86 protein-coding genes, 1 tRNA gene and 2 pseudogenes (2 of these 89 cut by a window edge) are annotated in these 115,343 nt (G+C 65.4%); 44 read left to right on the top strand and 45 right to left on the bottom strand.

Features of this window, described 5'->3' with window-relative positions:
• Window positions 1-2,435 carry the 3' portion of an alpha-1,6-glucosidase domain-containing protein gene (locus LK539_RS03650; RefSeq protein WP_227799540.1) on the top strand. 274 nt of this gene lie to the left of the window's left edge, so 2,435 of the gene's 2,709 nt are visible here — the last part of the coding sequence; the start codon falls outside the window, past its left edge; its stop codon occupies window positions 2,433-2,435.
• A gap of 15 nt (window positions 2,436-2,450) precedes the next feature.
• Here LK539_RS03650 and LK539_RS03655 read toward each other — a convergent pair whose 3' ends face one another.
• Both LK539_RS03655 and LK539_RS03660 read right to left on the bottom strand, forming a co-directional pair.
• Window positions 2,451-2,765: a hypothetical protein gene (locus tag LK539_RS03655; RefSeq protein ID WP_227799541.1), complete on the bottom strand. Its 315-nt coding sequence runs from the start codon at window positions 2,763-2,765 to the stop codon at window positions 2,451-2,453.
• Between the two features lie 65 nt (window positions 2,766-2,830).
• Window positions 2,831-4,201 (bottom strand): TonB C-terminal domain-containing protein, encoded by a 1,371-nt coding sequence (locus tag LK539_RS03660; protein WP_227799542.1) that lies wholly within the window; start codon window positions 4,199-4,201, stop codon window positions 2,831-2,833.
• Window positions 4,202-4,346: 145 nt separating this feature from the next.
• Between LK539_RS03660 and LK539_RS03665 the strand changes: the two genes are divergently transcribed.
• Window positions 4,347-5,093 (top strand): hypothetical protein, encoded by a 747-nt coding sequence (locus LK539_RS03665; protein WP_227799543.1) that lies wholly within the window; start codon window positions 4,347-4,349, stop codon window positions 5,091-5,093.
• A gap of 11 nt (window positions 5,094-5,104) precedes the next feature.
• On the opposite strand, the gene LK539_RS03670 is transcribed toward LK539_RS03665, so the two are convergent.
• A complete protein-coding gene (locus LK539_RS03670; protein ID WP_227799544.1) occupies window positions 5,105-5,536 on the bottom strand; it encodes a hypothetical protein in 432 nt (143 codons plus the stop codon).
• A 550-nt stretch (window positions 5,537-6,086) separates the two neighbouring features.
• Here LK539_RS03670 and LK539_RS03675 point away from each other — a divergent pair.
• Window positions 6,087-7,079: pseudogene (locus LK539_RS03675) on the top strand (sulfatase-like hydrolase/transferase); the annotation flags it as partial.
• 167 nt (window positions 7,080-7,246) lie between these two features.
• On the opposite strand, the gene LK539_RS03680 reads toward LK539_RS03675, so the two are convergent.
• The 11 genes from LK539_RS03680 to LK539_RS03730 all read right to left on the bottom strand — a co-directional run bounded on the left by LK539_RS03680 (window position 7,247) and on the right by LK539_RS03730 (window position 19,926).
• Window positions 7,247-7,975: an ABC transporter ATP-binding protein gene (locus LK539_RS03680; RefSeq protein ID WP_227799545.1), complete on the bottom strand. Its 729-nt coding sequence runs from the start codon at window positions 7,973-7,975 to the stop codon at window positions 7,247-7,249.
• Window positions 7,965-8,723, bottom strand: a complete 759-nt coding sequence (locus tag LK539_RS03685; RefSeq protein WP_227799546.1) for an ABC transporter permease — start codon at window positions 8,721-8,723, stop codon at window positions 7,965-7,967. The genes LK539_RS03680 and LK539_RS03685 overlap by 11 nt, the downstream gene beginning before the upstream one ends.
• A gap of 3 nt (window positions 8,724-8,726) precedes the next feature.
• Window positions 8,727-9,143: a hypothetical protein gene (locus tag LK539_RS03690; RefSeq protein ID WP_227799547.1), complete on the bottom strand. Its 417-nt coding sequence runs from the start codon at window positions 9,141-9,143 to the stop codon at window positions 8,727-8,729.
• Window positions 9,144-9,719, bottom strand: a complete 576-nt coding sequence (locus tag LK539_RS03695; RefSeq protein WP_227799548.1) for an SCO family protein — start codon at window positions 9,717-9,719, stop codon at window positions 9,144-9,146.
• Window positions 9,716-10,741: an ABC transporter substrate-binding protein gene (locus LK539_RS03700; RefSeq protein ID WP_227799549.1), complete on the bottom strand. Its 1,026-nt coding sequence runs from the start codon at window positions 10,739-10,741 to the stop codon at window positions 9,716-9,718. The genes LK539_RS03695 and LK539_RS03700 overlap by 4 nt, the downstream gene beginning before the upstream one ends.
• Window positions 10,742-10,760: 19 nt before the next feature.
• Window positions 10,761-12,623, bottom strand: coding sequence for a glucokinase (locus LK539_RS03705; protein ID WP_227799550.1), 1,863 nt, complete (start codon window positions 12,621-12,623; stop codon window positions 10,761-10,763).
• Between the two features lie 190 nt (window positions 12,624-12,813).
• Window positions 12,814-13,830 carry an alpha/beta fold hydrolase gene (locus tag LK539_RS03710; protein WP_373889508.1) on the bottom strand — a complete coding sequence of 339 codons (1,017 nt, stop codon included), beginning with the start codon at window positions 13,828-13,830 and terminating at the stop codon, window positions 12,814-12,816.
• 72 nt (window positions 13,831-13,902) lie between these two features.
• Entirely contained in the window at window positions 13,903-15,096 is a 1,194-nt protein-coding gene (locus LK539_RS03715) for a PAS domain-containing sensor histidine kinase (RefSeq protein ID WP_227799552.1), read from the bottom strand.
• A 77-nt stretch (window positions 15,097-15,173) separates the two neighbouring features.
• The gene (locus tag LK539_RS03720) at window positions 15,174-16,835 is read right to left on the bottom strand and encodes an alpha-amylase family glycosyl hydrolase (protein ID WP_227799553.1); all 1,662 of its coding nucleotides are present in this window, start codon (window positions 16,833-16,835) and stop codon (window positions 15,174-15,176) included.
• Between the two features lie 27 nt (window positions 16,836-16,862).
• Entirely contained in the window at window positions 16,863-18,494 is a 1,632-nt protein-coding gene (locus LK539_RS03725) for an alpha-D-glucose phosphate-specific phosphoglucomutase (RefSeq protein WP_227799554.1), read from the bottom strand.
• 94 nt (window positions 18,495-18,588) lie between these two features.
• Window positions 18,589-19,926: an MFS transporter gene (locus tag LK539_RS03730; protein ID WP_227799555.1), complete on the bottom strand. Its 1,338-nt coding sequence runs from the start codon at window positions 19,924-19,926 to the stop codon at window positions 18,589-18,591.
• A gap of 209 nt (window positions 19,927-20,135) precedes the next feature.
• Here LK539_RS03730 and LK539_RS03735 point away from each other — a divergent pair, with 209 nt between their 5' ends.
• Complete coding sequence (locus tag LK539_RS03735) at window positions 20,136-21,011, top strand: alpha/beta hydrolase (protein ID WP_227799556.1); 876 nt, start codon at window positions 20,136-20,138, stop codon at window positions 21,009-21,011.
• Window positions 21,012-21,182: 171 nt separating this feature from the next.
• On the opposite strand, the gene LK539_RS03740 is transcribed toward LK539_RS03735, so the two are convergent.
• From LK539_RS03740 to LK539_RS03750, 3 genes are all read right to left on the bottom strand, one after another.
• On the bottom strand, window positions 21,183-22,973 hold the full coding sequence (locus LK539_RS03740) for a DEAD/DEAH box helicase (protein WP_227799557.1): 1,791 nt from the start codon (window positions 22,971-22,973) through the stop codon (window positions 21,183-21,185).
• 163 nt (window positions 22,974-23,136) lie between these two features.
• Entirely contained in the window at window positions 23,137-24,648 is a 1,512-nt protein-coding gene (locus LK539_RS03745) for a tryptophan halogenase family protein (protein ID WP_227799558.1), read from the bottom strand.
• Window positions 24,649-24,725: 77 nt separating this feature from the next.
• Window positions 24,726-27,623, bottom strand: a complete 2,898-nt coding sequence (locus tag LK539_RS03750; protein WP_227799559.1) for a TonB-dependent receptor — start codon at window positions 27,621-27,623, stop codon at window positions 24,726-24,728.
• Window positions 27,624-28,144: 521 nt separating this feature from the next.
• Between LK539_RS03750 and LK539_RS03755 the strand changes: the two genes are divergently transcribed.
• Entirely contained in the window at window positions 28,145-30,007 is a 1,863-nt protein-coding gene (locus LK539_RS03755) for a glycoside hydrolase family 13 protein (protein WP_227799560.1), read from the top strand.
• The gene (locus LK539_RS03760; RefSeq protein WP_227799561.1) at window positions 30,004-32,901 is read left to right on the top strand and encodes an esterase; all 2,898 of its coding nucleotides are present in this window, start codon (window positions 30,004-30,006) and stop codon (window positions 32,899-32,901) included. Before LK539_RS03755 ends, LK539_RS03760 begins: the two co-directional genes overlap by 4 nt.
• A 113-nt stretch (window positions 32,902-33,014) precedes the next feature.
• Here the strand turns inward: LK539_RS03760 and LK539_RS03765 are convergent, their stop codons facing one another.
• The 4 genes from LK539_RS03765 to LK539_RS03780 form a co-directional block, all read right to left on the bottom strand.
• Window positions 33,015-34,004, bottom strand: coding sequence for a diacylglycerol kinase family protein (locus LK539_RS03765; RefSeq protein WP_227799562.1), 990 nt, complete (start codon window positions 34,002-34,004; stop codon window positions 33,015-33,017).
• A 70-nt stretch (window positions 34,005-34,074) separates the two neighbouring features.
• The gene (locus LK539_RS03770; protein WP_227799563.1) at window positions 34,075-34,608 is read right to left on the bottom strand and encodes a GNAT family N-acetyltransferase; all 534 of its coding nucleotides are present in this window, start codon (window positions 34,606-34,608) and stop codon (window positions 34,075-34,077) included.
• Window positions 34,605-35,132: a GNAT family N-acetyltransferase gene (locus tag LK539_RS03775; protein ID WP_227799564.1), complete on the bottom strand. Its 528-nt coding sequence runs from the start codon at window positions 35,130-35,132 to the stop codon at window positions 34,605-34,607. The genes LK539_RS03770 and LK539_RS03775 overlap by 4 nt, the downstream gene beginning before the upstream one ends.
• A gap of 111 nt (window positions 35,133-35,243) precedes the next feature.
• A complete protein-coding gene (locus LK539_RS03780; protein ID WP_227799565.1) occupies window positions 35,244-36,530 on the bottom strand; it encodes an amidohydrolase family protein in 1,287 nt (428 codons plus the stop codon).
• Window positions 36,531-36,726: 196 nt separating this feature from the next.
• Between LK539_RS03780 and LK539_RS03785 the strand changes: the two genes are divergently transcribed.
• The 3 genes from LK539_RS03785 to LK539_RS03795 all read left to right on the top strand — a co-directional run bounded on the left by LK539_RS03785 (window position 36,727) and on the right by LK539_RS03795 (window position 41,071).
• Window positions 36,727-37,431 (top strand): phasin family protein, encoded by a 705-nt coding sequence (locus LK539_RS03785; protein WP_227799566.1) that lies wholly within the window; start codon window positions 36,727-36,729, stop codon window positions 37,429-37,431.
• A gap of 99 nt (window positions 37,432-37,530) precedes the next feature.
• Window positions 37,531-39,282: an ABC transporter ATP-binding protein gene (locus LK539_RS03790; protein ID WP_227799567.1), complete on the top strand. Its 1,752-nt coding sequence runs from the start codon at window positions 37,531-37,533 to the stop codon at window positions 39,280-39,282.
• Window positions 39,283-39,313: 31 nt separating this feature from the next.
• Window positions 39,314-41,071 (top strand): ABC transporter ATP-binding protein, encoded by a 1,758-nt coding sequence (locus tag LK539_RS03795; protein WP_227799777.1) that lies wholly within the window; start codon window positions 39,314-39,316, stop codon window positions 41,069-41,071.
• Here LK539_RS03795 and LK539_RS03800 read toward each other — a convergent pair whose 3' ends face one another.
• Together LK539_RS03800 and LK539_RS03805 are read right to left on the bottom strand one after the other, a co-directional pair.
• Window positions 41,072-41,911, bottom strand: a complete 840-nt coding sequence (locus LK539_RS03800; RefSeq protein WP_227799568.1) for a hypothetical protein — start codon at window positions 41,909-41,911, stop codon at window positions 41,072-41,074.
• A 34-nt stretch (window positions 41,912-41,945) separates the two neighbouring features.
• The gene (locus LK539_RS03805; protein ID WP_227799569.1) at window positions 41,946-42,698 is read right to left on the bottom strand and encodes a DUF2243 domain-containing protein; all 753 of its coding nucleotides are present in this window, start codon (window positions 42,696-42,698) and stop codon (window positions 41,946-41,948) included.
• A gap of 256 nt (window positions 42,699-42,954) precedes the next feature.
• Here LK539_RS03805 and LK539_RS03810 point away from each other — a divergent pair, with 256 nt between their 5' ends.
• A complete protein-coding gene (locus tag LK539_RS03810; protein WP_227799570.1) occupies window positions 42,955-44,988 on the top strand; it encodes a diguanylate cyclase domain-containing protein in 2,034 nt (677 codons plus the stop codon).
• Between the two features lie 133 nt (window positions 44,989-45,121).
• Here LK539_RS03810 and LK539_RS03815 read toward each other — a convergent pair whose 3' ends face one another.
• The 6 genes from LK539_RS03815 to LK539_RS03840 form a co-directional block, all read right to left on the bottom strand.
• Window positions 45,122-45,418, bottom strand: coding sequence for a hypothetical protein (locus LK539_RS03815; protein ID WP_227799571.1), 297 nt, complete (start codon window positions 45,416-45,418; stop codon window positions 45,122-45,124).
• An 85-nt stretch (window positions 45,419-45,503) separates the two neighbouring features.
• Window positions 45,504-46,316 carry a hypothetical protein gene (locus LK539_RS03820; protein WP_227799572.1) on the bottom strand — a complete coding sequence of 271 codons (813 nt, stop codon included), beginning with the start codon at window positions 46,314-46,316 and terminating at the stop codon, window positions 45,504-45,506.
• 8 nt (window positions 46,317-46,324) lie between these two features.
• Entirely contained in the window at window positions 46,325-50,002 is a 3,678-nt protein-coding gene (locus tag LK539_RS03825) for a tubulin-like doman-containing protein (protein ID WP_227799573.1), read from the bottom strand.
• A gap of 19 nt (window positions 50,003-50,021) precedes the next feature.
• Window positions 50,022-50,480 (bottom strand): hypothetical protein, encoded by a 459-nt coding sequence (locus tag LK539_RS03830; protein WP_227799574.1) that lies wholly within the window; start codon window positions 50,478-50,480, stop codon window positions 50,022-50,024.
• Between the two features lie 23 nt (window positions 50,481-50,503).
• On the bottom strand, window positions 50,504-51,994 hold the full coding sequence (locus LK539_RS03835; protein ID WP_227799575.1) for a hypothetical protein: 1,491 nt from the start codon (window positions 51,992-51,994) through the stop codon (window positions 50,504-50,506).
• Entirely contained in the window at window positions 51,991-53,484 is a 1,494-nt protein-coding gene (locus tag LK539_RS03840) for a hypothetical protein (RefSeq protein WP_227799576.1), read from the bottom strand. Before LK539_RS03840 ends, LK539_RS03835 begins: the two co-directional genes overlap by 4 nt.
• Before the next feature lie 220 nt (window positions 53,485-53,704).
• Between LK539_RS03840 and LK539_RS03845 the strand changes: the two genes are divergently transcribed.
• From LK539_RS03845 to LK539_RS03855, 3 genes are all read left to right on the top strand, one after another.
• Window positions 53,705-54,766 carry a hypothetical protein gene (locus tag LK539_RS03845; RefSeq protein WP_227799577.1) on the top strand — a complete coding sequence of 354 codons (1,062 nt, stop codon included), beginning with the start codon at window positions 53,705-53,707 and terminating at the stop codon, window positions 54,764-54,766.
• 60 nt (window positions 54,767-54,826) lie between these two features.
• On the top strand, window positions 54,827-56,011 hold the full coding sequence (locus tag LK539_RS03850; RefSeq protein ID WP_227799578.1) for an ATP-binding protein: 1,185 nt from the start codon (window positions 54,827-54,829) through the stop codon (window positions 56,009-56,011).
• A gap of 133 nt (window positions 56,012-56,144) precedes the next feature.
• A complete protein-coding gene (locus tag LK539_RS03855) occupies window positions 56,145-57,527 on the top strand; it encodes a serine hydrolase (RefSeq protein ID WP_227799579.1) in 1,383 nt (460 codons plus the stop codon).
• Here the strand turns inward: LK539_RS03855 and LK539_RS03860 are convergent.
• The gene (locus LK539_RS03860) at window positions 57,511-57,897 is read right to left on the bottom strand and encodes a MerR family transcriptional regulator (protein ID WP_227799580.1); all 387 of its coding nucleotides are present in this window, start codon (window positions 57,895-57,897) and stop codon (window positions 57,511-57,513) included. The genes LK539_RS03855 and LK539_RS03860 overlap by 17 nt on opposite strands.
• Window positions 57,898-57,978: 81 nt before the next feature.
• Here LK539_RS03860 and LK539_RS03865 point away from each other — a divergent pair, with 81 nt between their 5' ends.
• The 5 genes from LK539_RS03865 (at window position 57,979) to LK539_RS03885 (ending at window position 62,737) form a co-directional block, all read left to right on the top strand.
• The gene (locus LK539_RS03865) at window positions 57,979-58,380 is read left to right on the top strand and encodes a hypothetical protein (protein WP_227799581.1); all 402 of its coding nucleotides are present in this window, start codon (window positions 57,979-57,981) and stop codon (window positions 58,378-58,380) included.
• A 178-nt stretch (window positions 58,381-58,558) separates the two neighbouring features.
• Window positions 58,559-58,972: a hypothetical protein gene (locus LK539_RS03870; protein WP_227799582.1), complete on the top strand. Its 414-nt coding sequence runs from the start codon at window positions 58,559-58,561 to the stop codon at window positions 58,970-58,972.
• An 8-nt stretch (window positions 58,973-58,980) separates the two neighbouring features.
• Window positions 58,981-59,385 (top strand): phytanoyl-CoA dioxygenase family protein, encoded by a 405-nt coding sequence (locus LK539_RS03875; protein WP_227799583.1) that lies wholly within the window; start codon window positions 58,981-58,983, stop codon window positions 59,383-59,385.
• Between the two features lie 41 nt (window positions 59,386-59,426).
• Entirely contained in the window at window positions 59,427-61,265 is a 1,839-nt protein-coding gene (locus LK539_RS03880) for a recombinase family protein (protein ID WP_227799584.1), read from the top strand.
• Between the two features lie 677 nt (window positions 61,266-61,942).
• A complete protein-coding gene (locus LK539_RS03885; protein WP_227799585.1) occupies window positions 61,943-62,737 on the top strand; it encodes a hypothetical protein in 795 nt (264 codons plus the stop codon).
• On the opposite strand, the gene LK539_RS03890 is transcribed toward LK539_RS03885, so the two are convergent.
• From LK539_RS03890 to LK539_RS03900, 3 genes are all read right to left on the bottom strand, one after another.
• Window positions 62,734-63,411, bottom strand: coding sequence for a recombinase family protein (locus tag LK539_RS03890; protein ID WP_227799586.1), 678 nt, complete (start codon window positions 63,409-63,411; stop codon window positions 62,734-62,736). The genes LK539_RS03885 and LK539_RS03890 overlap by 4 nt on opposite strands.
• Window positions 63,408-64,412 (bottom strand): hypothetical protein, encoded by a 1,005-nt coding sequence (locus LK539_RS03895; RefSeq protein WP_227799587.1) that lies wholly within the window; start codon window positions 64,410-64,412, stop codon window positions 63,408-63,410. Before LK539_RS03895 ends, LK539_RS03890 begins: the two co-directional genes overlap by 4 nt.
• A gap of 550 nt (window positions 64,413-64,962) precedes the next feature.
• On the bottom strand, window positions 64,963-65,412 hold the full coding sequence (locus LK539_RS03900) for a hypothetical protein (RefSeq protein WP_227799588.1): 450 nt from the start codon (window positions 65,410-65,412) through the stop codon (window positions 64,963-64,965).
• 557 nt (window positions 65,413-65,969) lie between these two features.
• Here LK539_RS03900 and LK539_RS03905 point away from each other — a divergent pair.
• The 9 genes from LK539_RS03905 (at window position 65,970) to LK539_RS03945 (ending at window position 80,196) form a co-directional block, all read left to right on the top strand.
• Window positions 65,970-66,473 carry a phytanoyl-CoA dioxygenase family protein gene (locus LK539_RS03905; RefSeq protein ID WP_227799589.1) on the top strand — a complete coding sequence of 168 codons (504 nt, stop codon included), beginning with the start codon at window positions 65,970-65,972 and terminating at the stop codon, window positions 66,471-66,473.
• 130 nt (window positions 66,474-66,603) lie between these two features.
• A complete protein-coding gene (locus LK539_RS03910) occupies window positions 66,604-68,979 on the top strand; it encodes a M1 family metallopeptidase (RefSeq protein WP_227799590.1) in 2,376 nt (791 codons plus the stop codon).
• Between the two features lie 91 nt (window positions 68,980-69,070).
• On the top strand, window positions 69,071-71,446 hold the full coding sequence (locus LK539_RS03915) for a M1 family metallopeptidase (protein ID WP_227799591.1): 2,376 nt from the start codon (window positions 69,071-69,073) through the stop codon (window positions 71,444-71,446).
• Window positions 71,443-71,949, top strand: coding sequence for a DUF6702 family protein (locus LK539_RS03920; protein WP_227799592.1), 507 nt, complete (start codon window positions 71,443-71,445; stop codon window positions 71,947-71,949). Before LK539_RS03915 ends, LK539_RS03920 begins: the two co-directional genes overlap by 4 nt.
• The gene (locus tag LK539_RS03925) at window positions 71,949-74,006 is read left to right on the top strand and encodes a TonB-dependent receptor (RefSeq protein ID WP_227799593.1); all 2,058 of its coding nucleotides are present in this window, start codon (window positions 71,949-71,951) and stop codon (window positions 74,004-74,006) included. Before LK539_RS03920 ends, LK539_RS03925 begins: the two co-directional genes overlap by 1 nt.
• A gap of 61 nt (window positions 74,007-74,067) precedes the next feature.
• Entirely contained in the window at window positions 74,068-74,820 is a 753-nt protein-coding gene (locus tag LK539_RS03930) for a 2OG-Fe dioxygenase family protein (protein ID WP_227799594.1), read from the top strand.
• Window positions 74,821-75,365: 545 nt separating this feature from the next.
• Window positions 75,366-76,562: an efflux RND transporter periplasmic adaptor subunit gene (locus LK539_RS03935; RefSeq protein ID WP_227799595.1), complete on the top strand. Its 1,197-nt coding sequence runs from the start codon at window positions 75,366-75,368 to the stop codon at window positions 76,560-76,562.
• Window positions 76,563-76,575: 13 nt separating this feature from the next.
• Window positions 76,576-79,698, top strand: a complete 3,123-nt coding sequence (locus tag LK539_RS03940) for an efflux RND transporter permease subunit (protein WP_227799596.1) — start codon at window positions 76,576-76,578, stop codon at window positions 79,696-79,698.
• 60 nt (window positions 79,699-79,758) lie between these two features.
• The gene (locus LK539_RS03945; RefSeq protein ID WP_227799597.1) at window positions 79,759-80,196 is read left to right on the top strand and encodes a T6SS immunity protein Tdi1 domain-containing protein; all 438 of its coding nucleotides are present in this window, start codon (window positions 79,759-79,761) and stop codon (window positions 80,194-80,196) included.
• Between the two features lie 92 nt (window positions 80,197-80,288).
• Here the strand turns inward: LK539_RS03945 and LK539_RS03950 are convergent, their stop codons facing one another.
• Window positions 80,289-81,128, bottom strand: a complete 840-nt coding sequence (locus tag LK539_RS03950; RefSeq protein ID WP_227799598.1) for a YqjD family protein — start codon at window positions 81,126-81,128, stop codon at window positions 80,289-80,291.
• A 439-nt stretch (window positions 81,129-81,567) separates the two neighbouring features.
• Between LK539_RS03950 and LK539_RS03955 the strand changes: the two genes are divergently transcribed.
• The gene (locus tag LK539_RS03955) at window positions 81,568-82,761 is read left to right on the top strand and encodes a DUF2325 domain-containing protein (RefSeq protein WP_227799599.1); all 1,194 of its coding nucleotides are present in this window, start codon (window positions 81,568-81,570) and stop codon (window positions 82,759-82,761) included.
• Window positions 82,762-82,998: 237 nt separating this feature from the next.
• Complete coding sequence (locus tag LK539_RS03960) at window positions 82,999-91,059, top strand: Ig-like domain-containing protein (protein WP_227799600.1); 8,061 nt, start codon at window positions 82,999-83,001, stop codon at window positions 91,057-91,059.
• A 141-nt stretch (window positions 91,060-91,200) separates the two neighbouring features.
• Here LK539_RS03960 and LK539_RS03965 read toward each other — a convergent pair.
• The 3 genes from LK539_RS03965 to pepN all read right to left on the bottom strand — a co-directional run bounded on the left by LK539_RS03965 (window position 91,201) and on the right by pepN (window position 95,173).
• Window positions 91,201-91,276, bottom strand: a tRNA-Thr gene (locus LK539_RS03965).
• A 101-nt stretch (window positions 91,277-91,377) separates the two neighbouring features.
• On the bottom strand, window positions 91,378-92,379 hold the full coding sequence (locus tag LK539_RS03970) for a class 1 fructose-bisphosphatase (RefSeq protein WP_227799601.1): 1,002 nt from the start codon (window positions 92,377-92,379) through the stop codon (window positions 91,378-91,380).
• Between the two features lie 145 nt (window positions 92,380-92,524).
• Window positions 92,525-95,173: an aminopeptidase N gene (pepN, locus tag LK539_RS03975; RefSeq protein WP_227799602.1), complete on the bottom strand. Its 2,649-nt coding sequence runs from the start codon at window positions 95,171-95,173 to the stop codon at window positions 92,525-92,527.
• A gap of 183 nt (window positions 95,174-95,356) precedes the next feature.
• On the opposite strand from pepN, the gene LK539_RS03980 reads away from it, so the two are divergent.
• A complete protein-coding gene (locus LK539_RS03980; RefSeq protein ID WP_227799603.1) occupies window positions 95,357-95,998 on the top strand; it encodes a DUF4136 domain-containing protein in 642 nt (213 codons plus the stop codon).
• Window positions 95,999-96,121: 123 nt separating this feature from the next.
• On the top strand, window positions 96,122-97,018 hold the full coding sequence (locus LK539_RS03985; protein ID WP_227799604.1) for a LysR family transcriptional regulator: 897 nt from the start codon (window positions 96,122-96,124) through the stop codon (window positions 97,016-97,018).
• A 33-nt stretch (window positions 97,019-97,051) separates the two neighbouring features.
• Here the strand turns inward: LK539_RS03985 and LK539_RS03990 are convergent.
• The 4 genes and pseudogenes from LK539_RS03990 to LK539_RS04005 form a co-directional block, all read right to left on the bottom strand.
• Window positions 97,052-97,597: pseudogene (locus LK539_RS03990) on the bottom strand (LysE family translocator); the annotation flags it as partial.
• 259 nt (window positions 97,598-97,856) lie between these two features.
• On the bottom strand, window positions 97,857-98,831 hold the full coding sequence (locus LK539_RS03995; RefSeq protein WP_227799605.1) for a quinone oxidoreductase: 975 nt from the start codon (window positions 98,829-98,831) through the stop codon (window positions 97,857-97,859).
• 13 nt (window positions 98,832-98,844) lie between these two features.
• The gene (locus tag LK539_RS04000; protein WP_373889509.1) at window positions 98,845-99,237 is read right to left on the bottom strand and encodes a methylglyoxal synthase; all 393 of its coding nucleotides are present in this window, start codon (window positions 99,235-99,237) and stop codon (window positions 98,845-98,847) included.
• Window positions 99,234-100,154, bottom strand: coding sequence for a DMT family transporter (locus tag LK539_RS04005; protein ID WP_227799607.1), 921 nt, complete (start codon window positions 100,152-100,154; stop codon window positions 99,234-99,236). The genes LK539_RS04000 and LK539_RS04005 overlap by 4 nt, the downstream gene beginning before the upstream one ends.
• A gap of 216 nt (window positions 100,155-100,370) precedes the next feature.
• On the opposite strand from LK539_RS04005, the gene LK539_RS04010 reads away from it, so the two are divergent.
• From LK539_RS04010 to LK539_RS04055, 10 genes are all read left to right on the top strand, one after another.
• The gene (locus tag LK539_RS04010) at window positions 100,371-101,144 is read left to right on the top strand and encodes a DUF2182 domain-containing protein (protein WP_227799608.1); all 774 of its coding nucleotides are present in this window, start codon (window positions 100,371-100,373) and stop codon (window positions 101,142-101,144) included.
• A gap of 89 nt (window positions 101,145-101,233) precedes the next feature.
• Window positions 101,234-101,959: a YebC/PmpR family DNA-binding transcriptional regulator gene (locus tag LK539_RS04015; RefSeq protein ID WP_227799609.1), complete on the top strand. Its 726-nt coding sequence runs from the start codon at window positions 101,234-101,236 to the stop codon at window positions 101,957-101,959.
• Window positions 101,960-101,965: 6 nt separating this feature from the next.
• The gene (gene purD / locus LK539_RS04020) at window positions 101,966-103,231 is read left to right on the top strand and encodes a phosphoribosylamine--glycine ligase (RefSeq protein ID WP_227799610.1); all 1,266 of its coding nucleotides are present in this window, start codon (window positions 101,966-101,968) and stop codon (window positions 103,229-103,231) included.
• A 212-nt stretch (window positions 103,232-103,443) separates the two neighbouring features.
• Window positions 103,444-104,355, top strand: coding sequence for an oxygen-dependent coproporphyrinogen oxidase (hemF, locus tag LK539_RS04025; RefSeq protein ID WP_227799611.1), 912 nt, complete (start codon window positions 103,444-103,446; stop codon window positions 104,353-104,355).
• Window positions 104,352-104,999: a nicotinate-nucleotide adenylyltransferase gene (locus tag LK539_RS04030; RefSeq protein WP_227799612.1), complete on the top strand. Its 648-nt coding sequence runs from the start codon at window positions 104,352-104,354 to the stop codon at window positions 104,997-104,999. Before hemF ends, LK539_RS04030 begins: the two co-directional genes overlap by 4 nt.
• Window positions 104,999-105,682: a ribosome silencing factor gene (gene rsfS / locus LK539_RS04035; protein WP_227799613.1), complete on the top strand. Its 684-nt coding sequence runs from the start codon at window positions 104,999-105,001 to the stop codon at window positions 105,680-105,682. Before LK539_RS04030 ends, rsfS begins: the two co-directional genes overlap by 1 nt.
• 19 nt (window positions 105,683-105,701) lie before the next feature.
• Entirely contained in the window at window positions 105,702-106,172 is a 471-nt protein-coding gene (gene rlmH / locus LK539_RS04040) for a 23S rRNA (pseudouridine(1915)-N(3))-methyltransferase RlmH (RefSeq protein WP_227799614.1), read from the top strand.
• Between the two features lie 15 nt (window positions 106,173-106,187).
• Window positions 106,188-106,805, top strand: a complete 618-nt coding sequence (locus tag LK539_RS04045) for a nucleoside triphosphate pyrophosphatase (RefSeq protein ID WP_227799615.1) — start codon at window positions 106,188-106,190, stop codon at window positions 106,803-106,805.
• Window positions 106,806-106,987: 182 nt separating this feature from the next.
• Entirely contained in the window at window positions 106,988-108,460 is a 1,473-nt protein-coding gene (rng, locus tag LK539_RS04050; protein WP_227799616.1) for a ribonuclease G, read from the top strand.
• A gap of 88 nt (window positions 108,461-108,548) precedes the next feature.
• Entirely contained in the window at window positions 108,549-109,448 is a 900-nt protein-coding gene (locus LK539_RS04055) for a LysR family transcriptional regulator (RefSeq protein ID WP_227799617.1), read from the top strand.
• A gap of 81 nt (window positions 109,449-109,529) precedes the next feature.
• Here the strand turns inward: LK539_RS04055 and LK539_RS04060 are convergent, their stop codons facing one another.
• Together LK539_RS04060 and LK539_RS04065 are read right to left on the bottom strand one after the other, a co-directional pair.
• On the bottom strand, window positions 109,530-110,147 hold the full coding sequence (locus LK539_RS04060) for a nitroreductase family protein (protein WP_227799618.1): 618 nt from the start codon (window positions 110,145-110,147) through the stop codon (window positions 109,530-109,532).
• Between the two features lie 84 nt (window positions 110,148-110,231).
• Window positions 110,232-111,020: an SDR family NAD(P)-dependent oxidoreductase gene (locus LK539_RS04065; protein ID WP_227799619.1), complete on the bottom strand. Its 789-nt coding sequence runs from the start codon at window positions 111,018-111,020 to the stop codon at window positions 110,232-110,234.
• 311 nt (window positions 111,021-111,331) lie between these two features.
• On the opposite strand from LK539_RS04065, the gene LK539_RS04070 reads away from it, so the two are divergent.
• Both LK539_RS04070 and LK539_RS04075 read left to right on the top strand, forming a co-directional pair.
• Window positions 111,332-112,840 (top strand): CYTH and CHAD domain-containing protein, encoded by a 1,509-nt coding sequence (locus LK539_RS04070; protein ID WP_227799620.1) that lies wholly within the window; start codon window positions 111,332-111,334, stop codon window positions 112,838-112,840.
• A 56-nt stretch (window positions 112,841-112,896) separates the two neighbouring features.
• Window positions 112,897-113,544 carry a DsbA family protein gene (locus LK539_RS04075; protein WP_227799621.1) on the top strand — a complete coding sequence of 216 codons (648 nt, stop codon included), beginning with the start codon at window positions 112,897-112,899 and terminating at the stop codon, window positions 113,542-113,544.
• Between the two features lie 6 nt (window positions 113,545-113,550).
• Here the strand turns inward: LK539_RS04075 and LK539_RS04080 are convergent, their stop codons facing one another.
• Window positions 113,551-113,832: a hypothetical protein gene (locus LK539_RS04080; protein WP_227799622.1), complete on the bottom strand. Its 282-nt coding sequence runs from the start codon at window positions 113,830-113,832 to the stop codon at window positions 113,551-113,553.
• 9 nt (window positions 113,833-113,841) lie between these two features.
• Window positions 113,842-114,744 (bottom strand): LysR family transcriptional regulator, encoded by a 903-nt coding sequence (locus LK539_RS04085; RefSeq protein ID WP_227799623.1) that lies wholly within the window; start codon window positions 114,742-114,744, stop codon window positions 113,842-113,844.
• A 112-nt stretch (window positions 114,745-114,856) separates the two neighbouring features.
• On the opposite strand from LK539_RS04085, the gene LK539_RS04090 reads away from it, so the two are divergent.
• A protein-coding gene (locus tag LK539_RS04090) for an MFS transporter (RefSeq protein WP_227799624.1) crosses the window boundary here: on the top strand, window positions 114,857-115,343 show its beginning. Its footprint extends 749 nt past the window's final position; only the first 487 of its 1,236 coding nucleotides appear in the window; the start codon lies at window positions 114,857-114,859; its stop codon lies beyond the right edge, outside the window.

Genomic DNA, 115,343 nt, shown 5'->3' on the forward strand with positions numbered 1-115,343 from the left:
CGCTCGAGAAATCCGCTGCCAAACTGCCGGTCCGCTTCAAGTACCTGGCGGCCGGCCCGGTGCTGTCGCTGCGTCCGGCCGACCTGGCGCGCATGAAGGACCTGCACCGCGGTCAGCTGGTGCTGGTGCAGGAAGCTGCCGACGGGAGGGTAGTCGCCGCCACCCGCATCCAGGTAGCCGGCGCGCTGGACGACCTGTACGCGGCGGCCGACGGCATCACCGATCTGGGCGCCACGCCGAAACAGGGACGCACGGCCTTCCGCCTGTGGGCGCCGACCGCGCGCAGCGTTGCGATCTGCACCTACGACAGCGCCAGCGGCCGCGCCACCGCCGTGCATGACATGGCCTTCGATGCCCGCACCGGCGCCTGGGCCGCCCAGGTCGCGCGCGACCTGTCGGGCAGCTATTACCGGTATGCGGTCGACGTCGCGGTCGATGGGATGGGCCTGGTGCGCAACCTCGTCACCGATCCCTATTCGGTCAGCCTCACGACGGATTCGAAGCGCAGCTATGTCGCCGACCTGAACGCCGCGCGCCTCAAGCCCAAGGGCTGGGATGCGACCCGCGCGCCGAACACGGTCAAGGCGCAGACCGACATGGTGATCTACGAGCTGCACGTGCGCGACTTCTCGATCAACGACCCGAGTGTTCCGGTGGACAAGCGCGGCAAGTACGCCGCCTTCGGCGAAGCCGGCTCGAACGGCATGCGCCACCTGAAGGCGCTGGCCAGGGCCGGCCTGACCGACATCCACCTGCTGCCGGTCTACGACCTCGGCAGTGTGCCGGAAAAGGATTGCGCCGTGCCGCAGCCTGCGGGCAGCCCGGACGGCGAGAGCCAGCAGGCCTTGACGCGCAAGACCGCGGACACCGATTGCTTCAACTGGGGCTACGACCCTTACCACTACAACGCGCCGGAGGGCAGCTACGCCACAGACCCGTCGGACGGCGCGCGCCGCATCCTCGAGTTCCGGCAGATGGTGATGGACCTGCACCGCGCCGGACTGCGTGTGGGCACGGACGTGGTCTACAACCACACCTTCATCGCCGGCCAGAACGAAAAGTCGGTGCTGGACCGCGTGGTGCCCGGCTACTACCACCGCCTCAACGCGGCGGGAGCGATCGAGCGCTCGACCTGCTGCGACAACACGGCCACCGAGAACCTCATGATGGCCAAGCTGATGATCGATTCAGCCGAGCTGTGGACGCGCCACTACAAGATCGATTCCTTCCGCTTCGACCTGATGGGCCACCAGCCGCGCGCGGCCATGGAGCGCCTGCAGAGGCGCGTGGACAAGGCGGCGGGCCGCCACGTCCAGCTGATCGGCGAAGGCTGGAATTTCGGCGAAGTGGCGGACGGCGCCCGCTTCGTGCAGGCTTCGCAGCTGTCCCTGAACGGTTCCGGCATCGGCACCTTCAGCGACCGTGCGCGCGACGCGGTGCGTGGCGGTTCGGCGGGCGATTCGGGCGAAGCGATGATCCGGCGCCAGGGCTACATCAACGGCCTGGTGTACGACCCGAATGCGCTCGGCGCCGAGCACCCGCGCGTCGACCTGCTGCGCGCGGCCGACATGATCCGCGTCGGCCTCGCCGGCTCTGTCCGCCCCTATTCCCTGCAGACCTTCGATGGCAGCACCCGCAAGCTCGCGGATATCGCCTACGGCAACCAGCCGGCCGGCTACGCGAGCCAGCCGGGCGAAGTCGTGAACTACGTCGAGAACCACGACAACCAGACGCTGTTCGACATCAACGTGCTCAAGCTGCCGCTGCGGACCAGCGCCGCCGAGCGCGCCCGGGTGCAGGTGCTGGGCATGGCGATCAATGCCTTCAGCCAGGGCGTGGCCTATTACCACGCCGGCATCGACACCCTGCGCTCGAAGTCGCTGGACAAGAACAGCTTCAATTCGGGCGACTGGTTCAACCGCATCGACTGGAGCTACCAGGACAACTACTTCGGCACCGGCCTGCCGCCGCAGGACGACAACGGCAAGGACTGGGCGCTGCTCAAGCCTTTCCTGGCCAATGCCGCGATCAAGCCGAAGCCAGCCGACATCGCGTTCGCACGCGACGCCTTCCGCGACCTGCTGGCGATCCGCGCCAGCTCGACCCTGTTCCGCATGCGTTCGACGGACGATATCGTGCAGCGCCTGCGCTTCTTCAACACGGGCGCGCAGCAGCAGCCGACCGTGCTGGCGGCCTGGATCGACGGCAAGGGCTATCCGGGCGCGAACTTCGCCGGCATCAGCTACCTGGTGAACGTGGACACGGTGGCGCACACGGTGGGCGACGCCGCGCTGCGCGGCAAGCGCCTCAAGCTGCATCCGGTGCATGCCGCCGCAAAAGCGGCGGACAAGCGCGCCGTACAGGCGCGTTTCGACAGCGCGAGCGGCAGCTTCACGGTGCCGCCGCGCACGGCAGTGGTGTTCGTCGCCGACTAGGCGAAAGGCCGCGGATCAGGCCAGCGGCCCGACGATGCGGGCGATCTCCACGGAGCCCTTTTCGTCGAAGATCGGGCAAGCCTCGGCCAGCCGCACCGCCTCGTTGAAGTCGGCGGCGCTGATGACGGAATAGCCCGACAGGGAGGCGCTGTTGAGTTTCGGGCCGCGCAGGCGGCTCGGCACCTCGACGCTGCTGTGCGCCAGTCCGCCGCGCTCCACCAGCGCCGCGCCCAGCGAATCGAACCAGGCGGCCCAGCGCTGCGGGTCGTGTTGGGGCCCTTCCGTCTCGTCGACGGTCGATCCGCGGTAAACGATCAGGTATCGCTCCATGCCGGCTCCTCTGCTGAATTGTTCAGCAAAACCATAGCAGAAGCCTTCTCCAGGCGACGCACAGCTCACTCCAGCCGGATGGCGCTGTCGAAGATCCAGGTGCGGCGGATTTCGATGACGTCGTACTGGCGCGCCAGCGCCGGCGGGAAGGGGCCGTAGGGCGCCTGGCTCGCAATGACCTTGCGCACCGCTTCATCGAGGGCGGGAACGCCGCTGGAAGTCACGAACGTCACCTTTTCCACGCTGCCGTCGGCGCGCACCGCCACCGTCACGACGGGACGCACGTGCGGCTGTTTCACCAGCTCGCGCACCGTGTCGAAAGTCTGGTTGAATTCGATCTTGCGGCCCATGGCCAGCGCATACTGGACCAGGTCGGCGTTCGGATCGGCGCGTCCGAACAACCAGCCGCGGCGCAGGCCACTCACGCCCGGGCTGCGGTTGGCGGCGTCGCGCTGGGCTGCTTCCTGGTCGAGCTGCCTGCCGATCGCGCGCAAGCGCTCTTCCCGTTTCGCTTCCTGTTCGGCCCGCTCGCGCTGGGCCTGGTCCCGCTTTGCGACTTCCAGCTGCGCCTGCTCCTGCAGGGCCTGTTCCTGCCGCGCTTTCTCACGCCGCGCAGCCTCCAGCTGCGCCTGCCGGGCCAGCTCCTGCTTTGCCGCTTCCTGCCTGGCAAGCTCCTGCCGCGCCGCCTCACGCCGCGCAGCCTCCAGCTGCGCCTGCCTGAGTTGTTCGTGGCGCTGCATTTCCTTCCGCTCCGCTTCCAGGCGGGCGGCTTCGGCGCGCTCGTGCTCGCGCCGTGCACTCTCCTGCCGCTGAGTCTCCTGCCGGGCAAGCTCCTGGCGTTCCGCTTCCACCCGCGCCGCTTCTTTCTTTACCGCTTCCTGCCGGGCAAGCTCCTGCCGTGCCGCTTCTTGCTGTGCCAGCCTGAGTTGTTCCTGCCGCTGCATTTCCTTCTGCTCCGCTTCCACCCGCGCCGCCTCGTTGTTTGCCGCTTCCTGCCGGGCGAGCGCAAGCAGCCGCTCGCGCTCGCGCGCCTCCTGCTCGACTCGGCGCTGCTCGGCGTCATCGGGCTGACTGGAGGGCATGTCGACAACGCGAGGAGTGTCGGCCTGCCTGAATGTGCTTACGCTGGTCTCGGTCGCCGGTCTCGCGAGCCGGGGCGCTGGTGCTGGTAGTGGAACTGGTGCTGGAGCTGCCACCGGTGCGGCATCCTCGATGACAGGAGAAGGCAGCACGGGCGGCGGCTCGGCCAGCACCACGCGCAGCTCATGCGCGCCGAGGCGCCGCTCTTCCCACGGAAAGCGAAAGCCGGGAAGGCCGAAGCCACTACCCACGCTCAGGCTCAGGAACATGGCATGCACCAGCACGGACACCAGCAGCGCGATGCGCATGCGCCAGGGAAAACCGTGCAGTGGGAGAGCCGTGATCGAGCGGTGCATGTGGCGGGGATGAGGGATGCCAAAAGGCAAAGAATCCGACGATGCTAACACAACAACAGAGCGGTAAAACGTCCAGCGTCGGCTGCCCGCCACGGAAATAATTCGTGGATTTGCGGCGCCCGCCGTTCGCTATACTTGTTCCGATATGGCCAGTCTTTCGCTCTCCCCTGCTGCTTCGTTCCCGGCCGAGCGCCGCCTGCCCGGCATCCTGGTCACGGTCCTCGTCCATGCGGCCCTGATCCTGGCATGGCAGTTGGCGCGCACGCTGCCGCCCTTGCCAGCCCGCCAGGAAGGCCCGGCCATGCAGTGGCTCCGGCTGCCGCCCCTGCTACTCAAGCCCGAGCCGGCGCTACGCCCCGTCGAGGCAGGCCGGCCTTCCGCGCCGCCGCAGGTCCGTCCCAACGCGCCCCGTCGCATGACACCCCAGGCTGCACCCGACGCAAACGCGCCGACAGCTGCGCCTCAGGAAGCGGCGCCTGCTCCAGCCCCGCTACCCGAGGCGGCGCCCCCGCCAAGCACTGCGACCATCCTGGAAAACGCGCGCCGCAGCGTCGGCAGCATCGACCGCGCCCTGCGCAAGGAAGCCAAGCCGCTCATCGTGGCCCCGCCGGACAGCCCGGAACTGCGCATGCGCCAGGGAATGGAACAGGCGCGTGCGCTGGCGCCGACCCGGATCTGGGAAGCGCCGAAAGTGGAAGAACTGGTGAACAACACGGGCGACGGCGCGCGCCGCACGCGCGTGATCACGGGACGGGGCACCTACTGCATCACGGAGCGCTCGCCCGCGACCAATGTCGAGATGATCGAAATGCACGGCAAGATCAGGCTGACCAACTGCCCGTCGCCGGAAGAACCTGCCAAGCGCCAGGAGTGGCGCACGGCGCGTGACTGAAGAAGGCGGCCCTAGCGGGCGAAGATGATGGCGCCGTGGGTGCCGGCATCGCCTGCGCTCCTGGTCCGTAGCTGGCGCGGCCCCTGTGCCAGCACGCGCATTGCTACCGCTTCGGGCACGCGCTCGTCGCGCAGCAGGGCCAGCGCCCAGTCGCGGCCGCACTTGCGTTCGAGCTTCAGGGCGGCCTCCACGATCGCATCGTGGATGCGGTTCCTTCTGCGGCAACCGGATACCGACACTGGTTTAGGATGCGGCTCAGCCGGCCCCGCGCCGTTGGCGCCGCGCTTCTGCTCCGTCAACAGGACCCTGTCTGCGATTTCTCTCGGAATATTTTCCCGGTCCAGATAGGCGCGCGCCTCCTCCAGACCCAACATTTCCTTGTAAACCAGGGCGACGTCGATATGCTGCGAAATCAGCTTTTCCTGGCGTACGTCGTTTCTCATCAAAGTCCCCCTCAGGCACGAGATCAGGCGTATCGCTTGTTGTGGCTTATCTGAATAATTCTACAGGGACAATACCGGTACACAATAGGGGGAACAACTAAAAGATACCCCTAATGGCGTGCCTGGGCGCTTTATGCTAGCTGCTTACCGATGCAGGATCGAACTTAAGCTTACAAGCTCTTGACATCGTTTTACATTCGGCAACGTTTCTTAACTAAAGCGCTATCTAGAATGCTTGGCCATGAGGACCAAGCCAGCCACGGTAACGCCAGCACATCGCCGCATCTTCCGCCCTTCGCCCCTGGTCCGCGCCGGCGTCTGGCTCGCCGCCATCCTGCTGTTCTGCCTGAACTACTGGATCAACCGCTACTTCGGCAGGCCCGATATCGACCAGATCGTGTACCACCTGCAGTTCGGGACCCAGGGCTTGGAAGCAACGGATACGCTCATCGTCCGGCGCTTCGTGCGCTGGAGCGTCCTGATCCCGGTGGTCTTGCTCGCCCTGGTGCTGCTGGCCGAACGCTGGGCGACGGCTCGCCGTTACCGCGTCATGCTGCGAGCCCGCCCCTATCTGCCGTCGCTCGCATTGTGCGCTGCCATTCTGCTCTGGCTGCACCAGCTTTCGGTGGTCGACTACGTCGCCTCCAGCCTTGGCCCCGACTACTTCTCCAGGCATTACGTGGAAGCTTCCACCGTCAGCGTCCAGGGCAGCCGGCCCAGGAACCTCATCCTCATCTACGTCGAGAGTCTGGAGGCTGGCTACGCCGATGCGCAGGTCTTCGGGGACAACCTGATCGCGCCCCTGACCAGCCTCGGAGCCAGCAGCTTCGGCGCCTATGAACAGGTGCCGGGCACCAGCTGGACCATCGCCGCCATCGTCGCCACCCAGTGTGCGGTCCCGCTCAAGCGGATCACGGTCTTCGACGAGAATACGCAGGGAGAACTGGTTCCCTCCTTCCTGCCGAACGCCACCTGCCTCAGCGACATCCTGGCCGCGCATGGTTACCGCAACGTGTTCATGGGCGGGGCGTCGCCGAGGTTCGCCGGCAAAGGCCGCTTCCTGCAGGCCCACAACTACCACGAGATCCATGGCAAGGAAGAGTGGCAGGAACAGGGCGTGCCTCAGGAGCGGATGAATGGATGGGGACTGTTCGACGACGAGCTGTTCAGCCGCGCCCTCGCACGGCTCGACCAGCTGCATGCCGCAGGCCGCCCCTTCAACCTGACGCTGCTGACCGTGGATACCCATGAACCGGCCGGCCACCTGTCGCGCAGCTGCGCACTGCGCGGCCATGCCGGCTTCGACGGCGTGGTCCGCTGCACCGCGGCCGAAGTAGCGGCCTTCGTACGCGACGTGCGCGCACGCGGCTATCTGAAAGACACCAACATCGTCATCCAGGGAGACCACCTGGCACGCCGCAATCCGCTTTCCGACGCACTCGAACGCGTCCCAAAGCGCACCCTGTTCAACGCCTTCATCGGCGAGGATGTGCCAGCCAGGAACCGCGAGCAGCTGGTGCACTTCGACCTGCTCCCGACTATCCTCGAGTTCAGCGGCCTGCGGGTCGGCGGCGGGCGCCTCGGGCTCGGCTACAGCGCTTTTAACCGGCACCCCGCACAGCCGGAACCGGACCGGCTGGCCGCGATGCGCGCCTCCGTGCTGAACCCCTCCGCCACCTATCGCTCGCTGTGGGTCGCGGCGCCGGCCGCCTACAGGCCGAGCTGCGTCAGGATCGCATCCTTCATTTCCTGCAATGCCGGCTCGGACACCTTGCGCGGATGCGGCTGCGCGACGGCGAACACGGAGCGGATCGTGGTTGGGCGTGGCGACAGCACCACCACGCGGTCGGCCAGATAAAGCGCCTCTTCCACATCGTGGGTGATCAGGATGACCGTGTGGCGCTCTTCGCGCAGGATGCGCAGCAGCTCGTTGCGCATCTTCAGCCCCGTGAGCGCGTCCAGCGCCGAGAAGGGTTCGTCCATCAGCAGGATGTCGGGCTTGACCGCCAGCGCGCGCGCGATCTCGACGCGCTTGAGCATGCCGCCGGACAGCTCGTGTGGATGCGCCTTCTCGAAACCCTTCAGGCCCACCACCTCGGCGTAGTGGTCGGCGGTTGCTCTCTTCACCGCATCGTCCTTGCCGGACAGGCCGAACATCAGGTTCTCGCGCACCGTCAGCCAGGGGAACACGGAACCGTGCTGCGAAATGACGATGGCGTTCGGCGAAGGCCTGGTCACGGGCACGCCGTCGATTGCCACCGCGCCGCTGTCGGGATGCTCGAAGCCGGCCAGCAGCTTCATGAGGGTCGACTTGCCGCAGCCCGACGGTCCGACGATGGCCACGAATTCGCCCGGCGCAACCGCGAGGTCGATACCGTCCACCACGGGCAGCGACTTGAAGGTTTTGCGCAGTGCGCGGATGTCGATCTTAGCGTCCATAACGCCACCTCACTCCCTTGAGTCCTTCCAGCCGGCGCATCAGGACATCGATGGCCAGGCCGATCAGGCCGATGATGATCATCGCCGCGACCACCAGGTCGTAGCGGTTGCCGGCATTGCGTGAATCCATGATCAGGTAGCCCAGGCCCGAGCTGCGTACTATCATCTCGGCCGCCACCACCACCAGCCAGGCCACGCCCAGGCCGATGCGCATGCCGGTCAGGATCTCGGGCAGCACGGCCGGCACGATCACCTGGCGAAACAGCTTGGCGCGCGGGACGCCGAAGTTCTCGGCCGCGCGCAGGTAGCGGGCGTCGATGGCGTGCACGCCGGCCGAGGTCTGCAGGATCATCGGGAACACCGAGGCCAGGAAGATCAGGAATACCGGCGACATGTCGCCCACGCCGAACCACAGGATAGCGATCGGGATCCAGGCGATCGGCGAGATCGGGCGCAGGATCTGGAAGATCGGGTTCAGCGTGTGATAGGCAGCGTCCACGCGCCCCATCCACAGGCCGAGCGGCAGCGCCACCAGCACCGCGATCAAAAAGCCGGTGGCTACGCGCAGCAGCGAAGCCCCGATGTGCTGCCACAGCGTGCCGTTCCGCGCCAGCTCCAGCGTGCCGGCGGCCACCTGCCCCGGTGTCGGAAAGATTACGCTGCCGCTTTGCTCGACCACGATCCACCAGATCGCAACCACGGCGGCGAGTACCAGCAGCGGGGGCCAAATCCTGTTCAGTCTATCCATCGCTTATGTAGTCATGAGGGAGTGAAGGCGCCACTTCAGTCGCGGCAGGCCGGCGGCGGGTGCATCGATCACCAGCACCGTCATCCTGCCGCTCGCGTGGGCGGTACAGTCGAAGGGGTGTTCGCCGGCCTGCCCGAAGGGCAAGCGGAAATCCTGGCCGGGCATGATGAGCACGGGACCGAACATCTGCGGCACCGTGTCGCTGTTGCGCAGCAGGAGCACGTCGCGCACGCCCAGCGTCAAGGTCACGTGTTCGGGCAGGATGCTGGTCTTGTCACCCTTCATGCGGCGCTCCCAGGTGCCCTTGGGAATCTCGAACAGCAGGTCGCGCGAGCCCGCATGCAGGGGCGCGAACGCGGCCCAGGCCATTGCTGCAAGCAGCAGCGCAAGGACGACGATGATACCGGTCCGCTTCTTCATCTATTCAGCGGCGAGCACGTTCACGTCGTGCACCATTTCGTCAGCCGGGCGGCCGAAGGGCATCAGGGCGCGCAGCATGCCCTTCTTGTCGATGAAGTACAGGTAGGACGAATGTCCCATCTGGTAGCCGCTCTGCCCTGCCGGCGCCGGGAACCTGGTCGCCGTGATGCCGTAGTCCTTGCGGATCGCCGCCATCTGGTCAAGCGTGCCGGTCAGGCCAATGAAGCTCTTGTCGAACTGGGCCAGGTAGGACTTCAGGCGCGCGGGCGTGTCGCGCTCGGGGTCGACCGAGATGAATACCACCTGCAGCCGGTCGGCATCCGCGCCCAGTTTCTGGCGCGCCTGCGCCAGCATGGCCAGCGAGGCCGGGCACACGGCCGGGCAATGGGTGAAGCCGAATTCCAGCACCACCACCTTGCCGCGCAAGGCGGACAGGCGGAAGTCGCTGCCGTCGGCTGCTTTTTGCGCGATCTCGGGGGCGGCGCGCGTCGGAGAGAAGGTGCCGGACTTGAGCGCAGGGGCTGCGTTCACCGCAACGGCGCTCAGCAGCAAGGCTGCGAGGACGACGCGCTTCACAGCGCCACCTTCACGGGTCGGATGTTCTTCACGAAGCTCTCGTCCACGTACTGCTCGTAGCGTATCGGGCGCTTGAGCGTGCCGGCCTGCACCGACAGCTGCATCAGTTCATCGAATTCATCGCGCAGCATGCGCAGGTCGCCGTAGGTGACGCGGTCGCTCGGGTTCTGCATGACGAAGCGGATGATGTTCGGGTCCTGGTTGAAGAACTTGCGGTCGGCCGCGATCACGGCCGCCTTGTCGCGGTTGGCGGGCGAGGCGTCGAGCCAGCTGCCGGCCGCCTGCACGTAATTGACCAGCTCCTGCACCGCCGGACGGTTGGTGCGGATCAGCTCCTCGCGCACGGTCAGGACGCAGCAGATGTAGTTGCGCCACTCGTTGCGGGTCATCGACAGTGGGCGCGCATAGCCGGCGCGCTGGGCCGCGGCGCCGAAAGGCTCGCCGGTGCAGTAGCCGTCCACCGCGCCGGCGTAGAGCGCGGCCGGCATGTCGGGCGGCGCCATCTCGATGATCTGGATGTCCTTCGCCGACATGCCCTCGCGCGCCAGCATCTTGCGCAGGAACAGGTAGTCCACCGCGAAGCGACTGGGGATGGCGATGCTCTTGCCGCGCAGGTCGGCAAACCTGCGGAAAGGCGAATCGGTCCGCACCATGATTACCGCGCCCGAGCGGTGCCCGAGCGAGACGATCTTGAGCGGGATGCGCCAGTCGGTCAGGTCCATCACCAGGGGCGCCAGCATGTAGGCCGCCTGGATGCGGCCCGTCATGAGGGATTCCTTGATCTCGGGCCAGCCCGAAAACTTGTTGTACTCGAAGGCGGTGAAGGGCGCGCCAGGCTTGCCGTCGGCAGCGGCCTTGGCGCGGCAGGCGATCGGCAAGGTCAGGTTGCAGGTGACGGGCAGTCCGCCGACCTGCAAGGGGCCAGCAGGGGCCGCGGCGCTCGCGCTTGCGCCCATGCCCACCAGCGGCAGGCTTAGTGCGGTGCCGAGCAGCTGGCGCCGGCGTGGAGAATGCTCATCCATAAAACGCTTCCCCGTACGGCTAGATGTCGAGGTGGGAAATGAGGAGCTTGCGCTGGGCGTCGCCCTCGCCCGCCTCGCCGTTCGCCCCCTGGGTGCCAAGCGAGATCCCGACCGACATGATGTCGATCAGCAGCAGCTGCAGGATGCGCGAGATCATCGACAGGAAGGTGGTGCTGTCCTCGCTGTGGTCCACTGCCAGGCACACGGTCGACTTCTTGGCCAGCTGCGACTTGCTGCTGGTGATGGCGATGACGTCGGCGCCGGCGGCGCGCGCGGTGTCCACCGCTTCCAGCAGTTCGGGCAACTGGCCGCCGGTGGAGATTGCGATCACCACGTCGCCCGGTCCCAGCAGGCCGGCAGCCAGCGTGAACAGGTGCGAGTCACCGTACAGCGCGGCCGGGATGCGGAAGCGGAAGAACTTGTGCTGGCCGTCCAGCGCCACCGCGCGCGCATTGCCCATTGCGTAGAACTCGACGCGGCGCGCGCGGCGCAGCAGCTCGATGGCGCGGTCGATCGCGTGCACGTCCAGTTGGTCGCGGAACTTCAGGATCGCCGACACCGTATTGTCGATCACCTTGGCCGACAGGTCATGGGTGCTGTCGCTCATGCGCACCTGGCTGTGGCGCACCGGGATGGTGCCGGTCAGGCTGCCCGCGAACTTGAGCTTGAACTCGGCCAGGCCCTGGAAGCCGAGCGAGCGGCAGAAGCGGATCACGGTCGGCTGGCTCACGTCCGCCAGGCGCGCGATCTCGGCGATCGGCTCGGACAGCACCTTGCGCGGATGTTCCAGCACCAGCGCGGCGACGCGCTGCTCGGCCGGCGACAGTTCGTGGCGCAGCTGCTGTACACGGTCCATCAGGGTATTGGCGCCGCTGCGGCCGCGCAGGTGTTCCGACAGGATGCGCGAGACGCCGTGCAGGGCCGGATTGGGCGTCATGATCACGTAGGTCGGGATCTGCGCGATGTAGTCGGTGAAGCGGCCCTTGGCCTCGAAGCGGGCGCGGAAGGGCGAGCTGGCGAACCACTCGGAAATGCGCGGCACGATGCCGCCGCCGATGAAAATGCCGCCAAAGGCGCCCAGCGTCACCGCCAGGTTGGCCGCTGCCCCGCCCAGCATGCCGGCGAAGGTCTCCAGGGTTTCCAGGCACAAGGCGTCATTCTGCTCCAGGGCGCCGCTGACGATGTCGGCGGTGCTGCGCGCGGGAGCCTGGACGCCGTTGCGCTTGGCAAGCGCGCGGTACATCAATTCGATGCCGGGGCCGGAGATCAGGCGCTCGTTCGATACGTGCGGCCACTCCTGCCAGGCATACTGCAGGATCGCGAATTCGCGCTCGTCGGCCGGGGCGAAGTTGACGTGGCCGCCCTCGCTGCCCAGGGTCACGAAGCCGTCGATGGTCGGAATCACGCCCGATACGCCCAGGCCGGTGCCCGGACCGAGCACGCCGGCCACCGCGTGGCTCTGGGGCGCCCCGCCGCCGATCTGCAGCAGGTCCTTCGGCTCGAAGCCCGGCAGCGCCATCGCCAGCGCCGTGAAGTCGTTGACGATCAGGAGCGTCGACAGGCCGAGCGTGCGGCGCACTTCGTCGGTCGAGAACTGCCAGTCGCGGTTGGTCATGCGAATGAAATCGCCGCTGATCGGATTGGCCAGCGCGAAGGCCGCATGGTTGATGCGCACGCCTCCGGTCTGCGCCAAGTAGGCGTGCAGCAGCGGCACGATGCCGCTGTAGTCGTCGCAATGCAGCACCGCGACCTGGCGCAGCACGCCGGGCGCGGTCTCGAGGCCGAAGCGCGCGTGGGTCGCGCCGATGTCCGCGAGCAGGCGCGGCCCGTCGGCGAAGGCGGCGCGGGAGGGTTTCAGGTCGGTGTCGGGTTCAACGGTCATCGCGATCGGTTCGGGTCGGGACCTCGGTCCCGGATCACGCTAGCATACCATTGATCGAATGACAAAAATACGCCCTATCGCTCGTAGGGTGGGCGGCTATGCCGCCCACGCGGTGATAATTGCAGCGAAATCGTCGCGCACGACATCGGAGCAGATAGCAATCACCGCGTGGGCGGGAGACCCGCCCACCCTACCGCACCAGACCTTTCAGCAACGCGCGGTGGAACTGCACCGGATCCTGCATCTGCGGCGCATGGCCCATCTCCGGGAAGCTGACCAGGGTCGCCTTCGGGATGCTTTGCGCAGTGCGTTTGGCCAGTTCCGGATAGTTGCCCAGCTTCGGGCGCAGCGCTTCCGGCGCCGCGTCCTTGCCGATCGCCGTGGTGTCCTTCAGGCCGATCATCAGGAGCACCGGCATTTTGAGCAAGGGGAATTCGTACACCACCGGCTGCGTGTAGATCATGTCGTACAGGAGCGCCGAATTCCAGGCCACGAGCTGCTTGCCCGGCCCGCGGTACATCCCCGCCAGCATCTGCACCCAGGGCTCGTATTCCGGCTTCCAGGTGTTCACGTAATAGGTCGATTTCTCGTAGTTGCGGATGCGCTCCGCGGTAGTCTGCAGCTCGCGCTCGTGCCACTTGTCCACGCCCAGCGAGGGCACGCCCAGCGCCTTCCAGTCTTCCAGGCCGATCGGGTTGACCAGCACCAGCTGCTGGGACAGTTCCGGATACAGCAGGCCGTAGCGCACCGCCAGCATGCCGCCGGTCGAGTGGCCCATGACGATCGCCTCCTTCACGCCGATGGCCTCGAGCAGCGCGCGCGTGTTGGCGGCCAGCTGCTGGAAGCTGTACTGGTAGTGCTGGGGCTTGGTCGACTTGCAGAAGCCCACCTGGTCGGGCGCCACGACGCGGTAGCCGGCCCCGCTCAATTCCTTGATCGTGCCTTCCCAGGTCGCCCCGCAGAAGTTCTTCCCGTGCATGAGCACGACGGCGCGGCCGTTCGGCTTGGCCGGCTTGACGTCCATGTAGGCCATCTGCAGCTTGACGCCCTGCGACGTGAAGGCAAAGCGCTGCACCGGATAGGGGTACGCGAAGCCTTCCAGTTCCGCGCCGTAGGCCGGCTCGTCGGCGGCCTGCACGGGAACGGAAGAAGCGAAGGCAAGCGCTGCGCACAGCAGCGTGCGGGAGAGGCGTGTCATGAGGGGCATGGTCGGCAAATGCTGGGTTGGCGAAGCAGCCAGTCTAGCCGAAACGGCGCCGCCGCAGCGGACGCCCCGCCCTCAAGGATTCCCGGGTTGTTCGGGCTGCTCGGGGCGCTCGCGCCGACCCTGCTCCGCGTCCGGCCTGCGCAGCGGAACGCGGACCGTGAACTCGGCGCCCTTGCCGGCCCCTTCGCTGCGTACCTCGACCGTGCCCTGGTGCAGCGAGACGATTTCCTTGACCAGGGCGAGTCCGATCCCGAGCCCGGCCGTCCGGTCGGCACGGCCGCCCTCGGCCTGGGTGAACACGTCGAAGATCTTCGGCAGCATGTCGGGCTCGATGCCCTTGCCGCTGTCCTTCATGTAGCAGATGAAATGGGTCTGGTCGACGGTGGCGGTGAGCCAGACCTCGCCGCCCTGGGGTGTGAACTTGACCGCGTTGTTGAGCAGGTTGACGAACACTTGCTGGAGGCGGCGCGCGTCCACCTCGATGTCGATCGGCAGCGGCGGGAAACTGCGGTGGATGGCGATGCCCTTGAACTGGGCCGCCGTCGCGCAGCTGTCGACCGCATCGTTCAGCAGGGCCTGGTATTCCACCCGTTCGTAACTGATGCTCATCTTGCCGGAATTGACCCGGGCGACGTCGACCAGGTCTTCGACCAGGCGTTCCAGCAGGCCGAGCTGGCGCTCCATGACCTGCAGCGGCCGGTCCATGGCGGCGGCGTCGCGCGCCTGCATGCGCATCAGCTGGACCGCCGTTTTCAATGGCGACAGCGGATTGCGCATCTCGTGCGCGATGGTGCCGAGGAACACGTCGCGCTCGGCTTCGCGCTCGCTGGAGGCCTTCAGCTCGTTCTCGAGATAGCGCGTGCGCACGCGCAGGTGGGTGGCGTCGCGGAAGATCTTGACGTAACCCGTCACCCGCCCGCCCTCGCGGTGCAGCGGCAGGCTGACGCCGCTCGACCAGAACCAGGAACCGTCGCGCCGCATGTGCCAGCGCTCGTCCTCGCCGACGCCGACCAGGGCCGCGGTATGCGCCTCGTGTTCGTCGAGCTTGCGTTCGCGGTCTTCGGGAACGAACAGCATGGCGGTCGGCTGGCCCAGCACCTCGGGTGCGGTCCAGCCGGTGATGAATTCGGCGCCCGAGTTCCAGCCCGTGATGCGCAGTTCGGCATCGTAGAACATGATGCCGTACTGGCGGGTCTTCTCGAGCAGGAGGACGTGCAGGGCCTCGGCGTCCTCGCGTTTCCAGTACAGGGATCCGGTGTCGGTCATGTCGACGTTCAGTTCGATAATCTCGGAACCCCAATTGTATCGGGCGAGGAGGCGCGCACGACAGGACTCGTGTGCGCTCAGTCCTGGGCGATCAGCGCCACCGGCGCTGCCGTACCGAACTGCACCTTGCCGCCAGTCACCACCGCCGTCTTCCCGGTGTACCAGTCGCGCACGGTCTGGCCATCGTTGAACACGCCGGCCACCGAGATCGGCACCGCCTTGTCGTTCGGCAGGTCGAGGGCGACCACCACGCGGTCGCTCACGCCGCCATTCTGCCAGGTACGCTTGAAGGTGTAGGGACTGGACGCCAGCATCTGGTGCACGCCCGCCCCCACCGCCGGGTGGGCGGCGCGGAAGCGTCCCAGCTTGGCCCAGTGCTCGCGCACGTCACCCACGCGGTGGATGCCGCGCTGCGTGTTGGCGGCCAGCTCGTCCCAGTTCATGAAGGAACGCAGCTTGGCGTCGCCTTCCGCGCCTTCGATGTTGAGCAGGCGTGCGCTCTCGTCGCCGTAGTAGATCTGGGCCGCGCCCGGCGCCAGCAGCAGCTTGTTGGCCGCTTCCAGCGGACGCTGGCGCGCCGGGTCGTAGGGGCTGCCGTCGTCGTGCGAGCTGATGTAGTTGAGCACCGAGTACCCCTTCATCGGGCCCTGCAGCTCCTTCGAATAATCCGAGAACAGCTTTTCGTAGCCCTGGGCCGCGTCCGACTTCATGCTGAAGTTGATCATGCTGTCGAAGCCGTTGGCGAGCCAGTCGACTTTGACATTGTTGCCCATGTCGTAGCTGCGCCCGTGGTTGATGGAATAACCGTAGACTTCCGAGACCATGAAGAAGGGCTGGTTGCCCAGGCGCTTGGCCGGATTGGCGCGCTTCCATTCTTCATAGGCCAGGCTGGCCTCCTGCTTGAGTTCCTTCCACACGCCCGGCTCGGTGTGCTTGACGGTGTCGGCGCGGAAGCCGTCCACGCCATACTTGCGCACCCAGTCGGCATGCCACTTGACCAGGTAGAAGCGCGGCGCGCGCGGGTAGCCAGTGCGCTTGAAGAAAGCGTCCAGTTCCTTCACCTCGCGCTCGTAGCGCCCTTCCTTCTTCCACTTCGCTACCAAGGCCGGCGGCAGGGCCACGTTGGCGTTGCTGTTGGTGAGGATGTCCGGCAGGTTGTCGACCAGGGTGCAGTCGACCGTGGTCGGCGCGTCCTTGTAGGTGCACTTCGGCTTCGTGCGCACCCAGTCGGCCGGCCACACCGGGTCGGTCGGCGTGATCGGGCCGGTATGGTTCATCACCACGTCGAGCAGCACGCGGATGCCGTTGGCGTGGGCCGTCTCCACGAAATTGCGGAAGTCCTGCTCGGTGCCGAGATTCGCATCCACCGCGGTGAAGTCGCGCGCCCAATAGCCATGGAAGCCGTAGGTCTTGCCGGTGCCTTCGTCGGTCGGCGCGTGGATCTGCTCGACCGGGGGCGTGAGCCAGATGGCGTTCACGCCCAGGTCCTTGAAGTAGCCTTCCTTGATCTTGGCCGTGATGCCGGCCAGGTCGCCGCCCATGAAACCGCGCAACTTCGCCGCGTCATCCTTGCGGCCGTATGCGTGATCGTTCGCCTTGTCGCCGTTGTTGAAGCGGTCCGTCAGCAGGAAGTAGACGGTGGCGTTCTCCCAGACGAAAGGCTTGCTGGCCTGGGCAGCAGCCTGGGTGGCAGTGCTGAAGGCGAGCAGCATGGAGGCGACAAGGACGGGTAGTTTCATGCGGTTTCCTGTGTGGTGGGTGGATGTCTAGGTGATCACGGTCGGGCTCTCCCGGCCGGTGCGCTGGCGCAGTTCCGCCACGCTGTCGGCGATGGCGATCAGCTCAAGCAGCGCCTGCTGGGTGTCGATGTCGTGGCGCGCCGGGTCGGCTTCGTAGCGTTCGAGGTAGAGGCGGATGGTGGCGCCTTCGGTGCCGGTGCCGGACAGGCGGAAGACGATGCGCGAGCCGTCCGTCATGATGATGCGGATGCCCTGGCGCGTCGCCACCGAGCCGTCGACCGGATCGTTGTAGCAGAAGTCGTCGGCCTCCGATACGCGGAAGCTTCCCAGGGTCTGGCCGGCCAGGTCCGGCAGTTTCGCGCGCAGCGCGGCCATCAATGCGTCCGCGGCGGCCGCGTCGACCGCTTCGTAGTCATGGCGCGAATAATAGTTGCGGCCGAAACGGGCCCAGTGCTCGCGCACGATCTCGTTCACGGACTTGCCGCGTGCGGCGATCAGGTTCAGCCAGAACAGCACGGCCCACAGGCCGTCCTTCTCGCGGATGTGATGGGAGCCGGTGCCGTAGCTCTCTTCGCCGCACAGGGTGGCGAGGTTGGCGTCCATCAGGTTGCCGAAATACTTCCAGCCGGTCGGGGTCTCGAAGCAGGTGATGCCGAGGCTTGCCGCCACGCGGTCGGCCGCCTGGGACGTCGGCATCGAGCGCGCGATGCCGGTGATGCCGCCGGCGTAGCCCGGCGCGACGGTGGCGTTGGCGGCGATGATGGCCAGGCTGTCCGAAGGCGTCACCGCCAGCTTGCGTCCGACGATCATGTTGCGGTCGGCGTCGCCGTCGGAGGCGGCGCCGAAGTCCGGCGCGTCCAGGCCGTTCATGTGGGCGATCAGGTCAGCGGCATTGACCGGGTTCGGGTCCGGGTGGCCGCCGCCGAAATCCTCCAGCGGATCGCAGTTGACCACCGTGCCCGCGGGCGCGCCCAGCGTGCCTTCGATGATCGCTTTCGCGTACGGGCCCGAGACCGCATGCATGGCGTCGAAGCGCATCCGGAAGCCGCCTGCGAACAGGGCGCGGATGGCATTGAAGTCGAACAGGCGCGCCATCAGTTCGGCGTAGTCGGCGACCGGATCGATGATCTCGACCACCATGTTCTCGATGCTGGTCTTGCCGACCTGGTCGAGGTCGACCGGAGCGCCATCGCTGATGCGGTAGGACGCCAGTGCCTGGGTATTGGCGAAGATCGCTTCGGTGATTTTCTCCGGGGCGGGGCCGCCGTTGCCGATGTTGTATTTGATGCCGAAGTCGCCGTCCGGGCCGCCCGGGTTGTGGCTGGCCGAGAGCACGATGCCGCCGAAAGCGGCGTGCTTGCGGATCACGCAGCTCACCGCCGGCGTGGACAGGATGCCGCCGCGGCCCACCAGGCAGCGCGCCACGCCGTGAGCGGCGGCCATGCGCAGGATGGTCTGGATCGCTTCGCGGTTGAAGTAGCGGCCGTCGCCGCCGACGACCAGGGTGCGGCCTTCGCCTTCACCCAGGGTGAGGAAGATCGCTTCGACGAAATTCTCGAGGTAGCCCGGCTGCTGGAATTCGGTGACTTTCTTGCGCAGGCCCGAGGTGCCGGGCCGCTGTCCGGCGAACGGCGTGGTCGGGACGGTCTGGATGGTCATGCTTCGCTCCTGTCGTAATAACGTGGTGCAACATTGGACAATGTTGATAAAACGTTACGATACGACAGGCGCGAAATCATTGGCGCGCGAGGGTTTAGACGGCTGCCTTGACCGGCGCTGCACGGTCGGTGACGAACAGGGTCAGTACGGCCGCCAGCAGCATCGCGCCGCCGCCCAGCGCCACCGTCATGACGGTGTGGCCGCCGAAGAAGTGCTTGGTCACGCCGCCCAGCAGCAGGCCGCTGCAGATCTGCGGGATCACGACGAAGAAGTTGAACAGGCCCATGAAGTAACCCATGCGCTTGGCCGGCAGCGAGCCCGCCAGGATGGCATACGGCATGGTCAGGATCGAAGCCCAGGCCAGACCGACGCCGATCATCGGCAGCATCAGCATGTTGCGGTCGGTGATCAGGACGATGGAAGCCAGGCTCAGGCCGCCGATGGCCAGGCAGGTGGCGTGCACGGTCTTGCGGCTGGTGGCGCGGGCGAACACCGGCAGGATGAAGGCCGCCAGGGCCGACACGCCGCTGTACACCGCGAACATGATGCCGACGAAACTGCCGGCATCCTGGAAGGCCGTGGACTGGGCGTCGGTGGTGCCATAGACGTTGTCAGCGATCGCCGAGCCGGTGTAGATCCACATCGCGAACAGCGCGATCCAGGTGAAGAACTGGACAAAAGCCAGTTGCACCATGGTCTTCGGCATGTGGGCGAAGCCGCCGACGATTTCCTTCAGGGCCACGCCCACGCTGCGCGAGCGCTTGCGCTCGGCGTGGAAGGCATCGAGGTCGGCAGGGGGCAGTTCGTCCGCGGTGAGCACGGTCCACAGCACGGCCAGGAAGAAGATCGCACCGCCGGCGTAGAACGAATAGCGCACGGTGTCGGGAATGGTGCCGCCCACCGCCGCGTTAGACACGCCCATGGTTTCGAAGAACCAGGGCAGGAGCGAGGCGATCACGGCGCCGCAGCCGATGAAGAAGGTCTGCATGGCGTAGCCGGCGGTCTGCTGCGAGGCGTCCAGCTTGTCGCCGACGAAGGCGCGGAACGGCTCCATCGACACGTTGATGGCCGCATCCATCAGCCACAGCACGGCCACCGCCATCCACAGCGCTGCGGAATTCGGCATCAGGAACAGAGCGATCGCGGCCAGCACGGCGCCGATGAAGAAGAAGGGACGGCGGCGGCCCCATTTCGGGTCCCAGGTGTTGTCGCTCAGGTAGCCGATCACGGGCTGCACCAGCAGGCCGGTGACGGGCGCGGCGAGCCAGAACAGGGCCAGGTCGTCGGGGTTGGCGCCCAGCGTCGAGAAGATGCGGCTGGTGTTGGCGTTCTGCAGAGCGAAGCCGAACTGGATGCCGAAAAAGCCGAAGCTCATGTTCCAGAGCTGCCAGAACGACAGGCGTGGCTTGAGCACGCCGCTTTGCATATCCATGTGTGTCCCCAATGTGGCCCGGACCTGGCGGGCTCTCGTGTGATGCAGGCAGCCCGAATGAGGCTAACCTGGCAGAAGCTGTAGCAAAATAACATTTCGATATGCGAGTGTCAATCGAAGAGCTGTCATAGTAGAATCGCCACAACAGAGCGGACTGGACAACCCGGCTCTGTAGTCAAACAACATAAATATGACTCAGGAGACTTGCCATGCCTTCGCTTCGCTCCACCCTTGCTCCACTCCTGTTCGTTGCTACCCTGAGCGTGCCCGCGACAGCCGCGGACGCGCCAAAAGTGTCGACCGCCCTGCCCGGCGTGAGCCTGCTCGGCAGCCCGGTCGAGATGCCGGGCCTGGAGCGCAAGCGCCAGCTGCGCCTGTACCTGCCGCCCGGCTATGCCACCTCAGGCAAGCGCTACCCGGTGCTGTACATGCACGACGGCCAGAACCTGTTCGACAACGCGACCGCCTATGCGGGCGAGTGGAAAGTGGACGAGACGCTCGACGCGCTGGCGAAGGAAGGCAAGCTGGAACTGATCGTGGTCGGCATCGACAACGGCCAGGAAAAGCGCATGACGGAGCTGAACGCCTGGGACAATGCCCGCATCGGCAAGGGCGAGGGGCGCGAGTACACGGACTTTATCGTGAAGACGGTCAAGCCCATGATCGACAGGCAGTACCGCACCCTGCCCGACCGCGCGCATACCGCGATCATGGGCAGCTCGATGGGCGGCCTGGCCTCGCACTACGCCCTGGTGCAGTATCCGGACGTGTTCAGCAAGGCCGGCGTGTTCTCGCCGGCCTACTGGACGGCTGGGCAGTCCGTGTTCGACTTCGTCACCACCAGACCCGCGCCGAAGGATGCGCGCGTGTTCCTGCTGATGGGCGGGAAGGAAGGGCCGCAGATGAATGCGGACGTCAAGCGCATGGCCGAGACGGTGAAGCAGACCGGCCATCCGGCGGCCAACACGGTGCTCAAGATCGTGCCGGCGGCAGAGCACAACGAGGCGTTCTGGGCGGGGGAATTGCGTGAGGCGCTGTTGTGGATGTTTGCGCCGGAAGATGCGAAGGCCGCCAGTAGCAAGTGAAGTATCGGCTGATCAGCCCCAATCCTCAATTGAAACAGTTAGCCCGTCGTTCCGGCGAAGGCCGGAACCCAATTTCAGGTGCATAGCGGTCAAGATTGATTGCACCTCCACGCGTACAAACTTGGATCCCGGCCTTCGCCGGGATGACGGTTCAACGGACAGTGGCCGTAATTAGCCTTTACGGTGCGGCTTCTTGAAACCCTTCTCCGCCACGCGCCGGTCGGCGCCCGCCTTCGCGAACGATTTCTTCTTCGGCGCCGTGATGATCGGTTCTTCCACGCCATCACGCGTCATGTTCAGCTGCTGACCCGCCACCCACACCGTCTTCAGGTGGTCGATCAGCTCAGGCGTCATGTCGTCCGGCAGGTCGATGGTGCTGTAGTCGTCGTAGATCTCGATGCGGCCCATGTACTTGGCCGGCATGTCGGCTTCGTTGGCGATCGCGCCGACGATGTTGCCCGGCTTGACGCCGTGCTGGTGGCCGACCTCGATGCGGAAGGTCGCCATGCCCGGTTCCGGCGCGCGCATTACGCGCTCCTTCTTGAAGGCCGGCTCGCGCGCTTCACGTTGCGGACGGGCCGGTCGATCTTCCCACGTTCCCTGCTCGCGCGGGGCGAATTCGGGCTTCGGCTCGCGATCCGGCTTTTCCAGAAGCAGCGGCTGGTCGCCGCGCGCCAGCTTGGCCAGCGCCGCGGCGATGTCCACCGCCGGCACGTTCTGTTCGCGCTCGTATTCCTCGACCAGCGAACGGAAGACTTCCAGGCCGCCCTCTGCCAGGGTGGCCGCGATCTGCTCCTTGAACCTGGCGATCCGCACTTCGTTCACCGCCTTCACGGTCGGCAGCTGCAGCGGCGCCACCGGCTGGCGGGTGGCGCGCTCGATGGCTTTCAGCAGGCCGCGCTCGCGCGGGGTGATGAACAGGATCGCGTCGCCGCTGCGGCCCGCGCGGCCGGTGCGGCCGATGCGGTGGGTGTAGCTCTCCGGGTCCGACGGCACGTCGTAGTTGATCACGTGGCTGATGCGTTCCACGTCCAGGCCGCGCGCGGCGACGTCGGTTGCGACCAGGATGTCGATCTTGCCGTTCTTGAGCTGCTCGATGGTGCGCTCGCGCGCCTGCTGGGTCATGTCGCCATTGATCGCGGTGGCCGCGAAGCCGCGCGCCTGCAGCTTGGTCGCCAGCTCTTCGGTGCCGAGCTTGGTGCGCGCGAAGATGATCATGCCGTCGAACGCTTCGGCTTCCAGGATGCGGGTCAGCGCATCGAGCTTCTGCATGCCGGCCACCAGCCAGTAGCGCTGGGTGATGTTCTCGGCGGTGCCGGTCTTGGCCGCCACGGTCACTTCGGCCGGGTCACGCAGGTAGGTCTTGGCGATGCGCTTGATCGCCGGCGGCATGGTGGCCGAGAACAGCGTGGTCTGGCGCTCCGGCGGGGTCTGCTGCAGGATATGCTCGACGTCGTCGATGAAGCCCATGCGCAGCATCTCGTCCGCTTCGTCCAGCACCAGGGTCTTCAGCTGCGAGAGGTCGAGCGAACCCTTTTCGATGTGGTCGATCACACGGCCAGGGGTGGCCACCACCACGTGCACGCCGCGGCGCAGCGCCGACAGTTGCGGGCCGTAGCTCTGGCCGCCGTAGATCGGCAGCACATGGAAGCCCTTGATGTGGGCGGCGTAGCTCTGGAAGGCTTCGGCCACCTGGATCGCCAGCTCGCGCGTCGGCGCCAGCACCAGCGCCTGCGGCGTGGCCTGCTTGATGTCGATGCGCGACAGGATCGGCAGCGCAAAGGCGGCGGTCTTGCCGGTGCCGGTCTGGGCCTGCCCGAGCACGTCGCGGTTGGCCAGCAGCAGCGGAATGGTCGCGGCCTGGATCGGCGACGGCGTTTCGTAGCCGACTTCCTTCAACGCCTTGAGTACGGGGGCGGAGATGTCGAGATCGGCAAACGTCGGGAGGGGGGTGTCGGACATGGTAAAGCTTTCAAAATTAATACTAAGGCGCCAGTTTACTCCCTTGCAGGAGGACGGCGGGCACTATTTGGAACGGGGCGGCTTGTAGCTGTACGGCAAGCCCCAAAAGAAAACGGCCCCAGGCGCTGCCGCGCATGGGGCCGCAATGATACAGGTTCGCGCGCTACATCTTCTTTGCAGCGCACATCTTCGCGATGTAGTCATTATGCGAAGGCATGACCTCGACGCACTTGGCGATCACCTCGCGCACGCTGGCCAGGTACTCGGCGATGTCCTCCTCGGACTGCGTATCGGCCAGCGGGTGGTAACCCTCGATCGGCATGTTCTGCCCTTCGAACACCTGGATCCAGCCGACTTCCGAGAACAGCTCGTTGTCGACCCGGACCACGCGCCCGTGGGTGCGGTACATGTCCATCTTGCGCTGCAGCGTCTCCGGAATCGCCATGTGCGCGCACTCCTGCCAGTATTCGGAGTCAAGGCGCTGGTTCAGGTGGTAGTGCAGGACGATGAAGTCGCGGATGCGCTCGTAGTCGAAGCGCGACTGGCGGTTGTATTCGTCGCGGTCGATCTCGCTCCAGCCGCGATCAGGGAAGAAGTCGATCAGGCGCTGGATGCCGGACTGGATCAGGTGGATGCTGGTCGACTCCAGCGGCTCCAGGAAGCCGCTGGCCAGGCCCAGGGCCACCACGTTGCGGTTCCAGGCCAGCTTGCGCATGCCGGTCTGGAACTTGATCAGGCGCGGCTCGGCCAAGGCCTTGCCGTCCAGGTTGGCCAGCAGCGTGGCGGCGGCTTCGTCGTCGCTGATGAAGCGGCTGCAGTACACGTGGCCGTTGCCGGTGCGGTGCTGCAGCGGGATGCGCCACTGCCAGCCCGCCTTGTGCGCGGTGGCGCGGGTGTAGGGTGTGATCGACGGCGCCGATTCGCAGGGCACGGCCAGCGCGCGGTCGGCCGGCAGCCAATGGGTCCAGTCCTCGTAGCCGGTCTGCAGGGTCTGCTCGATGAGCAGGCCGCGGAAGCCCGAACAGTCGATGAACAGCTCGCCCTCGACGCGGCTGCCATTTTCCAGTTCCACCGCGTCGACGTGACCGTCAGGCTCGCGCTGGGTGACGCGGGTGATTCTACCTTCGATACGGACTACGCCACGGCTTTCGGCCAGCTTGCGCAGGTACTTTGCATACAGGCTGGCGTCGAAGTGGTAGGCGTAGTTGATGTCGCGCAGCGGCGAATTCTGCACGTCGAAGCGCGGCGGCATGAACTTGCCGGCCTTGGCCGCCATACGCGTGATCGAATACTCCTCCAGCGGCGCGGCCTTGCCCGCCAGCCGCATCTTCTGCCAGTACTGGTCGAAGGGCACGGTCGCCAGGTCCTGGCCCAGGCGGCCGAAGCCGTGCATGTAGCGCTCACCCACCCTGCCCCAGTTGACGAACTCGATACCCAGCTTGAAGCTGCCCTGGGTCTCGCGCATGAACTCGTGCTCGTCGATGCCGAGCACGCGGTTGAAGCGCTGGATCATCGGGATGGTCGCTTCGCCGACGCCGACGATGCCGATCTCGTCCGACTCGACCAGGCGGATGTTGTAGCGGCCATTGAGCATGGTGGACAGCGCCGCCGCAGTCATCCAGCCGGCGGTGCCGCCGCCGACGATGACGATGTCCTTGAGTGCTTCGTTGTGCATGGAGATTTCCTGGATACGAAAAACGACCCCTGGCAGGCACAGGCCCGGCAGGGGTCGTTACTTTACCTCAGTTCAGCTTAGAACTTGTAGGTCGCGCCGAAGTGGTAGGTGCGGCCATAGTCGCGGCGGTTCGACGGGTTTTCCTCGTCGGTGGTGAACTCGAGGAACGGTGCGTTGTTCCAGTTCTGCGCCTGGGCGTACAGGCTCACGCCCTTCAGCCAGCCCGACTGGATCTCGTAGGATGCCTGCAGGTCGACGATGGTCTCGCCCTTGATGAAGGTGAGCTGCGCGTTGTCCTGGAAGTCCGAGACCTGGCCCAGGAAGCTCGAACGCTTGCGCGCCGCGGCGGCAATCTGGAAGCCGTTCTTCTCGTAGTAGATACGCAGGTTGCTCACCTTGCGCGACAGGCCCGGCAGCGGAATGCTGGTCAGGTCGCCGGCCACGTTCGCGAAACCGGTCTCCGGCAGGTTGACGTTGCTGCGGGTATCCGAGTGATTCACCATCGCACCGAAACCGTCCAGGTATGGCGTGATCATCGAGAACGGAACGTTCACGGCCAGCTCGTAGCCCTTCAGGTTGCCGCCGTCGCCGTTCACCGGCTGGTTGAACAGGCCGACGGTCGAGCCGGCGTACGGACCGGTCAGCGGCAGCGGGGTGGTCGGGGTCACGAACGGACGGAAGTCGAACGGGCGTGGGATGCGCAGGATGTAGCTGTCGAGCTTCTTGTAGAAGACGGCGGCGCTGATGTAGCCCTTGTTGCCGAAGTACTTCTCGTACGACAGGTCGAGGGCCTTTGCGCGGAACGGCTTCAGCTGCGGGTTGCCGCCGCTACCAACCAGGATCGGCACGCCGGTGGTCGAGATGCCGAAGTTCTGGCCGGCGCGCAGGTCATCCAGGTTGGCGCGCGAGACTACCTTGGCCATGCCGAGGCGCAGTACCTGTTCATTCCCCAGGTCGAAGCTGAGGTTCGCGCTAGGCAGCACGTCCCAGTAGCTGTCGCCTTCGTCCACGCGCTGCGCCGGGCAGGTCTGTGCGGTGTTGCCGACGCAGCGGGCCTTGTCGATGACGTAGCCGCCGCCGCGCTGGTTGGTGTGGATCGCCTGCAGGCCGACGTTGCCGCGGTAGCTCAGGCCGAACATCTCGCCGTTCAGGTCACCCATGACGTAGGCGGTGTTGATGCGCTCGCTCACATCCCAGTACTTGTTGTAGATGTCGGCATCGACCTTCTGCGCCAACTGGTAGACCGAACCGAGCGAGCCGCGCGGATCCCAGGACACGACCTGGAAGCCCGAGGAGCCGGCAAAGGCCACGTCGCTGCCCGGCACCGCGGCGGCGGCGTACGGACCGCCGGCGATCACCAGGCGACCTTCGTCACCGGTGCGCGACTTGTCGCGCGAGGTGTGGTTGAAGCCGAAGCTGGTGCCGGTGATCGGACCCAGTTCCAGGGAGCGCTTGGCGGTCAGGCGCACGGCCTTGACGGTGTCTTCCACGTAAGGCTGGGCCAGGTAGCCAGCCTGCGGCGAGGCTTCGCCACCGGACCAGCCCATCACGTCGGTGAGGCGCGCGACGCTGCGGTCGGCGTAGTTCGAGCCCGGGGTGTACTTCACTTCGGTGACGTTGGCGCCGTTGAAGTTGGTGTAGCGCAGGGTGTCCTGGGCGCGACCGGCGATGCCGGCGGTGGTCTCGTAGCGCGAGGCCAGCTTGGTCGCCTTCGACCAGGTCAGGTCGGCCGCGGTGGTCCAGTCGGCGATCTTCAGCTCGTTGTTCCAGCCGATGGTCTTGAGGTCGTCCTTCGAGCCCTCGTAGTGGTTACGCACCACGCCCTTCCAGTTGCTGATGGTACCGCTGGTGGCGACGCCGTTCGAGACAGTGGCGGTGCTGAGCACGTGCGGCAGCTCGTAGGCGCCGCCGCCGTTGTAGGCCACACCGCCTTCGAAGCCGGTCTTCTTCTGGCCGGTTTCGCCGGCCGAGTAGAACAGGTCGACGGTCGACTTGAAGTTCTTGTTCGGACGGAACTGCAGCGAGGCGAAGGCGCCGTCGCGTTCGTGCGAGTCGACCACGGTGTCGTAGCCGAAGCCGCCCGGAGTCTTCACGTTGGCGCCGTTGTACGCCATCTCGGCGGTGCCCCAGGAGTTGAAGGTGGTCTGGCCGCCGCCGGTTTCTTCATAGCGGGTAAAGCCCATGGCAACGCCGATGGTGCGGTTCGCGAACTGGTCGATGTACGACAGGGTGGCGCGCTTGCCGTCGCCTTCCGGCAGGCCGTCCGGGTGCTTCACGCCCAGGCGGGTCTTCTTGTAGCTGACAGCGACGGTGCGCTTGCCGAAGTCCAGCGGCTGCACGGTGCGCAGGTCGATGGTCGAGGCCAGGCCCTGGCCGATGACGCTCGCTTCCGGGGTTTTGTAGATGACGATGGAACCCATCAGTTCGGCCGGGAACAGGTCGAACTCAGGGGAACGGGCATTGCCGGTGGAGGCCATTTCGCGGCCGTTCAGCAGGGTGCCGTTGAAGCTCGGCGACAGGCCGCGCACCGAGATGTCCGATGCCTTGCCCGAGCTGCGGCCGCGCTGGGCCGACACGCCCGGCAGGCGCGAGATCGACTCGGCGACGCTCTGGTCCGGCAGTTTGCCGATGTCTTCGGCCGAGATGGCTTCGACGATCGACGAGGAATTCTTCTTGATCGAGATGGCCGCTTCGATACCGCGGCGGATACCGGTCACCTGGACGGTGGCGACATTCGGCTGGGCGGTCGCGCCGGCCGGCGTCGGCTCGGCGGCGGCGGCTGTCTGCTCGGCCGAATTCGGCTGGGTGGCGACGCTCGAGGTGGCGCTGGTGGTGGTCGTGGTGTTGTCCTGGGCTTGCGCGTAGGCGCTGCCCGCGAACACCGACAGGAAGACTGCGCAGCCGGCGGCTACCGGGCTCAGCTGGAATGCATGGCGAACCGGCTCGGCGGTGCGCTTGGTTGCGAAGATACTCATTTGTCCCCTCATATAGACCAATAATTTTTCCCGAAACTACAGCGCGACAGCCAGCTTGCACGGCAGCCTCAAGCAAACGTATTTAGACGTTCTGTCAAGGATTCTGTATTAAAACTAGATGCACTGTCAACGGGAGTTGCTTGTTACTACGATAACGGCATCATTTTATATATATACTGGCTTGAGCACGTCTTTTTCGTTGTATTTGGGCTACAGGATCACATACAGACAACTGTAGTCGGACTACAAATGCACTTTACAGCAGCAGACTTGGCGCTTTTCGCACCAGTTTGGTGCATTCTGGACACTCTTCAGGATATTGAGCGTGGTACGTACAGTGGGACGAGAAATTTTCGATCCGAAAATTTGTACTTTGACTAGATGCTGAACGTTTGTGTGCTACAGCCGATCCATAGTATTCTCGTAACAACATAACCACGCATGGCGACCCTTGCCACCGCGCCGAACTGTAGTCTGACTACGATTCAGTATATCGGGAGCGAGAAAACGCCCACACCGACATGAGACATTTCTTCGCCAGCCTGCTGTTCGGCAGCGCCGCGCTCGCTCCCTGCGCCGCCCTCGCCCAATCCCCCGCCATTGCCCACATGGAGCCGCCCTTCTGGTGGGCCGGCATGCAGCACAAGGGGCTGCAGCTGATGGTGCATGGCGAGCGCATCGCCGACCTGGCGCCGAGCCTGAGCTACCCGGGCGTGCGCATCGCGTCGGTGACCCGGGTCCCCAGCAGGAATTACCTGTTCGTCGACCTGGAAATCGGCGTGGACGCGAAGCCGGGCAAGTTCGACATCGTGTTCAGCGGTGCGGGCGGCGAGACGCGCTATGCCTACCAGCTGCTGGCGCGCGAGCCCGGCTCCAGCCAGCGCGTCGGCTTCAACAGCAGCGACGCGATCTACCAGGTCATGCCGGACCGCTTCGCCAACGGCGACCCGCGTAACGACAGCACCCCGGACACGCTGGAAAAAGCCAATCGCGCGAACGGCTCCGGGCGCCACGGCGGCGATATCGCGGGTATTGTCCAGCGCCTCGACTACATCCGCGACATGGGCTTCACCCAGCTGTGGCCGACGCCGCTGGTGGAAAACAACATGCCGGCCTACTCGTATCACGGCTACGCGGCCACCGACCACTACCGGATCGACCCGCGCTACGGGAGCAACGAGGACTTCCGCCGCCTCTCCATGGAAGCGAAAAAGCGCGGCATCGGCATCATCCAGGACGTGGTGCTGTCGCACATCGGCAGCGGCCACTGGTGGATGAAGGACCTGCCGACGCCGGACTGGATCAACTATGGCGGCAAGTTCGTGCCGACCCAGCACCACCGTACCGCCGTGCAGGACCCGTACGCGTCGAAGGAAGACGCGGACAACTTCACGCGCGGCTGGTTCGTCGAGAGCATGCCGGACCTGAACCAGTCCAATCCGCTGGTGGCCAATTACCTCATCCAGAACAACATCTGGTGGATCGAGTACGCGGGCCTGTCGGGCCTGCGCATCGACACCTTCGGCTATTCGGACGGCGCTTTCCTTTCCGACTACACGAAGCGCCTGATGGCCGAGTACCCGAAGCTGAACATGGTGGGCGAAGAGTGGAGCAAGCTGGTGCCGGTGGTGGCGCGCTGGCAGCGCGGCAAGCAGAACTTCGACGGCTACCGCGCCTCCACGCCGAGCCTGATGGACTTCCCGCTGGCCGAAAGCATGCGCACGGCGCTCGCGGACAAGAACGGCCGCAACGTGTTCGGCGACGTCTACGAAACCCTCTCGCTCGACTACCTGTATCCTGAGCCGGGCAACCTGGTGCTGTTCGAGGCCAACCACGACGTGTCGCGCATCTGGTCCGTGGTCGGCGAAGACTTCGACCGCTACCGCATGATGATGGTCTTCCTGATGACGATGCCGCGCATCCCGCAGCTCTACACGGGCGACGAGATCCTCATGACCAGCGCGACCCGCGAGCGCGACGACGCCAGCTACCGGCGCGACTTTCCGGGCGGCTGGGCCGGCGACAAGCTCGATGCCTTCGCGGGCAAGGGCCTGAGCAGCCAGCAGCGCGCCGCGCAGGAACTGGTGCGCAGGCTGGCCAACTGGCGCAAGGGCCAGCCCGTCATCCACCGTGGAAAGCTGATGCACTACGGCCCGCGCGACAACACCTATGTCTACTTCCGCTACGACGACAGCAAGCGCGTACTGGTCGCCTTCAACAACAACCCGAAAGAGATGGTGCTGGATGCGCAGCGTTTCCACGAGATGCTGGAAGGCAGAGCGGGCGGCGTCGATGTCCTGAGCGGCAAGCGCTTCGATCTCACCAAGGAGCTGCGCCTGCCGGCCAAGGGCAGCGTGATCCTGGAACTGGACGCGGCGCGATGAAGCGCCGCCTGCTGGCCACGGCCGCCCTGCTCGCCTGCCTTTCCGCAAGCGCGCAGGAGAAGGAAAAGGAACTGTACATCCGCGGCGCCTTCAACGGCTGGGGTACCGATAACGCGCTTTCCCCCAAGGGCAAGGGTGTGTACGAAGCGGACATCCTGGTCAGCCCGGGCAACCATGCCTTCAAGGTCGGCAGCCGCGACTGGGCTGACGAATGGGTGGCCGACACCAGCAAGAGCGTAACGGTGGCGCCGGGCGCCTCGTATCCCCTGGCCACCCAGCCCGGCCCGGAAGACTACCTGTTCGTGCGCCAGACCGGCACTTACCGCTTCACGGTGGATGCCTCGAACCCGGCGGCCCCCAAGCTGCGCGTGGTGCGCCTGGAGACGCCACAGGCAGCCGCGGCGCCCGATCCGCACGCGGGACGCGAGGCAGTTGCAGCGCTTACCTGGCCGACCTGGGACGGCAAGCAGGAAAGCGCGCGCTTCTCCACGCCGGATGCGGGCGCGGCACTGCGGCGCTACGCCCACTCCACTACGCTCAGTCTGCGCGACCCCGGCCCGCAGCACAGCGAGTACGGCGAGCAGGCCGGCCTGCCGCGCGTCCGTACCGGCAACCTGGCCTTCGACGCGCTGTTCGCACTGGCCGGCTCGGAAATGCGCCTGGATGCGGTGAGCCAGATCCGTGACGGCAACTACAACGGCGGCGCCGCGATTCCCTGCGAGTGCTTCGCCACCGGCGAGAAGTGGCATTACGTGTGGACGCGCGACCTGTCCTACGCCGCCGACCTGGGCCTGGCCCTGCTGGACCCGCAGCGGGTGCGCAACTCGCTCGAATTCAAGCTGTCCGGCTGGCGCAAGGGCGTCACGATCGCACCGCAGGTCGCGGGAAGCCCGGACGGCCTGCAGATCGTGCAGGACACCGGCAGCGGCGGCAGCTGGCCGGTCAGCACCGACCGCGTCACCTGGGCCTTCGCCGCCGAGGAAGTGCTGCGCGCCCTGCCCGCTGCCGAACGCGCACCCTTCGCCCGACGCGCCCTACAGGCCCTGTCGAACACGATCGAGAACGACCGCATCGCGGCCTTCGACGCCCGCACCGGCCTGTACACCGGCGAGCAATCCTTCCTCGACTGGCGCGACCAGAGCTACGCTTCCTGGATCCCGAACGAGCTGGCCTCGATGTCCACCTCGAAGTCGCTGTCCACCAACGTCGGCCACTACAAGGCCCTTAGCCTCGCCTCACAACTGGCGAGGGAACAGGGCGATGACGAGCGGATGCGGCGCTATGCCGCGTGGGCGGCCGAACTGGTGCGCGCCATCAACACGCAACTGTGGCTGAGTGATGCCGGCATGTACAGCAGCCTCACCGCCGGCCACCTCGATGGCACGCCGCTGCACAAATTCGACTGGCTCGGGCAATCGCTGGCCATCATCACCGGCGTTGCCAGCGACGAGCAGGCGCGCTCGATCATGGCGCGCTATCCGCACGGGCCGATGGGCGCTCCCGTCATCTGGCCCCAGCAGCCAGGCATGCCGGTCTACCACAACCGCGCCCTGTGGCCCTTCGTGACGGCCTACGGCCTGCGCGCCGCCACCCATGCAAAGAATGTCGCCGTGGCCGATGCGGCCTACGACTCCCTGCTGCGCGGCGCAGCGCTGAACATGTCGAACATGGAGAACCTCGAATGGCTCTCCGGTCAGCCGCTGCTGCTGGACGAACGCAATCCGAACCTGATCGGGCCGGTGATCAATTCGCGCCGCCAGCTGTGGTCGGTAGGAGCCTACCTCGGCATGGTAGTGGGCGAACTGTTTGGCGTATCGGTGCAGGACGACGGCGTCCTGCTGCAGCCATTCGTCACCGCGAAGCTGCGGCGCGAGATGTTCGGCGCGTCGAACGACATCGCGCTGCACGAGCTGCGCCTGCATGGCAAGCGTATCGACGTGCGCCTGCGCCTGCCGGCCGTGGACACGGAAGACGGCTACTACACCGTCGACCGCATCCTGGTGAACGGCCAGGAAAGCAGCAAGCGGATTCCCCTTGCGAGCTTAAAAGACAACAACCAGGTCGAGATCGTGCTGGGCCGCCTGCAGCGCGGGCAGCAGGAGATCCGCCGCGTGAAGGACGATCCTTACGCCACCGCCGGCCCCACCTTCGCACCGCGCGAGCCTGCGATCGCGGCCCTCGAGCGTCATGCGAACGGGAATATGCTGCGGATCGCCCCTGCCGGCGACGAGGGCGCAGTGCGCTACAACGTCTACCGCGACGGCAAGCTGGCGGCCAGCGGCCTGCAGGCAGGCAGCTGGACCGACCGCGGCGCCAGTCCCTTCGCCTGCTACGCGGTCGAGGCCCAGTCCCTGGCCGGCGGCAACCGCAGCCACCACAGCATCCCGCGCTGCATCGACCGTGGCATCGAGGTGCCTGTCACCGACCGGCGCACCCAGTCGAACGTGAAGCTCAGCGCCCAGACTGCACGCTTTGACGCGCCGCGCCTGGAAGGCTGGGGCCAGCCCGGCGACCGCTTCGCCGTCGAGCGCATCGCCGTCCCGGCCGCAGGCCGGTACGCGGTCCAGGTGCGCTACCACAACAGCGCGAACCAGGTGAACCTGGGGATCAGCGGTGGCGTGAAGTGGCTGGCGGTGAAGGACGCGCGCGGCCGCATCATGGCCCAAGGCGTGGTGCAGCTGCCGCACGCCCCGCTGGCGAAGGCGAACACGCCGAGCGTGTATTCGACGCCACTCAGGGCAACGCTGAGCGCGGGCCGTTACCGCATCGAGATGGGCGACTTCTACAACATGAGCTATCTCGACAGTAACAGCAGCTTCAGCGCGGCCGGTGGTGCGACGGGGCCGTCGAACCGCTTCGATATTTACGGAGTCCGCCTGCTCCGCGTTGAGTAGGGTGGTCGGCTTGCCGACCGCGCGTCCAACAGGCGCATACGCAGTCGTGAGGCACGCCGGAGTTGAACGCGCGGTCGGCTCCGCGTGATCTGGTCCACCGGACCAGATCACCCCTACGCGGCTTCGGCCTCATCGGGACCGGGTCGCGCTTCCTTGCGCGACGGTCCCTGCACCATCAACAGCAGGCGGCCTTCGAGCACGCGGAATTCCAGCGGCATCGGCATTGTCGTCACCTCACCGTCGGCCGCGACCTTCATGCGCTTGCGGCCATACACCGCGGGGGTGCGCACGGTCAGGCGCTTGAAGGCGAAGGCGTCGACCTCGTCGTCGCTGCCCAGCCGTCCCAGCATGCCGCGCACCAGCAGGCGCAGCAGGCCAAGCTTGCCCATCGGACGCGGCGCGATGGCGACCAGTTGGCCGTCCTCCACCGCTTCGATCAGGCCGTCGCGCATGCCGACCTGCTCCAGCTGCAGGCGGTTATTTCCGACAAACAAGGTCGTCGTCCGGATGCGCCGTTCCTTGCCGTCGAGTTCGAGTGAAATGCGCAGGTGCCGGTGCGGACGCAGGGCGATCTTGATGGCCGAGAAGAAGGCGACGACCCGGCTGCGCCCGTAGTGCTGCTTGTCGTGCTCGCGCTCTTCCAGCAGCTTGGGGTAGAGCCCGACGCTGGCATTCACCAGGAAGATCTTGTTGTTGAGCAGGCCCACCTGCACCGCGCGCATCCGGGCGCGCAGCAGCGAATACACGGCCTCGGCCAGGTCTTCGGGAATGCCGTGGGTGCGGCCGAAATAGTTGAATGTTCCTTGCGGCAAAACTCCGAAGGGACAGCCGGCCAGCACGGCCTCATGGGCCACCGTGTTGATGGTGCCGTCGCCGCCGGCCGCCACCAGGATGCCCTCTTCGGCCACGGCGCGCGCCGCCATGCTGCGCGCCTTGTCCGCGAGCTCGGCCGGATCATCGACCAGTTCGAGATGGCAGCGCCGGCCGGCGCCGGCCAGCACCTCCTCGATGGTCGAACGCCGCAACTCGGTCTCCGAATGGCCGGAACCGGCATTCAGGACAATGAAGAACGGGGCGTCGGGGCGCGGCTCGGTGGTCGGCATCGATGGCTTGTGGTGGGTTAGTGAATGTGCAAGCCAATGCTACCACCACCTGGCGGCACACGAGTGTGCGCTAGCGCTCTTCCGACAGCTCCATGCCGTACAGGTTGAGCGCCGGCTCGCCCGCCACCACGACGCGCGTGCCCTGGTAGCGCATCCCCAGCCTGAGCAGCAACTGGATCGAGGCGGCATTGCCCTGGGTCGTGATGGCCACCAGGCGCGGGATGCCAAGCAGGCGCGCATGCGCGACCACCCCTTGCGCCGCCTCGAAGGCATAACCGTGCCCGCGGTAATGCGGCAGGAAGGCATAGCCGATATCGACATCCTCGAGCCCGTCGCGCTTGATCAGGCCGGACAGGCCGACCGCCCTGCCGTCTTCCAGGCGCTCCACCAGGTACATCGAGTGGCCGCGCGTGCGCTGCATCGCGACCGGGCCGTTCTCGATCGAACTCACCGCCGCCTCGAGCGTGCGCACGCCGCGGTCGCCGATATGCTCGATGAAGGCGGGGTCGTTGAGGATCTCCAGGTAGACGGCGGCGTCCCCGGGTTCGACCAGGCGCAGGCGCAGGCGTTCGGTGCGGATGATCTCCAGGGGACCCGCCGTCATGCGTCCGCCGTCGGCCAGTGGTCCGGGTCCTGCAGCAGCTGGTACATGACGTAGGCGTCGACGTAGCCGAGGCGCTTGTGGCGGTAGGCCTTGGGCAGCGTGCCCACGATCGAGAAGCCGAGCTTCTTCCACAGCCGGATGGCGGCGGTATTGGTGCTCACCACGTAGTTGAACTGCATCGCGAGGTAGCCCTGGCGTTTTGCTTCAAGCAGGCTATGCTCGCCGAGCGTGCGCCCCACGCCGGCGCCCTGCGCCGACGGGCTGACCATGTAGGAGGCATTGGCCACGTGGTGGCCGCGCCCGGCCTGGTTGGCGACCAGGCGGTACATGCCGAGCACGCGCGACCCGCTGGAGGTCGCGACAAAGCTCGTCACCTCGGGCCCGAGCCAGTAGGCGTGGCCGGCTTCGCGCGAGGTCGCGGTAGTGAACGGATAGGTTTCACCGGCGGCGACGTGCGAGCAGAAGATGCTCCACATCGCGTCGAAATCGTGCTCGCCGGCGGGGCGGATCAGGATGTCTTTCACGGCTGTCTTGAACGCGTTACTGAACTTGAAAGCGTTCTATTCTAGCCTCAAAACGCGGCCCGGTTCAGGAATCGTGCGGTCGCGTTGCGTACATTAATTCTCACTTAAGTCCTATTGCGATCCGTGCGGCGGCATCCGGAAGTCGGTGCTGGCCGGCCGTCCCGGCAGGTGCAGGGTCGCCTGCGCCGGGGGCGCCTCCGCCACCACGGCGCCGCGCCGCAGCACCAGCTTGCGCGCCGCGCGCAGGCGGATCGCTTCCACGGTGGAGCCGGCATCCAGCAGCACCAGGTCCGCATGGCAGCCCGGCGCCACGCCATAGCCTTCGAGGCCGAGGATGCGGGCCGGGGTCTCGGTCACGGCCAGGAAGCACTGGTGCATGGCCTCCACCCCGGTCATCTGCGCCACGTGCAGGCCCATGTGCGCCACCTCCAGCATGTCGCCCGAGCCCATGCCGTACCAGGGATCGAGCACGCAATCGTGGCCGAAGGCGACGTCCACGCCCGCCGCCAGCAGTTCGGGCACGCGCGTCATGCCGCGCCGCTTGGGATAGGTGTCGTGGCGGCCCTGCAGCGTGATATTGATGAGCGGGTTGGCGATCGCCGCCACCCCGCTTTCCGCGATCAGGGGCAGCAGCTTGCTCACATAGTAGTTGTCCATCGAGTGCATCGAGGTCAGGTGCGAAGCGGCCACCAGGCCGTGCATGCCGAGGCGGTGGGTTTCTGCCGCCAGGGTCTCGATGTGGCGCGACATCGGGTCGTCGGTCTCGTCGCAATGCATGTCCACGCGCCGGTCGTGCTGGGCCGCGAACTCGCACAGCAGGCGGATCGACGCGGCGCCGTCCGCCATGGTGCGCTCGAAGTGCGGGATGCCGCCCACCACGTCCACGCCCATGGCGATGGCGCGCTTCAGGTTGTTAAAGGCGTTCGCGCTGCGCAGCAGGCCGTCCTGGGGGAAGGCGACCAGCTGCAGGTCGAGGTAGGGCGCGACCTGCTTGCGCACCTCCAGCAGCGCCTCGACCGCCAGCAGGCGGTCATCGCAGACGTCGACGTGGGTGCGGATCGCCAGCAGCCCGCGCGCCACCGCCCAGTCGCAGTAGCGCAGTGCGCGCTCGACCAGGGCGTCCTGGGCCAGCTGCGGCTTGAGTTCTCCCCACAGGCTGATCCCTTCCAGCAGGGTGCCGCTGCGGTTCACGCGCGGCAGGCCGTAGCTCAGGGTCGAATCCATGTGGAAGTGCGCATCCACAAAAGGAGGGCTGACCAGGTCGCCGTCGGCGTCGATCTCGCGCGCGCCCTGCGCCGCCAGCCGCTTTTCCACGGCGACGATGCGTTCGCCATTGATACCAATGTCGATGCCGCGGCTGCCGTCCGGCAGGGTGGCGTTGCGAATCACAATGTCCATGCGCACTCCTCCTTTGTCTGCCTGATTGTATCCATTTCCGGACGGACTTGATGGCTGAGCAGTCCCCATCGCACCTTAATGCTGCATCGCAATATTTCTGCTATAAAACAAACCAACAAGCCTTTGCAACATTGGCCTGTGGAGGCTACACTAGCCGATATTGCAGTGCGCCATAAATGACTGACAAGGAAACCCTATGACCTCTCTCCATGACCAGTTTTCCGCAGTACGCAAGGCCCAGTTCGACGCGCAGTTCGATTTCTTCAATTCCATGACCACCCAGGCCATCGAGAGCGCCAGCCGCGTGGCCGCACTCAACCTGGCCATCTCGCGCGACGCGGTCCAGCGTTCGCTCGGCACCGGTTTCGCGCTGATGAATTCGCGCGACCCGCGCGATGTCCTCACCCTGGGCGGCCAGGCCGAAGAACAGGTGCGCAGCCTGTTCGCCTATGGCCGTGAGCTGCTCGGCATTGCCAGCGGCGTCCGTCCGTATGCCGTGCGCCCGCAGGCCCTGACACTGGCACCGCAGCAGGCGGTCGAGACGGTCGAGGTGGTGGAACAGGCCGCAGCCCCGGCGGTCGCGGTTGCCGCTGACGTTGCCGGTGACCTTGCTGACACGGCGCCAAGCGCAGAGGCGCTTGCGCCAACGCTCGGCGACACGCTCGCCGCGGCGATCCCGGCCGAACCCGTGGTCGTGGCCGAAGCACCTGCCGCACTTGACGAGCTGGTGGCCGAGCCGGCGCCGGTCGCGGAACCGAAGCCGATCGCCAAGGCCGCCGGCAAGGGTGCGCCCCGCGCCGCCGCTGCCGCCCACCCCGCCGCCGCGCCGGTGGCCGAGCTCGATGCCACCGAGGCGCCGAAGGTCGAGCTTGCCCCCGCTTCCTCCAAACGGAAGAAGTGAAAGCGCACGGGCGCGCCTGCGCCCGATTGGCAAAGCGACTACACTAGCGGGCTTCGGCCCGCTTTTGTTTTCGGGCGCACCAATCTCCAAGGAAACTGAATGAGTCTTGCAAGGCTGATCGGCGGTTTCGTCCGCCGGCACTGGCATGCCTATGTCTCGTCGGCCTTCATGCTGGCCGGCGTCGCCATCTGTACGGTCTTGATTCCACGCAAGGTCGGCGCCCTGGTCGACGGCCTCGCCGCGCACAGCCTGGACCGGCACGCGCTGCTGGTGGGCCTCGCCCAGCTGCTCGGCCTGGGCCTGGCCATCTACGTGCTGCGCGTGGGCTGGCGCATCCGCCTGTATTCGGCCGCCTACAACCTGGGCGTCGAGCTGCGCACCCGCCTGTATGCGCGACTGGCCGCCCAGGGACCGGCTTTCTACCAGCGCCAGCGCACCGGCGACCTGATGGCGCTCGCCACCAACGACATCGACGCCATCGAGATGGCGGCCGGCGAAGCGATGCTGGCCGGCTTCGACGGCACCCTGACCCTGGTCATGGTGCTGGGCATCATGACACTCGGGGTCGACCCGCGCCTGGCCGGCGTCGCCCTGCTGCCCTTCCCGCTGATGGCTTTCGCATTCTGGCGCATCTCGAGCCAGGTCCACACGGCCGAAGCGGACGCGCTGAAACGCTTTTCAAGCCTGAACGACCATGTGCAGGAATCGCTGTCGGGCGTGCGGACCCTGCGCGCCCTCGGCCTCGAAGAGCGCAGCGCAGCGCAGTTCAGCGAACTGGCCGGTAACGCGGCCGCCGCCAGCCTCACGGCCCAGCGCTGGGAAGCCGCCTACGAGCCGGCTGTGGGCCTGACCCTCACCGCCGCCACCGGCCTGACCCTGGGCCTGGGTGGCTACCTGGTCTGGAACAACGAACTGACTGTGGGTGCGCTGACCAGCTTCTCGATGTACCTGGGCCAGCTGATCTGGCCGATGTTCGCGGCCGGCTGGGTGCTGTCCCTGATCGAGCGCGGCAAAGCCGGCCTGGCGCGCCTGCAGCCGCTGCTCGACATGCCGCTCACGGTCCAGGACAAGGGCACGCTCGAGACCATCGGCCGCGGCCCGCTGGCCTTAGATAGCGTGCGCTTCTCCTACCATGAGGCCGAGCGCCCGGCCCTGGACGGCGTGTCGGTAGTGCTGCAGCCGGGCCAGACCCTGGGCCTGGTCGGTCCGACCGGCGCCGGCAAGTCGACCCTGCTGCGCGTGCTGCTGCGCCAGGCCACGCCGCAGCACGGCGCGGTTACCTGGGCCGGGCAGCCGCTGGAGGCGTATCGCCTCGAAGCCTTGCGCGCAGCCATGAGCTGGGTGCCGCAGGAATCCTTCCTGTTCTCGGCCACGATTGCGGAAAACATCGCGCTGGCCCGCCCGGGCGCTTCGCGCACCGAGATCGAGGAAGCGGCCCGGATGGCCTCGATCCACGACGACATCCTGCGCTTCCCGCATGGCTACGACACCCCGGTCGGCGAAAAGGGCATCACCCTCTCCGGCGGCCAGCGCCAGCGCGTCGCCATCGCGCGCGCCCTGCTGGCCGACAGCGCCCTGCTGCTGCTCGACGACGCCCTGTCGGCGGTGGACACCGGCACCGAGACCGGCATCCTGGAACACCTGGACGAGCTGCGCGCCGCGCGGCCGGAGCGCGCCGCCATCATCGCCAGCCACCGCCTGTCGGCGGTGGTGCGGGCCGACCACATCGTGGTGCTGCGCGACGGCCGCATCACGGAAAGCGGCACCCACGACGAACTCTTGCTGCTGGACGGCTGGTATGCCAGCCAGTGGCGCTATCAACAACTGGAGGCCAGCATTGACGCCGACTGACAAAGAGCTGAAGGAGGAAGGAGGAGCGAACATGCGCGCCCAGACGGCGCAGGCGGCGCGCCTGCTGCGCCGCGCGGCCGATCCCGACCGCCGCCACCTGTACTGGGCCACCTTCTGGCTCGCCATCGCCGCCGGCCTGGAAGTGCTCGGCCCCCTGCTGGGCAAGGCCCTGATCGACGACCACCTGTTGACGCGCAACCTGGACTGGCAGCGCATGTCGCTGCTGCTGGGCGGCCTGGTGGTGACCGGCTGGGCTTCGTCCTGGATCCGCTACCTGCAGCTGATCCGCCTGTCCGGCCTGGCGATGCGCTCGGTGCGGCGCCTGCGCGAATGGGTCTACGGCCACGTGCTGCGCCTGCCGATGGCCTTCTTCGACCGCGCCATCACCGGCCAGCTGGTGAGCCGCGTGACCAACGACACCGAAGCGGTCAAGACCCTGTACATCCAGGTGCTGTTCGTGATGCTCGACTCGACCATCGTACTGGTCGGTACCATGGCCGCAATGGCCTGGCTCGACTGGCGCCTGATGCTGGTGGTGCTGGCGCTGGTGCCGGCGGTGGTCGGCATTGTCTGGCTCTACCAGCGCCTGTCGGCGCCGGCCGTGACCCGCGCGCGCGCCCTGCGCAGCGACATCAACGGCCAGATGGCCGAATCGATCGGCGGCATGAGCGTCCTGCAGGCCAGCAATGCCCAGCAGCGCTTCGGCGAACGCTTCATGAACACCAACCGCGCGCACCGCAAGGCGCGCCTGGCCGAGCTGCGCGCCAACGCCTTCCTGCTGCGCCCGGCGCTGGACCTGCTCAACGTGGTGCTGCTCACCATCGTGATCTACGGCTTCGGCCAGCGCCAGATGAATGCGGTGGAAGTGGGCGTGCTGTACGCCTTCATCAGCTACATCGCGCGCGTGGTCGAGCCGCTGATCCAGATCACCATGCAGTTCAGCGGCCTGCAGCAAGCGGTGGTGGCCACCGCACGCGTGTCCACCCTGCTCGACGAGGCCGGCGCGGCCGAACATGCCGCCGGGCGTATCGGTAACGAGGCCGCCTTCGACCCCAGGGCGCCGGCGGTGCGCGTGCGCCACGTGAACTTCGCCTATGTGGAGGGCCAGCGCGTGCTGCACGACCTGTCGCTCGACATCCCGCAGGGCGCCTTCTTCGGCATCGTCGGCCATACCGGCAGCGGCAAGTCGACCCTGCTCTCGCTGCTGCTGCGCTACTACACGGCGGATGAGGGCAGCATCGAGATCGGCGGCCTGCCGCTCGCCTCGATCGGCAACGAGCGCTTCCGCAACGAAGTCGGCCTGGTACCGCAGGACCCGTTCATCCTGGCCGCCAGCGCGCGCGAGAACATCGACATGGGCCGCGGCCTGCCGCTCGAGCGCATCGAGCAAGCGGCGCGGGCGGCGCACGCGCACGGCTTCATCGCGGCGCTGGAACAGGGCTACGAGACCCAGCTGGGCGAAGGCGGCTCGCGCCTGTCCTCAGGGCAGAAACAGCTGGTGGCGATCGCACGCGCGCTGGCCGGCCAGCCGCGCATCCTGCTGCTGGACGAAGCGACCTCGCGCATCGACAGCGCCACCGAGCAGATCGTGCAGGAAGCACTGGAAGAACTGCGCGGCAAGGTGACCATCATCGCGATCGCGCACCGCCTCTCCACCATCCGCGCGGCCCACCGCATCATCGTGCTGAACCACGGCCGCATCACGGAAGCCGGCTCGCACGAAGACCTGATGCGCATCGAGGGCGGCCTGTACCAGCGCCTGTACCTGCTGCAGCAGATCGCCCTGTAGTCAGGCGCTGGGGCGGCGCAGGTCGCGCACGACCTGCGCCGCCACCTTGTCGAGCGCCGGGAAATGCTGCCCCAGGCCCTGCTGCAGGGCTGCCGGCACGCTGTCGGCGCACCAGCCGTGGCGCATGCACAGTTCCAGGGTAGCCACCGCGTCCGGCCCGCACTCCGCGCCCAGGCGGCACACGACCATGGCCTCGCCAAACGCGGCGCCTGGCGCAGCCGTGGACATGTGCGCCACCACCGCAGCCGCCGCCAGCGGGGCGATCATTTCGGGATTGCCCTGTTCGAAGGCCCGGCCCAGCATGCCGGCCCTGCCCTCGGCGCCGTCAGCCGACAAGAAGCCGAACACAGTGTCCAGCACGGCGTCTGCGCCCGGATCGGGATCCTTCGCCGCCCGCAGTTCGCGCCGCGCATCCTGCAAGCCCTCCGGGCTGAAGTCGCAGCGCCGCTGCAGCTCGGCGGCGGCCTGGCGGCGCGCCGGCGGCAGGGCCGCCGGGTCCTGCTCCAGCACCCGCTCGCAGATCGACAGGGCCTGCGCTGCGTAGTAGAGGGCGCCCTTGCCCGGCTTGCGCACGGCATCGTAGAAGAACTCGCGCAGGCTGCGGGCGCGGCCGAACCTGGCATGGGTAGCGAACCACGCCGTGTCCACCCGCTGCGGCGCGGCGGACGGAATGGCGGCAAGCACCTTTGGAAGCAGCGCTGGTGTGGCGCTTCGCAGCGAGACGGGGGACGGCGCCGGCAAGGCCACGGCGGGCGGCTGCGGCGCTGGAACGGTCAGTGCGACGACAGCGGCCAGCAGTGCGCTGAGCACGATGCCGATGGCGATTTCACGAAGTCGCATGTGGCTGGCAACTCATCGGCTTGCCGACATCGTATCAAGCCTTCGACCAGTTGAAGCAGCCCGCCGGCACGCCCGCACCACTGACCAGCAGCGCCCCATGCCGGTAGAAGTCCCAGCGCTTTTCGCTTGGCACGGCCACCACCACCACGCCCATCGCGCGGTCGCTCCATACCAGGCGCGCGTCCAGCGCATCGAGCGCAGCGTACACCTCGCGCGGGCCCGCGCCGGGCTGGAACACCACGGTGGCAAAGCCGGTTTGCGCCGGCGGGACCAGTGCCCAGGCGCCGGCGCCCGCGCTCACCGCCGCCAGCAACAGCATCGCGGCCGCACCATGCAGGCCAGGGCCTCCGCCGCGGCGGCGCAGGCGCAGGCCGATCAAGAGCGGGACGATGCCGAACAGCGCCAACCAGAGGAGGTCCCACAGCAGCGGCTTGTCGCTGTCGATGCGGATGCGGTGGATCCCCAGCAGCCAGTGCGACAGCAGCGCGTCGACCACGTGCCAGAGGCCGAAGCCCACCAGGGCCGCCCCCACCAGCGGCCAGCCCCAGTTCCCCTGTCCACGCCTGTGCAAGCGCCACAGGCCGGCGAGGCCCGCCAGCGCGATCAGGTACATCAGCGCGTGAAAGTAGCCATCCCACAGCACCTGCAGGCGCAGGTCGTCGATGCCGGGCACCAGGCTCAAAAGGTGGTGCCATTGCAGGATCTGGTGCAGCAGGATGCCGTCGAAGAAGCCGCCGAGCGCAAAGCCGAGCACGGCGCCCCAACGGAACCATGGTGTTTTCCACATCGCGTTCACCTCGGGTGGGGACAGGTCCGGGCCAGTATAGCCCGGTCATCCCGAAGCACCTGCACCATTCGCACGGGATCAGGCGCAGCCGTTTGCGACAAGTGGTCACAAACAGGTGATGAGCGTGCGTCACGTCTGGCCGCGGCGATGTGTCATTTTGGTGACAAACTAGAGAAATTGAAATTTCCATTTTGCAACAGGCCTATAATGGATTGCTACAAAACAGATGTGACGCTGTCGGTTTTTGAAATCTCTCATGCCTTCCTTCCTAACTCGCACGCTCTTGCGCGCCCGCCCCGTGGCGCTCGCCGCGGCACTGTGCATTGGGCCGGCTGCAATCGCAGGCGAAACCGTGCCGCTGGCCCAGCGCCTTGCAGAAATCCGTGAGGTGAACAGGTACGTTCCCGAACGTGGCCTGCCGATGCTGCTGCAGATCGAGCAGGAAGGCCGCGCTGCGCCGCTGCCGGAGCGCATCGACTTCCTCAACCAGCTGGCGAACAGCTATGAAGGCGTCGGCAAGCTCGCCGAAGCGACGGCGATCGCGGACGAGCTGGTGGCGCTCGGCCACACGCACAAGGACAATGTCGCGCTGGCGCGGGGCCTGCTGCGCAAGGGCTATATCGCTTACCGCCGTTCGGAACTGACAGAATCGCACCGCCTGATCTGGGAAGCGGAACGACTGGCCTACACCACCGACAACATCGACCTGAAGATCCGCGCGACGATTTCCGCCGGCGAGTCGTTCCGCGAGGAAGGCAACTTCCCCAAGGCGCTCGAACGCGTGCAGGCGGCGGTGGCCCTGGCGCGCAGGCATGGCGACCCGACGCACATCGTCGTGTCCCTGAATGCGCTGATCGGCCTGTACGGGCAGATGCGCGAGTACGACAAGGGTTTCGAAGCCCTGGCCGAAGCCGTCGAAGCGGCACAGAAAACGAGCTCGCTCGGCCGCATGGCGACGCTCAAGCATGCCGAATACGGCCTGGCGGCGGCCACCGGCCAGTACCAGCGCGGCCTGAAAGCGCTGCAGGAAGGCCTGGCCATCGAACGGCTCATCGGCGCCGATTCGCAGGCGGGGTATTCGATGGTCAACCTGTCCGACTGCTACCTGAAGCTGCGCGACTACCGCAACGCGGCGCGCTACGCCGAACTGGCGATCGAGGCGGCGCGCACGCTGAACGACGCCGGGCTGGAAGCGACGGCGCGCCTGAATCTGGGCCAGGCTTACCTGGCCAGCGGCCGCCTGGCGGACGGCAAGCGCCACATAGAAGCCGGCATGTCGGGCTACGAGAACCTGGGCGACCAGCCGCAACTGCAGGCGGTACTGGTGGAATATGGCCAGGCGCTGGAACGCGCCGGCGACCTGCCGGGCGCGCTGCGCGCCTATCACCGCGAACGCACGATTTCGAACGAACTGTTCGAGAAGCGCCGCCAGCGCGCCATGCTCGACCTGCAGGAAAAGTACGAGACCGAAAAGAAGCAGCGCCAGATCGAGCTGCTGCGCAGCGAGAACGAAGTCAACCGGCTGGAACGGCGCGTCTGGTGGCTGCTGGCGGCCCTCTTTGCACTGGCGTCGGTCGTGGTCGGCCTGCTGTACCGCAAGGTGCGCCAGGCCAACGCCAAGCTCTACGAAAAGAACAAGGAACTCAAGCAGCAAAGCGTGCGCGATCCGCTGACCGGACTGTACAACCGCCGCCACTTCCTGGAATACATGCGCACCATGCCGCAGCCGGAACTGCAGGCCAGCGCCGAGCAGTGCGGCGCTTTATTCCTGCTCGACGTCGACCATTTCAAGCACATCAACGATACCTGGGGCCACGCGGCCGGCGACGCGGTGCTGACGGCGATCTCAAGCAGCCTGCGCGAGATCCTGCGCGAGACCGACATGATCGTGCGCTGGGGCGGCGAGGAATTCCTGGCCTTCTTGCCGAGCATCCCGCGCGCCGGGCTGGACGAGGTGGCGCAGCGCATCCTGTCCGGCATCTCGGCGGTGCGGATCATGCACGGCGGCCATAGCCTGGGCGTGAACGTGTCGATCGGCTTCGCCCCCTTCCCGCTTGCCTGCGGCGCCCTGGTGCTGCCGTGGGAGCGCGCCGTCAATATCGTGGACATGGCGCTGTACCTGGCCAAGGCGCACGGGCGCAACCGCGCGTATGGCGTGCAGGGCTTCGGCGACCCGGCGCGGGTGGACATGGAAGAGATCGAGCAGAACCTCGAAGGCGCCTGGCGCGCCGGGCAGGTCAAGCTGTCGGTGGTGCTGGGGAGTCAGATGGAGATGCGCGCCAGCGCGTAAACGTGGTTGTAGGGTGGGCGAGTTCCTCGCCCACGCGGTAATAGTTTGCGGCTTCGCTTTCGTGCCGGATGATCTCGCTGCCGACGATCACCGCGTGGGTGGAGAATCCGCCCACCCTACGGTCTAACTAGATTCAATCCGCCGCGTCCTGGATCTTCTCTCCGGCATCCTCCACCTTCTTGCCGACCTCCTCGGTCGCCCGCTTCAACCCACCCTTGGCATCGCGGGTCGCGTCCTTGATCTTTTCGCGTGCTTCCTCGGCGGCGCGGTCGGCCTTGGCCAGCTCCTTGTCGAGCTGGTGCGTCACCTTCGCACCGGCATCGTCCAGCGCCTTGCCGGCGCGTTGCGCCGGTCCTAGTGCCTCTTCATTACGGCTGCAGCCTGCCAGCGCGGCAAGCAGCAGCAGCGTGCCCAACATGTGCGTTTTCATGCCTGACTCCCGACTGTCTGCTTGCCAAACAGAATACACCCACCGCCGAAAACACGGCTGACCGTTGAGCAGTGTAAGCACTCGCTTACTCGCCGCGTGTCGGATCTGCGAGAGGATGGTCGCGCTCGTCCCGGATTTCCTGCTCCAGCTTGCGGGTCTCGTCGTCCGTCCCCCAGCGTTTGGTAAAGGTCGCCAAACGCGCCAGCGCCTTGTCGTAGGTGCGGGCGCGGCGCAGCTTGGTGATGGCGCCGCGGGTGTCCTCCCAGGCCTTGGCGCGCTGCTCGGCGCGGGTGCAGTCGGCGGCCGCCTTGTTCAGCGACTGCTGCACCTGGCGCAGCTGCTCCGGCGTGGCACGGGTGTCGCGCAGCGCGATCAGTTCGTCCTGTGCTTCTCGCGCCTTGCATTCGACAGCCAGCGCCACCGCCCGGTCCATGCGCCGTTCGATGCGCGTGCCCTCGGGGCGCACCACCATCCAGATCAGCCACAGCGCGGCGAGCGAGATGATCCACCAGCGCATCCGGATCGGTTCGCGCCGCGGCGGCGCTGCCGGGGAAGGACTGGCCGCGGCGCCGCGGCCGATGCCGGGCGGCGGCGGGATGCCCTGCCCCGGCGGCTGCGCCTGCGCAGCGTGCGCTTGCGGCTGCGGCCGGGCGGCCGGCGGCGGCACGGGCGCGACGGTCGGCGTTGGTGTCGGCGCTGCCGCCTGGGCCAGGACCGGCGGCGGGACAGGACGCGGCGTCTCCGCCGGCGGCTTGGCCAGCACCGGCGGTGTCAGGGGCGCCACCACGGGCTGCGCCGCCTGGGCGGTGCCGCACCAGGGGCAGAAGTTCACCCGCCTCGGCATCAGGCGCCCGCAGTGCGGGCCGATGCAGCGGTAGACCGCGTCGTCTTGCACCATGCCGTCCTTCATTCGGGGTCCGGGATGCCGTCGGAGACGCCACGATCAGCGTCGTCGGGATCGGGAATCGCGTCAGCCAGCACCGCCGCCAGTTCGGGCAGCGCGCCCACCGTGCTCCATTTGTCCTGCTTCGGATTCCAGGCCATGTTCCAGGCGCGGGTGCTGCCATCGATCTCGCCGCGTCCGGCCTGCTGCGCGATCTCGGCGATCGTGAACGGTCCGCGCTGGGCGCCCTGCACGAACAGCTTGTAAAGCGGCACGGTCGGGCTGCTTGCCGGCTGCACCGGCGGCGCCTTGTTCAACTCCACCTCGGCCGGGCGGCGCTGCAGCACGGCAGCCGCCAGCTCGTCGCTCTGCAGGTACTGCGGCAGGATCACGCGCTTGTCCACCGGCCGCTCGACTTCCCAGCTGTAGGCGTCGCTGGCCGAATCCGGCACCGTTTCGGTCCACTGCTGGATACTCGACAGCGCCGTTTCGATCTGGCTTGGGGACAGGGTCGGGTCGAGCGCGGCGGCGCGGCGGATCCACGCGTCGTACAGGCGCCGTGCGGTGATGTTCGGCAGCGAGGGCGACGGCAGCTGGGCCCCGGTCTCGTCCACTTCAAGGCGCGGCTCGTAGACGCGCAGCTGATAGTGGCGCATCAGGGCGGCCAGCAGCACCAGCTGGTGCGGACCCACACTGGCCAGGCGGTGGCGCACGGCCCCGATCACACCGTCGCGGTAGTAAGGCGGCAGGCCGTTGGAGCGGATCGCGTACTCGTTGCCGATCTGGAGCCACTCGCCCGATCCCGGCTCGACCTCGAACAGGTACTGGCCGCGCGGCTGGAAGCTGGCTTCGCGGTCGCCCAGGTCGGCCTTGCGGCGGATGACGCCGAGCGCGATCGCCTGCAGGAACCACTCGTAGTCGTCGGCCAGGCGATTCAGCTCGTCCATCGAAGGCGAGAGCGGATGGCGGAAGCGCGTGGCGTCGAAATGCAGGTGGGTCGGGATCTTCGGGTTCTCGATCTGGTACGAGGCGCGCCAGGTCGGCAGGCCGCGCAGCACCGTCATCGGATAGCCCGACAGCTCGATGTAGCACACCGCCTTGCCGGCGATGCCGGTGTTGACGATCGAGATCAGGTCACCGTGGAAGTACCCGGTCGGCACCGCGGCGCGCAGCTCCGCTTCCATCTTGCGCCAGGCGGCGACGTCGCCGACGCCGATGAAGCACTTGAACTGGTCGGCGTTCGGCGTGAACTCGGCCGAGAAGCGTGCGTTCACCCAGGGCATGGCGCTGCGGATCCACTCGGCGAACACGCGCTGGCGTTCCTGCGGCGTCATCGACGATAGGCGCTCGAGCAGCGGGTCGACGGGTTCCGGCTGCTCCAGCTCCTGGGTCGAAAGCTGCAGCTGGGCGCGACGGAACAGTTTCAGCAGCAGGTCGGCGCGCAGGCGCTCGTCGCCCAGCTGCGGGAACAGGCGCGCCGAGCCGCCGAACTCCAGCAGCACCTCTTCGCTCCAGGCGCTGACGTCGCCCGTCAGGCGCACAGGAGGCGGCAGCACGTCGCCGGCGATCTTGATGTAGGTGGCGTGCTCCTGGCGCGCATCGGCGCGCAGCTGGCTGATGCGCTGGTCGGCCGCCAGCAGCATCGCCTGGACCTGGCGCCGGCCCTCCTGGAATTCGCCGGCGACGCCGCTCCACTGGGCGTTGCCATGCTCGTCGGTCGACTGCGGCTCGCCCAGCCAGGCCGACATGTTGCGCATCACCTCGATCGACTGGTTCGCTGCGACCGCCAGCAGGTGGAAGCGCAGGTAGTCGGCGATGTCGCGCTTGAGGTGGTTCATCACCTCGCGCGCCTGCGGCTCCTTGCCGAACAGGCGGCCGGATGCCTGCGACAGGTTGTTCAGCGATTCCTCGACCTGGCGCGTGCGCAGGGCGTCGCGGATGTCGCGGTAGCGGCGGCCGTTGCGCTCGGCGTTGCCGAGGTCGCGCTGGGCCAGGCGCGCCTTGACCTGTTCCAGCAGGGAGAGCACGAATTCGAGCCCGCCCTGCTTGCGGTCGTCCAGCAGCGCGTACAGGCGATCGCGCACGCGCGTTTTCAGGCGTGCCGTGACCTCGCCGGTGTGGCGCTTGATGCGGTCTTCGCTGGTCTCGGCGGTAGCCCCGGCTTCGCGGATGGCGTCGCGCTCGAGCTGGGGCAGCAGCTCGGCCACCTTCTCGCGCCACTGCTTGATATCGTAGGAGGCCATGATGCGGTCGACCTCGAGCTGCACCTTGCTTTCCACGCGCTCGAGCAGCAGGCGCCCGTCCTTGTCCAACAGGAGCGTGCCGGTGAGAGCATATTCCGGGAAGGGCGTGACGTCGACGGTGCCCTTGCGGAAGTCGGGGAAAACGTCGAAGGGGCGCTCGGCCATGTCCATCTGCTCGCGCATGAAGCTGTCGCGCTCCTGGTCCCCTGCCCGCCTTGCCGCAGTTGTGTCACCCTTGCCGTCGGTGCCGACCAGGCCGAAGAAGGCCTTCACCATCAGCCCGGCCAGCTCGTAGGCGCGGATATCGTCGCGCAGGCTTTGCTGGGTATCCAGCACGGCCTGCCCAAAAGCGGAGTACACCTTGGAATAGGACAGGCGCATGTCGCCGAAGCGCTGTTCCGGCACGCGCGGGTTATAGGGCCCCAGCTTGTGCTGCTGCTGGTTGACCGCCACCGAGCGCTTGCGGTTGGCGAAATCGGCCGAGGCGAAGTCTTCGAACAGGGTGTCGGCCACCATCTGGTAGACGTCCTTGACGTCGAGCGTGGCCTTGTTGGCGAGGTTGGCGGTGTCGACGAAATACACGTCGTCGAAAGGCGCGCCGCGCCCGGTGATGCTGTCCGGGTCCATCCAGTGGACCTGCGCATTCATGTCGCGCATCGCCGTTTCGAGTTCCATCAGGGTGGCGTAGGCGTTCGCTTCGGTGCGCTCCTTGTTGGCCTTGGCGAAGCCGCCCGGCATCAGGAGCACCAGGTCGACCTGGCTATCCGAGACCTCCTGGCGCGCGATGGCTTTCGACAGCCAGCCGAGGTCCAGCACGCTGCCGGCGCCGGTGCCGCCCGCACAGGAGGCGATGACAACGATGCGGAACTTCGAGGTATCGACCTGCAGGCCGAGGCGCTGGTAGTTTTCCTTGCGCTCGATGCCCGCATTACTGCTCAGGAAGTTCAGGGCGCCCTTGATGCGTCCCCGCAGCTTGGGGTACTTGTCGAACAAATAGAGGCGCGCCAGCGCGCGGATCTGCCCTGCCCCTTTCGACGGGTCGATGCCGAGCGAACGCAGTTTCTTGGGACGCAGCGGCATCCAGCTTTCGATCAGCGGAAAGCGCGCGAGGCTGTCGTCCGACTCGTGGTATTGCGGCAGGTCGAGAGTCTCGACCAGGCGTTCCTCGTCGCTGAGTTTTACCAGCTCATACCAAGGGTCGGTGCGCTGCGACTTGCCTTCGTCGATGATGGCATTGTTGTCGAGGTCGAAGTGGAGGAAGCGCGCCACCGGGAAGTCGGCGATCGACTCCACCCGGGTGGGATGATGCCGGTTCCAGACCGCCGACAGGATGCGGCGGCGGATGCGCATCATGACTTCCATGCCGGTGCCGCCGGCGCCGATGAAGAGGGTCGGGCGCAGGTCGACTTTGAGTTCCGCTTTCGCGTTCAGGGCTGCGGGGTTGGGAAAATCTGCCATAGTGTTCTCGATCAAGAAATCAGCGGCGGCCGATGAACAGCGCGGCCACCAGCGCCACCAGCCCCACCGCTACCAGCGGCCCGGTGACGGCGAAGGTCAGGAACTTGCTGGCATTGATGATCGCCAGCACCGCGGCGGCCGACAGGAAGCCCAGGCCCACGAACAGCAGCCAGCCGGCGCTGCCCGCCGACGAAGGCGCTACGCGCCGCACCACCAGGTGATGCACGTAGGCGTTGCGCACGAAGAAGTACACCACCAGCAGGACGAGGAAGACTGCCGCGCCGATCGCCAGGTCGCGCGTCGAGGTGTCGGTGGCTGCTACCGGTGCGGTCTCGGTGCCCGGCACCACCTCGACCGGACGGCCGGCGGTTTCCGGCAAGGTCTGCGGCAGCGTATCCTGGGGCGAAGCCGATTCTTCCGGTAGCTTGAAGCCGGGATCGGCTGGCGAGGGGGCGGAGGGTTTCTGGGTGCCTTGCATGGGGTTTCCTTTCTTTTTTATTGTTAGCGTCCGAGCCTCACCTGCGCACCTTCGCGCAGATCGGTCAGCTGGTGGCCGAACAGGGTGGTCTTGAGCATCGCCACCTGGGCGCCGGCCTTGTCGTAGATCGGCTGCGTGGTGCCGGGCCGGGCGCGCATGGTGCGCAGCTCGTCCTCGACGGTGACCTGGGCCACGCGCGGCCGGCCATAGGCCCAGGCCGCGGCGCCGGCCGCCGCCAGCAGCGCCAGCGCGATGCCGCCCAGCGCCGCCAGCGGCCCCATGCCGTAGTGGACCCGCACCTCGATCGGCAGCACCGCATTCGAGGCCTGGATGCTTGCCGGCGGGGTGAAGATATCCGGCAGTGGGTCGCCCGGGAACAGCGCGGCCATGCGCTCGCGGAAGGCCTGCGACAGCGCCAGCCGCTGGTCGGCCAGGTGCAGCTCGATCCGGCCCGGCAGCACATAGGCCGAACCGGCCGACTTGAGCGCCGCCATCGACCACTTGTCGGGCAGCTGGGCCACCGGCAGCTGCATGGTCGAAGCCAGCGGCTGCGGCTTGCCCGGCGCCAGGCTGCTGACGCGGCTGCTGGCCAGTTCGATCTTGCGGTCCTCGCCCGCAAGGAGTGAGCGCGCACCCAGCGTCGCCGAGACGATGGTGTAGGGGTACATTGTGTTTTCGAGGTTCCAACGGATGCGGGCACGCGGCGTGCGCGCATCCGGATCGACGTCGGCGCGCAGCGCGCCGCCTGGGGCCTGCGAGAAGGCGACGCCGGGCGCATCCTCAACCTGGGCCGGCGCCAGGCGCACGGTGTCGCGATCGAGCGGCTTCAAGCGCGCGGGCTGCTCGGTGATCACGCTGGCGATGCGGCCGGAGGCGAGCAGCGCGTCGAGCGCACGGCTGCCCTCCTTGCCGACGGCGAAGGCGTAGATCATCAGCCCGTTGGCCTGGTAGTGCTTCCCCTGGACCGGCATGCGCAGTGGGAAGGCCACCACCTTGTCGATCGCCTGTCCCCGGTGGATGAGCTCATAGAACTCGCGGTTGCGCGCCGCCGTGGCCTGGTCATTGTTGGGGCTGTTGCGGTTGTTGGTGGCGAGCCAGACGATGCCGGGCTTGCCGCCCAACGCAGTAGTGATTGCTGCCTGCACCGCTTCGCCAAGGTCGGTATCGGCCAGCGCCGCGCTGCCCGGCTTGCGCGCCGTGTCGAGACCGGCCAGCGCCGCGTTCACGCGGCTGCGCACCGTCTTGCCGTCGGCCTTGAGCGAGAGCAGCGCCTTCGGCGAGGGTGCGCCGGGAAGCGACTGGTTGAAGCTTGCCAGCACCAGTGCGTCGCCCGGCTGCACGACGGCGCCGGCCAGCGCTCCCACCAGCGGCTTGAACTGCGACTGCGGATCGCTGTAGAACGGCTCCATCCAGCCCGAGTTCTGCACCAGGAACACGTGCGGCGTCGCCCATGCGCCCGTCGCAAACGACAACAGCGACAGCGCGGCGACACATTGCCGGATAAGCGTCCTCATGCCGCCTCTTCCAGGCGCCAGCCGCGCATCGCATTCCAGTCAGGATGGTGCAGCCACAGGCAGCCGTCGTACACGAAGGGCACGCATTCCAGCGGCCGCGCCAGGCGCACCACTTCGTCGAGGATCACGTTGCGCCGGCCGATCCATTCGATCGTGGTGCGCGCGATCACCCGGTTTTCCAGCGCGTCCTCGGCGCGGCCGGTGACCTTGTGCATGCGCAGCACCAGTCCGCTCGGCTGGCTGCGGTTGTTGTTGAAGGCACGCAGCAGCGGCAGCACCAGGGTTTCGTCCTGGTTCAGGTCTTCGATGTGCTCGCCCGCCCAAGGCTCGTCGACCACCGGGTGACCGCGCCGGAACAGGAAGTTGGCAAAGCCCAGGCGCGCGCCGTCGATCGGCATGGTCTCGGGCCGATCGCTGCCGAGTTCCAGGAAGGAGTAGCCCTGGCCATCATGGCCGATGTGCCACAGGCGCCCGTCGCGGCTCTGGGTCGGGCCGCCGAATTCCAGGCGCGGCTGCCAGCCGGGCGGCCAGGGCGTGAACAACGGCGCTTCGCCCGGACGCCAGGCCAGCTGGCCTTGCTCGTGCAGCCAGAACAGGCGCCCGTCGTAGCCGATCGGGCGCGACCAGTTTGATGCCGGCACATCCGGGCAGGCATATTCTTCGACGCTGTCGATGTCGACGCGCGCGCTCCACAGGCGCACAGCGCCGTCGGGCGCCACCAGGCAGGCGATGTGGCGGCGCATGGCGCCGGGCGCGGCCACCAGCGGCGCCTGCAGCACCGGTTCCAGGCGGTAGGTCTCGCTCACCGGGTTGATCCACAGGCGCTGCAGGCCGCCATTGGTAGGCACGATGGCGACTTCGCCGCGGCGCGGCTCGAGCACCGGCAGCCAGGCATAGTGTGAAGCCGTGAAGGCCAGGCTGCCCGCACCCTCGTCCGGCGCCATCACATGCCACAGGCCGGCCACCGGATCCCAGTACTGCAGCACGCCGCGGGTATGGGCCAGCGCCAGCAGGCGCTGTTCGGGGAAACCGTAATGGGCGGCGGCGAACACGCAATACGAATTGGGCGGCACCGGCATGCTCCGGTCGCAACGCCCCGGATGCGGCGCGGCCGGGCGTTCCTCGAGGCTGTCCCCCAGCGGGAGCGAGCTCACCGGCAGGCCATGCGGCACGTGGCGCGGCAGCATGGCGTCCTCGCCCGGCCCCCACCAGCCGGGCTGGCGCGAGGGCGTGCCGGGCAGGCGCTGCAGGGGCTTGCCGCAGTTCGGGCAGAAGGCGAAACCTTCGGGGTAGATGGGAGCGCAGCCGCAGGCTGTGGGGAGCGAGGCGCCGAGCAGGCGGGCGATATCAGGCAGACGCGCGGGCAGGCCGCCCGATGCATGGGCCTGCCAGTCGATGTGGCCCAGCCCTTCGCTCGCCACCAGCGCGAACTGCCCGCTACGCTCGTCTTCCTGCCAAACACTGGCAGGCGTTTCCCATCGGTATGTCATCCGTCGCCCTGTGCCCCAGATAATTGATCGAACTCAAGTTGATGCCGTGTTGTTGTTGCACAAATCATAGCGCCGGCCACTGCCGCGCGGCGCGCCGTACACGGGGTAGCGCGCCCTGACACCCGAAGGATCAATAGATGAGCCAATTGCGGCCCCAGGCGCGGAACTTTTGGCCAACATACGTATAATGGCGCCGATTTCCCCTTCATTTCCGTCGAACATGCATACCCCCGCTGCACCCGAACCCCTGGCACAAGATGCGCTGCCCGCCCACGCCGACGAGGCCGCGGCCCGGCACCTGGGCGACATCCTGAGGGTCGCCGTCGAGCACGGTCCGGGGCACGGGGCGCTGGTGGTCTACGACGAACGCACCGCCCTGTCGCGCGCGCTGCTGGCAGGCTACCGGCGCAATCTGCCGGACGCACGCTTCGTCGACTTCGACGCTACCAGGCCGGACGAGGTGCTGGCCGCCTTCCGCGCGATGGCGCCGAAGGACCTGGTGGTGCTGGTCCAGTCGACCAATTTCCGCCTCGATGGCTTTCGCATCCGGGTCGAGCTGTTCAAGCTGGGCCTGAAGGTGATCGAGCACGTGCACCTGTCGCGCATGCCGGGCCCGCAGTCCGAGCACTACATCGAAGCGCTGGCCTACGACCCGGCCTACTTTCGCGGTACCGGGCGCGCGCTCAAGGAGCGCATCGACGTGGCGCCGCATGCGCGCGTGCTCGGTGGCGGCGAAACCCTGTACTTTTCTTCGCCGTTCGAGCCGGCCAAACTGAACGTGGGCGACTACAGCGAGATGCACAACGTCGGCGGCCAGTTCCCGATCGGCGAAGTGTTCACCGAAGCGCTCGACCTGGAAGCGGTGCACGGCCGGGTACAGGTGCACGTCTTCGGCGACACCAATTACCGTTCCAATCGTCCTGAGCTGCCGGTGACCCTGGTCATCGAGCGCGGGCGCGTGGTGGGCACGGAGAACGCCACCCCGGCCTTCCAGGAAGTGCTGGACAAGATCACTGCGGACGAAGGCGAAGTCTGGGTGCGCGAACTGGGCTTCGGCCTGAACCGCGCCTTCACCCGCGAACGCCGCGTGGACGACATCGGCACCTACGAGCGCATGTGCGGCATCCACCTGTCGCTCGGCGCCAAGCACGGCGTGTATCCGAAACCGGGCTTCAAGCGCAAAGATGCGCGCTACCACATCGACGTATTCGCAGTCACGGACGCCGTCTACCTGGGCGAGGAACGTGTTTACGCGGACGGCGAGTGGATTTGTAACAAGTAACTTTCCGGCACGCCACAAGTGCTACCATGGCTCGTTTGTAACCATTTCGTGGGGCGTTCCATGGCAGGAAATGCAATTTCTTGCGTCGATGAGATCCAGGCAATCGGTGCTGTGCCGAAGATCCTGGAAACCGTCGCCGCCATGACCGGCCTGCGTTTCGTGTGCATCGCCCACGTGACCCCGGACTCATGGACCGCCTGCGCCGTCCTCGACAAGCTCGAATTCGGCCTCAAGCCAGGCGATCCGCTCGACGTCACCACCACCCTGTGCGAAGAAGTGCGCGACACCGGCGCCGCCGTCATCATCGATCACGTGAGCGAAAGCGAGCGCTATCGCGACCACCACACGCCGCGCATCTACGGCTTCCAGAGCTACTTCTCGATTCCCGTGTTCCGCCCGAACGGCCAGTACTTCGGCACCCTGTGCGGCCTGGACCCGGAACCGGCGCGCCTGACCGATGCCGTCACCGTCTCGACGCTGCAGCTGTTCACCGAGCTGATCGCCAAGCAGCTCGAGAGCGAGCAGTCGCTGGGCGAAGCGCGCGCGGCCCTGCTGGACGAGCGCGAGACCGCCGAGCTGCGCGAGCAGTTCATCGCCGTGCTCGGACACGACCTGCGCACCCCGCTCGGCTCGGTGCTCTCGGCCAGCGAGATCCTGCTGCTCAAGCACCAGGACCCATCGACCCGCCAGGTGGTCGAACGCATCCGCCGCAGTACCCGCCGCATGGCGGCGCTGGTCGAGGACGTGGTCGACTTCACGCGCGGCCGCATGGGCAGCGGCATCGCGCTCGACCTGCGTCCGGTGCGGGGCGCCGACCTGCGGCTCTACGATGTGGTGGACGAGCTCTCGGGCCTGTATCCCGAGCGCCTGATCGACACCGCGATCCAGCCCGGCCTGTCGCTGCACTGCGACCCCGAGCGGCTGGCGCAGCTGCTGTCCAACCTGCTCAAGAACGCGCTGGTGCACGGCAGCGAACACCATCCGGTCTTCGTCGTCGCCCACGTGCGCGAGGGCCGCTTCACGCTGCGCGTCACCAACGGCGGCCCCGACCTGAGCCCCGCCGTCATCGCACAGCTCCTGAAGCCCTACTGGCGCGCCGCCTCGCGCGCCGGCAGCGAAGGCCTTGGACTGGGCCTGTACATCGTCGACCAGATCGCGCGCGGCCATGGCGGCACGATCGACGTCGGCTCGAGCGCCGGCTCGACCTCCTTCACCTTCACCATGGCCGCCGACGCGCCGGCCTAGCGCGGCGCTTGCGCTAACTGTTCCATTTCCCGATACTGCTTACCGATGAGGTAACACGACAACGCAGACGGGAGACAGGATGGACGCAGTTCTTGGAAGGCGCGCATTCACGGCATGCGCATTGGGTAGCCTGATGTTGGCCTGGCTTCCTGCCCAGGCGCAGGATGCGGAATCGATCGCGCGCATCGAACGCGGGCTGCGCCCGGCGGTCGCGATCCAGGGCGCGAAGCTCGAGACGCGCACGCTGGCCGCCGAGATGGCGCGCCTGAACGTGCCGGGCGTGAGCATCGCCGTCATCCGCGGCAGCAAGCTCGCCTGGGCCAGGGGTTATGGCGTGACCCATGCGAACGGCCAGCCGGTGACGCCGCAAACCCTGTTCCAGGCGGCTTCGATCAGCAAGCCCGTGGCCGCGATGGGCGCCCTCAAGATGGTCGAAGCGGGCCAGCTCGACCTCGACGCCGACATCAACACCGTCCTCACGAGCTGGAAGCTGCCGCCTGGTCAATCCAAGCGCCCTGCTACCCTGCGCCAGCTGCTGTCGCACACGGCCGGCACCACGGTCTCGGGCTTCCCGGGCTATGCCACCGGCGCCCAGGTGCCGAGCCTGGTGCAGGTGCTGGACGGCGCCGCGCCCGCCAATACCGGACCGGTGCGCATCGAAGGCATGCCGGGCGACGCCTGGAAGTATTCGGGCGGCGGCTACAGCATCGTGCAGCAGGCCATGATCGACCGCTCGGGCCGGCCCTTCGACGCACTGATGGAAGAGATGGTCCTGAAGCCGCTCGGCATGAGCGACAGCAGCTTTGCCCAGCCCCTGCCCACCACCCTGCTGGCGCGCGCCGCCCTGCCGCACAACGCGAAAGGCGTGGCCTATCCGGGCGGCCCTTACACCTATCCGGAGCTGGCGGCAGCCGGCATGTGGACGACCCCGACCGACCTGGCGAAATTCGCGCTCGCCGTGCAGCGCGGCGCCAGCGGCGGCGATGCCGTGCTGTCGCCGACCATGACGCGCACCATGCTGCGCCCGGTGATGAACAACTACGCCCTCGGCGTGGAAATCGACGGCAAGGCGCCACAGCACGCCTTCGGCCACGGCGGCAGCAACATGGGCTACCAGAACTCGCTGTACGCCTACGTCCAGCGTGGCGAAGGCGCGGTCGTCATGACGAATGGCGATGCCGGGGCCGAACTGGCGCAGGAACTGATCCGCGCGGTCGCCGCCGAGTACCGCTGGCCGACCTACCAGACCGTGATGCGCAAGGCGATCACGCTCCCGGCCGCCACCCGCGCCAAGCTGGTCGGCCGCTACGAAATCAAGGGACTGGGAAGCTTCGACATCGCCGAGCGCGAGGGCAAGCTGATGGTGGCCCTGCGCGACAACCAGTGGGAAGCGCTCTATGCCGAATCGGCGCGCACGCTGTTCGTGCTGTCGCGCGAGCTGGAGCTGCACATGGCGGACAAGGGCGGGCGGCTGAAGAGCGGCTCGTTCGACGTCGCGTTTACGCGGCAGCGCTGAGGCCTGATGTCGGTGTGCGTAGCGGGCAGGCGTCCAGCGGTTCGGCCAGGCGCTGCGCCAATCCTGCACGCAGTTCCGTGAGGCCTGCGATGCGGGCGTCGATATCCGCCAGCTTGCGCTCCAGGGCCGCCCGCAGCTCCGCGCCGGAAGTGGCCGGGTCCTGCAACAGCGGCATGCCCGCCTCGATCTCGGCCAGCGTGAAACCCAGCGCCTGGGCGGTGCGCAGGTAGCACAGCCACTCGACCGCTTCAGGCGGATAGTCGCGGTAGCCATTGCCGCGCCGGCGCGCTGTCAACAGGCCACGCGCTTCATAAAAGCGCAGCGTATCGCGGCTCAGGCCAGTGGCTGCCGCCAGTTCTCCGATCTGCATCCACCTACTCCAAAAAGCGCTTGACCCTGGAGTGTACTCCAGGCTTGAGGATGTGGGCTTCGCAAGCAACGGAGTCCCGCCATGTCGATTTCCCTGAACACCAACCGCCGCATCGTCAAGGCCAGCGCCCTCTATGACCTGGTGGTGACCGCCGCTTTCGCCACACCCTGGACCTTCGCCCTCGCCCACGGCCAGCTCTCGTCGTTAAACGTTCTGCTGGGCGGCGCCGCGCTACCCGCCTTCACGCCCTTCCATATGCTGTTCGCCTGCCTGCTGGGCAGCATCGTGCTGGTCTGGTCGGTATTGCGCATCCTCGAGCCGACCCAGCGCCTGGGACGCTTCGACGGCGTCGGGCGCTTCCTGTTCACGCTATGGATGGCTTGGTGCCTGGCGGTGACCGGGGCGCCGATGCTGTGGCTGTTCGTGGTGCCGGAATTCGCCTGGGGCGTAGCGCAGTGGTGGCCGGTGCGCCGCGATTCCTGATGCCCGCATCATGGTTCGAAGTGTGCAGGTGAGCATCGATATTTCCATATGGATAGAGCACTGTTCCATAGACAGGAATAGAATGCTGTATTCGCTTCCTACAAGTCACCTCACCGGGTTCCCCGACAGGTCATGTGACATGCAGCCGGCCCGATCGACTCGCTCACACTGGCTCACTATGTCTCCCCTTGTCCTCGTCGCGGAAAGCGATGAACTTACACGCCTGACCCTGCTCTACATGCTGGATGCGCTGGGCTATATCGCCAGTGGCGTCGACGACCTGGACGATATGTTCAGCGCAATGGAACGGGTGGCCTTCGATGTCCTGATCGCCAGCCTTACGTTCCATGATCCGGATGCGGCAGTGATTGCGAGGGAAGCCAAACTGCGCCAACCCGGGATCAAGGTGATCGTCGCAAGCGGATACTATCCAGAAGAACAGCTGAAGCCGTGCATCGACGCCTTCGTCCAGAAACCATTTACGATGGCACAGATGGACGCGGCGATCAGGCAGTTCGGATTCGCCGCCCAGCTTGGCCCTGCGCTTGCATCTGACGCGACGACAGCTGTGAAAGCAGTCATATCTGATTAGAATACGCCATGCTCAGCAACGAACAACGTGACCTGTACCGACGCGACGGTTTTCTCGTCCTGCCCGGCTTCAAGAATCTCGACGAGATCGCAGCACTGCGCCAGCGTGCAGAGCAAATCGTCGACGCCTTCGACCCGACCGAGTCGCGCGCCATCTTCACGACCAAAGACCAGGAACGCGCCAGCGACGCCTGGTTCCTCGGCTCGGACAACACGGTGCGCTGCTTCTTCGAGGAAGAGGCCTTCGACCCAAGCGGCCAGCTGCGCCAGGCCAAGGCGCTGTCGATCAACAAGATCGGCCACGCGATGCACGACCTCGACCCGGTGTTCGATGCCTTCACCCGCGACCCGAAGCTGGCTGCCGTGGCGCGCGACCTCGGCCTCGAGCAGCCGCAGGTCTGGCAATCCATGTAGAACGGATGGCGCTTTGCACCCCATCCGGCTAAACTGTCGGGATGGACACGACTACCAACACCCACACCACCGACACCAGACCACTCGCGTATAGCTATCGTAGGTTCAGTTCCGTAAAACAGGAGGAAGGCGATAGCCTGCGGCGTCAGAAGGACATAGCCAAGGAATGCGCCAAGGAGCACAACCTGCACTTGGTGGATAACGACGAATACTCGTTCCTTGATCGTGCAAAGTCCGCCTACTCTGGAGCGAACTTCAACGACGACGATTCGCAGTTACGTAGGTTTTATGAACTGGTCAAGAGTGGGGCGATCCCGAAGGGAAGCTACCTTATCGTTGAGTCGCTGGATAGGTTGTCTCGTCGTCATCCAACCGAAGCGCTACCGCGATTCTTTGAACTTCTGCGAGCAGGAGTCAACGTAATCACTGGCATGGACAAGCGGGTCTATACCGGCGAGCCGAGCGAAGTTGAACTCATCGTTTCGATCATGGAGATGTCCAGGTCGTACCGGGAGAGTAAGTATAAGTCGGAGCGTGTCGGGGAAGCGTGGCGAGACAAGCAGGAGCTTGCGCGTGAGAAGTTGACGCCCATGGGAGCTACCCGGCCAGCTTGGCTCACTCCGGTGTATCGGGATGTGGACCAAGGGAACCCGAAGAAGAAGCCAACCCATTACGTCATTGATGAGGATAAGGCCGCGATAGTCCGGCAAATCTTCCAATGGACGTTGGATGGTTACGGGCGTGAAGTCATCGCCAGGAAGTTGAACGAAGCTGGTGTGCCAGCGTTCAGGACAGAGAAAGGCTGGGGCGGCTCCAGCGTCGCTCAGATATTGAAGAGTCCTACGGTTCTGGGTATCTACCAGCCTTACCGGGGAAAGGGTAAGGAGCGGGTTGCAGTCGGGGAGCCGATCAAAGGATTGTACGATCCGATCATTGATGAGCAGACGTTTTACGAGGCCCAGAGGGCAACGGATCGTAGGTTCAGGGAGCGAGTGACGAAGCATCCGCCCAGGTATAACGTGTGGCAGAAAATTTTGAAGTGTACGAACTGTCACGCATCATTGAACTACTACACCAAGGGAGCGAAGCAACCTCCGTCACTTCGGTGCTACGAAGCCGGGAAAGGCAAGTGCAAGGCAAGAGCTATCCGCGTGGACAGGTCAGAGGCGGCGTTTAAAGAGATGCTTACAAAGGTCAACAGTTTGGCATTGGTACAGAGCGATGCCCGTAGCATTCAGAGCAGGCTGTACGAAGTGCAGGGTCGTATAGCCGAGCAACAGGGATTGATCGCTGAAAGCCAGAAGCTTTTGCTTACACGGCGGTCCCCTACGATTCTGTCGATGATTGCGGATGCTGACGACGAGATAGCGGCTCTCCAGCGCCAGGAAGTCGAGTTAGAGCAAGCGCTCGCGGCGGATGCAATCACAAACAAGGAAGACTTCCTCGCCCGAGTTGACTTGACGAGCTACGAGGGACGAGCCAGAGCTAACGAGTTGTTGAAGCGGCTGGGAATTCTTGTCACTGCGTTCAAGGTGGACGACACCGTACGTTACGAGGTGTACAAGAAGGAACTGAAAATCTTCACAATGACTGATTCGGGCAGTGACGTTCCGATCCAGGTTAAGAGCTATAACGGGGAAGTGAGTACAGCCATGTGGAAGCAAGGCGATACGGATGAGCTTGTCGCCCATGGTACGTTCTTCCGTAAGCTGAGAAAGCCAGAGGATGCACCGAAAGCGGCTCAGCCTACCGGGCCTGTGCCTGACTGGTCGCAGTACGATGATACGTTGCCTGACGAAGCGTATGAGCTACTTGGTATCACTGGCGATGAAGATGAGCCGGTCTTCCATGAGACGCCTATGCACGCACCAGACGACTAAGCTCCCGGCCTGATTTTTCTACCAAAAATAATTTCGGAGCCGGCCTGTCCGTAACGATGGGCGACACGGCCAGGAGGATATCAACGGGGCGCTTACGCTTTGCTTGACCAGCTTGGGCTGCTTCTGTCAAGGATTCGTCCCCGCCGCTAAATATCGAGGGGAATTCTGAACCATCAGAGGCCCAGGAGGCGTATCAAAATCCTCTACAGGCCGCTTTACTGATGAGTTGAGGAATGGGTAGCCAAACATGGCAAATCGTTGCCACGGGCTTATACGTGCGTTTTGGAGTGGATTGACGATTCGTTCAGAACACATAACCAGGACTGACAGTAATCTACGAGCTTCCCTTCCTCGTTCCGGTGGCGTTCAAAGCCTGTAATCGTCATCCGTCCATCATTACACCAAACCAGCCGGACATCGTTTAGCTCTGCTCTTATAACGCCTCCTTGAATGAGCCTTGCCACCTTGGATGGCCTGCGCAAACCTTGGTCCGTTATGTCTTGGACAACCAGGATACCTTCGGCTCCATGAGTCTGTGCTATCGCACGCCTGTCCACCTCGATGCCATATCGCCGTAACTTGATAACACGGACGTTCATTCCCACCTCGCTACTACTGTATGCCCATACAGTATATTAGCACATCGTCAAATACACCTAAGCCGTAACAAACTGTTCATGGCATCATTGATGAATGGTAACTTTCACAAGTGGAGGGAAACGATGCAGGCAGATCGAAACCGTACGAACAGACAGATTGAACCAAAGGTGGGGGCAGTGAACTATGTGCTCATTGCTCTGCTAGTGATCTTGCCTACCGTATTCGGCTTCCTAGAGAAGCCTACGGAGATGGGCGTAATTATCGTCGCGTGTTCGCTGGCGCTTTGCTTCGCCAACCTGAACAAAATACAAAGCTTCAAGGGCGCGGGGTTTGAAGCTCAGATGCGGGAAGCCGTCCAGGAGGCGTACGCTACGTTAGATCGGCTCCAAGAGATGGTACGTCCGGTGGCTAGGGCGACCATTGCCAATGTCGCGTACAGCGGTCGCTGGGATAGCATGGACCGTGAGACCGAGCACGAGTTGATGGCTGAACTAACCAACCTCGTAACGGCACTCGACCTGCAAGACGATTCAGGAATTGCAAAGATGAGAGCGGACTTCTACAGCCTGCACGCGAATGACCATCTTCGTTTCCTCATAGCGGTGATGGAACGTGCGCATATCAAGAATGACAGCGTGAAGCAGCGCCTGACTTCGTTACTCAAAGGGCGGCTTACGGATAACGTCGTTCCTCCATCCGTCGAATCACTCCGCGCAATAGTGGCAGAGCTACCGCTGGAGCAGCGACACATCCTCGAACCCTTCATACTCGACTACGGGCATTATGTGGATACACATACTTACCGTCGGCCCGAGGCGTACTCATACGATCTACTACGCGCGTTTCCATCGTCTGCACCAAACCAAAATTAGTCTTGCAGGCGTGCCAGGAGGTTTGCGACGGTGGCCTTATGCCATTCTCCGTCACGAGCCGTCTTAATTTGGCGAGCGTTAAGTTCCTTAGCGATTCCGCCCAGGGAGACAATACCGGCCTTGGTAATGTCCAGGATGATAGGTCGGAGGTCAGCAGCGTACGCGTCTGCTTTGGCCTTGATGATGCTCACAGCGTCGGCGTTGCCCTTCCCGGCTCGCTGGAGGGCTGCGGCTCCGTTCGGGTTGCCTAGCTTCGTGCCGCGTGCTTTAGCTGCTTTCAGGGCTTCTGTCGTACGGGCCGAGATGGCTTCGCGTTCCTGCTGCGCTACCAGGGCCATGATGCCAACAGTCAGTTCGTTAGCATCTGGCATATCGGCGGCGATGAACTTCACGCCGGACTCACGCAGAGTCAGCAGGAAGGCCGCGTTACGGCTGAGTCGATCCATCTTGGCAATGACCAGCAGGGAGCCGGTGACTTTCGCGAGATGCAGGGCTGCTACCAGTTCGGGACGGTTAGAAGCCTGCTTGCCTGATTCCACTTCTACGAATTCCTTCACGATGCTGGCGCTTCGTGCCGTTGCGTATGCCTCAATCGCACTACGCTGCGCTTCAAGTCCCAGGCCGCTACTACCTTGACGAGCAGTCGAGACACGCAGGTAAGTTACGATTTTCATATTGTCAGCCTTGTGGTATAAGATTGTCTAACGTCGGTAAGGCAATTATATACCCCTACTGCTGGGTTAACAAGCTCCCTCGTTTCTACACCCTTCCTCATCGGGAACCGATAGGACCGGAAGGGGAATCGTCCTATCAGTCCGGCTAGGTTGACTTCTTCGTGATGCGTGTTAGTTCCGCCATTACCGCGTCGCCGTTGATCTTCGGCTTTCGTGCTGGTGCAGTTGGTACTGGCGTCCAGGTTCTCGCATCCGGTGCCCACCATGGCTGTGCTGCTGGCTGTGCTACGGTTGGCGTCTGTGCTTTTACTGGCTGCGATGCTTTGGGAGCCGCTACCGGCTTCATGTGACGTTGCAAACTGCTCTTCATTCTGTTCTTTCGTTTCTGTCTGTGTGGTTACTAATTCCATTGCTGCTGGTAGGGCAGCAATAGGAAGGGAGGATTTAGAAACTCGTTCCCGGCTGCTGTGGTAGATGGTTTTCATGCTGTCGTCTTTAGAACGCTTCTTGTACAGGTATGAACACCAGATAAGTGCATCCTCCAGCTTCGGGCCTGATTTCGTGATGTATGCGTAATTCTGTTTCTTGCCCAGCTTCGTACGATGAATCTTATTTTGTGGCTGGGAGATGTTGAATCCCATTCCGCGTTCTTTAAGCAACAGGACGAGCCAACCGTTTTCAGCGTAGCGAATCCAGTTATCCGGTCTTCCACCTTGATTTGCATCCAGTAAGAGCATTACGTGCATGTGGAGCCCTTTTGCTTCGTCCATTTCAAAGCAGGCTTTCCATTTGCAGGGAACCTTGTTATCCCGTAGCTTTTTAGCTAGGGCATTGACGATATACAGGTAATCGGGTTCATGCTGTGATCCGGTAAATACGAGATGGTAGAGACGGGGCATATCGTAATTGTTGTGCAGGATCATTTCCTTACACTTGCGGTAGTTCGTCTGCGAGTGCATACCACCATTCTTCAAGGTGATTACGGTTTCTTCCTTCTTCATGCTTTTACATATCCTCTAGTTTATATATTCTGTAGTTCCTACTAATACTACTTTTCTTATGCAAATCGTCTGAACGAGACGGAATGAACAAGTTTCTCCTATGAAGCGAGTGTATAACCTTGACGGGACTAGCTCGAAGTTATATATTCTTGTAAGTTATTGTTTTCATAGGAGAATCCTGTTCATGGTGCGTATCGACGTTCGCTATAACTTCACGAATGGTCGGACATCGCAGCCAGGAGAATCAAGCTTTCGATAATTCGGCTCCCGGAGCGTCCCTGCTTCCAGCTTAGAGCTTTCAAAGCCGTCCAGGCTGAGGCCGGGAGGTACACTGTCTGCGATTCCAGTAGGCTCCCACCGTCCGTAACTACGCGGCGGCGTGTAGTTCCCGGTACGTATTCCTTTGCTACGTATTTCATTTCTTTCCTTATGTTGGACGAAGGCAGACGAGCGCCAGCATCCAAATTAGAATGGGACTTGACTGCGATTCGGATTGTCATTTGCGGCCAGGAGTTGGCCTTGATGCGCTCCCATCGGGAGGCGATGGGGATTACTTCGACAGTGCGGCGATAGCGGCGTCTGCTTCCGCTTGAATCTGGGCGATCTTACGGGCGTTTTCTGCCTTCAATGCTGCAATCTGCTTCGCTGCTGCTGCTTGCTTCTCCTCTTCCACAATACGACGGGCTTCTTCTTTGATCGCTCGTTGGCGGTCGGCCTCTTCTTGTTCGGCTCCGATCCGTACGGTTTCTTTTGCACGTTCAACTAGGTAGTCCACTGGTGTTCCCAGGTGCATATCAAAGAATGCCATACCGTTCGGAAAAACTTGAATTGGTCCGTCGCTGAAGATATAACCTTGTCGAGCTAGATACGCAGCTTGATTGAATGCTTCGTGGCACGTTGCCCCGATTCGTACGGAGAATGGCTTACGCATTACTGGAGCATCCAAAGGGGTTGCTACTGCCTGCGGCTCCGGTGCTTCTTGTTTTACGGTTCTGGTCATGGTTATTCCCTATTAGTGGGTTTGTACTGGGTGCTGCGGATGAAATTGGCAACGTGCTGTTTTGTGAATGTCTTCCCAGTTGGAGTGAAGAATCCTTGCGCCGTCAAATGGTTGGCGATAACACGGAGCGAACTGTACGGACGTAGTACGGCAATGATGTCTGACACGTTCGTATAGTAGGTCGGCAGTTGTAGGGGCGAGCCGAATCCCGGCTTTGCAGGCATGAGTAGCCTCCTTATATTCAAGTTGTATGTATGGGGGTTGATTCAGAGAGGAATCGGGGAAGGTGGAAGATTGCCTATCACAGTTTCTTACCACATGCAACATTATCGCACGGAAACGCTTATTTGTCAACCAATGCTACGTAAGTCTTTGATTTTTAAGGAAAAATTCGATTTAGCCAATGACTGGTAAAACCGTACCTTTCTTCCTGTAGAGCCGTGTCGTTCCACGGAGCCAGATGACGGTTTTTTGCGTGGCAAACGAAGAAGGAGCGCGTCCGATTGCTCAACCATGGAGCGGCATTCGGCCTCCCAGGAATGGCGTAACTGCGCAATATGTTGCATGTTTCTAACAGTTGCATACAATGTACGGGTGTAATCCCCTATACGATGTACATCTTCAAGCAGCCGGGCATCGGCGGCGAGGTGCGCTGGCACCAGGATGCGACCTTCTTCGACAGCGATCCGATCACCGTGACCACCTTCTGGTTCGCGCTGGAAGATGCCACCGTCGACAACGGCTGCCTGTGGGCCGAACCGGGCGGCCACCGCGGCCCGCTGCGCGAACGCTTCCTGCGCGACGGGGACCGCATCACGATGGAAAAGCTCGATAGCACTCCCTGGCCCGACGCCAGCACGGCCGTCCCACTGGAAGCGAAGGCCGGCACCCTGGTGTGCTTCCACGGCCTGCTGCCCCACTACAGCGCACCGAACCGCTCGCCGGTGTCGCGCCACGCGTTCACGTTGCATGCGACCGATGGCCGGGCAGTCTACTCGCCGCGCAACTGGATCCAGCGCCAGGACGACTTCCCGGTGCGCAGCTTCGGTCCAACCGCATAAGCCCAGGTTCTCCCCTCGGCAGAGATACATATGCATCATGTATCAGCTTTTTTACAATTCCACCGAACAATTGACTATTAGGTAAAGCTAGAATAGTTTTTCCTATTCCAATTAAAATTCCAGGGGAAATATGATACGTCTGCCCATCGGACTGGCCGCGCTATTCCTGAGCGCCTCGGTACTGGCCGCTCCTCCTTTCGACGACAAGTTCCGCCAGCTCGACGAGCTGCTGCCGACGCCGGGCGCCGTCCGCACCGCTTCCGGCGCGCCGGGCCACGCCTACTGGCAGCAACGCGCCGACTACACGATGCGCGCCACGCTCGACGAGAACAAGCGCGCCATCAGCGGTTCGGGCAGCATCACGTACCACAACAATTCCCCTGATACGCTGAAATACCTCTGGCTGCAGCTGGACGAGAACATCTACAAGCCGGATTCGGCAGCCCGCCGCACCGCCGTGCTGCCTTCGCGCGAAGCCTGGCAGGCGCGCGGCAACGACGGCGTCAAGTTCGACGCCCTGCGCACCCTCCTCGAAGGCAATGCTTTCGAAGGCGGCTTCAATGTCCGCAACGTGCGCGACAGCGGCGGCCGTCCGCTGAAGTACACCATCAACGGCACCATGATGCGCATTGACCTGCCGCAATCGCTGCGTCCGGGCGCCAAGGTCTCGTTCAGTCTCGACTGGAACTACAACATCAACGAGCAGAAGATCCTCGGCGGCCGTTCGGGCTACGAGAAGTTCGATGACAAGAACGACCTGTTCGAGATCGCCCTGTGGTTCCCGCGCATGGCGGCGTACTACGACGTCTACGGCTGGCAGCACAAGCAGTTCCTGGGCGCCGGCGAATTCACGCTGGAGTTCGGCGACTACGACGTCCGCATCACCGTGCCGTCCGACCACATCGTCGCCTCCACCGGCGAACTGCAGAACCCGGGCGAAGTCCTGACCAGCGCCCAGCGCGAGCGCCTGCGCCAGGCGCGCACCGCCAAGAAGCCGGTCCTGATCGTGACCCAGGCCGAAGCCGAAGCCGCCGAGAAGGGCCGCGCCACCACCAACAAGACCTGGCACTTCAAGGCCAAGAACGTGCGCGACTTCGCGTTCGCATCGAGCCGCAAGTTCATCTGGGATGCGCAGGGCGTCAAGTCGGGCGACACCGACGTGATGGCCATGTCCTACTACCCGAAAGAGGGTAACCCGCTGTGGGAGCGCTACTCGACCCACGCGATCATCCACACCATCGAGCAGTACAACAAGTACTCGTTCGACTATCCCTACCCGACCGCGATCTCGGTGAACGGCCCGGTGGGCGGCATGGAATACCCGATGATCTCGTTCAACGGTCCGCGTCCGGTCAAGGACAAGAAGACTGGTGAACTGACCTACTCGAAGCGCACCAAGTACGGCCTGATCGGCGTGATCATCCACGAAGTGGGCCACAACTACTTCCCGATGATCGTCAACTCTGACGAGCGCCAGTGGACCTGGATGGACGAGGGCATCAACTCCTTCGTGCAGTCGCTGGCCCAGGAAGCCTGGGAAGAAGACTGGGAAGAGATGCGCGGCCATCCGCGCCAGATCGTCGAGTACATGCGCAGCCAGAACCAGGTGCCGATCATGACCAACTCGGAGTCGCTGCTCCAGTTCGGCAACAACGCCTATGCCAAGCCGGCCGCCGCGCTGAACGTGCTGCGCGAGACTATTCTCGGCCGCGAGCTGTTCGACTTCGCCTTCAAGGAATACGCCCAGCGCTGGAAGTTCAAGCGTCCGACCCCGGCCGACTTCTTCCGCACCATGGAAGACGCCTCCGGCACGGACCTCGACTGGTTCTGGCGCGGCTGGTTCTACACCACCGACCCGGTGGACATCAGCGTCGACGGCATCACCGAGTACACGGTCAGCACCAAGGATCCGGAAATCGAAAAGGCCTGGGCGCGCGCACGCAAGCAGTCCGAGCCGATCTCGATCACCGACCAGCGCAACAAGGGCATGGAGCGCCGCGTGGACCGCTTCCCCGAGCTGAAGGACTTCTACAACGAGAACGACGACTTCACCGTCACCAACAAGGACCGCAACAGGTTCAACGAAACGATGGCAGGCCTGGAAGACTGGGAAAAGAACCTGCTCAAGGAAGGCAAGCGCCTCTACCTGGTGGACTTCTCGAACAAGGGTGGCCTGGTCATGCCGCTGATCGTCGAGATCACCACCAAGAGCGGCAAGAAGTACATCGAGCGCATCCCGGCCGAAGTGTGGCGCTACTCGCCCAAGAAGATCACCAAGCTGTTCATCGCCGACGAAGAGATCGTGAGCCTGGTGCAGGACCCGTACTGGGAGACGGCCGACATCGACGTCAGCAACAACGCCTGGCCGGCCAAGCCGGTGCCTTCGCGCCTGGAGCTGTTCAAGACCGAGCGTGACCCGGCCACTGGCAACCTGATGCGCGACTTCAACACCAAGCTGGCGCCGCCGAAGACCCCGGGCCAGGCCGAGGCGCCGAAGTCGGAGTAAGGCAGCGTGAACACATGGGTGGAGGAGACTCCGCCCGCTTACCGGCAGGGCTGCGCGCCCTGCCGTTTCTTTATTCAAGACGACCGCACAGATGAAAATGAAGCAACTGCAGGCGCTGATCGGCGCCCTGTTCCTCACCGGCGCGGCCTACGCGGCCCCCGCCTTCGACGACAAGTTCCGCCAGCTCGACGAACTGCTGCCGACCGCCACCGACACCCGCACCGCCTCCGGCGCACCGGGCCACCGCTACTGGCAGCAGCGCGCCGACTACCGCCTGCGCGCCACCCTCGACGAGAACAAGCGCACGATCACCGGCTCCGGCAGCGTCACCTACACCAATAATTCGCCGGACACGCTGTCCTACCTGTGGGTGCAGCTGGACCAGAACATGTTCCGCAGCGACTCGGACAACCGCCGCATCTCGACCCTGCCCTCGCGCGAAGCCTGGCAGGCGCGCGGCAACGATGGCGTCAAGTTCGACACCCTGAAGTCCACCCTGGAACAGCAGCGCTTCGAAGGCGGCATCCAGGTAACAAACGTGACCGGCGCCGACGGCCGTGCGCTGCGCACCACCGTCAACAAGACCATGATGCGGATCGACCTGCCCCAGCCTTTGAAGCCCGGCGCACGCACGTCCTTCAACATGGCGTGGACCTTCAACATCCCTGAAGCGAACGTCGTCGGCCGCCGCACCGGCTTTGAGAAGTTCGACGACGGCAATGACATTGTCCTGTCTGCCCAGTGGTTCCCGCGCATGGCGGCCTACTATGACGTCAAGGGCTGGCAGAACAAGCAGTACATGGGCGACGGCGAATTCACGCTGGAGTTCGGCGACTATGACGTGCAGCTGACCGTGCCGGCCGACCACGTGGTCGCCTCCACGGGCGAATTGCAAAACCCGGATGCGGTATTGAGCAGCGCCCAGCGCGAGCGCCTGCGCCAGGCGCGCACGGCGAAGAAGCCGGTCATCATCGTCACCCAGCTTGAAGCGGAAGCCGCCGAGAAGGGCCGCGCCACGGCCACCAAGACCTGGCACTTCAAGGCACGCGACGTGCGCGACTTCGCCTTCGCCTCGAGCCGCAAGTTCATCTGGGACGCACAAGGAATCAAGAGCGGCGACAAGGACGTGCTGGCAATGTCCTACTACCCGAAGGAAGGCAACCCGCTGTGGGAGCGCTATTCGACGGCGGCCGTGATCCACACCCTCGAGCAGTACAACAAGTATTCCTTCGACTACCCCTACCCGACCGCGATCTCGGTGAACGGCTCGATCGGCGGCATGGAATACCCGATGATCTCGTTCAATGCCGGCCGCCCGGTCAAGGACAAGAAGACCGGCGAAGTCACGTATTCGAAGGGCACCAAGTATGGCCTGATCAGTGTGATCATCCATGAAGTCGGCCACAACTACTTCCCGATGATCGTCAACTCGGACGAGCGCCAGTGGACCTGGATGGACGAGGGCATGAACAGCTTCCTGCAGTTCCTCGCCGAGGAAGCCTGGGAAGAGGACTATCCGTCGCGTCGCGGCGAAGCACGCAACATCGTCGACTACATGCGCAGCACCAACCAGGTGCCGGTGATGACCAATGCCGAGTCGACCATCCAGCGCGGTAACAATGCGTACGCCAAGCCTGCCACTGCGTTCAATATCCTGCGCGAGACCATTCTTGGCCGCGAACTGTTCGACTTCGCCTTCAAGGAATACTCGGAGCGCTGGAAATTCAAGCGCCCAACCCCGGCCGACTTCTTCCGCACGATGGAAGACGCCTCCGGCACGGACCTCGACTGGTTCTGGCGTGGCTGGTTCTATACCACCGACCCGGTGGACATCAGCGTCGACGGCATCACCGAGTACACGGTCAGCACCAAGGATCCGGAAATCGAAAAGGCCTGGCAGCGTGCGCGCCACCAGGAAGAAGCGATGTCGATCATCGACCAGCGCAACAAAGGCATGCAGCGCCGTGTCGACCGTTATCCGGAACTGAAGGACTTCTACAACGAGCACGACAACTTCACCGTCACCAACAAGGACCGCAACAAGTTCAACGAAACGATGGCGGGCCTGGAAGACTGGGAAAAGAACCTGCTCAAGGAAGGCAAGCGCCTGTACCTGGTGGACTTCTCGAACAAGGGCGGGCTGGTCATGCCGCTGATCGTCGAGATCACGACCAAGAGCGGCAAGAAGTACATCGAGCGCATCCCGGCCGAAGTGTGGCGCTACTCGCCGAAGAAGATCACTAAGCTGTTTATCGCGGACGAGGAGATCGTAAGCCTGGTGCAGGATCCGTACTGGGAGACCGCCGACATCGACGTCAGCAACAATGCCTGGCCGGCCAAGCCCGTCCCTTCGCGCCTGGAGTTGTTCAAGACCGAGCGTGACCCGGCTAGCGGCAACCTGATGCGCGACTTCAACACCAAGCTGGCTCCGCCGAAGGCGCCGGCCGAGAACAAGGCCGGGCAATGAGCTTCAAGCGTTTCAAGATGCTGTGCGCGGCCGCCCTGCTCCTCGTGAGCGCGGCGGCGGACGCGCACCGCTTCCACATGGGGATCACGGAGCTCTCGTTCAATCCACGCACGAAGAGCACCGAGATCGTCCACACCTACATGGCGCACGACGTCGAGGCGCTCCTGCTGAACACCTACGGGCGCCAGTTCGACCTGACCGATCCGGAAGACCAGGCCGTGCTGCGCAAGTACATCGAGAGCCGCTTCTGGCTCAAGGGTCCGGACAATGCGCGCCTGCCGGTGCGCTGGGTCGGCATGACGGCCGACTCGCAGAGCGTCGTCATCTACCAGGAGCTGGAGAACGCGCCGCTGTCGAAGACCACAGCCATCCACCAGGGCGTGCTCATGGACTTCCTGCCGGAGCAGATCAACACCATCAACCTGAACGACGCGGGCGCGATCCGCTCGCTGACCTTCACCCAGGCCGCCGTCGAGCAGCCGGCACACGAGAACAAACCCTGATGCTTCGTTTTACCCGTACTCCGGTCGCCTGCGCGGCGGCCGCACTGCTGGCCGGCGCCCCCGCCCTGGCCGACGATTTCGTCCTGCAGCGCGTCCTCGTCGAAGGCGCGCGCACGAGCCAGATCGGCATGACCGACTCGGCCAGCTCCGGCACCGTCGGTGCAAAAGCACTGGAGCAGCGCACCGTGTACCGTCCCGGCGAGCTGCTGGAAGCCACGCCCGGCCTGATCGCCAGCCAGCACAGCGGCGAAGGCAAGGCCAACCAGTTCTACCTGCGCGGCTTCAACCTCGATCACGGCACCGACCTCGCCACCTGGGTCGACGGCATGCCGGTCAACCAGCGCAGCCATGCGCACGGCCAGGGCTGGACCGACCTGAACTTCCTGATCCCGGAAATCGTCACCCGCCTCGACTACCGCAAGGGTCCCTATTCCGCGACGGACGGCGATTTCTCCTCGGCCGGCAAGGCCTCGATCTCCTACGCTAACCGGCTGGTGTCGCCGCTGGCTTCCGTGACGCTGGGCCAGGACAACTACGCGCGCACGGTGCTGGCCGCTTCGCCGGAGCTGGCAGGCGGCAACCTGCTGTACGCGCTGGAGCTGATGAAGAACGACGGCCCATGGACGCGGCCGGACGGCTACCGCAAGATCAATGCGGTGCTGCGCTACAGCCGCGGCTATGCCAACAACGGGTGGACGGTCAGCGCCATGCACTACCGCGGCCACTGGAACGCCACCGACCAGATCCCGCTGCGCGCGGTAGCGGCCGGCCAGCTGGGCCGCTTCGACGCCATCGACCTGAGCGACGGCGGCGAGGCCGAGCGCAGCAGCATCTCCGGCAGCTGGCGCCGCACCACGCAGGAGACGGCGAGCGCCCTCTCCGCCTACGTGATCCGCAACCGCCTCGATTTGTACTCGAACTTCACCTACTTCCTGAACGACCCGGTGAATGGCGACCAGTTCGCCCAGCCGGACCGCCGCGTGACCACGGGCCTGGACGGCAGCCATACCTGGCACGCGTACAAGAGCGCGGATGGCAAGGTGGCCTCCGACATGACGGTCGGCTTCCAGCTCCAGAACGACAACATCTTCAACGGTTTGTACGACACCCGCGCGCGCCGGCGCATCGCAACCACGCGCGAAGACCACATCGTCGAGACCAGCGGCGCCCTCTATGTGGAGAACGCGACCAAATGGAGCGAGGCCCTGCGCACGGTAGTCGGCCTGCGCGCCAACCACTACCGCTTCGACGTCGACGGTGACCGCGTGGCGAATGCCGGCCGCGCCAGCGATTCGCTGGTGACGCCTTCGCTCAGCGTGGCCTACGGGCCGTGGCAGCACACCGAGCTGTATTTCAATGTTGGCCATGGCTTCCACAGCAACGATGCGCGTGGCACGGTGGCGAGCGTCGATCCGAAGACGCTCGACCCGGTCGACCGTACGCCCGGCCTGGTGCGTTCGCGCGGCCTGGAGCTGGGCCTGCGCACGGTGGCGATCCCGAAGACCGAGACCACCTTGTCCGTGTACCGCCTCGACTTCGATTCCGAGCTGACCTACATCGGCGACGCCGGCAATACCGAAGCGGGCGACCCGAGCCGACGCTATGGCGTCGAGCTGTCGAACAGCGTGCGCGCCAACAAGTGGCTGACGCTGAACTTCGACGCGGCGTATGCGCGGGCCCGTTCGCGTGGCGGCAATCCATCTGGCGATCGCATTCCCGGCGCCGTGGAGGGTGTGGCCCAGGTCGGTCTCACGGTGGACCGTGCGGGCCCGTGGTCGGGCGCGCTGCGCCTGCGCTACTTCGGCCCGCGTCCGCTGATCGAGGACGACAGTGTGCGCTCGCACGCCAGCCTGACGCTCAACGGCCGCATCGGCTACCGGATCGGCAAGGACATGCGCCTGGAGCTGGAAGGCTTCAATCTCACCAACCGGCGCGATTCGGCGATCGATTACTACTATGCGTCGCGTGCGCAGAAAGAGGCGGAGGCGGTGGACGACATCCACTTCCACCCGATCGAGCCGCGCACCTTCCGCCTGAGCCTCACGAAGAACTGGTAGGGAATGGCTGAGAGTTGCCCAGCATCATGCCGATAGCAGGGAAACCTGCTACGCTAACTGGATGACTACCCGTGAACTTCCCTATACCGCGCCGTCGCAGCTGGCGGACGCCATCCGCAGCGAGGGCTATGCCCTCCTGCGTCCCTACGACGTCGCCCGCCTGGCCGGCTGTACCCTCGATGAGCTGCAGTCGCTGGTGCCGAGCTGGGACCGGCTCGAACTCGACAACTACCTGAAGGACGGCGGCCGCTACCGGCGCCGCCGCCATTCCTGCTTCATCGACGAGGGCGACGACGGCGGCCGCGCGCTGGTACAGGTGCCGCACCGTCCGCACTGGCAGCCGGTCGAGTACAACGCCCTGCACGGCGGCATGCACCGCCTGTTCGCACCGATCGAGACCACCACGCTGGCCAATCCGGCCTGGAGCCGCCTGCTGGCCTCGCTGGGCGAAGTGTGCTCCAGCGTGCGCGGGCGCGAGACCTGGTACGTGGAAGCGCACCAGTTCCGCATCGATACAGCCGACGGCATCGGCCGCCCGACGCCGGAAGGCGCGCACCGCGACGGCGTCGACTTCGTTGCCGTGATCCTGATCGACCGCAACGGTATCAAGGGTGGCGAAACCCGGGTGTTTGAAGCCGACGGGCCGGCCGGCAAGCGCTTCACGATGCTGGAGCCGTGGACCCTGCTGCTGCTCGACGACGCCGCCGTGATCCACGAATCGACGCCGATCCAGCCGCTGGAGGAGCATGGGCACCGCGATACGCTGGTGCTGACCTGGCGCGCGGGGTCATTCCAGGGCGCCGACGCTGTCTGAGAACAAAAAAAAGCGCCCGCGAACCTTGCGGCTGGCGGGCGATAATCCAATTTTCGGAGAAAACTGGAGGAGACGGTTCCAATATAGCGCGATTTTTTGTGCACTGCAATACCGTAGAACTACGTAGTAAATTTCGCCAAGGAAGCGTTTCCAAAAACAGACACTAAACAGCGTTTTGTTGCGCTGCGCAATACCCCCTTCCTGCTATCAATACCGCAAGAACTCTGCGCTATCCAGCAGTCGAGCCGGGCTTTTCCGGATTTTCCGGATTTTCCGGCAAGCTGCGCACCGCCGTGGTTGCCGCGATGGCCAATCTCGTCGGCGCTTCCATCAGGACCTGTTCCGGCTTAGACACCATGTTCTAGGCCGGATCGTCCCCCCTAGTTTCCCGCAGCGGCGGCGCCCAGATGCGGCGCCACTGTCAGCGCGAACCCGCCGCCACCAGCCGCTCCACCAATCGGCACGCCCGGAATGCACACGAAACACGCGCATTGCATTGCAATTTTGCTACACTTAGCAGCTTGAACCGACGCCCATCAACGAACATGCCTACCCTCCGCCGCCCATCCCTGAATGTCCCCCTGCCCCTGGTCGCCGTCGCCGGCGCAGCGCTCTGCTTCGGCCTCGCGCTGGCCGTGCCGAAACGGGCCACCGCCAAGGACGAGAAGCCGGCCGCGCCGACGCCGGCCCTGACCGTGAGCACCGGCCAGCCGTCCACCGCCAACCTGCCCGTCGCCCTGACCGCCAACGGCAGCGTCGCCGCCTGGCAGGAAGCCGTGATCGGCAGCGAGTCGAACGGCCTGCGCCTGAATGAGGTGCGGGTCAACGTCGGCGACGTCGTCAAGAAGGGCGAGACCCTGGCCGTGTTCGCCGGCGAAACCGTGCGCGCCGACGTCGAGCAGGCACGCGCCGCGCTGCAGGAAGCACAGGCCAACGCCAGCGCCGCCAAGGCGGACGCCGACCGTGCACGCGCCCTGCGCAGCTCCGGCGCCCTGAGCGAACAGCAGGTCACCCAACTCTTGACCGCCGAGCGCACCGCCCAGGCGCGCGTGAGCGCCAGCCGCGCCACGCTGGCCCAGCAGGAACTGCGCCTGCGCCAGGCTACCGTCGTCGCGCCGGACAGCGGCATCATCTCGGCGCGCAGCGCCACCGTCGGCGCCGTCACCGGTCCGGGCACGGAACTGTTCCGCATGATCCGCCAGGGCCGCCTCGAATGGCGCGCCGAAGTCACCTCGAACGACCTGGGCCGCATCAAGCCGGGCATGAAGGCCGCCGTGCGCGCCGCCAGCGGCAGCGAGATCGTAGGCAAGGTGCGCACCGTGGCGCCAACTGTCGATCCGCAGACCCGCCTGGCGCTGGTCTACGTCGACCTGCCGCCTTCGCTGTCGACCAACGCGCCGCTCAAGGCCGGCATGTTCGCCAGCGGCCGCTTCGAACTGGGCGCCACCACCGCCCTCACGGTGCCGCAGCAGGCCATCGCCGTGCGCGACGGCTTCAGCTACGTGTTCCGCCTGAACCGCGACAACCGCGTCAGCCAGCTGAAGGTCAGCACCGGCCGCCGCCTGGGCGACCGCGTCGAGATCCTGGGCGGCCTGGCGGCCGGCACCCCGATCGTGGTCAGCGGCGCCGGCTTCCTGAACGACGGCGATCTGGTGCGGAATGTCCCGGCGCCGGCAGTGCCGGCGACGGGAGCACCTGCAGCGCCGGCGGCGCCGGCCCAGCGCCGCACCGCGGCGCGCTGAGCGGAGCATCCCGATGAACTTCTCCGCTTTATCGATCCGCAACCCGATCCCGGCGATCATGCTGTTCGTCCTGCTGACACTGGCGGGACTGCTGGCCTTCAATGCCAATAAAGTCCAGGACTTCCCGGACATCGAGCTGCCCTTCGTGACCGTGTCTGCTACGCTGGAAGGCGCGGCGCCGGCCCAGCTCGAGACCGAGGTCGCACGGAAGATCGAAGACTCGGTCGCGACCCTGCAGGGGGTCAAGAACATCTATACCAACGTGCTCGACGGCGTGGCCACCATCACCGTCGAATTCGTGCTTGAGAAAGACCTGGGCGAAGCCGTCAACGACGTGCGCGACGCGGTCGCGCGGGTGCGGGCCGATCTGCCGCCGGAGCTGCGGGACCCAAGCGTGACCAAGGCCGCCACCGCCGGCCGCGTGGTCGCCACCTTCATCGCCAGCCCGGCGCCCGGCGCCGGCAGCGCCATGGACGAACAGGAGCTGAGCTGGTTCGTCGACAACGATGTCGCCAAGCGCCTGCTGAGCGTGCCCGGCCTGGGCGCGGTCAAGCGCGTCGGCGGCGTCAGCCGCGAGGTGCGGGTCGAACTCGACGACGCCCGCATGGCCGCGCTGCAGGTGTCGGCGCTGGACGTCTCGCGCCAGCTGCGCAACGTGCAGCGCGAAGCCTCGGGCGGACGCGGCGACGTGGGCGGCGCCGAGCAGTCGGTGCGCACCATCGCGACCGTGCAGTCGGCCCAGGAACTGGGACAGATGGAGATTCCGCTGCCGGACGGCCGCCACGTGCGCCTGGAGCAGGTGGCGACCGTGACCGACACCGTGTCCGAGCGCCGCTCGATGGCCGAGTACGACGGTCGCCAGGTGGTCGGCATCGAGGTGTTCCGCACCCGCGGCGCGGGCGAGGTCGACGTCGCCGAAGGCGCGCGTCAGGCCATCACGGCGCTGCAGAAGGAGCATCCGAACGTGGTGCTGCGCGAGGTGGTCGACAACTCGGCGCCGATCGAGGAAAACTTCGACGCTTCGATGGAGATGCTGTACGAAGGCGCGGTGCTGGCGGTGCTGGTGGTGTGGTGGTTCCTGCGCGACTGGCGCGCCACCCTGGTCGCCGCGGCCGCGCTGCCGCTGTCGGTGATCCCGGCCTTCCTCGGCATGTACTTCTTCGGCTACACGCTGAACATGGTCACGCTGCTGTCGCTGGCCCTGGTGATCGGGGTGCTGGTGGACGACGCCATCGTCGAGATCGAGAACATCTCGCGCCACCTGCGCATGGGGAAGACGCCGATGCAGGCAGCGCTGGAAGCGGCCGACGAGATCGGGATGGCGGTGATCGCCACCACCTTCTCGCTGGTCGCCGTGTTCCTGCCGACCGCTTTCATGAGCGGCATCGCCGGCAAGTTCTTCAAGCAGTTCGGCTGGACCGCGGTGCTGGCCATCCTGGCCTCGCTGGTGGTGGCGCGCCTGCTGACGCCGATGATGGCGGCCTACCTGCTCAAGCCAGCCAAGCATCATGGCGAAGAAAAGGACGGCGCGCTGATGCGCCGCTACATGGCGACGATGCAGTGGTGCCTGCGCCACCGCGGCCTGACCGCCCTCGCATCGGGCCTCTTCTTCGTGGGCTCGATCGCGCTGGTGCCGCTGCTGCCGACCGGCTTCGTGCCGCCCAACGACCGCTCGCAGACCCAGGTCACGGTCGAGCTGCCGCCGGGCTCCACTCTCGCTGAAACGCGCGCGGTGGCCGAGCAGGCGCGCCAGGCCGCGATGAGCGTCGCCGGCGTGCAGCATGTATTCAGCTCGATCGGCGGCGGCTCCAGCGGCGATGCGTTTGCGCCGGGCGCCGCGGCCGAGGCGCGCCGTGCGGTGCTGACCGTGTCCACGGTTGGCCGCCACGATCGCGACGAAGGGCTGTCCGACATCGAGCGCAGCCTGCGCGGCAAGATGGCGCAGATTCCGGGCGCGCGCTTCAACGTCGGCGCCAACGATACCGGCACCAAGATGCAGCTGGTGCTGCGCAGCGAAGACCCGCAGGCCCTGGTCGCCACCGCGCGCCAGGCCGAGCGCGAACTGCGCACGCTGAAGAACATCGGCAACGTCAGCTCCAGCGCCTCGCTGGTGCGTCCCGAGATCATCGTACGCCCCGACTTCGCGCGCGCGGCCGACCTGGGCGTGACCGCCGCCGCGATTGGCGAGACGGTGCGCGTGGCCACCGCCGGCGACTACGACATTTCGCTGGCTAAGATGAACCTGGCCGAGCGCCAGGTGCCGATCCGCGTCAAGCTCCCAGACACCGTGCGCGCCGACCTGGAGGCCATCGGCCGCCTGACGGTGCCGGGTGCGCGCGGCCCTGTGCTGCTGGCGAACGTCGCGACCATCTCGATGGAAAGCGGCCCGGCCCAGATCGACCGCCTCAACCGCAGCCGCCAGGTGACGCTGGACGTCGAGCTGCAGGGCCGCTCGCTCGGCGAAGTGAACAACGAAGCGCGCGCCCTGCCGGTGTTCAAGAACCTGCCGCCGTCGGTGCAGATCGCGGAACTCGGCGACGCCCAGGAAATGCAGACCCTGTTCGCCAGCTTCGGCATCGCCATGACCATCGGCGTGCTGTGCATCTATGGCGTGCTGGTGCTGCTGTTCAACGACTTCATGCAGCCGGTGACGATCCTGGCTGCGCTGCCGCTGTCGATCGGCGGCGCCTTCGTGGCGCTGCTGCTGACCAGTAACGCGCTGTCGATGCCGTCCATGATCGGCCTGATCATGCTGATGGGGATCGTGACCAAGAACTCGATCCTGCTGGTGGACTATGCGATCCTGGCGCGCAACGCCGGCATGAGCCGCTTCGACGCCCTGGTCGACGCCTGCCACAAGCGTTCGCGCCCGATCGTGATGACCACCATCGCCATGGGCGCCGGCATGCTGCCGCTGGCGCTCGGCCTGTCGGGCGATCCGTCCTTCCGCTCGCCGATGGCGGTGGCGGTGATCGGCGGGCTGATCACCTCGACGCTACTCAGCCTGCTAGTGGTGCCGGCGGTGTTCACCTATGTCGACGACTTCGAGCACTTCATGAAGCGCCAGATGGGACGCCTGCGGCGCAAGCCGGTGCAGGCGCCGGTGAAGGAGCCAGCTTCCGATCCAGTGAAATAAGATGGCTGCAATGCAGGGGACAAGGTGTTCCCTGCATTGGCGATGCGGAGTTAAAAAACAATGCGCCTGCTGGATGAGATTCGAGCGAGCTGGGGATGGACCGGTATCGAGCCGCTCAAGGTATTGGGCGAAAACGACTTCGGCAACCTGATCGTCAAGGATATTCGCGGATACTACTGGCGCATCTGTCCGGAAGACCCCTACTGCAAAGTCGTGGCCACCAGTCGTGAAGAACTCGACCGGCTATCGAACGATCAGGAATTCCTCGCTGACTGGACAATGCGCGCCTTGGTCGCACAAGCGTCTCGACAGTTCGGCGCACTACCGCCCGGCAAAAAGTTCTGTCTCAAAATCCCCGGGATTCTCGGCGGTGAATACGGTGGCGACAATTTAAGCACCATATCTTTTGAAGAGCTCATCAGGGCATCAGGTCACATCGCCAAGCAGATTGCTGATCTTCCCGACGGTGCCAAGGTGAGACTAGTGATCACTGACTAATTCAAGCGTTGAGCTGTCCACACAGTCATCACGAACACAAAAAAACCCGGTCAGGCGCATGCCTGCCGGGTTTTGTTTTAGCGAGTGAAGAATCAGTCGCGATAGTAGCGATATTCACGACGCTCGCTGCTGCTCGAGCCGCCCAGCAGCTTGGCCAGCAGGAAGCCGACGCCGGCTGCGACCAGCAGGGCGGTGCCCGGGTTGGTCTTCACGTACTCGGTGCTCTTGGTCGAGTAGGTCTGGTAGGTATCACCCAGTTGGCCCTTGCGCTGGCCCAGGCTTTCCGACGCGCCGCTCAGCATGCCGCTCAGGCGGTCCACGCCTGCGTGCGCGGTGCTGACCAGGCGGTCGACCAGCGGCTGTGCGCCTTGTGCGACCTGGTCGATCTTCTCGTGCAGCTTGTCCGGCGACACGTTGGCCATGGCGCCCTTGATGCCGCCTTGCGACTGCGACTGGTCGCCGCTCGACGACGACGAACCCGACGATTGTGCGCTGGCGCCGCCCATGCTGCCGCTGCTCGATGCGGTGGTGCCCGAGCTGCTGCCGGTGGTGCTGCCCGACGAGCCCAGTGCGCTGTTGCCGGTGCTGCCGGTCGAGCCGCTCAGGCTGCCGCTGCTGCCGGCTGCGCTCGAACCGGTCGAGCCGCTCTGCGAGCTGCTGCTGCCCAGGTTGCCCGAGCTTTGCGAGCTGCTTTGCTGGCTGCCGGAATTGCTGGTACCGCCGACTGCGCCGCTGCTGCTGCCGGTAGCCGGCTTGGCAGTGCTTGGCGAGGCGTTGGCGCTGCCGAGGCTGCCCGACGAGCTGCTCTGGCTGCTGCCCGATGCACTGCTGCCCTGGCTCAGGCCAGAACCCTGGCTTTTACCAATGCTCGAACCTGCATTCTCGCGGCTTGCGTCGCTGCCTTTTCCCTCGGTAGGTTTCTGATTATCCATGATGTATCCCTCGTAAAATGTAGACCAACGCGAATTAGACCGATACCCGACTATCACCACATTCTTCCTCGATTCCGCTTCACACGGCGCGAGGGACGACGATTGACTGCGCTAGCTCAAGACGCAACTTTCTTTCTTGCTCCGGATCCATTCTCGTTAACCGAGACCTGAAGTTGGCGCAAAAGTTCCGGCAGTAGCGCAGGCGCTCTCGTCGCTGCATGAGCGGTCGCCTGTGGCGGTCCGAAATCGCGCGCAGTATCGGACACTGCGTCGCGATACAAAAAATACAACGCCTGCGATACCGGGACAGTGCGCTGCCTAACAGAGCTGTGCCATCGGGCTCCAGCCTCCCCTATCCCTCGAATCCACTTGCCTTTCATCTCATCTGCGATATCATATGAATGATAATCATTCTCATTTACAGAGAAAGGACGGACGCATGTGCGACAAACACACTCTTCCAGCCACGGTAGAAGGTTTACAGGGTTCGCGCCGCCGGCGCGTCTGGGAACTTGCCCAGAACAGCCATTGTCCGCTGGTCGGGGTCGCCCTGCCGCTGGGCGTCCTGCGCAAGCTGGTCGAACGGGTCACGGGCGGCCGGCTGCTGCATGACGACTACGATATCCACGTCGGCGCGGTGAGCGAGTGCGCGCTGCGCAATCCGCTGTCGGAAGCGATCCAGAAGGAGCTGGAGCGGCGCTACGCGGGCGACATCGCGCGCTTTCGTGCCGCCAGGAGCGAGGACGAGGTGGCCACCCTGTGGGCGCAGGCTGTTGCAGACGGTAATGTGCCGGGTGCGTTCTGGGCCGGCCTCACCCACCCGCGCTGCACGCCCGGGCTGGAACAGCGGATGTGCCGCGACATCCACATGGTGCAGCACCGGGCCGGGGCCTGCGTGCGGGCCGACATGGACAAGGTCAAGGCGCTGCTGGCCGACCATGCCCGCCTGCTGCGCGAACTGGAGAAGGCGCAGCAGCGCTGCCAGCTGCTGCAAAAGGAAAAATCGGCGCAGGCCGGACGCCACGAACAGCAGATGATGCAGGCGCGTGCGGCCGCGATCGCGAAGGACACCGACATCCATGGGCTGCGCAGCGCGCTGGCCGAACTGCAGGCGGCGGTGCCCGAACTGGATGCCCGCAAGCGCCTGGCCAACCGGGTTGTGCAGCTGGAGGAGCGCGAGCAGGCCTTGCGCGGCCAGGTCGCGGCATTGAAGGAAGAGCGCGATGCGGCACGGGCGGCGCAGGCGGTGGCGGAAGCGATGCAGTCCTCCCCTGCCCCAGTTGCGGCGGCGCGCTTGGATGCGGTCGAGGCGCCGGTACGCCTGTTCCGGCGCAGCGTCCTGTGCGTGGGCGGACGCAGCGGCAGCGTGCCGGTCTACCGCGACGTGGTCGAGCGCGTGGGGGCGCAGTTCGCGCATCACGACGGCGGCCTGGAAGACAGCGCCGGACAGCTCGACGCCAGCCTGGCCGCCGCCGACCTCGTGATCTGCCAGACCGGCTGCATCAGCCACCACGCCTACTGGCGCGTGAAGGATCACTGCAAGCGCACGGGGAAACGCTGCATCTTCATCGACAAGCCGAGCGCGTCCAGCCTCCTGAAAAGCCTGCAGGAGGTCGCCACGGCCGAAAACTGAGGCCGATTAATGGCATTGTTCAATGAACAGTGGCGCATTCCCGACATTTCCGTGTCACTTCGCCAATGCTATCGTGATGAATTCGGGAAGAGAGACAATCTGTAATTGAACTCAGGGTTGCATCCATATAGCATTTCCACATAGAAATTTACGTATGCTAATGCCTTCCCCGACCATCAGGTCGTCCTGAACAGATTTCCTCCCTCCATGATCCCATCCATTCCTGGCAGCTCCGCCGTGTCCCCGGCCGTCCTCTTCGTTGAGGACAACATCCCCGACCTGCAATCCTTCCTCGCTGCGGTACGCGCGGGCGTGGAGGTCATCGTACTCGACAGCACCCGCGACGGACTCGCGCAGATTGCCGCTTCCCTCGAAGGACGCAGCGACATCGGGGCCCTGCACATCGTCTCGCACGGCAGTGCCGGCGAGGCGCATCTCGGCAGCCTGACACTGTCGAAGGCTTCCATCGACGTCCATGCCGGGCTGCTGGGTCGGATCGGCGACGCGCTGTCGAGCGACGCCGACATCCTGCTGTACGGCTGCGCCACCGGCGCCGGCGCGGACGGCCAGGCCCTGCTGTCCTCGCTGTCGACGCTAACCCGCGCCGATGTCGCCGCCTCGGACGACGCGACCGGCGGCGCGGCACGCGGCGGCAACTGGGTGCTGGAACAGGCCAGCGGCAACATCGCCACGGCGTCGCCTTTTGCAGGCGATTCAACCGACCCCTACGCCTATCTGCTAGGCAGCACCTACGGCAGCAACCCACTCAGCACCACGCAGATGTATGTCGCCGCGCGGCCCGGCCAGGAAGGCACCAACTGGGTCAACAAAGGCTCGACGGCGGCCCCCGGCTACGAGAATTTTTCGCTCTGGGTCGATGGTGGCCAGTATCCCGCCAGTTATGCGAACGGTTTGCGCGGCACGCTGGAATACAACACGGGTGACGGCGTCTGGCGACTGGTGCTGGTCGAGTATGCGAGCAACGGCAACATCACGAGCACCAATGGCGGCACCGCGGCTCCGCTCAACGCCACCATCCGCTACATCGATGTTCGGCCGAACGACACCACGACCACCTACTCGGCCCATGCAAAATACGTGAACGCCCAGGGCGCTGTATCGACCACCTCGGGTTTCATCATGACGCCCGACCTGGCGCCGACTGCGGTCACCGTCAATACCCTGGACTTCTGGGGCGCGCCGGCCGCCGGTACGGCGCTGGCAAGCCTGGGCCAGGTCGACACCGGGTCCCCGAACGATGGCCTGCACTCGATCGTCTCACAGTCCGTGCCGGGACTGTTCGCGGTATCCGGCACGTCGCTGGTGAGGGGTTCGGGACCTGGCCTGGCGCCGGGCCAGACCGCCACGGTCACGGTCCGCTACAGCGATCTGTTCGACCGTAACGCGGACGGCACGCCGATCGCGAACCAGGGTGCAACTCAGACCTTCACCTTCACCGGCCGAGAAAACCCGGAGGGATTCCAAGGCGCGGCGGGTGTCAACACCACCGCGGCCCTGCAGCAGAACCAGCCTTCGTTGGCGCGCCTGAGCGACGGCTCGTACGTGATGATCTGGCGCAGTGCCGGCCAGGGCGCCGATGCGGCCGGCAGCTACGGCATCTATGGCCGCAAGATCGACGCCGCAGGCAATCCCACCGGCGCCGAGTTCGCCATTTCGGACCAGACGATCGACACGAGCGAGAATACCCCGGCCGTGACGGCGCTCGACAATGGCCGCTACGTCGTCGCCTATGCGAAGACCAGCGCGGCCGACGTCGTGTTCCGCCTCGTGGACGCGAACGGCGCGCTCGGCCTTGAAACGGCCCTGGCCACCTCGACCACCAGCAGCCAGACCACGCCGGTCCTGACGAAGCTTGCCAATGGTGGGTTCGCCGCCGCCTGGAACGACGCCGGCAGCACCGACGTCAAGACACGCGTCTTCAATGCCGATGGCAGCCAAGCCAGCGCCGAACTCACTGCCAACCACACGACGGCCGGCACCCAGGCTGCCGTCGCGATCGGCGCCCTTGACAACGGCAGCTTCGTCGTCACCTGGCGCGACCCGGCCAACGGCAACGACATCATCGCGCGCGTGTTTAATGCCGGTGGCAGCGGCGGCAGCGAGATCGTCGTGGCGGGCAGCGCCGCCCCGCAGAACAATCCTAAGGCGGCGGGCCTGTCGAACGGCGGCTTCGTGTTGGTGTACCAGGAAGCCGGCGCCACCGCAGGCGGTTTCACCGATTCCAGCCTTGAATCGAACATCTATGCCCAGGTCTACACCAGTGCTGGCGCCGCCGTCGGCGGCAAGATCCTGGTCAACGCAGCCACCGCGGGCAACCAGATTACCCCGGCAGTCATTGCCCAGCCCAACGGCGGCTTCACCGTGGCCTGGACTTCTAACGCCGATCCCGCCAAGGAATTTGACGTGTTCGCGCGCAGCTTCAATGCCGATGGCAGTGCGCGCGACAGCTACGACCTGCTAGTGAACGAGGCGGCGCGCAGCGCAAGCCAGAGCGCACCGAGCCTTGCCGGCTTCGATACGGCCGGTTTCCTGGCGGCCTGGTACGACGCCGGCAGCGATGCAGGCGGCGGCGTCATGGTGCGCGCCTTCGCCCCCGCCAACCGCGCGCCCACGCTTGCCGGCGGCGCCGACCTGGTGTCGATCGACGAGGACGTGCCGAGCGCGGACATCGAAGACCTCAGCGGCGGCAATCCGCCCAACTGGGGCGAGGACATTGTCGACCTGCTGGCCAGGTCCGGCTTTGCCGATGCCGACGGCCACGCGCCGCTGGGCGTCGCGATCTCGGGCAACGCGGCCAATCCCGTGACCGAAGGCCGCTGGCAGTATTCGATCGACCCCTATGCCAAATACTGGTACGACGTCGGGACGGTCTCGCCTGCAGCGGCCCTGCTGCTGGGCACGACTGACGGTACGGCCTTCATCCGCTTCGTACCGGTGGCAGACTTCCACGGCAGGCCGGGCGGCCTGACCATCCACGCGGTCGACGAAACCGGCGCCACCCTGCCATTCAGCACTTGGGACGACCAGAACGACACGCTTGGTCCGCGCGGCAGCTTCGACACCACCCAGGACGACGCGACTTCTCCCGTATCCGCTACCGGCGTCACCTGGAGCGTGGTCGTCACGCCGCTCAACGACAAGCCGGTGCTGGTGAACATCTCGGCGGCTGACAACCAGACCGTGGCCGCATCCGCCGGCGCGATCGCGATCGACCTCGGCGGCGACGCGCTCGTCGGCGACATCGACAGCGCCGACTTCCAGGCCGGCGCCCTGAATGTGCTGCTGAGCGGTCAGCAGGCAGGCGACATGCTCTTCTTCAAGCCGGGTGGTCCAGTGACGGTGCCGGGCGGGATGGTCGTGAACAGCAGCGTGTTCGTCGACGGTGTACGGGTCGGCTTCCTCAGCCAGAATGGCACCGGCGTCGGCGAAAGCCTGGTGGTGATCTTCGATACCGCCAACGCCACGCCTGCGCGCACCACTACCTTGCTGCGCGAGATCCTGTTCGACACCACCAGCAGCGTGGCGGGCGCGCGCAACATCCACGTGGTGGTGGGCGACGGCGACGGCACGAGCTCCGAGTACTATTCCACCACCATCACCGTCACGACCAACCCGACGGTCGCGATTTCCAGCAACGCGTCCAGCGTCAAGGCCGGCTCTACCGCCACCATCAGCCTGGCGTTCAGCGACATTCCCACCGGCGCGGAAAGCGCCGATTTCAGCGTCACCGGCGGCACCCTGGGTGCGCTCACGCAAGATACGCAGAACCCCAAGCTGTACACGGCCCAGTTCACGCCCGCTTCCGGCTTCCAGGGCAACGCCTCGGTGTCGATCGCAGCAGGCAAGTTCAAGGACGCGGGCGGCCGCGACAACGAAGCCAGCAGCGTGAACGCGTCGTTCATCGTCGACACCGTGGCGCCGAGCCTGACCATCACCAGCGACAGGCCGTCGCTGGCGGCAGGCCAGAGCGCAAGCATCACCTTCACCTTCGACGAAGTACCGGACGGCTTCACGTCCGCTAGCGTCGTCGCCCATGGCGGCACGCTGGTCAACCTGGCGCCGACCGCCAACCCCAAGGTCTACCAGGCCGCCTTCATCCCGGCGTCAGATTCCCAGAACGTGGCCGCCCTGATCGAGGTCGCCCCGGGTGCCTACACCGACGCTGCCGGCAATGGCGGCGGCGCGGCGTCGCTCACCTTGAACGGCGACACCAAGGCCCCGACTCTCACCATCGGCGCCGCCAGCACCACGCTGCGGGCCGGCGACCAGACGACACTGAGCTTCACCTTCAGCGAAGCGCCGCTCGGTTTCGCCGAGGGCGACATCGCCGTCAGCGGCGGCACCCTCAGCGGCTTCGGCGCGACCGCCGACCCGAAGGTCTACAGCGCCAGTTTTACGCCGGTCGCGAGCAACGCCCTGGCGGCCTCGGTCTCGGTACCCGGCGGTGCCTACACCGACGCGATCGGCAATCCGGGGGCGGCCAGCAACACCCTGAACCTTGCCGGCGACACCCTGGCGCCCCTGGTCACCATCGGCGCCAGCCGCAACGTGTTCAAGGCCGGGGAGAGTGCGACCCTGACGTTTACCTTCAACGACACGCCTCTCGGTTTCGATCATGCGGATATCGTCGCCACTGGCGGCGTCGTCGGCGCCCTTGTCCCAACCGCCGACAGCAAGGTCTTCACCGCGACGTTCACCCCGACCGACGGCATGAACGCGCTCAGTGGCAGCGTGCGCGTCGCGGCCGGGGGCGTGATGGATGCCAGCGGCAACTTCAACCCAGCCTCGAATGTGCTGTCCTTCAGCGGCGACACCCGCAGCCCGGTCGTCACCGACGCCCAGCTGTCGGTCTCCGGCGCGACCGGCACGGGCGGCGCATTCAAAGCGGGCGACACCATCACCGCCAGCTGGAACAATGGCTCGACCGGCGACAACAATCCGGACATCGGCACCGTTAGCGTCGACCTCAGCGCCTTCGGCGGCAGCGCCACGGCAGCGGCAATCCTGCAGAACGGCGTGTGGAGCGCGTCGTACACGATCGGCGCGGGCAGCGTCGACGCGAGCGGCCGCAACGTCAGCGTGCATGTCGTGGATGTCAACGGTAATGCGACCACGCGCGCCGACAGCAGCAACGCCACGCTCGACAACCAGGCGCCGACGGTGGGCGCCGCCGCCATCGTCCTTGCCGGGGCGACCGGCAACGGCGCTGTGTTCCGCATCGGCGATACCGTCACCGCAACCTGGAACAATAGTGCCAGTGGCGACAACAACGGCGACATCGCCGCAGCGTCCTTCGACTTCGCCCAGTTCGGCGGGGGCATGGTCGCCGCGACCCAGAACGCCGGTGTGTGGAGCGCCAGCCATACGATCGCCGCGGGTACGCCGGGCACGAGCGGCCTGGGCGTGTCGGTCACGGCCACCGACGATGCCGGCAACAGCCGCACGCAGGCAAGCGCCGCGCAAGCAGCGCTCGACGCCCTGCGTCCTGCCGTGAGCAGCATCAGCCTGAATGGCACGCCGGGTCCTGCCGCTACTGCGGTCGACTTCACCGTGGTGTTCAGCGAATCCGTCAGCGGCGTCGACCTGTCGGACTTCGCGCTGGCCACCGGCGGCCAGGCGAGCGGCAGGCTGGCCGGCATCAGCGGTAGCGGCACCACCTGGACGGTCAGCGTCGACAACATCGCCGGCCGCGGCACCGTGGGCTTGAATCTGCAGGCTGGCGGCACCGGTATCGTCGATGCCGCCGGCAACGAGGCCGCCGGGGCATTCACCGGCGCGACACACGCCAGCGGCATCAATGCGGCCCCGGTGATCAGCTCGAACGGCGGGGGCGGCAGCGCCCAGGTCGACCTGGCCGAAGGGCAGACGGCGGTCACTACGGTGGTAGCAAGCGACAGCGACAACGACGGCCTGCAGTACCGCATCAGCGGCGGCGGCGAAGCGAGCCTGTTCACCATCGACGCCGACGGCAAGCTGCGCTTCGTCACGGCGCCTTCCGCCGCGGCGCCTGGCGACAGCAATCACGACGGCGTGTACGACGTCCAGGTGACGGTGAGCGACCAGTACGGCGGCAGCGATTCCCAGTTCCTCTGGGTGAATGTGCTGCGCGACCTCGACGGCGACGCCCTGCCCGACATCCACGACGACGACATCGACAACGACGGGCGCCTGAACTCCGCCGAGGATCCGGTGCCGGGCGCCCTGGGCGTGCTCGGAGACGGCAACGGCGATGGCGTTGCCGACAGCCGCCAGGCCAACGTTGCATCGCTGGCCACGGCTGTCACGGGCAATCCGTTCGCGACGCTCGAGGTGGCGGGGAACTACACGCTGACCTCGGTCAGCGCCGGCCCGGTACCGACCGGCCTGCCGCGCAACGTCAAGCTGCCGCTGGGCCAGCTCGACTTCAGCATCAACGGCGTGAACCCGGGTGGTACGGTGGAAGTGGCGATCTACGTCGACGCGGACCAGAAGGTCAACAGTTACTTCAAGCTCGACAACACCGGCAAGTGGGTCAACATCGCCAAGTCGGTCAGCACGGTTGGCAGCAAGACCAGGATCACCTTCGACCTGAAGGATGGCGGTCCGCTCGACAGCGACGGCGTGGCCAACGGCCGCATCGTGGACCCGGGCGGCGTCGCCCTCGTGACGCCGCTGATCACCAGCAATGGCGGCACGCGTGAAGCGTCGATCATGCTGGTCGAAGGCAACCGCACGGTGACGACCGCCACCGCCAGCCTGCCCGTGACCTGGTCGCTGGGCGGCGCAGACGCGGCGCTGTTCACGGTGGACGCCGGCACCGGCGCGCTCAGCTTCCGCGCCGCGCCCGCACACGGCCAGCCGCTGGATACCGGCGGCACCGCGCACGACAACATCTACCTGCTCGACCTGATCGCCAGCGACGCCAACGGCAGCGACACCCAGTCGCTGAAAGTTAGCGTGCAGCAATACGTCGCGCCCCCGGTCGCGCCGCCCGTCGCGCCGCCCGTGCCGGTCACTGTCGACGGGGTGCCGGTCAGCACAGGCACCGTCGTCAACGGCGACGGCAGCATCAGCACCACCATCACGATTCCGGTGGTGGTGCCGACCCGTCCCGAACAGGTCGGCAACAACAGGGTGGCCGACATACCGCTGGCAAGCAGCAACGGCCAAGCCATCCTCACCGCGCAGGTGCCGACCGGCTACGGCCTGCAGGTGTCGAGCAGCGGCGTGCAGTCGGCTGGCAATTCGCTGACCGACCTGATCCGCGAGATCAAGGCGCACACCGCGGCCGGTTCGCACGACCAGAACAGCCTCACCGGCGGCGGCTCCGGCTTCCTGGCCGACCTTCCGGTCGACACGCCTTTGCTGGTGCAGACTATCGTCCCGATGCTGGGAAGCGGCGCCGGCGTGCCTAGCGAAGCGCTGGTGCTGAGCGGCTCGCCGTCCGCGGCCGGCAGCCCGATGACCGCGCTGGTGATCGACACCAGCGGCCTGGCAAGCGGCGTCACGCTCCAGCTCCAGAACGTCGAATTTGCGGCGATCATTGGCGCCGCCAGGGTGACCGGGGGCGCCGGCTCGCAGAAGGTCTGGGGCGACAGTGCGGCGCAAACCCTGTTCCTGGGCGCCGATGACGACATCCTGCACGGCGGTGGCGGCGACGATGTCGTCGGCAGCGCGGGTGGCAATGATCGTATCTATGGTGACGAAGGCAACGACATCGTGTTTGGTGGCCAGGGCGACGACGCGATCGACGGCGGCACCGGCCGCGACACCGTCCGCCTGATGGGTGCCGGCCGGGCCGAGTACACCATGCGCATCAAGGATGGCGCGGTGGTGATGACGCACCTGAAGCCGGATGCAGATGGCATCGACATCGTCGCTAATGTCGAGCTACTGCAGTATAGCGGCCAGGCAGGCGCGGTCGACTTCAACGGGAGCGAGATCGCCGGCCTGGTGCGCATGTACAGCACCGCTTTCGGGCGCAACGCCGATACCGGCGGCATCAACTTCTGGATCGAAGCGCACGAGAAGGGTTCGTCGATGATGCAGATCGCGCACGCCTTCCTGGCCAGTACGGAAGGAAAGGCAGGCTTCGACATGCTGTCCAACCGCGATTTCGTCACCAGGCTGTACGATGTCGCGATGGACCGCGTGGCGAGCGAAGTCGAAGTCGACTACTGGACCCAGCACCTCGACCGCGGCGTACTCGATCGCGGAGAAGTGCTGTACCACTTCTCCACCTCGGAAGAAAAAGTCGACTTGGTGGGCGTGGTGAACACATCCATCACGACCATCTGACCGGAAGCCGGGCGCCCGCCCGCTTCGGGTTTCCCATGCCGCTAGTGATAGCGGCATTTTTTTTGGTGGTGCGCCAACGCTATGTCAGGCAGCAATAAAAAAAGCCCGTGTCCCCAAGGGAACACGGGCCTTTTCGAATTCTGGTGCCGCTGACCGGAATCGAACTGGTGACCTTCGCATTACGAATGCGCTGCTCTACCGACTGAGCTACAGCGGCTCAACGCCGGACGAACCGGACGAAGAGCCGTATTCTAGCAAACAACTCCGAGAACTTGCTAGTCTGACTCGGCAATTAAGCCGGACATGAGCAAAAAATCATTATTCGGCGTGGTAACGGGTGACCAGCTCCACTTCCGACTTCGAACCCAGGAACACCGGCACGCGCTGGTGCAGCTTGGTCGGCTGGATTTCCATGATGCGCTTGCTGCCGTCAGTGGCGGCGCCGCCGGCCTGCTCGACGATCATGGCCATCGGGTTGGCTTCGTACATCAGGCGCAGCTTGCCTGGCGAGGACGGATCGCGCAGGTCGGCCGGGTACATGAAGATGCCGCCGCGGTTCAGGATGCGGTGCACGTCAGCCACCATCGAGGCGATCCAGCGCATGTTGAAGTCCTTGCCGCGCGGGCCGGTGGAACCCGCCAGCATCTCGTCCACATAGCGCTGCACCGGCGGGTGCCAGTGGCGCTTGTTCGACATGTTGATCGCGAATTCCTTGGTGGTTTCCGGGATCTGCATGTCGCTCTGGGTCAGCACCCAGGAACCCATCTCGCGGTCGAGGGTGAAGCACTGCACGCCGTTGCCGGTGGTGAGCACAAGCATGGTCTGCGGACCGTAGACAGCATAGCCGGCCGCGACCTGCTGGGTGCCCGGCTGCAGGAAGTCCTGCTCGGTCGGTTCGACCATGCCTTCCGGGGCCTTGAGCACCGAGAAGATGGTGCCGATCGAGACGTTGACGTCGATGTTGGACGAGCCGTCGAGCGGGTCGAACATCAGGAGGAATTCGCCCTTCGGATAGCGGCTCGGGATCTTGCGGATGGTCTCCATTTCTTCCGACGCCATCGCGGCCAGGTGGCCGCCCCACTCGTTCGCTTCCAACAGGATCTCGTTCGAGATCACGTCGAGCTTCTTCTGCACTTCGCCCTGGATGTTCTCGGTCTCGGCGCTGCCCAGCACTTCGCCGAGCGCACCCTTGCTGACCGAGTAGCTGATGCGCTTGCACGCACGCGCCACGACCTCGATCAGGAGGCGCAGCTCGGCGTTGATGGTCTGGTGGAGGCGCTGTTCCTCGACCAGGTACTGCGTAAGACTGACGCGTTTCATGGACTTCCTTTGGTTTGGTTTGGATTCTTTTTTTGTAGGGTGGTCGGCTCGGCCGACCGCGCGTTCAACTCTCGCATGAATGGATGCGGCGCGTGTTGTTCACGCACGGTGTGAACGCGCGGTCGGCGAAGCCGACCACCCTACCTTAATTCGCGAGCGCTTTCGTGACGATCTCGCGTACGTCGTTCGACAGCCGCTGCTGCCCCGCCACCTGCTGCAGCGCGGTCTTCATGTGCTGCTGCAGCTGCGGCGTGTAGCGGCGCCATCGGTCCATGGCGCGCGCCAGGCGCGCCGCGACCTGCGGGTTGAGCGCGTCGAGCAGCACCACGTGCTCGGCCCAGAACAGGTAGCCGCTGCCGTTCGGCGCGTGGAACTCGACGGGATTGTTCATGCAGTAGTTGGCGATCAGGCTGCGCGCGCGGTTCGGGTTGCGCAGGTTGAAGGCCGGGTGGCGCATCAGTTCGCGGATCTTGGCGATGTCGGTGGTGGGCGCCGAAGCCTGCATCGCGAACCACTTGTCGACCACCAGCGCCTCGTTCTGGAACTCGTCGTAGAAACGCTCCAGTTCGGTCTCGGCTTCCGGCGCGCGCGCATGGATCAGGGCACTCAAGCTTGCTGCGCGGTCGGTCATGTTGTCCGCCTCCTGGCACTGGCGCACGGCGAGAGCGATGGTCTCTTCGTCAGGCGCTGCGTTCAGGTAGGACAGGGCCAGGTTCTTGAGCGCGCGTTTGCCGGCGGATTGCGCGTCCGGGCTGTACGGGCCGGGGGTCTGGTTGGCTTCGTACTGGGCCAGCAGCTCGGCGCGCAGGCGGGCGCCGATGTTGGCGCGCATGAACTGGCGCGCCATGTGCACGGCCAGCGGGTCGACGGTGTCGAGCTGCTCGGCGATCATGGTTTCGGTCGGCAGCAGCAGCGCCTGTTCGCGGAAGGCCGGATCGAGCGACTCGTCGACCAGCACGCGCCGCATCGCCTCGATGAAGGTGTCGTCCAGGCTCAGTCGGTTGGAGGCCGGGGCTTCGCCGGTGAGCTTGAGCAGGCGGCCCATCGCCAGGCGCTGGCCGGCTTCCCAGCGGTTGACCGGATCGCTGTCGTGGTTGAACAGGTGCAGCAGATCGCTGTCGCTGTAGCCGTGGCGCAGAACCACCGGCGCCGAGAAGTCGCGCAGCACCGACGGCACCGGCTGTTCCTTCACATTGCTGAAGACGAAGGTCTGCTCGTTCTCCGTCAGTTCCAGCACGGCGGTGGTGCCCATCTCCTTGCCATCCACGGTCAGCGGCATGTCATTGCCTGCGCGATCGAGCAGGCCGACCGCCACCGGAATGTGGAAGGGCCGCTTCTCAGGCTGGCCCGGGGTCGGCGGGCAGGACTGGAACAGGGTCAGCGCATAGGTCTGCTCGGCCTCGTTGTAGCGGGTCTCGAAGCGCAGCACCGGGGTGCCGGCCTGGTCGTACCAGCGCTCGAACTGGGTCAGGTCGCGGCCATTGGCGTCGGCCATCGCCAGGCGGAAGTCGTCGCAGGTGACGGCCTGTTCGTCATGGCGCTCGAAATACAGGTCCATGCCCTTGCGGAAACCTTCGCGGCCCAGCAGGGTCTGGTACATGCGCACCACTTCGGCGCCCTTCTCGTACACGGTCACCGTGTAGAAGTTGTTGATCTCGACAAAAGAGTCAGGGCGCACCGGGTGCGCCATCGGGCCGGCGTCCTCGGGGAACTGGGCCTGGCGCAGGGTGCGCACCTGGTCGATGCGGGTGACCGCACGGCCGGTCTCGGTACCGATCATGTCGGCGGTGAATTCCTGGTCGCGGAAAACCGTCAGGCCTTCCTTGAGCGACAGCTGGAACCAGTCGCGGCAGGTAACGCGGTTGCCGGTCCAGTTGTGGAAGTACTCGTGCGCCACCACCGCCTCGATGCCCTGGAAGTCGATGTCGGTTGCGACGCGCGGGTTGGCCAGCACGAACTTGGTGTTAAAGATGTTCAGGCCCTTGTTTTCCATCGCGCCCATATTGAAGTCGCTGGTGGCGACGATCATGAAGCGGTCGAGATCGAGTTCGAGGCCGTAGCGTTCTTCGTCCCAGCGGATGCTGTGCTTGAGCGACTGCATCGCGTAGTCGGTCTTGTCGAGGTTGCCCTCTTCCACCCACACTTGCAGCAGGGCGTCGCGGCCGTCGGCCAGGCGGAAAGTCTCTTCCTGGCACACCAGGCGCGCGGCCACCAGCGCGAACAGGTAGGAGGGTTTCTTGAACGGGTCTTCCCACTTGGCGTAGTGGCGGCCGTCGCCCAGCTCGCCCTCTTCCACCAGGTTGCCGTTGGACAGCAGCACCGGGTAGCGCTCCTTGTCGGCGCGCAGCATCACGGTGTACTTCGCCATCACGTCCGGACGGTCCGGGAAATAGGTGATGCGACGGAAGCCTTCGGCCTCGCACTGGGTGAAGAAATTGCCGTTCGAGGTGTACAGGCCGCTCAGGGTGGTGTTCTGGTCCGGGGTGCAGACGGTCTCGATCTCGAGCACGGCTTCCTCGGGCGCATTCGGGATCGTCAGGACATTTCGATTGATCAAGTAGTCGCCACTCTGCAAGGCGCGTCCGTTCACGCGCAAGGCCACCAGTTCGATGTCTTCGCCGTAGAGCTCGATCGTGCGCTGGTGGGCGCATTCCTGGTTCCGGCGCACCGTCATGCGGTTGGCTACCACGGTGCGGGCGGGGTCGAGGTCGAAGCCGAGTTCCACGGTATCCACCAGGTAAGTCGGCGGGGTGTAGTCACTCCGGTAAATCGTCTGGGGCGTATCGGTGCGCATAGGAAGTCCGCAAAGAGACAATGGGGAAGTGCTTATTTTACCAACAAGATTTTTTGGTGCCGCTCCGTTTCCGTATGTATCAGAGTGTGCGAGGGGTAACCGGGTGTAAATTGTTTTCGAAAGTTTCTGAACAGAAGGTAATCTAGAGTCTAGGAAAAGTCCGTATATACAAGGGAGAAAGCAATGAAACGCCTGATGATCGCCGCCGGAGCGGCGTTCGCGATGCTGTTGACGGGGTGCGCCACGACCATCCGCAGCGATGTCACCACCTTCCACCAGTGGCCGGCCCAGATCGAAGACAAGAGCTATGTGTTCGAAGCGCCGCCGGCGCAGGACGACACGCTGGAATACCGCGCCTACCAGGACCTGGTGCGCGGCCAGCTGGCGCGCCTGGGCTTCCGTGACGCGGCGGGCGGCAAGCCTGCCCTGAGCGTCTCGATGCGCTTCACCACCACCGACGTGCCGGTGCGCGTGGTCGAGCCGATCTCGCCCTTCTACCATCCGTTCTACCAGCCAATGCCGCGCTTTGGCTACCGCGGCTTCCACCGCCGCTACTGGGGCGGCTGGTACAGCCCGTTCTACGATCCGTTCTGGAGCCCGGCCTACCAGGTCTCGGTCGAGCACCAGTACCGCCGCGAGCTGCAGGTCGGGATCAAGTCGGCCGTCGATAACAAGCGCCTGTTCGACGTCACGGTGCACAACACGAGCCGCCAGCTGTCGACCCCGGCGCTGATGCCGGCCCTGGTGCAGAGCGCCTTCGAAGGCTTCCCGGGGCCCTCGGGCGTGGCGCGCAGGGTGGAGCTGAAGCAGCAGCCGGCAGGCTGAGGCGAGGACCGAAGTCCGGTACTGCGACATGGGGGCCTGCGGGCTCCCATGTTTGTTTACGGCAGCGCTTCACGTATCATTGGCCCATGGACGCCATAGGTGCGCGTCCGCCAGCCGAGCGCCATGATCGACGACATCCGCCATCTCATCATCTTCGCCAAGGTGGCCGAACAGGCTTCCCTGAGCGCCGCAGCCGAGGCGCTCGGCTTGTCCGCATCGACCGTCAGCGCGCACCTGAGCAAACTCGAAGCGAACCTGGGCACCGCGCTGGTCTACCGCAATACCCGCAAGCTGGCGCTCACCAGCGAAGGCACGCGCCTGCTCGACACCGCAAAAGCGATGCTGGACCTGTACGAACAGGGCATGCTCGAGTTCCGGCAGCGCAGCGTGTCGACGTCGGGAAGCCTGCGCATCGCCCTCCCCGCAGTGCTGCTGGGATGCCGGCCCTTCATGGGCGCGTTTTCCGACTTCGCCCGGCAGTACGACGAAGCGCAGATCCACCTGGCGTGCAGCGACATCCGCGAGGACATCGTCGGCGACGGCTTCGACCTGGCGCTGCGCATCGGCGAGCTCCCCGACAGCACGCTCAAGGCCAAGCCGGTATTCACGTTCGCACGGACTGTGGTTGCCAGCCGTTCGCTGCTGGAAGGCGCGGGCCGGCCGCGCGAACCATCCGACCTGGCCGCGCTGCCGTGGATCGGGCTGTCCATGCTGCCGCACGTGCGCAGCTTCACCCATGTCGGTGGCGAATGCTCCACGATCCGCTACACGCCGCGGATCAGTGCCGACAGCGTCGAAGCGGCCTACCGGCTGGCATGCGAAGGGCTGGGCCTGGCCGCGCCGCCCGCGTTCCGGTCAGCCGCGGACCTCGCCGGCGGCGCCATGCTGCAGCTCCTGCCCGACTGGTCGCTCAGCCCCTTGACGGTCCACGCGGTCTGGCCGGGGAATATCTCGGCCTCGAGCCTTGCCTACCTCTTCATCAAGCACCTGCACGACCGGTTCGCCGACCGCCCCCTGTAGGAGACGCGCGGCCTGCGGCAGGCCCAGATACAGCGCGCATCCGATCAGCATCGTGCCCATGGCCAGGTTGAACAGGCGGACTCGCCGGCGGCTGTTCAGGACCAAGGACACCTGTTGGCCGAGCACCGCCCAGGCCCCCAGCGACAGGTAGCAGATGGCGAAGTAGATCCCGGCGAACAGCAGGAAGCGGCCGGGCGCCGCCGGGTCCGAGAACAGGGCCGCGCCGGAAGCGCAGGCGATCCAGGCCTTCGGGTTCAGCCATTGCAGCAGCCAGCCTTGCAGGAAGCTGGGCGCGCCTTCCGATCCTCCATCCAGGCCGGCATCGGAGCCCGCGATTTTCCAGCCGATGTACGCGATGAACAGCGCGCCGCCGCAGCTCAGGTAAGGCATCAGCGCCGCTATGCCCTCAGTGATCCAGCGCAGCGCCAGGCCGACGGCCAGCAGGAGCACTGTGAATCCGAGCGTGGCGCCGGTGACGAAAGGAAGGGTGCGGCGCACGCCATGACTGGCGCCGGAAGAAGCGATCGCCATGTTCACCGGTCCCGGCGACAGGGACATCGAGAGCGAGAAGGCGGTCATGGTGGTCAGCAAGGCAAGCAATCCGGGCTCCTGGTGGTTGGTCGGTCCAGGAATTCTAGGAAAGCCGCCTGCCGGCAGGAAGGGCAAAAACCGAAAGCCGGTTTTCGAGAAACCAGGGCCGGCCCGCCGGGCCGCCCCGTCTCTTAGCGGAAGTAGGCCTCCGACCCGAAGGTGAGGGCCACGACCAGCACCAGCGCAAAGGCCAGCACAATCAGCAGGCGCCCGAACTTCGGCGCGCCGTCGTCGTCCTGCGGCGCGCTCATGGCAGCAGCACCGTGGAGCCGGTGGTGCGGCGGCCTTCGAGCGCGCGGTGCGCCTCGGCGGCATCAAGCAGCTGGAAGCGCTGGTTGACTTCGATCTTCACCTTGCCGCTCTCCACCATGTCGAACAGGTCCGCCGCCATGGCTTCCAGCTTTTCGCGATCGGACGCATACGCGAACAGGGTTGGACGCGTGATGTACAGCGAGCCGCGCGAAGCCAGCTCACTGAGTGCAAAGGGCGGCACCGCGCCGGAGGCATTGCCGAAGCTGACCATCAGGCCGCGCGGCTGCAGGCAGTCGAGCGAGCGGATGAAGGTGTCCTTGCCGACCGAGTCGTACACCACCGGCACTTTCGCGCCATTCGTGATTTCCAGCACGCGCTGCACCACATCCTCGGTGTTGTAGTTGATGACGTGGGCGGCGCCGTGGGCGCGCGCCAGCGCCGCCTTTTCTTCGGAACCGACGGTGCCGATCAGGTTCACGCCCATGGCCTTGGCCCACTGGCAGGCGATCAGCCCGACCCCACCGGCCGCCGCATGGAACAGGATGGTCTGGCCCGGCTGCAGCGCATAGGTCTGGCGGAACAGGTACTGCACCGTCAGCCCCTGCAGCATCATGGCGGCGCCCGTCTCGAAGGAGATCGATTCCGGCAGGCGCACCAGATTATTCGACGGCATCACGCGCACTTCGCTATAAGCGCCCGCCGGGCCGCCGGCGTAGACGACGCGGTCGCCCGGCTGGACGTGGGTCACGCCCTCGCCCACCGCTTCCACCACGCCGGCGCCTTCCTGGCCCAGGCCTGAGGGCAGCGCCATCTTGTACAGGCCACTGCGGTAATAAGTGTCGATGTAGTTCAGGCCGATCGCGTGGTGGCGCACGCGGGCTTCGCCGGGGCCGGGATCGCCGACCTCGACGTCCACGTACTCGAGTACTTCGGGGCCGCCCAGCGCGGCGATGCGGATGGCTTTTACCATGGTTTGGATTCCTTCAGGATTGCGCCTGCATCAACTGCGACAGCACCAGGCGCGCGGTCGAGACATTGGTCGCGCAGGCGACGTTGTGCACGTCGCAGGCGCGCACCAGGGCGTTGATGTCGGGTTCGTGCGGCTGCGGGGTCATCGGGTCGCGCAGGAAGATCACGCAGTCGATCCCGCCCTCCACCAGCTGGGCGCCGATCTGCAGGTCGCCGCCCACCGGCCCCGAATGCTTGCGCTCGACGACGAGCCCCAGCTCGTTGGCCAGGCGCCCGCCGGTCGTGCCGGTGGCGGACAGGGTGCAGCCCTTGAGGAAGTCCCGGTACTCGCCGGCGAGGGCGATCATGTCGTCTTTCTTTTTGTCGTGCGCGATGAGCGCAATCCTTGGCTTGGTCATTGGCGTCATTTTTTCAGCGAGAGCAAATAGATCCCCACCAGTACCAGGCTTGTTCCGGCCAGCTGCACGCCGGTCACCGGTTCGCCCAGGATCAGCGCACCGAGGAACAGCGTCGACACCGGGCCGATCATCCCGGCCTGCGAGGCGGTCGCGGCGCCGATGCGCTGGACCGCGGCCATGGTCATGAACACGGGGAAGATCGTACAGAATACCCCATTCACCAGCGAGAGCCAGTAAACCCCGGCCAGCTGCACCAGCATGCTCGCCGGGCGCAGCAGGAAGAACTGGCCGATGCAGGCCGCGCTCGACACGCACATGGCGTAGGCCACCAGGCGCAGGGAGCCGATGCGGCGCACCATCTCGCCGGTGCCGAGCAGGTAAACGGCATAGGAGATGGCCGAGCCCAGCACCAGCAGCGAGCCGAGGATGGTACTGCCCGAACCGTCCGCCAAGTCATGCACGAACACCAGCACGATGCCGGCATAGGCCAGGCCAAGCGCAGCCCATTCGGCCACGCCAATGCGGCGTTTGAAGATCACCATGTTGGCGAGCAGGACGAAGGTCGGGGTCAGGAACAGGATCAGGCGCTCGAGCCCGACCGAGATGTGCTGCAGCCCGAGGAAGTCGAGGTAGCTCGACAGGTAGTAGCCGAGCAGGCCCAGCACGACGATGCGCCAGCGGTCCCCATTCGACAGCGGCGGCTGGGTCCGCATTTTCCAGATCGCCACCGCCGCGAACACCGGAAGCGAGAACAGCATCCTGAACGCGATCAAAGTAACTGCATCGATGTGGTAGCGATACAGCAGTTTGGCGACGACAGCCTTTGTGGAAAACAGGACGGCGCCGGCGACGGCAATGGCCAGGCCGGCGACGAGGGCTGCACGTGGTAAAGGAGCAGCAGGATGGGCGGGAGTGCTTTGGTTCATCCAACGATTGTACGAGTGTTCAGCCGGCTTCGCTGGAGGTGGACTGAGCAGCGGCCCAGAACGCGGCCGCCGCCGTACGGTCGAACAACGCACGTCCACAAGCATACCGAGGAGAGACCCAATGCCGAACCCGTCAAGTCATCGCCACAGGCGGCCCCGTGCGGCCGCAAGTACCGTGCATGTCCCGCCCCGACCCGGGCATCACGGGAGTCTCCGATGAGCCTGTCCGGCATCGATGAACGTCCCTCCCGGCCGCTCGCGCTGGGCCTGGCCTGGCTGGTCCTGCTCGCCTGCGCCTGCTGGGCCTGGTTCGCCTTCCAGGGGGCGGCCGCGCTGCGCGCCACGGCGGGCCGCGCATCCCTCCCGCCCCTGCCGGCGCCGCTGCGCGACGCCGAGCTGATGCTGTTGTTCGCAATGTGGACCGGGCTGTGCGTGGCGCTGATGCTGCCGGCCGCCGCCGGCGGCGTGTTCGTCTACCTGCGCGTGGCACGCCGCCGCGCCGCGGTGCGCTGGCCGCGCCTCAGCACCGGCGTGTTCGCGCTCGGCTGCCTGCTGGCCTGGACCGGCTTCGCGGCGCTGGTGACCCTGCTGCACTGGGCGCTGCACGACGCCGGCCTGCTCGATAGCGCTTTCTCGGCGCGCCACCCGGCCCTGGGCCTGGGCCTGGTCGCCGCCGGCGCCTGGCAGTGGACCCCGGCCAAGCACGCCTGCCTGCAGCACTGCCGCGCGCCGCTGTCGGGGGTGCTGGTCGACTGGCGCGTAGGTAGCACGGGCGCCCTGTGGCAGGGTGCCGAGCATGGCCGGACCTGCCTCGGCTGCTGCTGGCTGCTGGTGCTGCTGTTACTGGGCGCGGGACCGGGCAACCCGGTGGTGGTGGCCGCGGTAGCGCTGCTGGCGCTGCTCGAATTGCGGCTCGAGGAAGGCGCGGTGGCGGCCTGCGTGGCCGGCGCGATCATGGTGGCCTGGGGCACCTTTTTGTTGTTTCCGTGACATGTTATTGAGCATGCCTGGAGAATTTGCGGGAGGGGGCTATGTTAAAATGTCGCCCACTCTTGCATACCAACTGGGGAATTCTCGACATGGCTGGACACAGCAAATGGGCCAACATCAAGCATAAGAAAGCCGCCACCGACGCCAAGCGCGGCAAGATCTGGACGCGCCTGATCAAGGAGATCACCGTGGCCGCACGCATGGGCGGCAGCGACGTCAACTCGAACCCGCGCCTGCGCCTGGCGGTCGAGAAGGCAGCCGACGCGAACATGCCGAAGGATAACGTCACGCGTGCGATCCAGCGCGGCGCCGGCGAGCTGGAAGGCGTCAACTACGAAGAAATCCGCTACGAAGGCTACGGCATCGGCGGCGCGGCGATCATCGTCGACTGCCTGACCGACAACCGCGTGCGTACCGTGGCCGAGGTGCGCCACGCCTTCAACAAGTACGGCGGCAACATGGGTACCGAGGGTTCGGTCGCCTTCATGTTCAAGCACGTCGGCCAGTTCCAGTTCGCGCCGGGCGTGGACGAAGACAAGCTGATGGAAGCCGCGCTGGAAGCCGGCGCCGACGACGTGGTGGCCGACGAAGAAGGCGGCTTCGAAGTGCTGTGCGACCCGTTCGCGTATGCCGGCGTGAAGGAAGCGCTGGAAAAGGCCGGCTTCAAGGCCGAGGTGTCGGAAGTCATCATGAAGCCGGACAATGAGACTGTGCTGACCGGCGATGACGCCGTCAAGATGCAGAAGATCCTCGACGCGCTGGAGAACCTGGACGACGTCCAGGACGTCTACACCAATGCGATCATCGAAGAGTAAAACCCTATGAAAATCCTCGTCGTCGGCTCCGGTGGCCGTGAACATGCCCTGTCCTGGAAACTGGCCCAGTCCGAACGTATCCAGACCGTCTTCGTCGCACCGGGCAACGGCGGCACCGCGCTCGACGCGCGCCTGGTGAACGTCGAGATCACGGACCCGGCCGCGCTGGCCGACTTCGTGGTGGCGGAGAACGTGGCCCTGACCCTGGTAGGTCCGGAAGCGCCGCTGGCCGCCGGCATCGTCAACCTGTTCCGCGCGCGCGGCCTGAAGATCTTCGGGCCGACCAGGGAGGCGGCGCAGCTGGAAAGCTCGAAGGACTTCGCCAAGGCCTTCATGCAGCGCCACGGCATCCCGACCGCGAAGTACCAGAGCTTCTCGGATGCCGCCCAGGCCCACGCCTACGTGGACGCCAACGGCGCCCCGATCGTCATCAAGGCCGACGGCCTGGCGGCCGGCAAGGGCGTGGTGGTCGCGATGACCCTGGAGGAGGCCCACGCGGCGGTCGACCACATGCTGTCGGATAACGCCTTCGGCGACGCCGGCGCGCGCATCGTGATCGAGGAATTCCTGGCGGGCGAAGAAGCCAGCTTCATCGTCATGTGCGACGGCAAGAACGTGCTGCCGCTGGCGACCAGCCAGGACCACAAGCGCCTGAAGGACCACGACGAAGGCCCGAACACCGGCGGCATGGGCGCCTACTCCCCTGCCCCGATCGTGACCCCGTCCATGCATGCGCGCGTGATGCGCGAGATCATCAACCCGACCATCCAGGGCATGGCCAAGGACGGCATCGTCTTCACCGGTTTCCTGTACGCCGGCCTGATGATCGACAGCGAAGGCAACCCGCGCACGCTGGAATTCAACTGCCGCATGGGCGACCCGGAAACCCAGCCGATCATGGCGCGCCTGAAGAGCGACTTCGTGACGGTGCTGGAGCACGCCTGCAACGGCGCCCTCGACACCGTCGAACTGGAATGGGACCGCCGCACCGCGGTGGGCGTCGTCATGGCAGCCGCCGGCTACCCGGACAGCCCGCGCAAGGGCGACGTCATCGACGGCATCCCGGCCGAAACGCCGGAATGCGTCACCTTCCACGCCGGCACCCAGCTGGTGGCCGGTTCGCTGCAGACCAACGGCGGCCGCGTGCTGTGCGTCGTGGGGCTGGGCGACAGCGTCAAGATGGCGCAGAAGCAGGCGTATGAGACGGTGGAGAAGGTGCACTTCAATGGGGCGCAGTATCGGCGGGATATCGGGTGGCGTGGGGTGAAGTAAGCGCTTCGTGTCTGCGTGCAAAATTGGGTTCCGGCCTTCGCCGGAACGACGTTGTTTGAGTTTACCGTTAGCCTAGAGACCGTCATCCCGGCGAAGGCCGGGATCCAATTTCAGCAGCACGCCACCAACCCCACTCTCCACCACAAGAATAAGTACACCCCAACGCCCAGGTGTACAATCTGCCCATTTTTCGCCCACAGCCACCCAAACGCATGACCACCCCCAACCCTTCCGCCATCAAGACCTGGCTGCTCGAACTCCAGTCCCGCATCGTCGGCGCGCTGGAAGCCGTCGACGGCAAACCCTTCCTGGTCGATACCTGGGAGCGGCCGGAAGGTGGCGGCGGGATCTCGCGCCTGATCGAGGAAGGCAATGTGTTCGAGCGCGGCGGGGTGAACTTCTCGCACGTGACCGGCGCAAGCCTGCCGCCCTCGGCCATGGCTGCGCGGCCGGAACTGGCGGGCCGGGCCTGGGAAGCGATGGGCGTGTCGCTGGTGCTGCATCCGCGTAACCCCTACGTGCCGACCGTGCACATGAACGTGCGCTTCTTCGAAGCCACCGCCGAAGGCAAGGAGCCGGTCTGGTGGTTCGGCGGCGGCATGGACCTGACGCCCTACTACGGCAACATCGAGGATGCGCGCCACTTCCACCAGGTCTGCCACGACGCCCTGGCGCCCTATGGCGAGGACCTGCACCCGCGCTTCAAGAAGTGGTGCGACGAGTACTTCTACCTGAAGCACCGCAAGGAACCCCGCGGCGTGGGCGGCATCTTCTTCGATGACTTCAACGAGACCGGCTTCGACGATTCCTTCGCGATGGTCCAGAAGGTCGGCGACGGCTTCCTGGCTGCCTACCTGCCGATCCTGCAGGCGCGCAAGGACACGCCCTACGGCGAACGCGAGCGCGACTTCCAGGCCTACCGGCGCGGACGCTACGTCGAGTTCAACCTCGTGTGGGACCGCGGCACCCTGTTCGGCCTGCAGTCGGGCGGCCGTACCGAAGCGATCCTGATGTCGATGCCGCCGATCGTGAAATGGCGCTACGACTGGCATCCGGAACCGGGCAGTCCTGAAGCCGCCCTGTACACGGACTTCCTCGTCCACCGGGACTGGTTGGCATCGTGATTCCCTGCATTGCCCTGCTGGGTGGCAGCTTCGACCCGGTGCACCACGGCCACGTTGCGCTGGCCGCGCTGTTTGCCGACCTGCTGCATCCGGACCAGCTGCGCATCCTGCCGGCCCGCCCGTGGCAGAAGAGCAGCCTGCAAGCGAGCGACGAGCAGCGTGTGGCGATGCTGGAGCTGGCGTTCAGGGAACAGCCGTTCGCCGTTACGATCGACTCGCAGGAGATCGAACGCGCCAGCCCCACCTACACGGTCGAGACCCTGCGCGCGCTGCGCCAGGAACTCGGCGATGAGGCCTCGATCGTCTTCGTGATGGGCGCCGACCAGTTGCAAAAGCTCGACAGCTGGCGCGATTGGGAAGAACTGTTCATGCTCGCCAACCTAGGGGTGGCGGCCCGTCCTGGCTATGCGCTGGACCAGGACCGGTTGCCGCCCGTGGTGGCTGCGGCGCTCGCAGGCCGGCTGGCGACGCCTGCGCAGGTGCGCGCCTCGCCGCACGGCAAGGTATGCCTGGCCCATACGCTGGCGGTAGATATTTCCGCCACTCAAGTACGAAATGCCTTGCGCACAGGGGAAGACACAAGCGCGCTGCTTCCCCCGCAAGTGCTAGACTATATTCAACAACACAACTTATACAGAAGCTAATGGATATCAAGAAACTGCAAACCGTCGTCGTTGACGCCCTCGAAGACGTCAAGGGCCAGGAGATCGTCCTGTTCGACACGACGCACCTGACCAGCCTGTTCGACCGCATCGCGGTCGTCTCGGGCACCTCGAACCGCCAGACCAAGGCGCTGGCCGCCTCGGTGCGCGACAAGGTCAAGGAAGCAGGCGGCGACGTGGTCGGCATGGAAGGCGAAGACACCGGTGAATGGGTGCTGGTCGACCTGGGCGACATGATCGTCCACATCATGCAGCCGGCCATCCGCCAGTACTACCGCCTGGAAGAAATCTGGGGCGAGAAGCCGGTCAAGCTGGGCGCGGCCAAGCGCAAGTCGACGCCGGAAGCGGCGGAAGCTGCCGAATCGAAGACCAAGTCGAAGCACCTGGCCGCCAACAAGGACGAGCCGGAAGCCAAGCCGGTCAACGAGCGCAAGCCTGCCGCACGCAAGGCCGCCGCCACCAAGACCACCGCCGCCGCCAAGAAGCCGGCCGCCAAGAAGGTCCCGACCGGCAAGACCGTGAAGGTCGCACCGAGCAAGAGCGAGGTCGCCGCCGTCGAGGCCACCAAGGCCAAGCCACCGAAGCGCACTCCGAAGGCAGCTGCCCCGGCGGACGCCGAGCCGGTGAAAAAGGTGATCCGCCGCGTGAAGAAGGCCGCAGAGTAATCCGCCTCTTTCGACGCTCATGCAACTGATCATTGCCGCAGTCGGGCACAAGATGCCGGCCTGGATCGAATCCGGGTTCGGCGAGTACACGAAGCGCATGCCGCCCGAGCTGCGCATCGTGCTCAAGGAAATCAAGCCGGTCGAACGTTCCGGCAGCAAGACCGCCGCCACCGCGATGTCGCTCGAGCGCGAGCGCATCGAAGCGGTGCTGCCGAAAGGCGTGCGCATCATCGCGCTGGACGAGCGCGGCAAGGACCTGACGAGTGTGGGCCTGTCGCAGATGCTGGAGCAATGGCAGCAGGACGGGCGCGACACCGCCTTCCTGATCGGCGGCGCCGACGGACTCGATCCCGAACTGAAGGCACGCGCCGAAGGCATGATCCGCATCTCCAGCATGACGCTGCCGCACGGTATCGTGCGCGTGATGCTGGCGGAACAGCTGTACCGTGCCTGGTCGATCACCCAGAACCATCCGTACCACCGCGTCTGACCCATCGCGCCCACCATGAAACTCACCGACAAGAAAATCTACCTCGCCTCGAAAAGCCCACGCAGGCGCGAACTGCTGCGCCAGGTCGGCGTGGAATTCGAACTGCTGATGCTGCGCAGCGACCCGACACGCGGCGCCGACGTCAGCGAAGACGTGCTGACGGGCGAAGACCCGCGTGACTACGTGGCCAGGGTCGCGAAGGAGAAAGGCGCGTTCGCCTGGAACCTGCTGCAGGTGCGCCGCCAGCCGCTGCGCCCGGTCCTGACCGCGGACACCACCGTCACCATCGACGGCGAAATCCTCGGCAAGCCGACCGACAATGCCGAGGCGGTCGCCATGCTGGAGCGCCTGTCCGGACGCACGCACGAGGTGCTGACCTCGGTGGCGGTGCATTCGGAACGCATCGCCGAGCAGATCACCCAGGTGTCCACGGTGCGCTTCGCCAAGCTGACCCCGGCCCAGATCCGCGCCTACTGCACAACGACGGAACCCTACGACAAGGCCGGCGGCTACGGCATCCAGGGCCTTGCCGCGCTGTTCGTGGAGCACATCGAGGGCAGCCATTCGGGGATCATGGGGCTGCCGCTGTTCGAGACCGCGACTCTCCTCCGTAAAGCTGGGTATAACGTGTAGAGTGGGCGGATTCCGCCCACGCGGTGATTATCGGCGGCCGCGGTTCCGTGCCGGATGATCTCGCAGCGAACGATCACCGCGTGGGCGGACAAGCCGCCCACCCTACGGAAACCGGCTTTCCACCATCCCCGGATCCATCCGCCCGTGTATCATGGCACCCTGAACAATATCGCACGGTTGCCATGAACGAAGACATCCTCATCAACATCACCCCGCAGGAAACGCGCGTGGCGCTGATCCTGCAGGGCGCTGTGCAGGAACTGCACATCGAGCGCACCCTCACGCGCGGGTTGGCGGGGAACGTCTATCTCGGCAAGGTCGTGCGCGTCCTGCCGGGCATGCAATCGGCCTTCATCGACATCGGCCTGGAACGCGCGGCCTTCCTGCACGTCGCCGACATCTGGGAAGCGCGCAACCACGAAGGCCCGAACGGCGCCCTGGCCGCCCCCACCCCCATCGAAAAGCTGCTGTTCGACGGCCAGGTGCTGACCGTGCAGGTGATCAAGGACCCGATCGGCACCAAGGGCGCGCGCCTGTCGACCCAGATCTCGATCGCCGGCCGCATGCTGGTCTACCTGCCCCAGGACCAGCACATCGGCATCTCGCAGAAGATCGAAAAGGAAGCCGACCGCGAACACCTGCGCACCCGCCTGACGAACCTGCTGCCGAAGGAAGAAAAGGGCGGCTACATCGTGCGCACCCAGGCCGAGGAAGCATCGGACGCCGACCTGGCGGCCGACGTCGACTACCTGCGCAAGACCTGGGCCGCGATCCAGCAGGGCGCCCGCACCCGCCCGCCCACTTCCCTGCTCTACCAGGACCTGAACCTGGCCCAGCGCGTGCTGCGCGACTTCGTGACCGACGAAACCGCGACCATCCAGGTCGATTCGCGCGAGAACTACAACATGCTGGTCGAGTTCGCGCAGGTCTACACCCCGAGCGTGCTGTCGCGCCTGACCCACTACACCGGCGAGCGCCCGCTGTTCGACTTGTACGGCGTCGAGGAAGAGATCCTGCGCGCGCTGGGCCGGCGCGTGGACCTGAAGAGCGGCGGCTACCTGATCGTCGACCAGACCGAGGCGATGACGACCATCGACGTCAACACTGGCGGCTACGTCGGCGGACGCAACTTCGCCGATACCATCTTCAAGACCAACCTGGAAGCGGCGCACGCGATCGCGCGCCAGCTGCGGCTGCGCAACCTGGGCGGCATCATCATCCTCGACTTCATCGACATGGAGAACAACGAGCACCGCAACGCCGTGCTCGCGGAACTCAAGAAGACCCTGGCGCGTGACCGCACCAAGGTCTCGGTGAGCGGCTTCTCGGCCCTCGGCCTGGTCGAGATGACCCGCAAGCGCACGCGCGAATCGCTGGCGCACATCCTGTGCGAACCCTGCCCCGCCTGCAGCGGCAAGGGCCAGGTGAAAACCTCGCGCACGATCTGCTACGAGATCCTGCGCGAACTGCTGCGCGAAGCCAAGCAGTTCAACCCGCGCGAATTCCGTATCGTCGCGTCGCAGGAAGTGATCGACCTGTTCCTGGAAGAAGAATCGCAGCACCTGGCCATGCTGGGCGACTTCATCGGCAAGCGGATTTCCTTGCAGGTGGAGAAGGGTTATCACCAGGAACAGTACGATGTGATTCTCATGTAAGCGTGAATCAATAAGTTGTATACAGTTCCGGTTTGACTGCACCGTAGCGACACACTGGTCCAGTAGCGGTTTTCCCAAAAATACATTTATGGACCATCTAGACGCTCTCCGGTTTTTCGTCGACGTGTCCGAAAAAGGCAGCTTTTCCGCCGTGGCTCGGCAGAGGCAGGTTGCTACGTCGACAGTAAGCTTGGCAGTCAACCAGCTCGAGCAGGTCTTCGGAGCTCGTCTCGTAACGCGATCGACACGACGGCTCGCGTTGACGCATGAGGGCGAGATGCTGCTGGTGGATGCGAAGCGGATCCTGACGGATTGGGACACCGCCTTGCAAAGCATCCGCCAGGATGATGAACTGACGGGCCCGATAGGCGTTACCGCAACGAATGACTTCGGACGCTCCCAATTGCGTGCCATTCTCGACGCATTCCAGGACAAGCATCCCAAAGTTCACATCAGTCTGTTCTTGAGCGATAACACCGTGAATCTTATCGATGGGCAGATCGATCTCGCCCTGCGATATGGGCCATTGGAGGATTCCAGCCTGCAGGCGCGCATGCTATGGCGCGGAAAGCGCATCGTCTGTGCGGCGCCCAGCTATTGGAAGCGACACGGACGTCCTGATCATCCGAATGATCTGCTGCAGCATAATTGCATGATCCTCGCCCGGCCCGGTGCTCCGCTGTCGACCTGGGGATTCCGTGAGCGCGACAGGCACTTCGCTGTGAAAGTGCGGGGTGATCGACAGGCAAGCGATGGTGCCGTGCTACGTGAATGGGCGACCAAGGGAGCTGGTGTCATTTTCAAGAACCAGCAAGACATCCAGGAAGAGTTGGCAAGCGGCGCGCTCGAGGGGGTGCTGGGCGACTTCTCCGCGGGGCCCGTCGACCTGTATGCCGTCTACTCCGGGCACCCACAAAGCCGACGCGTTGCTGCGCTCGTTCAGTTCTTGTCGGATGTTCTCGCGGACAAAGGAAAGCCTGGCCAGTAACTGTTTGCGTTGCCGCACATTCTCGAGGTCCGAGCAGGAAAACTGCCCCGCACGTCCTCGAGTATGCAGGGCAGCGTTTATTCAGACCAGTTCCAGCACCTCGGAAAGAGGACGGCGCGGCTTGCGTGGCCAATTGCCTGGGAGTGCATAACCGACCGCCAGCAACATCACCGGGATCTCATTCTCATCGAGTCCGAATTCCCGTGCCACGGCGGGCGCATCGAAACCGATCATGGGTGCTGAGCCGAGACCGGCCGCCTGCGCCGCGTGGATCAGCGTAGTCGCGCCAAAAGTCGCGGTGCGAACCGCCTCGTCCCGTTGGACTTGCGGCTTGTCGTCGTAGAGCATTTTGGCGGCACCTTCCCAACCCGGCACCATGTTGGCCGGCATGATGCCTGCCTCGACGACGGGAGCCAGGCGTGCAGGAATGGTCCGGTAATCAGCCAGTTGCCCGATCACGATAAAGGTAACCGCGGCTTCGGTAATCTTCGCTTGATCCCAGCCGATCGCACGCAGCCTGGCCTTCGCTTCGTGAGTCCGCACGGCGATGAATCGCCAGTTTTGCAGGTTGAAGGAAGTGGGCGCGGTTGTGGCAAGCTTGATCAGGTCGTAGATCTGCTCGTCGCTGATGCTGCGGGTTGCGTCGAAGAGATTTGTCGTGCTGCGCTGTTCGATGATTGGGGTGGAAAAGGTAGCCATGGTTATCTTTCGGAAGTTGGCGAGTCGTCGCTCGCGGTCGGGTACGCGGAAATCAGGAGAGGCGTGGAAAGGGGGACGCTGGTTCTAGAGAATGTTCTCCACCACCCCGCCATCGACCCTGAGTGCGCTGCCGGTAGTGGCCGAGGCCTGAGCCGAACTAATGTAGAGAATCATGTTCGCAACTTCGTCGACGGTCGCCGGCCTGCGGATGATGGAGGAGCTGCGATGATTGGCGATGAAGTTGGCCGCGACATCCTCGATACTCGTGCCGGTCTTTTCAGCGTCCGGCCTCAGGAGATCAGCGACGCCCTCCGACAGGGTCGGCCCTGGCAAGACCGCGTTGACCGTCACGCCGGTTCCTGCCAGACGCTTGGCGAGCCCGCGCGACACGGCCAATTGCGCCGTCTTGGTGAAGCCATAATGGATCATGTCTGCGGGAACATTAATGGCCGATTCAGATGAGATGAAAACGATCCTGCCCCACCCTTGCGAAACCATCTTCTGAGCGTAATGTCGTGCCAGGCGCACACCCGACATGACATTCGTCTGGAAATAATGATTCCATTCCGTGTCATCCGTTTCAAAGAAATCCTTGAGACCATATATTCCGACATTGTTGACGACAATATCGAAATGCGGATGCGCCTGGAATAATGTGGACACATGGGATTCGACAGACATGTCTCCAGCAAAGCCACTGGCTTTTGCTCGAAGCCCTTGCAGCCGTTCGAGCGCCGATGCGACGCCAGCCTGGCTCCTGCCATTGATGACCACTTCCGCTCCGGCAGCCAGGAAACCTCGAGCGGCAGCAAAGCCAATGCCGCTGGTGGAGCCGGTCACCAGTACTTTTCGGTTGATGAATTCGATTTCCATTTTCCTTATCCTCGATATTAATTGCTTCGTTTCGCGTTTCATTGCCTGATTGGCGTCGAATTACGAGGTTTCAATTCTATGCAGAGCCGCTGCGCTTGATAATCCAGCCCGCTTGAAAATCATTTTTTGAGCTTGTCGAAAGATGGACCAGCTTGGACTGAGGATCTGCATGGCGCCTGCCGATCCTCGTGCGTTTCAGCGATGGCACGAGGCTTCGTGAGTATTACGATGTCACCCCGGTGTAACAATCGGACGGCTGTCCGGCAGGGCCCGCGTATGATGGGCTCGAGAGAACATTGCAAGGACATCCGATGGAAACCGAACTCAAACTGAAGCTCGCGACCGCCGACGTGGCGCGCATGCGCGAGCATCCCCTGCTCGCCGAACTGTCGACTGCGGCGCCGCGCGAGCACGAACTTCTCGACACCTATTACGACACCCCGGAACTTGACCTATGGCGCGGCGGCCTGACGCTGCGCGTGCGGCGCGACGGCGAGGCCTGGATCCAGACCGTCAAGACGGCATCCGCCGGCTCGCCCGTGCTGCACGAGCGTGGCGAATGGGAATCGCCGCTGGAGGGCCCGCAGCCCGATCCGGCCGACCTGTCGCGCCAGGTCAAGCCGCAGCGTCTGCGCGAGCTCCTGCGTTCGCCCGCGATCGTCGGCCAGCTGCAGCCGGTATTCACCAACACCACCCACCGCACCACCTGGGACATCGCCCTGCCCGGCGGCCAGCTGGTCGAGTGCGCGCTCGACAGCGGCAGCATCGACGCCAACGGCAACGGCCGCAATGCCGAGATCGGTGAGCTGGAACTGGAACTCAAGCACGGCAATCCCACCCGGCTGTTCGAGCTGGCGCTGGCCCTGCACGAGGACATCCCGCTGGAAGTGGCCAACGATTCCAAGGCCGCACGCGGCTACGCTCTGCTGCAGGACGAAGTCCCGCCTCCGGTCAAGGCCACGCCGGTGCGCCTGGGTCGCAAGATGCGCATGGAGGAAGCGCTGCAGTGCATGGGGCTGAACTGCATGGCGCAGATCGAATCCAACGTGCCCGGCGTGCTGGCACGCAGTGCCGAAAGCCTGCACCAGATGCGGGTCGGCCTGCGCCGCCTGCGCGCCCTGCTCGACATGTTCCGCGACCTGGCGCCCCTGCCGCCCGAGCTCCAGGAAGAACTCGACTGGCTGTCCGGCGAACTGGGCGCAACGCGCGACTGGGATGTGCTGGCCGACAGCACCCTGCCCGCTATCTCCGGCATCCACACCGAAGCACTGCAGGCAGCAGCCAGGGAACACGCCCGCAACCTGCACCGCAACATGCTGCCAACCCTGCATTCGCCGCGCTATACCCACCTCATGCTGCGCATGAATGGCTGGCTGCGCGGTCGCCAGTGGCGCCCGGCATCCGGCCTGGGGAAGGACGATCCACTGCACCAGCACGCTCTCGATGGCCTGGTGCCGCTCGTGCGCAAGGCGCAGAAGCGCCTGCGCAAGCGCATCGAGGCGCTCGACGAGAACGATGCACCGGCCCGTCACCGGGTGCGCATCGCGGCCAAGAAGGCGCGCTATGCGGCCGAGTTCTTCCGCGACCTGCTGCCCGAGAAAGAGGTCAAGGCCTACATCAAGTGCCTCTCCCAGCTGCAGGATCGGCTCGGCCACCTGAACGACCTGGCGGTGGCAGGCAGGTTGCTGCCGGTGCTGGAGAACGGCGGCCACGCCCACGACGGCTCTTACGCGCGCGGCTGGGTGGCCGGTAGCGCGGACGCCGGCGCCCAGGGCCTGCGCGAGGCGCTCGGCAAGGTGGCGCGTCTCAAGCTGGTCTGACCGGTGTCCTGGCGTATGGCGCGCGGCGCCGTACGTCCACGGTGTAGCATGGGGCGATGAATACCACAGCCCCCGTCCGCATCGACATCTGGAGCGATTACGTCTGCCCGTTCTGCTACCTCGAGCTGCCGCCCATCCAGCGCCTGCAGCAGGAGCATGCGGAGCAGGTGGAGGTGGTCTGGCGCGCGTTCGAATTGCGACCCGCCCCCAAGCCGACGCTCGACCCGGACGGCGAATACCTGCACACCACCTGGAACCGCTCGGTGTATCCGATGGCGGCCGCGCGCGGCATGGTCTTGACGCTACCGCCCGTGCAGCCGCGCAGCCGCCTGGCCTTCGAAGCCGTCGCCCACGCCCGCGAACTAGGACGCTTCGACGCCATGCACGAAGCCCTGTTCCGCGCCTTCTTCGTGGATGGGCGCGACATCGGGAATCCCGACGTGCTGGCCGACATCGGCATTGAAATCGGGCTCGAGCGGCAGGGCCTGGTCGAAGTACTGGCGAGCGGGCGCCATACCGCGGCCGTGCACGAGGACCAGCAGCTGGCCTACTCGCTGGGCGTGGCCGGGGTGCCGATCATGGTGTTTCGTCCGGCGGGCGCCGGATGGGAACGTGCCTTCGGGGTGCGCGGCGCCGTGCCTTACGAGACGATGGCGTCCGCGCTCGGGCAGGCGCTGGATGAGGCGGGACGGCAGGCGACCTAGAAGGTCTCAGTTCCGGGACTTCAACTCGTCAAAGCTCACTACGTCACCGTTGTCCAAGGTCCATCGCAGGCTCTCCACTGGCACCCCGGCGCGTTGGCTTGCATAGATGAGGGTACCGATCCCTTTGAAGTGCTCAGTCGGTTTCGATCCGATGACCAGAACGAAGTTCGGATCTTGTTCCAGGGCCAGTTCCAATGCATTGGCGATCTCGTCCTTCCCGACAAGCGTGTGCCCGTCGAGCAGAATGGTTTCGTCACCCAGGATAACTGCCGTCAATTGATTGTCCATAGTCCCATCTTAATGTGAAACAGGCAGCGCCGCACAGGTATCCAGCACCAGGCCGCGCAGCCAGCGATGCGCCGCGTCGCCATCCATGCGTGGATGCCACAGCATTGACACCGTGATCCCCGCAACCTCCACCGGCAGCGCGAAGCTGTGCATGCCATCGCGCAGGATGCCGGTCTGGCGTTCCGGCACGGTCGCCACCAGATCGGTGGCGCGCGCCAGCGTCAGCGCTGCCGCGAAGCTGCCCGTCGCCGTGACGATCCTGCGCTCGGCGCCGATGGCCCGCAGCGCCTCGTCCACCGGGGCGCCGGCAGCGCGCCGCGACACGTTCACGTGCCCGGCCGCGAGATAGCGCGCCAGCGTCATGCGGCCGCGTGCCAGCGGGTGGCCCTTGCGCACCACGCCGACGAAGCGGTCCGGGAACAGGGCGCGGGTGCGCAGCTCCGGACTGGTGGTGCTGGTGACGACGCCGGTTTCCAGGTCAACCGTCCCGTCGCGCAGCAGCGCACCTTCGCGGTCGGTCTTTTGCACGAAGTGCAGGCGCACGCCCGGCGCTTCACTAGCTACCCTGGCCAGCAGCGCGGCGCCGACGTTCTCGACGAAGCCTTCGCGCGTGCGCAGCGTAAAGGTGCGCACCAGCTTTGACAGGTCGAGGGCGTCGGCGGGACGCAGCGCGGCCTGAGCTTCCTCGACCAGGCGGTGCACCGGTTCGCGCAGTTCGAGCGCGCGCGGCGTCGGCACCAGGCCACGGCCGGCGCGTACCAGCAGCGGGTCACCGGTGGTTTCGCGCAGGCGCGCCAGGGCGCGGCTCATGGCCGAGGCGCTCAGGCCGAGGCGGCGCGCAGCGCCCGCGACGCTGCCTTCGGTCAGCACCGCGTCGAGCGTGATCAGCAAGTTGAAGTCCGGGTGGTCCATCGGCCAATTCTAATACATGGCGTCGCGTGCAGGTATTGATTGCAACCCATGCATCTTCCGCCATACATTGCGGCGGCGTAAGGTTAAGGACTAACGCCAACAGGAGTCCTCAATGCCCGCCCTACAATCCCTTCCCCGCCATACGCGCCAGGCCCTGGCCGCCCTGTGCCTGTGCACCCTGCTGCCGGCGCTCGGCACCAGCATCGCCAACGTTGGCCTGCCGGTGTTGGTGCGCGATTTTGGCGCCCCGTATGCCCAGGTGCAGTGGGTGGTGCTGGCCTACCTCGCCGCCACGACCGGCATGGCCGTGGTGGCGGGACGCCTTGGTGACCGCTACGGGCGGCGGCGCCTGCTGCTGGGCGGGATCGCGCTGTTCGGCGTGGCCTCGCTGGCCTGCGGCTTCGCTTCCTCGCTTCCTGTGCTGGTCGCGGCGCGTGCGCTGCAGGGGTGCGGCGCGGCGGCGATGATGGCGCTGGCCCTGCCCTTCGTGGGCGAAGCGATGCCGGAAGGGCGCGCCGGGGCGGCGATGGGCTGGCTGGGCACCATGTCCGGCGCCGGCACCGCGCTCGGCCCGACCCTGGGCGGCATCCTGCTTGCCT

Source organism: Massilia sp. IC2-476 (assembly GCF_020707295.1).
Lineage (GTDB): Bacteria > Pseudomonadota > Gammaproteobacteria > Burkholderiales > Burkholderiaceae_D > Telluria.

Coding starts and splice junctions, on each gene's coding strand:
- LK539_RS03655 (WP_227799541.1), bottom strand. CDS start 2,765: ATGGAGCGATACCTGATCGTTTACCGCGGATCGACCGTCGACGAGACG.
- LK539_RS03660 (WP_227799542.1), bottom strand. CDS start 4,201: ATGCACCGCTCGATCACGGCTCTCCCACTGCACGGTTTTCCCTGGCGC.
- LK539_RS03665 (WP_227799543.1), top strand. CDS start 4,347: ATGGCCAGTCTTTCGCTCTCCCCTGCTGCTTCGTTCCCGGCCGAGCGC.
- LK539_RS03670 (WP_227799544.1), bottom strand. CDS start 5,536: ATGAGAAACGACGTACGCCAGGAAAAGCTGATTTCGCAGCATATCGAC.
- LK539_RS03680 (WP_227799545.1), bottom strand. CDS start 7,975: ATGGACGCTAAGATCGACATCCGCGCACTGCGCAAAACCTTCAAGTCG.
- LK539_RS03685 (WP_227799546.1), bottom strand. CDS start 8,723: ATGGATAGACTGAACAGGATTTGGCCCCCGCTGCTGGTACTCGCCGCC.
- LK539_RS03690 (WP_227799547.1), bottom strand. CDS start 9,143: ATGAAGAAGCGGACCGGTATCATCGTCGTCCTTGCGCTGCTGCTTGCA.
- LK539_RS03700 (WP_227799549.1), bottom strand. CDS start 10,741: ATGGATGAGCATTCTCCACGCCGGCGCCAGCTGCTCGGCACCGCACTA.
- LK539_RS03705 (WP_227799550.1), bottom strand. CDS start 12,623: ATGACCGTTGAACCCGACACCGACCTGAAACCCTCCCGCGCCGCCTTC.
- LK539_RS03710 (WP_373889508.1), bottom strand. CDS start 13,830: ATGCCCCTCATGACACGCCTCTCCCGCACGCTGCTGTGCGCAGCGCTT.
- LK539_RS03715 (WP_227799552.1), bottom strand. CDS start 15,096: ATGACCGACACCGGATCCCTGTACTGGAAACGCGAGGACGCCGAGGCC.
- LK539_RS03720 (WP_227799553.1), bottom strand. CDS start 16,835: ATGAAACTACCCGTCCTTGTCGCCTCCATGCTGCTCGCCTTCAGCACT.
- LK539_RS03725 (WP_227799554.1), bottom strand. CDS start 18,494: ATGACCATCCAGACCGTCCCGACCACGCCGTTCGCCGGACAGCGGCCC.
- LK539_RS03730 (WP_227799555.1), bottom strand. CDS start 19,926: ATGGATATGCAAAGCGGCGTGCTCAAGCCACGCCTGTCGTTCTGGCAG.
- LK539_RS03735 (WP_227799556.1), top strand. CDS start 20,136: ATGCCTTCGCTTCGCTCCACCCTTGCTCCACTCCTGTTCGTTGCTACC.
- LK539_RS03740 (WP_227799557.1), bottom strand. CDS start 22,973: ATGTCCGACACCCCCCTCCCGACGTTTGCCGATCTCGACATCTCCGCC.
- LK539_RS03745 (WP_227799558.1), bottom strand. CDS start 24,648: ATGCACAACGAAGCACTCAAGGACATCGTCATCGTCGGCGGCGGCACC.
- LK539_RS03750 (WP_227799559.1), bottom strand. CDS start 27,623: ATGAGTATCTTCGCAACCAAGCGCACCGCCGAGCCGGTTCGCCATGCA.
- LK539_RS03755 (WP_227799560.1), top strand. CDS start 28,145: ATGAGACATTTCTTCGCCAGCCTGCTGTTCGGCAGCGCCGCGCTCGCT.
- LK539_RS03760 (WP_227799561.1), top strand. CDS start 30,004: ATGAAGCGCCGCCTGCTGGCCACGGCCGCCCTGCTCGCCTGCCTTTCC.
- LK539_RS03765 (WP_227799562.1), bottom strand. CDS start 34,004: ATGCCGACCACCGAGCCGCGCCCCGACGCCCCGTTCTTCATTGTCCTG.
- LK539_RS03770 (WP_227799563.1), bottom strand. CDS start 34,608: ATGACGGCGGGTCCCCTGGAGATCATCCGCACCGAACGCCTGCGCCTG.
- LK539_RS03780 (WP_227799565.1), bottom strand. CDS start 36,530: ATGGACATTGTGATTCGCAACGCCACCCTGCCGGACGGCAGCCGCGGC.
- LK539_RS03785 (WP_227799566.1), top strand. CDS start 36,727: ATGACCTCTCTCCATGACCAGTTTTCCGCAGTACGCAAGGCCCAGTTC.
- LK539_RS03790 (WP_227799567.1), top strand. CDS start 37,531: ATGAGTCTTGCAAGGCTGATCGGCGGTTTCGTCCGCCGGCACTGGCAT.
- LK539_RS03795 (WP_227799777.1), top strand. CDS start 39,314: ATGCGCGCCCAGACGGCGCAGGCGGCGCGCCTGCTGCGCCGCGCGGCC.
- LK539_RS03800 (WP_227799568.1), bottom strand. CDS start 41,911: ATGCGACTTCGTGAAATCGCCATCGGCATCGTGCTCAGCGCACTGCTG.
- LK539_RS03805 (WP_227799569.1), bottom strand. CDS start 42,698: ATGTGGAAAACACCATGGTTCCGTTGGGGCGCCGTGCTCGGCTTTGCG.
- LK539_RS03810 (WP_227799570.1), top strand. CDS start 42,955: ATGCCTTCCTTCCTAACTCGCACGCTCTTGCGCGCCCGCCCCGTGGCG.
- LK539_RS03815 (WP_227799571.1), bottom strand. CDS start 45,418: ATGAAAACGCACATGTTGGGCACGCTGCTGCTGCTTGCCGCGCTGGCA.
- LK539_RS03820 (WP_227799572.1), bottom strand. CDS start 46,316: ATGGTGCAAGACGACGCGGTCTACCGCTGCATCGGCCCGCACTGCGGG.
- LK539_RS03825 (WP_227799573.1), bottom strand. CDS start 50,002: ATGGCAGATTTTCCCAACCCCGCAGCCCTGAACGCGAAAGCGGAACTC.
- LK539_RS03830 (WP_227799574.1), bottom strand. CDS start 50,480: ATGCAAGGCACCCAGAAACCCTCCGCCCCCTCGCCAGCCGATCCCGGC.
- LK539_RS03835 (WP_227799575.1), bottom strand. CDS start 51,994: ATGAGGACGCTTATCCGGCAATGTGTCGCCGCGCTGTCGCTGTTGTCG.
- LK539_RS03840 (WP_227799576.1), bottom strand. CDS start 53,484: ATGACATACCGATGGGAAACGCCTGCCAGTGTTTGGCAGGAAGACGAG.
- LK539_RS03845 (WP_227799577.1), top strand. CDS start 53,705: ATGCATACCCCCGCTGCACCCGAACCCCTGGCACAAGATGCGCTGCCC.
- LK539_RS03850 (WP_227799578.1), top strand. CDS start 54,827: ATGGCAGGAAATGCAATTTCTTGCGTCGATGAGATCCAGGCAATCGGT.
- LK539_RS03855 (WP_227799579.1), top strand. CDS start 56,145: ATGTTGGCCTGGCTTCCTGCCCAGGCGCAGGATGCGGAATCGATCGCG.
- LK539_RS03860 (WP_227799580.1), bottom strand. CDS start 57,897: ATGCAGATCGGAGAACTGGCGGCAGCCACTGGCCTGAGCCGCGATACG.
- LK539_RS03865 (WP_227799581.1), top strand. CDS start 57,979: ATGTCGATTTCCCTGAACACCAACCGCCGCATCGTCAAGGCCAGCGCC.
- LK539_RS03870 (WP_227799582.1), top strand. CDS start 58,559: ATGTCTCCCCTTGTCCTCGTCGCGGAAAGCGATGAACTTACACGCCTG.
- LK539_RS03875 (WP_227799583.1), top strand. CDS start 58,981: ATGCTCAGCAACGAACAACGTGACCTGTACCGACGCGACGGTTTTCTC.
- LK539_RS03880 (WP_227799584.1), top strand. CDS start 59,427: ATGGACACGACTACCAACACCCACACCACCGACACCAGACCACTCGCG.
- LK539_RS03885 (WP_227799585.1), top strand. CDS start 61,943: ATGGCATCATTGATGAATGGTAACTTTCACAAGTGGAGGGAAACGATG.
- LK539_RS03890 (WP_227799586.1), bottom strand. CDS start 63,411: ATGAAAATCGTAACTTACCTGCGTGTCTCGACTGCTCGTCAAGGTAGT.
- LK539_RS03895 (WP_227799587.1), bottom strand. CDS start 64,412: ATGAAGAAGGAAGAAACCGTAATCACCTTGAAGAATGGTGGTATGCAC.
- LK539_RS03900 (WP_227799588.1), bottom strand. CDS start 65,412: ATGACCAGAACCGTAAAACAAGAAGCACCGGAGCCGCAGGCAGTAGCA.
- LK539_RS03905 (WP_227799589.1), top strand. CDS start 65,970: ATGTTGCATGTTTCTAACAGTTGCATACAATGTACGGGTGTAATCCCC.
- LK539_RS03910 (WP_227799590.1), top strand. CDS start 66,604: ATGATACGTCTGCCCATCGGACTGGCCGCGCTATTCCTGAGCGCCTCG.
- LK539_RS03915 (WP_227799591.1), top strand. CDS start 69,071: ATGAAAATGAAGCAACTGCAGGCGCTGATCGGCGCCCTGTTCCTCACC.
- LK539_RS03920 (WP_227799592.1), top strand. CDS start 71,443: ATGAGCTTCAAGCGTTTCAAGATGCTGTGCGCGGCCGCCCTGCTCCTC.
- LK539_RS03925 (WP_227799593.1), top strand. CDS start 71,949: ATGCTTCGTTTTACCCGTACTCCGGTCGCCTGCGCGGCGGCCGCACTG.
- LK539_RS03930 (WP_227799594.1), top strand. CDS start 74,068: ATGACTACCCGTGAACTTCCCTATACCGCGCCGTCGCAGCTGGCGGAC.
- LK539_RS03935 (WP_227799595.1), top strand. CDS start 75,366: ATGCCTACCCTCCGCCGCCCATCCCTGAATGTCCCCCTGCCCCTGGTC.
- LK539_RS03940 (WP_227799596.1), top strand. CDS start 76,576: ATGAACTTCTCCGCTTTATCGATCCGCAACCCGATCCCGGCGATCATG.
- LK539_RS03945 (WP_227799597.1), top strand. CDS start 79,759: ATGCGCCTGCTGGATGAGATTCGAGCGAGCTGGGGATGGACCGGTATC.
- LK539_RS03950 (WP_227799598.1), bottom strand. CDS start 81,128: ATGGATAATCAGAAACCTACCGAGGGAAAAGGCAGCGACGCAAGCCGC.
- LK539_RS03955 (WP_227799599.1), top strand. CDS start 81,568: ATGTGCGACAAACACACTCTTCCAGCCACGGTAGAAGGTTTACAGGGT.
- LK539_RS03970 (WP_227799601.1), bottom strand. CDS start 92,379: ATGAAACGCGTCAGTCTTACGCAGTACCTGGTCGAGGAACAGCGCCTC.
- pepN (WP_227799602.1), bottom strand. CDS start 95,173: ATGCGCACCGATACGCCCCAGACGATTTACCGGAGTGACTACACCCCG.
- LK539_RS03980 (WP_227799603.1), top strand. CDS start 95,357: ATGAAACGCCTGATGATCGCCGCCGGAGCGGCGTTCGCGATGCTGTTG.
- LK539_RS03985 (WP_227799604.1), top strand. CDS start 96,122: ATGATCGACGACATCCGCCATCTCATCATCTTCGCCAAGGTGGCCGAA.
- LK539_RS03995 (WP_227799605.1), bottom strand. CDS start 98,831: ATGGTAAAAGCCATCCGCATCGCCGCGCTGGGCGGCCCCGAAGTACTC.
- LK539_RS04000 (WP_373889509.1), bottom strand. CDS start 99,237: ATGACGCCAATGACCAAGCCAAGGATTGCGCTCATCGCGCACGACAAA.
- LK539_RS04005 (WP_227799607.1), bottom strand. CDS start 100,154: ATGAACCAAAGCACTCCCGCCCATCCTGCTGCTCCTTTACCACGTGCA.
- LK539_RS04010 (WP_227799608.1), top strand. CDS start 100,371: ATGAGCCTGTCCGGCATCGATGAACGTCCCTCCCGGCCGCTCGCGCTG.
- LK539_RS04015 (WP_227799609.1), top strand. CDS start 101,234: ATGGCTGGACACAGCAAATGGGCCAACATCAAGCATAAGAAAGCCGCC.
- purD (WP_227799610.1), top strand. CDS start 101,966: ATGAAAATCCTCGTCGTCGGCTCCGGTGGCCGTGAACATGCCCTGTCC.
- hemF (WP_227799611.1), top strand. CDS start 103,444: ATGACCACCCCCAACCCTTCCGCCATCAAGACCTGGCTGCTCGAACTC.
- rsfS (WP_227799613.1), top strand. CDS start 104,999: ATGGATATCAAGAAACTGCAAACCGTCGTCGTTGACGCCCTCGAAGAC.
- rlmH (WP_227799614.1), top strand. CDS start 105,702: ATGCAACTGATCATTGCCGCAGTCGGGCACAAGATGCCGGCCTGGATC.
- LK539_RS04045 (WP_227799615.1), top strand. CDS start 106,188: ATGAAACTCACCGACAAGAAAATCTACCTCGCCTCGAAAAGCCCACGC.
- rng (WP_227799616.1), top strand. CDS start 106,988: ATGAACGAAGACATCCTCATCAACATCACCCCGCAGGAAACGCGCGTG.
- LK539_RS04055 (WP_227799617.1), top strand. CDS start 108,549: ATGGACCATCTAGACGCTCTCCGGTTTTTCGTCGACGTGTCCGAAAAA.
- LK539_RS04060 (WP_227799618.1), bottom strand. CDS start 110,147: ATGGCTACCTTTTCCACCCCAATCATCGAACAGCGCAGCACGACAAAT.
- LK539_RS04065 (WP_227799619.1), bottom strand. CDS start 111,020: ATGGAAATCGAATTCATCAACCGAAAAGTACTGGTGACCGGCTCCACC.
- LK539_RS04070 (WP_227799620.1), top strand. CDS start 111,332: ATGGAAACCGAACTCAAACTGAAGCTCGCGACCGCCGACGTGGCGCGC.
- LK539_RS04075 (WP_227799621.1), top strand. CDS start 112,897: ATGAATACCACAGCCCCCGTCCGCATCGACATCTGGAGCGATTACGTC.
- LK539_RS04080 (WP_227799622.1), bottom strand. CDS start 113,832: ATGGACAATCAATTGACGGCAGTTATCCTGGGTGACGAAACCATTCTG.
- LK539_RS04085 (WP_227799623.1), bottom strand. CDS start 114,744: ATGGACCACCCGGACTTCAACTTGCTGATCACGCTCGACGCGGTGCTG.